Source organism: Exiguobacterium sibiricum 7-3 (assembly GCF_000620865.1).
Classification (GTDB): domain Bacteria; phylum Bacillota; class Bacilli; order Exiguobacteriales; family Exiguobacteriaceae; genus Exiguobacterium_A; species Exiguobacterium_A sibiricum_A.
On record NZ_KK211190.1, the window covers coordinates 2,094,840 to 2,210,182 of the forward strand.

Sequence of the window (115,343 nt, forward strand, 5' to 3'; positions counted from 1 at the left end):
CTTGTTTCCATTCACGACATCAAGGGCTTCCCGAATCAATTGTTCTTCCAAGTACGACATCTCATCCGAAAGGTGTTTGATTTCTTTTTTTGGACGTTCCGATCGTTTCGGTGACGTCGGGACAACCAGTTGCAGATGACCTTTTCGTAAGACCTGTTCCGTTTTATCTGTAAAAATCAAAGCACGTCCAATGACATTTTCTAATTCGCGGACGTTTCCTTTCCACGTCTGTTTTCGAATGGCGTCCAACGCGTCTTCAGAAACCCGTTCGACGGATCGTCCGTAACTTTGATTCAATTTACGCAACAGATGCGTCGAGAGCGGAGCAAGATCGTCCGGCCGTTCACGAAGAGCCGGAATATGAATCGGTAACCGATTGATCCGATAATATAAATCTTCTCGGAACTCACCGGTAATGATTTTTTGCTCGAGATTCGCATTCGTCGCTGCAATGATTCGGACATCGACCGGGACCGCTTTCGCTCCGCCGACTCGAACGACTTCATTTTCCTGCAACACGCGTAATAATTTCGCCTGTACATCAAGCGGCAATTCACCGATCTCATCTAAAAACAATGAGCCGCCATGCGCTTCTTCGAAATATCCTCGTTTTCCGCCACGACGTGCTCCCGAGAACGCTCCTTCTTCATAACCAAATAATTCGCTTTCAAGCAGGCTCGGTGCAATCGCTGCACAATTGACCCGGACGAATTGTTCATACCGGCGATCACTTGCAGCATGAATCGCATGGGCAAACAATTCTTTCCCGGTACCGGACTCTCCCCGGATTAAGACATTAACCGGCATTGTCGCTGCAAGCTTCGCCTGGTCCACGACAAAACGCATCGATTCGCTTTCAGCGATAATGTCATCAAATGTGTATTTCGCTTCAAGCGTCCGGATTTTTTGTTTCGCAGCCTTCAATTCTTTTGTTAATGCCTTCATTTCCGAGATATCCCGGATGACACCGACTGACCCCCGTACTTGACCATCAACGACGACAGGAGCTGCATTGACGATGATGTCCCGTCTGTCTTGACCAATTTTCATCCGGGCATCCCGGACACTTTCTCCCGTTTCCAGCACCCGTAAATGAACTGATTCCTGCATGCCGATATCAGCACTTGCCGGTTTACCGATGACGTCATCCTCTGTATAACCGGTCATTCGCGTATATGCCGGATTGATCAGCATCGTTTCACCCGCTTGATCAGCGACTGAAATCGCTTCGCTCGTACAATGAATGATTGCTTCGAGCATCCGTTCCTTTTCTGCCAGCCGTTCAAGTAACACACGAACAAATTCTCCGGGTAAAACCGCTGCGTCCGGAAAATAATGAATCAATTGTTCAAGCACACCGTGTTCTCCGGTCGCGTCGATAATAAAATCAATGGCTGTGCCCTCAAAAGCCGTCCAAGTTTTTTCAACCCGAATCTGTCCCCGTTTTGCGAGTTGAACACCAATCGCGTGTTCGTCTGAATCAACGACCCCGATAACCGTCAACAAAGGCGAACGCTGAAAAGCATGTAATACTTCTGTTCCACCGCGCCCCGCACCAACAATCAAGAGATGATGCATTCTGATTCCCCCTTTGAAACTGCTTACATCTTTATCCTACCTGTATTAAAACAGGAGGGCAAATCGAATTCGCAGTCATATGGATTTTCTGATACAATACGCTTGGAAAGGGGTCACAATCATGCGAATCATCGGTTTATTATCTTTATTCATTCCAGGTATCATCGGCGCCATTGGCATCAAGCTGATGCGGGACAGTGTTTTCCTAAAAGCTCAGTTCCCCTTCCGGTATCTAGGGGATTCTGCCTATGTATATGTATTACAAGGGTTCACCGGCTTAGCGTTAGCCATCGGTGGGATCGGCTTCGTCGCCGGTTATGTTTTTTATCGTGATCGAAAACGAGGCAAGGTTTCCGAACGGTATCAAAAAAAATAAGCACACAAAAAGGTCCCCATCTCTTGAACTCATTTCAAGCGCGGGACCTTTTATTCATATAAAGTTGGTTTCACTTACGGATGAACTCCTCTCATAGTAGAACTATTCGTGTACTTCAAAACCATAGGTTGTCCTCTTAATGAAGAGGTTGAAAGAAATCAGATTTGGCTATCGAGCGATCGATAGAAAGATGAAGCTACTCCATTATCTGACTTTACTTGGACCTAGGTGAAGCATAATGTCATCCGCTTGACGCAGTCGATCATTCGGTTGCTAACATTCACTGCTAGACAACACTCCTTTTCACGAACTGTATTTGTTGCGGGTCTTGCTTGGTCTTGCTTGGTCTTGCTTGGTCTTGCTTGGTCTTGCTTGGTCTTGCTTGGTCTTGCTTGGTCTTGCTTGGTCTTGCTTGGTCTTGCTTGGTCTTGCTTGGTCTTGCTTGGTCTTGCTTGGTCTTGCTTGGTCTTGCTTGGTCTTGCTTGGTCTTGCTTGGACGTTTAATTTACGTTACCCTTCACTTTTCCCTTGCTTCGAAATCGTGAAGCTTCATACCCGTTTGAAATAACTTATCCAAAAAAGATATGAAATACCTTGGTAAACACTCTACCAAGAGAATGTCGTCCATCATTCTTGAGCCGTTTACAGGCGGCGACCTGAGATGAAATTTGTTGAACGGTTTTCCGGGAACCAATTCGACTCGACGTTCATCTGACGTCTTTCCAAATCATTTGGTACCTTTATTATAACAAACATTTCAGTTTGTGCAACATTTATTTAGTGAATATTCAGTTTTTATTTGTAAATCAAAAAAAACAGGCTTATTCGGATGCTTTCATCCGTACAAACCTGATTCTCTCTACTTAAGATCCGTTCATATGGTTTGACACATAAGAAATGAACTCGGAATTTTTGGGACTTTTCTGTTGTTCAATCCGTCCGTTGAATAAGGTATGTTCACTCATACCTTCTTTCCAAGCCGACTTAATCGCATGACGCATCGCCCGTTCGACACGCGAGGAGGTTGTTTGATGTTTTTTGGCAATCATCGGGTACAGTTCTTTTGTGATCAACCCCAATAAATCTTCTCGTTCCAGCACCATCAAGACTGCATCTTTTAAGTACGTGAACCCTTTGATATGCGGAGCAATCCCGATTTCCCGTAGCGTGGTCCCGACTTTCGTTTCGACCGGTTCTATTTGGTTCGTCTGTACGCCATGAACGACCAGGCGTATTTTATTGACAAGTTGATCTAAACTAAACGGTTTTAATAAAAAGTAGGCAGCGCCCAGTGAAACCGCTTGTTGCGATACTTCATCTTTTCCGAACGCACTTAACATGATGACAGCCGGACTGCTTTCATGATTCATCAATGCCTCCAAGACCCCTAACCCATCAAGATGAGGCATGATGATATCTAATAATAGAACGTCCGTCTCGACATGTTCCAATTTCTCCAGACAACTCTCGCCATTGTATGCGACACACACTACTTCCATGTCGTCTTGGGCAGATAGATGTTGCCGAATCAATTCGACCATCTCTCGGTTATCATCTGCAATCCCAACTCTAATCAATTGTTACACCCCATTTTTAAGCGATTCCTTCATATGCATTGCCTGTTCCATCAGTTCTTCCGCATGACGCAATGTCAAGTCCGTCATATGTGTACCGGAAATCATCCGTCCCAGTTCATTTCCGCGTTCCGAGTCAGTCAGTACGTTGACCTGTGTCGTCGTCCGGTCCGTCTCTTCAATTTTGCGAATATACAAATGTTGATCCGCAATGGAAGCGACTTGAGGCAAGTGGGTGATACACAACACTTGACTGTCGATTGACAGACGATAAATCTTTTCCGCCATTGCTTGGGCGACACGTCCGGATACCCCTGTATCCACCTCATCAAAGATAATCGAGGCCACACCGACTGAACGTGAGAAAATCGATTTCAGTCCCAGCATGATACGCGACAATTCGCCGCCGGAAGCGACTTTCCCCAGAGACTTAAACGGTTCTCCAGCATTAGTCATGATATAGAACTCAACAAAATCGATTCCGTTTCTACGTAAAGTGGGTACCTTCCCATCCTGTAAAAAACGAATTTCAAATCGGGCTTTTTCCATATACAACTGACGTAGCTCGAGATGAATCGCTTCGCCTAAAAGATGCGCTGCTTTTCTCCGGACCTGTGACAACTCGCCACCGATTTCGAACAGTTCCGTTTCCAACTGTTCCACTTCTGTTTTCAGTTTCTCAATCCGCTCATCCCGATTCGTCATCGTATCCAGTTCCACACCGATTTTTTTCCCGTATGCGATGACTTCTTCAATCGTCGCCCCGTATTTTCGTTTCAATTGTTGGAATACTGACAGACGAAGTTCGATTTCATCAAGCCGATTCGAATCAAATTCCAATGTTTCGAGTTGATCACGGACCGCATACCCGACTTCCTCTAGCGCATAAAACGCATTCGCCAGTGTATCACTTTGACCAGAAAACTCATCATCGATACTTGATGCCTGCTGAAGCTCACGCATCGCATCTCCTACGGAATCGATACCGCGTCGTTCATCATGCAACGCATCGTAAGCCGCACTGAGAGAGGCGTGAAGTTTTTCGAAGTTCGCCAACCGGTTTCGTTCGCTCAACAACTCTTCTTCTTCTCCTTTTCGGAGTTTCGCACTGTCGATTTCTTCCGTTTGAAAAGACAACAAATCGATGCGTTGAGCTAATTCCTGCTCGCTTTGCGCCAACGCTTGTAAGGCATCGCGTTTTTCTTCATACTGCTGAAAACGTTCCTGATACCGTTCGAGAATCGGAGAAATCGTCGCATGTCCGAAATCATCCAAAATCGTTTGATGATACGTACTTTCCATCAAATGTTGATGTTCATGCTGACCATGCAGGTCGACAAGTGCCCGTCCGAATTCCCGTAAGATCGTCAACGTGACTAATTTATGGTTGACGCGACAGACACTTTTCCCGGAAGCAAACAAATCACGTCGTAAAATGATCATGCCGTCTTCCATGTCGATCCCGTACTCTTCGGCTAACGTGTATGCCATGTGACCGTCTTCAATCATGAAGAGACCTTCTAATTCAGCCTTGTCCTCACCATACCGAACAAATTCAGCTGATCCGCGACCACCAATCAGTAATCCAATCGCATCCAGCACGATCGATTTGCCGGCTCCTGTCTCTCCGGTCAAGACCGTCATACCTTTTTTAAAATCAATCTGTAGCTGGTCAATGATTGCAAATTGTTTTATCGATAGTTCAGCTAACATCATGTCAACTCCTTACAACATTCCTAAAATACGTTCGGTCACTTCCGTTGCTGCTTCTTCGTTTCGTGTAATCATTAGTATCGTATCATCTCCACAGACCGTACCGAGCAACTCCGGCCAATTTAAATGATCCAGGAGGACGCCTAATGCGTTGGCATTCCCTGGTAAGACATGCATGACAATCAAATTTTGAGCAGAATCAATCGAGATGAAGCTATCTCCGAGTAATCGGCGTAACTTTCCAAGTGGATTGAATCGCTGATCAGCAGGCAAACTGTATTTATATCTTCCATCATTTAACGGTACTTTTACGAGATGGAGTTCTTTAATGTCTCGAGAGACGGTAGCCTGCGTTACTTTATACCCTGCATTTCGAAGTTCCTCGACCAGTTCATCCTGTGTTTCGATTTCTGACTGCGTAATGATTTCCCGAATCTTGATTAACCGTTGCCCCTTTGTCATCCTTGCACCTCACAGTTTTTCTTCACTGATACTATTGTAATCCAATAATTCGATAAAAGTCCATGCTTGCCCTATTCATTCCTGCCAAATCAAAAACAGACCCCATCATCTTTGAAGGAGCCTGCTTGGAAATCAATTGGTCTTACAACGCGGCATGTGCCAGGCGAACCGTTTCAAGTGGATCAACCGCCTCTTCCATTCCCGGTGTCTTGAGTTGAGCATGTAAAAGAAATTCAATATTGCCTTCACCACCCGTGATCGGTGAAAAATCTAATTGTTTGACGTAAAACCCTTCTCGGACAAAGAAATCAACCATCTCTTTGAGTACCCGATCGTGAATCCGTTCATCCCGAACAATCCCTTTTTTACCGACATCATCCCGCCCCGCTTCAAACTGTGGTTTGACGAGCGCAATGACATCCCCCCCCTGAGCTAGAATGGCTTTTAAGGGCGGAAGGATTAATCGGAGCGAAATGAAGGAGACATCAATGGTCGCAAAACTTGGCTGAATCGAAAACATGTCTGGTGTCGCATGGCGGAAATTTGTTTTCTCCATTGCCGTCACACGATCGTCCGAACGTAATTTCCAGTCCAGTTGATTTGACCCGACATCAAGCGCATACATATGTGCAGCCCCATTTTGTAAGGCGCAATCCGTGAACCCGCCTGTTGAAGAGCCGATATCAAGACCAATCCGTCCGGACACATCGATATCGAATACAGCAAGTGCTTTCTCCATCTTATATCCACCACGACCGACATATGGCATGACCTGACCTTTAACCGTCAAATCAATGTCTGATTTTACTTTTTCACCGGCTTTTTCCAATCGTTCTGTTCCACTGAATACAAGACCTGCCATAATGGTCCGTTTTGCTTTTTCACGTGTTTCACATAGACCGCGCTCGACGAGTAAGACGTCTAGGCGGATTTTTTTTACAGTTTCCATGAATCGTTACACACTCTGTTTCTTTCCTTGATTGACAAACGAGCGAACTTCTTCCGCAATCTGTCCAGGTAATAATCCGATTTCTTCTAACAATTCGTTGACGCCGCCGTGTTCGATATACCAATCCGGAATACCAAATCGTTTGACGCGCGGGAAGGCTTCCTGTTCATTGGCATGTTCGAGAACAGCTGAACCGAATCCACCTTTAAGCACCGCTTCTTCAAGCGTTACAAGCGGAATTCCTTCTGCATATAAAGCAGTCAACATTTTTTCATCCAGTGGTTTGATCGTCCGGGCATTGATGACCCGTACCGATAACTCGCCTTCAAGAAGTTCCGCGATTTTCAGGGCGTCTTGCACTTGTGGACCAAACGCCATGATGGCGACATCCGTTCCTTCACGTTCCACGTCCCATGTATCAAGCGAAATCTCACGGAGTGTCTCATCCATTGGAACACCGATTCCTTCTCCACGCGGGAAACGGACAGCAATCGGTCCTTCGTATTTAACAGCCGAATAGAGAAGATGTTGTAGTTCATTCTCATCCTTCGCCATGACAATCCGAATATTCGGCACGTGACGCATGAAGGCGATATCAAAGACACCTTGGTGTGTCTCACCATCAGCACCCACAAGACCAGAACGGTCGATTGTAAACGTGACATCCAGGTTCTGACGCGCAACGTCATGAACGAGTTGGTCATATGCGCGCTGGAAGAAGGTCGAGTAAATCGATACGACTGGCTTCATCCCTTGTGTTGCCTGACCCGCAGCAAACGTCACGGCATGTTGTTCCGCGATTCCGACATCAAACATCCGCTCCGGGAATTCTTTTTCAAAACAATCCAGTTTCGATCCAACACTCATTGCCGGCGTAATCAGTGTCAGCTTTTCATCCTCACGGGCCATCTTCGTCAACGTATCTGCTACTGTAAACGAATAGCTTGGTGCTTTTGATTTCCCTTTGATGACTTCACCCGACTCGATTTTGTACGGTCCAAGACCATGCCATGTACCGATGCCGTCGTATTCTGCCGGACGGTAGCCTTTTCCTTTTTTCGTGATGACATGAAGCAAGACAGGTCCTTCTTCTTTCTTCACATAATTCAGCTGTTCAATTAAATCGGTCAAATCATGACCATCGACTGGTCCGTAATAATTGAAACCGAGTTCTTCAAAGAACATGCCGGGAACAAGTGCTCCTTTGACAGCTTCTTTAATTTTCTCTCCGCCTTTTTCAAGCTTTCCGCCGATTAAAGGAATTTTTTTAATCAATGTTTCCAGCTCATCTTGTGCATAACGGACTTTGCGGGAAGAACGGATTCTACCTAACATCTGATGCATCGCCCCGACATTCGGTGCAATTGACATCTCATTGTCGTTTAAAATGACGATGACGTTTTGTTGCTCCGCACCGATATGGTTCAATGCTTCGAGTGCCATTCCGCCTGTCAATGCACCATCCCCGATGATGGCAATCGCCCGGTCATCGTTTCCTTTTAATTCATTTGATACAGCAATCCCCATCGCTGCCGAAAGTGAAGTCGAGCTGTGTCCAGTTTCCCAGACATCATGGACGCTCTCGTTGCGTTTCGGGAACCCACACAACCCTTTATGTTGCCGTAACGTATCAAACTGACCTGCCCGTCCTGTCAGAATTTTATGCACGTATGCTTGGTGTCCGACATCCCAGACGAATTTATCGTTTGGACTGTCAAATTCACGGTGAAGCGCCAACGTCAGTTCAACGACACCTAAATTCGGTGCCAAATGTCCACCTGTTGTTGCTAGTTCTTCAATCAAAAAGCGTCGGATGTCGCCTGCGAACAGTTCTAATTCCGAGACTGACATACGCTTTAAAAATGACGGATCCTGTATCTCTGTCAACTTCATACCTTACCGCCTCTTTCCCTTGCATTCTTATATGGTTTGTACCCTACATTGTACTAGAACAATCTTGCGAATGCCACATTCCCGGCGCATAAAAAAAGACGGCATACTACGCCGCCTCTCTTAATGGTCACGCTTGACGACGAAGTCGAGCAAATCCTTAAGCGGTGCCGCTTCGACGGAAAGAGCTTCGATTGCTTCATTTGCTGCCGTCACTTGGGCTGCAAGTGCCCGTTCCGCTCCGTCAAGACCTAGTAGTTTTGGATAAGTTGCTTTGTCATTTCCTTCATCACTGCCAACCGGTTTTCCGATTTTATCAGCGTCTCCGGTCACGTCCAAGATGTCGTCTTGAATCTGAAACGCAATCCCCAGATGAAGACCATACCGTTTCAAATGTGCGAGATCCTCATCCGCGACTCCGGCTAAAATACCGCCTGCTTCGACCGCAAAAATCAGCAGCGCTCCCGTTTTCCGACGGTGAATCGACTCGAGTTCCTCCGCGTCATTGATTCCTCCACGCTCACCCAGCATATCGTCTAATTGACCGCCGACCATTCCGGCTGCACCTGCCGCTGTTGCGAGTCGCTCGAGCAATTTCACTTTAACTTCTGCTGTCGCCTTGGTCTCGAGTAAACATGTAAAGGCATTCGTGAGTAACGCATCTCCAGCGAGAATCGCAGTCGCTTCATCAAATTGAATATGATTCGTCGGACGTCCGCGTCGCATGTCATCATCATCCATCGCCGGTAAATCATCATGAATCAACGAATATGTATGAATCATCTCAAGGGCTGCTGCCGTAGCGTCACCCATCTTGCGGTCGATCCCATACGCATCAAGGACAGCATAAATCAATGCTGGCCGGACACGCTTTCCGCCTGCATCAAGCGAATAACGCATGGCTTCCCGTAGACGTTCTGGTGCTTCTAGACGAGTCATGAATGTTTCCAGTGCTTGTTCCACTTGCGTTTTCCACTCTGTTAAGACAATCATTGTGATCCCCCTTTTTCACGTAACGTGCCGTCTTGTTCCAAGATTTGATCCAACCGTTGTTCTGCCGTCGACAGTTTCCCTTGACAGAGTGCCGTCAATTTGACACCTTCCTCGTACAAATTCATCGCTTGTTCAAGCGGTGCTTCACCCGCTTCCAGTAATTCGACGATTTCTTCCAACCGCTCTAAAGCTGCTTCAAAGGATTGTTCTGTTTCCATCTTCTTCATCCTCTCGTTTCGCTAGGATACTCCCGTCATGAAACTGAACCCGGAAGGTCTGATCTGACAATTCTGCTACGGAGCGGACGAGTCGTCCATCCTGCTCGACGTATGTATATCCACGAAGCATGACTTGCGTCGGACTGACCGAGTCGAGACGGGCAATCATTTGATGGAGCCGATCCTGCTTCGAGCGAATAATGGTGTGAATCCGTTCTAGTTGTTTTCGTGTCCGAATCAATTGGCGCTTTTGTTCTGCCAGACGTTCTTGCATCGCGATCCGTGCGAAACGGTTCACCTGATCGGTCAACGCTTGTTGTTTCGTCTGCAACACTTGCTTCCCGATTCGATGAAGTCCCATCTCTGCCCGGTCCAACCGTTCTTGTTTTAAACCTAACAAGACCCGAGGAGATTTCAATCCGTAACTTGTTGCCAACCGGTTGACTTGATCTTTACGTTCGTTGATGTACTGAGCGTAATGTCGTGTCAATCTTCGATTCAGCTCATTGAGACGCTTCTCGAGTTCTACTGCCTCAGGCGTCACGAGTTCTGCCGCGGCTGTTGGTGTCGCCGCCCGGACATCAGCAACAAAATCAGCAATCGTAAAGTCTGTTTCATGACCGACCGCTGACACAATCGGAATCCGCGACTGATGAATCGCCGTCACAACCGACATTTCGTTGAACGCCCACAGTTCCTCGATTGATCCGCCCCCCCGACCGATAATCATCACATCACACGCTTGATGTTCATTCATTGCTTCAATGGCACGGACGATTTGGGGTGCTGCGTCTTTTCCCTGGACCAGCACAGGTGCAAAGACGATGGCGGCTTGCGGATAACGCCGACGTAACGTCGTCGCGATGTCATGCAAGGCTGCCCCCTTCGGTGATGTCACGATTCCGATTTTTTGCGGGAATGCCGGCAACGGCAGTTTCTGTTCCGACTCAAACCAGCCTCGGGCTTCGACATCCTCTTTCAATCGGACATAGGCTTCGTAGAGGGCGCCTACGCCGTCTTCCATCATCCGTTCGACGTAGAGTTGCATCTCACCCGATGCGACATATACTGAAATCCGCGCCGTTATGATGACGCGTGCACCGTCCCGGATGTCCGTTTTGACACGGCCGGCATCGCGGGCGAACATAACGGCTTTCATCCGCGACTGTTCGTCTTTCAACGTAAAATAAAGGTGACCGGAAGAGTGTCGTTTAAAGTTCGACACTTCTCCCACCACCTGAACTTGTTGGAGCAACGAGTCATTCTCGAGTTCCCGCTTCACGTAATGGACGAGTTCGGAAACCTGAAGAGGATTCGTCATTTCGCTGCCTCAATCGTATTATGAAGCAACATTGTAATCGTCATCGGTCCGACCCCACCTGGAACTGGTGTAATCATCGAGGCGACCTCTTTCACAGCTTCAAATTCGACATCTCCGACCAACTTCCCGTCTACCCGGTTGACACCGACATCGATGACAACGGCATCCGGTTTGACCATGTCGGCCGTAATCAGTTTTGGTACACCGACAGCGACAATCAAAATGTCCGCCTGACGGGTCATGGCACCGAGATCAGCAGTTTTCGAGTGACAATACGTCACCGTCGCCGATTCATTTAAGAACAGCATGCCGACCGGCTTTCCAACAATTTGACTTCGACCGACGACAACAACATGGCGACCGGCAATCGGTACGTTCATTTCCTTGACGAGGTGAAGAATTCCGTTCGGTGTACACGGCAAGAAGGTCGGTTCACCAATCATCATTTTCCCGACTGAGACAGGATGAAATCCATCGACATCTTTTTCCGGTGAAATGGCGAAGATGACCTTACTCTCATCAATATGCTTTGGCAAAGGCAATTGAACCAAAATACCGTGTACGCTTGCATCGGCATTTAAACGTTCGATCAAGTGAAGCAATTCCGATTCCTTCGTCTCTTCTGATAGTCGAATCAAGTCAGAATCCATCCCAATCTCTTGTGCCGCTTTTTCTTTACCACGGACATACGATTGGCTGGCTGGATCTTCCCCAATTAAGATGACGGTCAGCTTCGGTTGAATACGTTGTTCTTTCAGACGTGCGACTTCTTCTTTCAGTTTCAAACGATACGATTGTGCGACTTGTTTCCCATCGATTACGACTGCCATGATTTTGTCCACTCCCCAAAAAATATTCACTTCACTCTTTGCCTGATCAAACTTCTCTGTTTAAGTTCAGTTGCTTTGCGGATTTTCTTTCAAACCGTTTTGTTCCACCTCTTGTGCTACTTTTCCTAACACACCGTTGACGATTTTTGTTGCTTCTTCGTCGGCAAAAGCTTTTGTTAATTCAATCGCTTCATTGATCGTTACACGGACTGGAATTTTAGCTTCAAATAACAGTTCATAAACCGCAAGACGAAGAATCGTCCGTTCGATGTTTCCAAGACGTTCAAATGACCAGTTCACGAGCGCGGCACGCAACTTTTGATCAATTTCCGGTTTATTGGCTTCGACACCCTCGACCAATTGTGTAACAAACGTATCATATTCTTTACCTTCTACTGCGAATTCAATGGCTTCTTGGGCAGACAGATCCGAGAGTTCCATTTGGAACAAAGACTGTACTGCAAGTTCGCGCGCCATATGTCTTTTCATCATGATTTTACGTGCTCCTTTTTTTATCGTTCTCAATCAATTAGTTTAGCACATTCTTTTTTCAAAAAACATAGAGAACGGCAAAAAGACGGGAGTTAAATACAATCGACTCCCGCCCACGATCACTTCACGATTTCTGCTTTTAGTTCACGCTCTGTAAATTTCGTCGTAAACGTTCCACGACGGAATACGGGATGTGCCAAGACTTTTTGATGGAACGGAATCGTCGTTTTGACACCTTCGATCCAAAACTCGGACAGTGCTCGCTCCATCTTCGCACATGCTTCTTCACGTGTTTCGGCATGAACAATCAGTTTTGCGACCATTGAATCATAGTACGGGGGAATCATATATCCCGGATACACTGCGCTATCGATTCGGACGCCCATTCCTCCTGGCGCAACGTATTGGGTGACTCGTCCGGCGTGCGGACGGAAATCGTGATCCGGATCTTCTGCATTGATCCGGCATTCAATCGAATGCCCACGGAATTCAATATCCTGTTGCTGAACAGCCAATGGATGATCTAGCGCCACTTGGAGCTGCGCCTGGACGAGATCGAATCCCGTAATCATTTCCGTCACCGGATGTTCAACCTGGATCCGCGTATTCATTTCCATGAAGAAAAATTCTTCCGTCTCTTCAACAAAGATGAATTCGATCGTCCCGGCTCCCGTATAGTCAATCGCCTTCGCCGCTTTGACCGCCGCTTCCCCCATCTTCAAACGTGTTTCAGGACTAACAGCCGGCGATGGTGCTTCCTCAATCAATTTTTGCATCCGTCGTTGGACGGTACAATCGCGTTCCCCAAGATGAATCACGTTTCCGTGACGATCGGCAAGTACTTGGACTTCGACATGACGGAACTCTTCGATAAAGCGTTCGAGATACACTTCGCTGTTGCCGAATGCCTGTTTCGCCTCACGGCGTGTTTCATCCAGACCGGTCACGAGTTCTTCCTGTGAACGGGCGACACGAATGCCTCGTCCACCTCCGCCGGCAGTCGCTTTGATGATGACGGGGTAGCCGATTTCTTCGGCTAACTGTAATGCTTCATCATCTGTAACCGTCCCGTCAGAACCCGGTACGACAGGTACACCGCAGGCAATCATCGTTTGTTTCGCAACATCCTTGATTCCCATCTGACGGATGGCGGCTGATGTCGGTCCAACGAACTTGATGCCACATGCTTCACACATCTCGGCAAAATCAACATTCTCCGCCAGGAATCCGTAGCCCGGATGGATCATCGTGACGTTCCGATTGGTCGCAACAGCCAGGATATTCGTGACATTCAAGTAGGAAGCAGTCGAACTGACATCTCCGATACAATATGCCTCATCTGCTAAACGGACATGCAGCGCATCACGGTCCGCAGTCGAATAAACAGCAACCGTCTGAATTCCGAGTTCTTTTGCCGCTCGAATGATTCGGACCGCAATCTCGCCTCTGTTCGCTATTAAAAGTTTTTCCATTGCCATCACCCCGCTCAAGGACGAATCCGGAAGAGCGGTTGTCCGAATTCAACAAGGTCTCCATCTGCGACGAGAATTTCGACGACTGTTCCGGCTACTTCCGAGTTCAGATTATTAAATAGTTTCATTGCTTCTAGCACACAGACAATTTGACCGACTTCGATTTGATCGCCGACTTTGACGAAAGACGGTTTGTCCGGATTCGGACGTGAATAAAACGTTCCGACCATCAATGCATTAATGGTCACCGTATCTGCTTCGGTATTTGGTTCTTCCGTTGCGGATTCCGTGACGGCTACTGGAGCTTGCGGCGCTGGTGCTGCCACCGGAGCCGGTGCTTGATGGGAAACAACGATGTTATCATTTTGTTTTTTTAATTTTAACTTATACGTGTCGGTTTCAAGAGAAAGTTCATTGACACTCGATTGGTCCAACATTTCGAGTACTTGCTTCAACTGATCGATTTTCATTTTTCTTCATCCCCTATCTCAACATTCACCTTTATTATTATACTTTAATATTATACCAGGTGCTAATGCCTACTCAAATACTAATATTAACTGGTCATACCAAAGGACGCAAGTCAAGACAAGAGGAAAAAAACGCCTATCCACCCAAGACGAGGATGAATAGACGTTTCGAAAGTTTGATTATCCGTTGTAACGCCCTGTGAAATCACCAGTACGTGTATCAACTGTTACTTTTTCTCCTGCTTCGATGAAGAGTGGCACATGGATGATATGTCCCGTCTCAACTGTTGCATTTTTCTTGACGTTTGATGCTGTATCGCCTTTGACACCAGGCTCTGCCTCAACAATTGTCATGACGATCGTATTCGGAAGCTCGATTCCGAGGACTTCGCCGTTGTAGATCGCAATTTGAACTTCCATGTTTTCAAGAAGGAACGGGAGTGCCGCTTCGACTTGAACCGTTGTCAATTCGAGTTGCTCGTATGATTCTGTATCCATGAAGACATACGTTTCACCCATCGGATAAAGGTATTGCATTTTGTTCCGTTCGATGTGGGCACGTTCGACACGTTCGCCACCACGGAATGTCATTTCTTGAATGTTTCCGTTTCGGATGTTACGCATTTTTGTCCGCACGAATGCTGCACCTTTACCTGGTTTAACATGTTGGAATTCAAGGACCTGCCAAATCATTCCGTCTGATGTTTTAATTGTAAGTCCTGTTTTTAAATCGTTTACTGATACCATGAAAAGTTCCTCCTAAATGTTGATCTTGCCGTTTTTACAGTGTGATGAGTTCTTTTGGTGAAGACGAAAGAATTTCACGCCCTGATTCGGTGATCAAGACGTCATCTTCAATCCGACATCCTCCGACTTGCGGTACGTAAATTCCCGGTTCAACCGTAACAATCATACCAGGTTGCAGTTTCGTTTCAGAACGGAACGATAATCCTGGTCCTTCATGTACTTCTAACCCAATTCCATGACCCGTCGAATGACCGAAATATTTCCCATATCCTGCATCCTTGATGATGTCACGTGTCAACGCGTCCGCTTCGATTCCCGTGATTCCTGGACGTAATCCGTCAACGCCTGCGAGTTGCGCTTGAAGGACGGTATCGTAAATCTTCTGCAACTCTGGACTGATTGGTCCGATAGCAACAGTACGCGTGATGTCCGAGACGTATCCGTTCAGAAGCGCACCAAAATCAAGCGTCACGAGTTCACCTGACTGAATCACTTTCGAACTGGCGACACCGTGCGGTAACGCCGAACGATAACCAGATGCAACAATCGTATCGAATGACGAAGACGTCGCACCTTGTTTACGCATGAAGAATTCGAGTTCGTTCGAGACTTCCAGTTCTGTCCGACCAGCTTGAATATACGTCAAGATGTGGTGGAACGTCGCATCTGCTAAATCCACCGCTTCCTTAATCATCTTAATCTCTGATGAATCCTTAATCAAGCGTAGGTTTTCAACGATTCCTGTCGTCGGAACCAATTCCACAGCGGATGCCTGATCGAATGCTTCGAATGAGCCAAGTGTCATCGCATCTTTTTCGACACCGACTGCACGCACACGGGCCCCCGCCATCAATTCACCCATCGTTTCCGGAATCGATCGTTCAATCTGAACGATTTCCATTCCCTTTACTTGGTCAGCTGCTTGTTCCGTATAACGGAAATCCGTTACAAAATAAGCTTGTTCCGCCGTCACGAGACATGCGCCACTCGAACCGGTGAATCCAGAAATATACCGGATATTTTCTGCCTTCGTGACGAGAAGACCTGGTAAATCACGTTCCTTGAGAGCCGTTTGGAGTGCTTCGATACGATGTTTCATGTCTGTTTCCCCCTTTTATTATGTAGACGGTTGAATCAATGCCTCGACCGCGAGCAGATACCCCGTCATCCCTAAGCCGCTGATGACACCTCGGCAAACCGGTGCAAGCATCGAATGATGCCGAAATGCTTCACGTGCATGAACGTTTGATAAATGAACTTCAATCGTCGGTACGTCAATTGCCGCAATCGCATCACGCAACGCAATACTCGTATGCGTGTAAGCCGCCGCATTCAAGACGATCCCGTCATATCCGCGTGCTCCATGTAAATAATCGATCAATTCCCCCTCATGGTTCGACTGGGCAAATTGAAAATCAATGTCCTTAAAACGAGTTTTGATCAGACCTTCCAAATCCGATAAAGTTTGCGCCCCATATGTATCCGGTTCCCGTGTCCCAAGCAAATTCAAGTTCGGTCCATTCAAGACTAATATCCGCATTTCATCACCTCCAGATTGTCTTTGTCATTGTATCATAAGTCGTTTTCCGTCTCCTAAATTTTCGACCGGCATCGACAGCTGAGCATAGTGTTTTTTCCCTAAATCGAGTAAAATAACGGTACACGATATTTTATTTGAAGATGGGATGCGTTGCTCTATGAAAACTGCTCAAGCGCCCGTCGGTGGACAAGCCATCGTCGAAGGTGTCATGTTCCAAAATGCTACACATGCCGTCTCAGCCATTCGTCGAAATGACGATACGATCGAAACGTTTGAACAAAAAAAACCGATTCGACCACGGATCGCCGTCGGTAAAAAAATCCCTTTGATCCGCGGGCTGTTCGCTTTGGTCGAATCTTCAGCAAACGGAGCAAGTCATATGAACTTTGCAAGTGACCGGTACGGTGTCAAACCGGGTGAAGAAGAGCCCGAAGATGCTTCCCAAGGACAATTGACGAAATGGCTCGGCGTCGCCGTACTCGGTGTCTTGTCGTTCTTTTTCGGAAAATTGTTATTCACGTTATTACCTGCTTTTCTTGCCTCACTTTTCAGCTACTTCCCGGCGTTATCCGGACATTTGGTTCAAAACGTGCTGGAAGCCTTAATCAAGTTGACCTTGCTGTTCAGTTATCTCTATCTGATTTCCTTGACCCCACTCGTCAAACGGCTGTTTCAATATCATGGTGCGGAACATAAAGTCATCAACTGTGTCGAGAGCGGGCAGGCATTGACGGTCGAAAATGTCCGGACAAGCAGCCGCCTGCATTACCGGTGTGGTTCGAGTTTCTTGATTTTCACTGTCATCGTCGGATTTTTCGTTTATTTAATCGTACCGACTGATCCATTATGGTTACGTCTCGTTTGTCGGATTGCGTTATTGCCTGTCGTCATCGGTCTTTCGTTTGAAGTTTTACAATTAACAAATAAAGCGCAAAACATTAAAGGGTTACGCGTCATCGCCTTACCCGGCCTGTGGTTACAGTACTTGACGACGAAAGAACCGGATGATTCTCAAATCGAGGTTGCGATTTACGCGTTTGAAGCACTCGAAAAACAGGAACATAACCTACATGAGAATGCACTTGGTTAATTGATAACAGGGGTGATAATATGATTAGACAACGGATTGGCTCTACATTCGCACTTGTCGTGTTACTGTTTGCGTTCGTCGGCTTTGGATATAAGCTAGCTAATGATCCCGGTAGTCTGTTTTCACAATTACTGTTTTTTGCGATTACAGCTGGAATCATCTTCTTGCTGTTTAAATTTTTAACACGAAACAGCGTCAGCAGCGGTACGAACTCACAATATCGGAAATCTGTTGCTCAGTCTAAAAAAATGCATGCCAAGAACAATCCTCCTCCCCGTCGGACAGATATTAAGAAGAAACCGGTTAAAACGACAAAAACGGCCACTTCTAATAAAGTCCGTCCCCTTCGCGACCGATCAAAAGCACCACATTTGACTGTCATTGAAGGGAAAAAAGGCAAAAAGAAAAAACGTGCTTTTTAAACACATCAACAGTAGCTGTGTGCCGATGAGGCCACACAGCTACTGTTTTTTTAACTAAATTTAGCGAGAATTCCCCACCTCTAAGCGTCTCAGGGTGGGAACCACCCGATGAGCTTGGTAAATAATCGTAGCTAGTAAAAGTACGGTCTTCCCAAGAAGCGCCCGCTTCAATTTGCGCAGCAAATAAGTGGTGAGTAGTTCACTCCGTCTCGACCCAACCAACGTATGGCAGGTTCCGGTATTCTTCTGCACAGTCAATTCCATAACCGACTACAAAATAATCAGGAATCTCAAATCCGACATAATCTGCGTCTAACGGCACTTCCCGTCGTGCAGGCTTGTCGAGTAACGTACAAATCTTCAGGACACCCGGTTTATGCAGTTTCATGTGTTCACATAAAAAACTTAATGTATGCCCGGTATCGATGATATCCTCGACGACGACAACATACTTCCCTTCGACATCAAGGTCCAGGTCTTTTTTAAGCTGAACGCGTCCTGACGAAACCGTTTTGGCGCCATACGAAGAACAGGCGACTGTATCGATTTGGACACTTCCTTTGATTTCGCGCATCAAATCGGCAGCAAACACCATCGAACCTTTCAATACGACGACTAAAACAATTTGGCGTCCTGCCGCATCACGTTCGATTGCAGCGGCAAGCTCTTTTACTTTTAACGCAAGCTCTGACTCCGATATTAACTTTTCTTTAATCACGATTTCCATAACCGGATGGATACCCATCCGTCACCCCCTTCGATGATTTCACGGTCAGTATAGCATATCCGACCCCAATTAACCGTACTATAACGATATTTCATTATAAATCGTTCGTCTTTTAAGGTAAATGAGATAAAAAAAACAAGTACACTCATTCTTCTGGGTGTACTTGCTGATGTTTTTGAAATTCTGCTTGTAATTCTGGACGTTCGGCAAAAAACTGAATCATCCCGTTGATTTTATCGAGTGCTTCAATACTGATATGATGCTCGATCCCTTCAACATCTTTGTAAATCAAAGATTCATCCACTCCGACGAGACGCAGAAAATCTTCTAACAACGCATGACGTTCGACAAGACGTTTTCCGATTTTCCGTCCTTTTGCCGTCAACATCAATCCGCGGTATTTTTCATACACGAGGTATTCTTCCCGGTCCAACTTCTGCACCATCTTTGTCACAGACGATGGATGAACACCTAACAGTTCTGCAATATCGGATACACGGGCATATCCTTTTTCTTCAATCAAAATATAGATTTGTTCTAAATAATCTTCCATGCTCGGAGTCGGCACGACATCACCTTCCAATCCATCTCTTTAGCGCTTCCAGTTCCATTCTTCACTACGGTACTTCTCTGCCAACCGCTCAATTTCCTGCCATTGATGCGCTGTGAACTCTAGAGGTGTGAAGGTCAATTGAAGTGCATCTTCAAACCCTTTTAAAAATGCGACACGGACTTCATCGAATGAGACAGAACGTCCTGCAAGCTCATTCAAGGCAACCGCTTTTCCGGAAAATCGTGCTTTCATCCGTTCACGCATTGTTTCGTCTTCATACATAAAACAATCAAACAATTCCCCTTCATCGACAGACAGCGGCACAGAACCATGTTGCAACACGACGCCTTGATGACGAACTTGTGCACTTCCGGCCACTTTCCGTTTTCCGACCGCAAGTTCGTAGTACGATGCGGCATCAAAACAGACGGCAGACTTCGGTTTTCGCAATTCTTCCTTTTCTTCTTCTGTCATCGGTACCGAAAATTCAACAGGAATACCTAAATGATGATACCCCTTACGGATTCCTTCTGTCAGCATCCGGTAACTTTCAATGACGGTTTTCGGGACGCCTTCCATCTGTTCAGGAAGAATCACGCTGTATGTCAATTCATCTGCATGTAAGACAGCTCGTCCCCCGGTCATCCGACGAACGATCGGAATACCCAGTGCTTCAATCCGTTTTCGATCAATATCGTTTGTCGCCCGTTGAAAATGACCGACACTTAATCCTCTTGGTTCCCACGAATAAAAACGAAGCGTCGGCGCCACTTCGCCGCGACCGACAAAACCGATTAAGGCTTCGTCAATCGCCATATTTAATGCCGGTTCCATTCTTTCCGTCGTCAATACTTGCCACTCTCTGATCAAGTGAACACCCCCAGAAACGTTTCCGTATTAGTGTATCAGACCCTTTCTATCCTGCGCAACGACGAGTCGATTGCCGAAATCGATTTCGTTTACTATAATGGTAAAGATGTTATATGAACGAAGGGGTTGGAACTTAGATATGGAAATCAGTACAATCATCACGATCGTCTTATGGGTAGCCTTGATTGCTTATATCGTATGGCGCTTCATGCCGGTGAAAGGAATCACGAAGCTCTCACAAGATGAATTCCGGGCAAACTACCGGAAAGCACAAATTGTGGATGTCCGCGAGACACAAGAATTCAAAGGTGGTCACATCATCGGAGCGCGTAACATACCGGTCAGTCAGATGAAAATGCGTTCTAAAGAATTACGTAAGGACATGCCGATTTATTTATACTGCCAAGGCAACATGCGTTCATCACAAGCGGCCAAAGTCTTAAAAAAAGCCGGTTATACGAACTTGTATCAACTCAAAGGCGGATTCAAGCAATGGACTGGAAAAGTCAAACGTAGCTGATTCCTTTTACTTCATAATAAAAAACCATCCCCGTCAACAGAGACGCGGGATGGTTTTTTGTTTAGACGTGAACTTCTTGTTTCGGCTGGTAACGTAAAATCGGCTTACGTGCTGCCAATGTCTCGTCCATTCGTTTGACGACCGTCGTATGCGGTGCGTTCAAGACGACGTCCGGCGTCTCTTCGACTTCTTTGGCGATTTGGAGCATCGCATCACAAAATGCATCAAGCGTCTCCTTCGATTCTGTTTCCGTTGGTTCGATCATGATACACTCTTCCACATTCAACGGGAAGTAAATCGTCGGTGGATGGTATCCAAAGTCAAGCAGACGTTTGGCGATATCGAGCGTCCGTACACCAAGTGCTTTTTGACGGCGTCCCGATAAAACAAACTCGTGTTTGCAATAGACATCATAAGGGGCATCATATGCGCCCTTCAGACGTGCCAGCATGTAATTGGCATTCAAGACGGCTTCTTTTGAAACGCGGGCAAGCCCTGCGCCTCCCATCGTCCGGATATAACTGTAGGCCCGGACGTTGATGCCGAAGTTTCCATAAAACGGTTTGACGCGGCCGATTGATTCCGGACGATCGTAATCGAGGACAAAACCATCCGCTGTTTTGGCAACGATCGGTTTTGGCAGATACGGAATCAAGTCTTGTTTGACACCGACCGGACCTGAACCCGGACCGCCGCCTCCGTGAGGACCCGTAAACGTCTTATGGAGATTCAAGTGGACGACATCAAAGCCCATATCTCCCGGACGTGCAATTCCCATAATCGCGTTTGAGTTCGCGCCATCGTAATACAGCTTCCCGCCGGCTTCGTGGACCGCTTTCGCAATCTCCACGATATCCGATTCGAACAAGCCGAGTGTATTCGGATTCGTCAGCATCAATGCTGCCGTGTCTTCTCCGACTTTACTCTTTAAGTCAGCTAAATCCACTAATCCACGCTCGTCAGATAAGACGGTCACCGTATCAAAACCGGCGACAGATGCCGATGCCGGATTTGTTCCGTGGGCTGAGTCTGGAACCAGGACCTTCGTCCGTTTAAAGTCTCCCCGCGCATGATGATACGCTTTGATTAACATTAACCCCGTCCACTCACCGTGTGCTCCCGCTGCCGGTTGTAACGTTACTTCATCCATACCAGTAATGACCGCAAGTTTCTCTTGTAAGTCGTACATCAGCCCAAGAGCACCTTGTACGCTCTCAACCGGTTGCAACGGGTGGATATGGGCAAATCCCGGGAGACGCGCCATATCTTCATTGATTTTCGGATTGTATTTCATCGTACAGGAACCAAGCGGATAAAAACCGGAATCGACTCCGTGATTTCGGTTCGAAAGGGCCGTATAGTGACGGACAAGATCCAGTTCCGATACTTCCGGCAACTCCACATCCTCTTGGCGTAACAAATGCGCAGGCAACAATTCTTCCGCCGCTACTTCGTCAACCGTCGGAAGCGGTAAACTGTAGGCGACACGACCGGCTTTTGAAATTTCAAAAATCAATGTCTGTTCACTAGTTTTATGCATGAGTCAGTCCTCCTAACGCAGTCACGAATTGATCCAATTCTTCTTTTGTCCGTAGTTCAGTCGCACAAACGAGCATTTGGTTGCTCCGGCTTTCATCAAACGTACCAAGCGGCAGTCCACCGATGATTTCGGCTTTTAATAACTGTTTGCTCGCTTCTGTCGCATCGATCGGCAGTTCAACGACAAATTCATTGAAGCTCGGACCGTCGTCCACGATGTGGAACCCTGCTTTTACTAATGACTTTTTCAACGCATATGCTGTCTGAAGATTACGGGTTGCCAGTTCACGGATTCCGCGTTTCCCGAGTGCACTCATTGCGATGGATGCAGCCAAAGCGTTTAATGCCTGGTTCGAACAGATATTCGAAGTCGCTTTATCACGACGGATGTGTTGTTCACGTGCTTGTAACGTCAGGACGAACCCGCGTTTTCCGTCTTCATCGACTGTCTGACCGACAAGACGTCCCGGAATTTTTCGCATCAAGGCTTTTGTCGTCGTGAAGTATCCACACGTCGGTCCACCAAAGCTCTGTGGAATGCCGAACGGTTGGCAGTCCCCGATCGTAATGTCGGCGCCGAGCTTACCGGGCGCCTCTAACAAACCGAGCGCAAGCGGATTGGCCGAGACAATGAATAGACCGCCTTTCGCATGTGTCGCGTCGGCCAGTGCCTGTAAGTCTTCGACACGTCCATAGAAGTTCGGATACTGTACGATGACGCAGGCGACATCATCCAGTGCATCCAGGTTCGCAATCGCCGTTTCCCCATTCACGAGCGGTAGTGTCTCGACTTCAAGTCCGGGACCGTTTGCATATGTCCGTACGACATCGCGCGCTTCCGGATGGACGCCATCCGAGAGAACGATTGTTTTTTTCTTCTTGTGGGCACAGGCAAGTATCGCCGCTTCAGCCAGTGCGGTGATCCCGTCGTACATGGAAGAGTTCGCGACATCCATTCCCGTCAGTTCACAAATCATCGTTTGGTACTCAAAGATTGCCTGCAGCTCCCCCTGGGAAATTTCAGGCTGATACGGCGTGTACGCCGTGTAGAACTCAGACCGGAGTAACATATGATTCACTACAGCCGGTGCATAGTGGTCATAAATGCCGGCACCGAGGAACGACGGATACTGCTTCGTATTCATGTTTTGATCGGCAAGTTTCGAGAGCGTTCGAATCAAGTCAGTTTCCGGTAGCGGAATGCCCACTTCTTCCAACGTCCCTTGGTCGCGTACACTTGCCGGAATATCGGCAAGCAGGTCTTCAATCGAGTCTGCACCAATCGTCTGTAACATTTCTTTTTCATCTTCTTGCGTCATCGGTAAATAACGAAAATCCATCTTTTATGTCCCCCTTATTTGCTCCGGCGATAGAATGGCGTATCAATTCGTTTTGCTGCCAGTTTTTTTCCGCGTACTTCGATTTCAAATGTTTCCTCGGTCGCATATTGCGTCGGCACAAGTGCTAACGCAATGGCTTTACCGATTGTCGGCGGTAATGTACCTGTCGTAACGAATCCGACAGTTTCCCCGTTTACCAAAACAGGAGCATCTTGACGAGCGATCCCTTTATCCGTCAGTTCAAGACCGATTAATTGACGGCGCGGTCCGTCTTCTTTCTGTTTCAATAAGGCTTCCGATCCGACAAATGACTTCACTTGCGGTTTGACGGCAAATCCCATCCCTGCTTCAATCGGTGAAATCGTCGCCGATAACTCGTGTCCGTATAACGGCAGGCACGCTTCAAATCGTAACGTATCCCGGGCACCCAGCCCGCATGGTACGACATCCGCTTCCAATAAAGCATTCCAGACCGCTGATGCGTCTGCTGACGGCATATACAATTCGAAGCCGTCTTCCCCTGTATAACCGCTGCGTGATACCAGCATCTCGACTCCAGCCATTTCTCCTTGCGCAAAGCGGAAAAATTTGATGTCTTCCAGCTTGAGTGCCGTCAGTTCCTGCAACACTTCAACAGCTTTTGGACCTTGAACGGCAATTTGACCGTAGGCATTCGATTGATTTTCAAGCAACACGTCCCCCGTCAGATACTGACGTAAGTGTGCTTCATCTTTCTCGATGTTGGATGCATTGACGACGAGCAGGTAATCCTGTTCGTCCAAACGATATACCAACAAATCGTCTACTGTCCCGCCGTCTTCTTGACATAAGACGTTGTATTGAGCCTGTCCGATCGCAATCTTCGAGATATCATTCGACAGCGTCTGTTGCAAAAACGCTAACGCATCTGATCCGGAAACAAATAACTCGCCCATATGGGATACATCAAACATCCCGACACGTTCCCGTACCGCTGTATGCTCTTCCTTGATGGATGAAAACAGAACTGGCATTTCAAACCCTGCAAAATCGACCATTTTCCCCGTTGGTGCAATGATGTCGAACAATGGCGTTCTCTTCAATGTCGTCTGACTCATACTTTTCCCCCTAATTACGAACATTTTCAATTCCTTTTCTCTTTATTGTTCAACTTTCAATTACATTCTACCAATTTCGAATCTTTTATTCTAGGTTTATTCGGAAATTGAACAAAAGGAAAGAGAGAAAGGACAAAGTCCCTTCTCTCCTATTGTTTCATATTCAGCCGATGAAAGCCATTTCAAAATGGTTTGAGTCCGGCAGTATGTTCAACTTCTGTTTTAAGACGTTGCCCTTCAGCAATGAGTTGACGTCCTCCTTGCTCGACTCGTTTTCCTTCCGCGACCAAATGATCAATGTTTCCTTTAATTTGATCGATCCGGCTCGTCGTATGGTCAATACCCGTCTGCAATGTTTGTTGACGAATGGAAAAACGCTCCAGTAGTTGCTTCATCACTGTCACATCTTTTGAAATCTTCTTTTTGTATAAGCTTAACCCATAAATCACCAGACCGATGATGGCTAAGACAATAATCCCGAGATTGATCCAAATCATACGTTCTCCTCCAGTATCGTTTCAATTTCTTTTGCTAGTTCCCGGACGGACTTCTTACCATCCACGCGGATATCTGCCAACCGCGCATAGATTGGCCGGCGTCTCCGAAACAACTTTTCAACTGTCGTCCGCGATTTGACAAGCGGACGGGATGGGTCTGTCTTGATTCGGTTCCAGACCAGATGGAACGGCGTATCAATCCAGATGACGATTCCGGTTTCTTTCATGAACGTCCGGTTTTCCAAACGCTCGATGATTCCGCCTCCCGTGACGACGATTTCCGCTTCACTACCTCGTAATAATTCGACTTCCCGATCCCGAAATCCTGTTTCGCCGTATTTTGCAAAGAAATCCGTAATCGAACCGTGTTCCTGGACGAAGCGTTCATCCAGTTCCTCGACATCGTAACGTGTCTGAAGATGACGTCCAATCGCTGTTTTACCAGTTCCCATAAAACCAATCAAATAAACCTTATCCATTCGAAACAACCGCCTCGATTCTCTGTCCATTCTCTAGTATCGCTTCTATTTTAAAGCCTTTATCTGTCCGTGTACAGATAACTTGGCCAATCGGATACTGAACGGTTTCATCTTGACGGCAGTCACTTGCTGCGGCTCGTATGAGTGACTCGAGTTGTAACGCTTCTTTCTCCAACTGAACCTGCTTCACCGCTTCATCCATCTGATGACAACCCAACAAGATGGCCACTCCTATTCCAAGCAGCAACAACAAGGTTTGAATCAGGATGAACCCACCTTCTTGCACTGAACGGTTCGTTGACGCTGATTGAGTTCGAAAATGAGAGTCTGTCCTTCCTGCCGGACTTGGTAATGCGTTACATCGTGGGCATACGTCAGTTCGCCTCCAAATTCTTTTTTTAATCGGATTTGATTTTGTACACGGACGAGTCGCCATTTGATCGGATCCTCTTCCGGATCGACATCTACTCCGCGAACTTCATCTCCATTTTTTTCACACGAAATACTCCGCCACATCAGTCGTTCAATCGTATGAAAAAATAACTCTTCCTCCATCCGCTGTTCCTGATGCCCGGTACTGACGATTTGTGTTATCGCAATCAGACTAATCAATAGCAGCGGGCTCAGCCAAAGGACCAATGAAATTTCGAGGAGTGTCGTTCCGGATTGAGCTCGCCAAACAGAGCCCTTCACTACACCACATCCCTTCCTTAATATCGTATCCTGTTCTTCTTTCTGCGATTTGATCCGACGCCATTTGATCAAGGCGATGCGCTTCGACCGTCAATTGATTTTTTTGCTTATGAAAAGACAACAGAGGATCTATCGCAAACATCAGGAAAAAGGAGATGGCAACCATTGATAAAACGACTTCAAGAAGTGTGAATCCCTGTTGCTGAATGATTTTACTCTCCACGGTGTTCACCTCACTTTTTGAATCACCATCTGATAATTACCGAGTAAAAATTTAATTTCAAAAGCTTGTGTCGTCGATTGACAGACCCAGGTCGACGCATACGTCGAATGATAACTTTTAAAGTAAATAATTCGTCCGTTCGAAGGCACGACACAGGAATGCCCAGGTTGAAATGTCCGTTGCCATAACAGTCGATCGTTCGCCATGACGAAATATCCTTTCCCGTCATTTTTCCAGCGGAGCTGCATCTGATTTTGGTCACTCGTTTTAGAATATTGAATCAATCGAAGGGTCTGAAAATCCTGTTCAAGGATTGCAATGTCTTGTTCCAGCATATATAAGGCCGGTCGCCGGTCGATGACAGTTGGCAATAAAAACATGAAAAGACATCCGATCATCACCAGTACAACGGTCATTTCAATTAATGTAAATCCGTCATTTAGCTTTCGTAAGTTCTCCAGTCTTCGCATCATACGTATAGGTCTCCTGATCGCAAGCAAGCTCGTTTGGCTTTTCCGCTGTTCCGCGATTGATGGTTTGCAGTGATTCCGGATATTTTTTCTCTTTAGCGTAATAAAGATTTACCTCGGAACGGATGACACGGATGTTCGCTTCGCAACTGACTCCTTTCGCCTGATCTTTCCCGCTCGTCATCGTCGGAATCAATACGAGTAAAAGCAAGGAAATGATCAGCAGGACGGCTGCCATTTCGAGCAAAGTAAATCCGCGTTGATTTTGAATAAATCGTTTCATTTGATCGACTCCTCGTCTCTTTAAAATGGAAGTTGCTGAATAGCAAGTTGGATCGGATAGTAGAGAATTAAGAATAGTGTGCCTGTCATCACGGTTAATCCTCCGTACAACGCCGGTTCAATCAATAACAGCTTCTTTTCGACTTCTTCCTCAATCGATTCATGCAATAATGCAGCTTGCTCCAATAATAAAGGACCTAAGTCGCCACTTTCCCGTGCAATATGAACCAACCCGACAGTTTCAACATCAATGATGTTTTCATCCTGCATCGCTTCCGATAACGGTTGACCACTTTTTTGACGGTGATGCAACATTTGATACATCTGTTTCTTTTTACCGGTTTGTCCTTGTTCCAAAGCATGAAAAGCTTCTTCCAATGAAAATCCGGCATCAATGAAGGAGCCGACCTCGATTGTAAACAAATAGCTGTAATACAAACGCAGCATTTTTTGAATCATCTTCATACGGAGCAGCCGTTTCATTGGGATATGTCGAATCAGGAGCACAAGTCCCGTCACCATCGTGACAGGGGCAAACGCCATAACGTACTTTGCTGAAGGATGAAGGAAGGGGCGGACGAATGGCGGTAAGGTAGCCGGATTCGACATCTCCAATAAGGAAGGAAACACATAAAGGGCATAAAACATGAACAGTAGCAACAGACTGGCTGCCAAGACAATCGGATAACGGGCCATCTTCCAAAATTTCTTTTTCATCTGGCTTTCGAGTTCAAGTAACCGAATGACTTGTCGTAAAATCATCAACGGACGTTCCGTCTGATCTCCTACTGTAAGTAATTGTTGTAACGCTGTCGGCAATTTTAACGGTTCAAGGGAAAAAGAGAGTCGATTGCCTTGCTGCAGTCGGTCTTGAATCTCATGAATCACCGGAACGAGCAGCGGATCTTCGAAGCGGACCAATATATCCAGTGCCTCTTTTGTCGAGATTCCTTTAGACAAGAGACGATGAAATCGATTTAAGAACCGACATTTACTAGCGCTTGTAAGTTTTCGACGATACAGCGAACGTCACCCTCCTCCCGGTACAAGTGAATGATTTTTTTACACACTGCCAATTCTTCATTCGTTACTCCTAACGTTCTTAATCGCAACAAAGCCTCTTCAATTGATCCTGCATGCAACGTAAACAAAACGACATGACCACTCAGTGCCGCATTGATGGTCAAACGTGCCGCTTCGGCTGTTCTCACTTCGCCAAAAGCAATCCAGTCCGGATCGGCCCGGAGAATTTCTTCAAAGCACCTAGTTGCGTCAAAACCGGCCTTTGCATTTAACTCCAGCTGTAAAATCCCCGGTACGCTACATTCAATCGGATCCTCGACTGAGATGATTCGCTTCCCTTCCATCGAAGCCATTAACGAGTAAAGCATCGTTGTCTTGCCTGCCCCTGTCGTTCCGGAAATGATAATGCATCCATGTGTTTGTTGTTTCAGCCAGACCAAATCATGTTCGGGATCAAGCAAACGTGCCGCAACCGCATCAGAAACAACTGCCCGATAAAAACGCCAGGACATGGCATCGCCATATCGACTCGGTAAGATGGCGACACGCATCCCGCTCTCCTCAAGAGAGTAGAGACCACTTTGAGGGATTCGTTCATTTTGCTCCTTTAAATTGGCTTCATAACGGATGTGACTGACAATCGTCCGATACTGTTCAATCGATATCGAGGATTGTTCTTTTAACCCTCCATTCGCTCGACAAATGACTTGTGCCGACTGGTCACCCGGAATAAAGTGGACATCGGTCGCACCCACTTCTTCAAATTGATGAATCAACTGACTGATCGCTTTTCTCAACCCAACACCTCCTTATTGAAAAAGTACAAAAAAAAAGAAGCCGAAACAAATCGGCTTCTTTAAGATACTTGAGCAATAATTCGGTTTTTACGTTTCGCAAGTGTCTCGAGTCCTGGTTTATCGTATCCGATTACAAGTTGTTTGCCGTCAGTAATGATTGGGCGACGCAACAGTTTCGGATTGTCACTCATCAAACGAAGCAGTTCGCTTAATTTCATGTCATCAACATCAATTCCTAAATCTTTAAATGCCTGACTGCGTGTTGCCAGTAAACTTTCGATTCCATCTGTTGAAAGTTTTAGCAATTCCATCAATTCGTCTACTGTTGGAGCATTTCTGAACAGATGACGTTCCTCTACATCAACATGTTCCTCTTTTAACCATGATTTCGTTTTACGACAAGATGTACAGCTTGGATATGTGAAAAATATCAACTCATTCGCCATTATTGCTCCTCCTCTCAAAATCTACGCTTCTCATTACAGAAACTATACCATGCCTTTTTTGTTTTGTACACCTTTTGTACAACTATTGTACAAGTTTTTTTCAAACTTCATCTTTTGTTCACAGTTATTCCTTAACAAACACTAGAACATGATGGACGGATGATTGTTTGCTTGGTAAAATAAGTACGTATATTGACTATCTGTCGGATTTAGGGGGTTATATGAATGGGGAGAATGTACCGCGTACTCGGATTTTGGACTGGAATCATTGCAGTCATGGCATTTATCGGCGCTCTAGGTGGAGATGCTAGCTCAAGTGAACATACGGATTCATTTTTAGTTATGGGCTTTGTCTTCTTGGCACAAACAGTATTCTTTGCAGCATTAGGCTATCTTCGCCTAACTGAAAAAACGTATGTCTACATTTTTGCAGCGTACTTAACAGTATTCTTTATCGTCTTCACGTATTGGTCCAACTTCCAAATGTGAACAAAAAAGTCCCTCGCCTTCAAATGAAGACGAGGGACTTTTTTATATTTCCTTAAAAAAATGGATTATGCTTGATTTCCTGACGTAACGTCGTTTCCGGTCCATGTCCCGGATAAAACGTCGTATCGTGCGGAATCTCTGCAATGACACGATCAATGGACCGCGTCAGCACTTCTTGATCGCCGCCTTCAAGATCGGTTCGACCGACACTGCGCTTGAAAATCAAATCACCTGCAAAGGCGACCTGCTCTTTTTTAAAATAAAACGTGACACTCCCCGGTGAATGCCCCGGTGTTTCCATTACATGAAACTGGAATGGTCCAACTTCTAACGGACCACTTGTCAGCAATTGTTCCGCAGGTTTCACCTTTAAGGGAGGCATATTGAACTTGATGGATCCGTTCAGATTCGGATTCGACAACCATTTCATTTCTTTCGGATGAATATAGGCAGGTGCAGACGTAAAACGTCGTAACATATCCACACCACCAATATGATCAAAATGGGCATGAGTCAAAAGGATTGCTTCGACCTTTGCTCCGCGCTTTTCAATTTCGTCGAAAAAACGCATATCTTCGGTTCCCGGATCAATCACTAAACATTTTCCTTCTTTAAAAAGAAGGTAGCCGTTTTCTGAAGCCATACCTGAAGTAATACTTACGATTTCCATCTCATCAAACTCCTTTGTTGATATTCTTCTCTACTATACACGAAATTGTCGAAAGTTCGTCGTCCCCCCTCTCGACTTTATTCGCTCAGTCGGCTAAACTAAAAAGTGAGATTTAAGTGAAATCTTCGTGAACTTCATAACGTGATTTTTAAGGGGGAGTACGTCATGCATTTGGATCAACCAATCGGTTGGCTTTTCTTTATCGTTGCACTCGTCGGTGTTTGGGCCGTCTTGCGTTCACTTAAGAAACGTCAAATGTTTCCACTCGTATTTGCCGGACTGACTGTAATCTTATTCGGTTGGTTTGGTATTGCGACATTGATTTTCGGCGGAATTCCGTCATAATCATGTGTTACAGACAAAAGGTCAGCTTTCCACATCGGAAAGCTGACCTTTTGTCTGCTGCTCACTGTCTTAAAATCGAGCCACTATCGAAAAAAGACGGGAACGATTAAATATCGTTTCCGTCTTTTCGATTATTTAGAAGTTTGTAAGAAACGTAACAGATCACCATAGATGACTTTGTCCGATAAACCTAATTCTTTCTCAGATTGTTTGACGGACTCTTTACAGATCGCGCCGTCTTTCTCATCTGTGACTTCTTCACCGGTTTTACGGTCATAACATGTCTCTTGTGTGTAGACTGTCTTATCCGTTACAACAGAACCGTCTCGGAACAACGCATAATCTTTGTGTTCTTTCGAGAACAGATCCGTTCCGAACAATACTTCATCCTTGAAATTGTAACCAAGCAGATTTAACAACGTCGGCTTGATGTCAATTTGACTTGCGACATCATCATGTTTGACACCCTTGTCTTGTCCAGGTAAGTGGATGACAAACGGTACACGTTGCAATTGAGCAACATCATACGGTGTTAATTCGTCTTTTTTCAACAATTCCGCCATCGCAGCATTGTGATTCGTCGAGATTCCGTAATGATCGCCGTACAGCATGAAGATTGTATCATCCCATGTGCCGTCTTTCTTTAATCCTTCGATGAACTTACCGAGTGCCATGTCTTGATATGCGAGTGCTTGAACATAATGATTCAATGTCGTCGAACTCGTTTCAAGTGGTGGTACGAGTTCATCTTCCGGTTTCGGCATTTCGAATGGATAATGGTTCGTCAACGTAATGAATTTCGAGTAGAATGGGCGCGGAAGATCTTTCAGCATCGGTAACGATTGCTCAAAGAACTTGTCGTCCAGTAATCCCCACTCCGTTAAATCTTCCGGATTACCTAAGTCGTAATCTGTTTCAGAGAAGAAACGGTCGACTCCGAAACTGTTGTAAACGATATCCCGGTTCCAGAATGACTTATTGTTTGCATGGAAAACAGCTGAATAGTAGCCGTCTTCTTTTAACATTTCAGGTGTCGCACGGAATTCATTTTCTCCGTTTGTGAAGAACGCTGATCCACGACCCAGTGGATAAATTGAGTTTTCCAAGATAAACTCGGCGTCTGACGTTTTACCTTGTCCTGTATTGTGATAGAAATTATCCCAATAGTGCGAGTCTTTAATCAGTTTATTAAGGTTCGGTGTGATTTCTTGACCATTCGGTGCTTTTAAACCGACAGCAAACGATTGAGCCGACTCAAACGAGACGACAATCACGTTTTTACCTTTGTATTTACCGAACATCGCCGGATTTGGTGTAGCGTACTTCGAATCTGCAAAGTTTTGAACTTCAGAAAGTTCTGAGCTGTCTGCCAATGCTTTTTGTGCTGACGTTTTAGATTGGATCAACGCATCATACATGTGGAAGTTAAACGTTCCGATATTTTTGACGAGCAATTCGCGGTCAAACGCACGTGTCAGTAATTCCGGACGTTCTGTTTCGGCAAGTGTCAAGTTCCCTAGGAAAACTGCCGTCGCAGCGACGAAAGCGAGAATCGCACGTCCACGCGAAGCAATATTTTTCGACATATCCATTTTCCGTAAGAAAAACGGAAGAATCAATAAGTCACCGACAATCAGAAGATCCGCCCATGATAAAAGTGAACCGAGCGACGCTGAAACCGTCTCTGCATTTGATGTTTGGAACAGAACCGGTAGTGTCAGGTAATCATTGAAGAAACGGAAGAAAATGATATCTGCATACAGGACGAGTGTCGCGACAACAAGCGTCCCGTAGATGAACCATTTTTGAACGTTCCCACGGAAGAAGAAACTGAATCCAAACATAAACAGTGCCGAACTGATTGGATTAATCAGTAGGATGAATGCTTGTGCCGAATTGGTGACCGGCACGTTGAAAAAGAGCGTATACGCTAAATATGTTTTTAACCAAATCAAAAGTGTCGCAATCCAAAAGAGCTTATGCTCCTTATACGTGCTACGCACACCTTGACCCACCTTTAGCCGCATACGCGACCAGATGCTTGAGTCTTGCTGCATAAAAACCTGCCTCCTAATATACGTGTGCTCTTTTTAATCGAACTTTTACACGACTTACATATCTTATCTATTTATACCCGTATCACGTGAAAATTTTACGCTTACTTTTACAAAAATGCAACCGGAATCCGGTCGATACTTAACAATCACATACTTTTATTACGTTTGTAAACAAAAAAAAGATTCGATAATTCGAACCTTTTTTAAAAACTTCTGTTATTTATTTTTTTAAAAACATTTGTTTTGCTAGCCAAGCACAACCAATGACGCCGGCATCGTTACCCAGTTCCGCGATTTTGAAGGTCGTTGATCCGAAAACCCGTGGCAGAGCGAATCGTTCAAAGGACTCCTTTAACGGAGCCATCAGCGCATCGCCCGCTTTTGAAACACCACCACCGATCACGATAATTTCAGGATTAAAACTGTTCGCCAAGTTCGAAATAGCAAGTCCAAGATGGAAAGTCACTTCTTCCACAACTTGCGTTGCCACGGCGTCCCCTTGCGAATAAGCTTCAAACACATCTTTTGCCGTAACAGCTTTGATGTCGTTCAGAGAAGTAACCTGTCCTTTTCGTTTTTCAAGACCAAGACGAGCGACACCGGTTGCGGAAGCAATTGTTTCCAAACAACCTTTACGGCCACAACCACACAATACGCCACCTTCCGGCAACATCGTGATATGCCCGATTTCACCGGCCATACCGACCGTTCCGTGAACGATTTGTCCATTTGTGATCAAACCACCACCAACACCTGTACCTAGTGTAACGGCAAGCAGTTCCGTCGCTCCACTTCCGGCACCTTTCCACATTTCACCGATCGCTGCCGCATTCGCATCGTTCTCAATTACAGCCGGCAATCCTGTTAAACGTTCAAACTCTCCGACGAGTTCAAAATTGTTCCAACCGATATTGACCGCTTTTTCGACGACACCTGTGTTGAAGTCGATGAATCCCGGTGCACCGATTCCAGCCCCGACAAAGTCTTCGACTCGTTTGTTGCTTTGCTGACATTTTTCAAAGAAAGAACGGGCAATGTCTCCCGGAATTTGTGCACCATCATTTAAGATGACCGTTTCGATTTCCCATTTTTCTACGATAATTCCTTGTAAATCTAGAATCGCCATCTTGACCGTCGTTCCACCGATATCTACACCCAGTAACCACTTCATCGTCATAGCTCCCTCATGATAAAAGATTCTTCCTTTTTATTTTAGCTGATTCATCTGTTTGTGCAAAGGGTTGCACAAACTTTTCATGATTTTCTTGATTGCTGTAACTCGTATGCTAAAATCACTTTTGCAGAATCATACTGTTTTTTCTCCAGTACACCTGCCTGCTCCAGTTCATCCAGTTCAAGCATCATCATCGCAATATCAGATTCCCGGTCACCGAGGTAAACAATCGTTCCGTAAGATTTGAGCAATTGCTGGACATCATAAAGTGTTTTCATCGTTCATCGGCTCCTTTACAAACGCATCGAGTAAATCGTATGTGGCTTGAAGTGATGTCTCGTGTGTCCGTTCGTAAGAATGACTCGATTCAATCCCGGGACCGAGTAATCCGTGTCGGACGTCATGCCCGGCATGGACGGCAGCTGAAGCATCCGAGCTGTAATATGGATAGATATCCACTTTGTATGGAATCGTATGCTGTTGAGCTAAACGTGTGAACTGATGGCGCAACGCAAGATCATACGGACCTGAACCATCTTTTGCGCAAATCGAGACCGTATACTCATCCGAATGTTGCCCTTCTCCGAGTGCTCCCATGTCGACTGCAATATATTCCGCAACCTCTTCTGAAAAACCGGCATTCCCTCCAAAGCCCACTTCTTCATAATTGGAGATAAGGATATGAACAGGATGTGGTAACATGAGGGTTTTCCATTTTTTGACGAGCTCTAACAATAACGCAACGGATGCTTTGTCATCGAGGTGACGTGATTTTACGAATCCCGTTTCCGTATGAACGAACCGCGGATCAAACGTCACGACGTCACCTACTTCAATTCCGGCAACACGTGTTTCTTCTGCCGTCGTTGACCGAATGTCGAGTCGGACCTCGATATTCGCCGCACTCCGTTCTTCCGTATTCGTCACACGCGACGTGTGGACACTTGAATGATGAAAGACAATGGTTCCGGAAATGGTTTGTCCGTCCATTTTATGGACTAAACAGTTTTCTCCCTCGATTGCTGTCCATGCATAGCCGCCAAGCTGCGATAAACTGAGACGACCGGTTGGTAAGATTTCCTTGACCATCGCTCCTAACGTGTCGACATGTGCTGTCAGTAGTCGAATCCGCGACGACTCACCCGGCAACATGGCAAGCAAAGCCCCTTTTTCTAATTTTTTATACGTAATCCCTTCTTCTTTAAACCGGTTTTCTACATATGTAAGTGCTTGAACGGTAAATCCCGTCGGACTAGGAATCTCCACTAAGTCACGAATCGTCTGAACAACTGCCTGCATTTGTTTCACTCCTTTTTTCGAATGCTTTTTCCTCTATATGATACCAAAAGATGGAACAGCCGGGTAATCATTCACTGCTTCGATTGCCTTTCTGCCGAATAAAAAAAGTCGTAGATTCAATTTACATTGATTCTACGACTTTTCACACGTCAATTCTTGCATTCGAATCTACAACACAGATGAGGTAATCCATCATCCATTAGACGTATTTCTTCATCCAAATATCATCGCGATATGTTCCGTCTTCCAATTTAACGGAATCCGGATCTTCGCCATATACTTCAAAGCCTAGTGACTCATAAAGGTTCTGGGCGGCCTCATTGCCGGAAAGCACCGCCAGGATGACTTGTTCGACATCCGGAAGTTGTTTTGCTTCTTCGATCAGTGCTTCCATTAGGGCGCGACCTGTCCCGCCACGGTAATCCGGCGACACATACACACCAGAAATCATCGCTTTATGCGACTCGCGCGATAATTCGTACGGCTTGACTTGTCCAAACCCAAATAACTTTTCGCCGTCAAATATTCCGAGCCACACTTCATCAGAGTCCGGATCGCCTTCGAGTCCTTCTTTAACATCTTGAATTGGTGTTTGTTGTTCATCATCAAACGAATGACCAAACGCATCTGGATGATTTTTTAATCCTTCCAGCCGAAGACTCCAATACTGTTCTGCATCTTCTTTCGTTAACTTCCGAAATGTATACATGACTGTCTTTCTCCCCTTTATGCGTTTTTCCTATTAGACAATATGATATGAAAAACTCTTCTACCCTTTACATAACCTTTTTCTAGTAAAATAAAACCTAGTTTAATCGAGATTTTTTCCACGCAAAAAGATCACTCCTTTTCGACTTACCAAAAAAGAGTGACCTTTTTGCTTTAAGCACATCCAGAATCGAAGAGGACGCTATCAACTCAAAATTAACGGAGGACAGGTTCCATTGTTTGACGCAATACTTCTGCTGAATGATGAAATTTTTTGAGTTCTTCTTCCGTTAAAGAAACTTCGATGATTTCCCGAACACCTTGCCGGTTGATGATTGCGGGTACGCCGATGTGGATACCGGACATTCCATATTGTCCGTCGACATGTGCCCCGACCGTCAATAAGCAGTTCTCGTTCCCAAGAATCGCCCGGACGATTCGAACAAGCCCAAGACCAATCGCATAATACGTCGCACCTTTTCGTTCGATGATGTGATACGCTGCATCCCGGACATTGATATAAATTTGATCAAGGTCGGCTTGAGAGTATCGATCATCTTCCGCTAACAATTCATCGATCGTTTTACCATATATCCGTGAATTGCTCCAGGCTGCAAATTCGGTGTCTCCGTGCTCCCCTAGAATGTAAGCATGTGCGTTACGGGAATCGATATGGAAGTATTCACCGAGCATTTGGCGTAAACGTGCCGTATCAAGGACCGTACCTGATCCAAAAACACGGGATTTTGGAAGACCGGAATATTTCCATGCCAGATGGGCCATGATGTCAACCGGATTAGAGGCAACGACGATGATGCCGTCAAAACCGGATTCCATGATTTGACGCACCATTTCTTTCATGATCAACGCATTTTTAGCGACAAGATCGAGTCGGGTTTCACCCGGTTTTTGTGGCGCGCCCGCCGTGATGACAATCACTTCCGCATCTTTACAGTCTGCGTAATCCCCTGCCCAGATACGCATCGGGGAAGAACTGAACGGTGTCCCGTGATTTAAATCCATCGCCTCTCCCTCTGCTTTGGCTTTATTGACGTCGATGATGACCAATTCTTCACACAATCCCGCTGTTGACATCTGATACGCAAAGCTTGAACCGACAGCCCCCGCACCAATTAACGCTACACGTGTCACTTTCGCATGTAATTCCATCCTTTATATCCACCCTTCTGATAGGTAATTTAAAAGTTTGTTAAATATCTCACAAATAGATTGTAACATCTTTCACAAAGTATGAGTGTTCATGAAACCGTTCACATCTTGTCTAATTTGTGTCAATAATATCCTAACATAAGGAAAAGTGACATCTTCCATTTCCACTTACCACATTCGATGCACAATAAAACCAATCATTCCGGCTAACATACTCGATAAAAAGTTCACTCCGTCATTCCCGAGCCATTTCCACCCTTTTACATAAAGGGTCGGTTGATTATGATGGCTACGTTTTTCCGTTTCTTTAAGACAAACGACACATCGAAATTTCCGCTGGATCGTCCCGCCGAACAATGTATCGAACAAACTCCCGAGGATGCCGCCTGTCGTCACTAACAGCCAAGTGTTCGTCGACAAATCGAACAATAAATCCCCCGCTGTCGCAATGAACAGCGCCCCGACGATCGTCGCTGATGTCCCGAGTATTGAAATTGCGCCGCTCGTTCCAGCCGGTACACGACGTCCCGTCAAGAGAAAGGGATCCTTTTTAGACAAGGGACCAATTTCAGAAGCCCATGTGTCGGCATTTGACGCAGCGAGCAAAATCAAAAATAAAATGAGGAAAGACGTTTGTTCTGTCCAAACGAATCCCACGGAAGCCACCGCTGCGACACCGCCGTTCGCAAGAACCTGCCAACCGTCACGCGGTCCGTCTTTTTCGACGATTTGATTCACCGACTGTTTTCTACGTTTCCCAAGTTTCGACAACAAACTGGAACTGCCAAAAAAGAGCAACAACATCAGAAGTCCGGAGTAACCGAAGCCGGAAAGAACAAGTGCCCCGACGACAACCGTCCAGATACTCCCGCTGATTGTCAGCAAACGCATCCGGTATCCGATGTAGCCGAGCAAAAAACAAAATAGAATACCGTAGATTACTGACATACAACGACCCCAGACTCGGTTACGATTCGCTGGACCGGTTGATCGAATGGTTCCACTTCGAAAGCAGGGACCAGCTGACGGTTAAAAGCAATCGCTACGGTATGCCCATGGTAATCAGCTAATACCCGATCATAAAAACCGCCTCCCCATCCTACACGGTAACCTTGACGTGTGAAAGCTCTTCCCGGAACAAGACAAAGATCAACTGAACTCAAAGATTGCTCTTTCGCCTGATCATCCGGTTCCCGAATACCCATCTTTGTTTCTATCAATGGACTGGTCGGTAAATATTCAAAAAATCGCATATCCTGTTGAATGACTTTCGGAATGACAACCTGTTTCCCAAGTTGCCAAGCTTTTAAAATAATCGGCTCTGTCGCACATTCGTTCCGAAATGAAAGTGTGATGGCAATGGATTGAGCATTTTTCCACTCCGGTAATGCAAACAGATGATCATAAATCTGTTGTTCTTTTTGTTCACGATGTTCTAACTGATTTAACTGATCGGTAATAAATTGCCGGATTTCCTGTTTTCCCATCTTGCGAAGCCCCCTTATTCAACAAAAAAGCCATCACACAAGGTGACGGCTTCCATCTCAATTATTTTACTTCACGGTGAAGTGTGTGCTTACGGAGACGTGGGTTGTATTTCTTCAACTCAAGACGCTCTGGGTTGTTACGCTTGTTCTTCTTAGTGATATAAGTACGGTCACCAGTTTCAGTGCAAGCCAAAGTAATTTTAACGCGCATGGGATTCCCTCCTATCTAGCTCTCGATGTATCAAGTGTTTTTGCTTTACATAAGGTTAAGCATACTCAAGTATCGTACCAAGAAAGGAAGTGAATTGCAACTGTTCATCCGTTCTTTTTCGGATTCGTTACATGCTGGTATGGATTTTCAAGGTCCACCTGGAATGCACGCAGTTCTTTTGCAACATGATAATCATGTTCAATCCCGTTTCTTGCTTCTTCTCGCTCGAGATAAATGACGTCCGAATGACGTAATGCTTCTCCTTCGAGTCGCTTAATCGCTACGACAAGTCCACCTGTTCCCGATGGAGAACGTTCACTTTCTAAGTCATACACATTGCTCACAAGTGGTAATCCGTTCATTTCAGCAAAGGATTGGGCCGCTGAAGCCGTCTCCATATTAAAATTATGAACAAGTCGGAACTCGACGATTTTGTTCAATGCCTGTGCTTGACGCAAGACTGCCAGATTTAAGCCGGCCAATTGATTATACGTCTGAACGAGCGGTAAACCATTGACCCCGACCTGATAGACATGAACGCCGTCTTGCTGCTGATAACCAGCCGTTCCTGATGTGATGACGTAAACATTTTCACCAGATGCAGCTAATCGTTTCGCATATTCCGCAACTGGACGGTTTGGATCATCGTATTGAGTCGTCACAAGTAAAATGGCTTCACTGTTCCACGATGCCTCACGTTGAACCGCTACATAGTAATCATGCGGAGTCAGGAAGACATCCGGTTCAATATCTGTATCAGCGAGGAACGGATATTCTGCATACCGCTCTTCTAGCCAATCAAGCGTCAGTTCTTGTGCATCGAGACGACGTTCCGTTTCTTCAAATCGTTTAATATGTTCACGGAACCGGTTCGCTGCATACTGTGCCGTCGTCTGTCCATCAAGAATAAACGGCCAGTCACTCGAGACGGCCAGCAGATATTCGCGAATCAACTGACGTTTGGCTTTCACCGTCAATTCATCCTGATGACGATTACGGGCAACGACGCCTGCCAATCGTTTTTCAAGCTGATGCAGGTGACGGATCATCCAATCGTTCCGTTCATTGATCCAGACATCGGCATAACCTTTGCGTCCCCATGTTCCCATCGAAACGTGAACGGTCTCGATGTCCTGGAAGTGACGTTCTAAAAACATCGCCGGAGAAATCGACTCGATTCCGTAATCTCCGAATCGTTCCATCGTTTTCCCGAGGAAGTCCGGACCTTCGAACCACCAATGTCCAAATAACTCAGCATCGAATGGTGCCGTGACGAGAAACGGCGGAAAATCTTGTCCGCTCTGCTCATCTAAATGGTTGGCCAGCGCTTCCGCAAAATCGGTTGCATGGACATCTGTCCGTTTCCAAGCCCAATCACGGACATAATATTCTTTTTGATCCGACTCGCCCGTCACCCGGTGAAGTTTTAAGCCTGTATCGTAACGAAGCCCTTCCGGATGCATGAATTCAGCAATTTGATCCCATTCGCGGTCATATGCAAGGTCGCGATAAAACTCACGGTAATCCGGATGACCCGGGTAACCGATGACTGAACTCCAAATCCGGCCCGAGATGATTTGATCACGCGGGAACAAGGCAACACCATGCGGCGAATAAACAGGTGCACCAATCCCGTGTTTTGGAGCAGGATCAGCATTCAGGATGGAATGTTCGTCAACGAACGTATACCGGATTCCTTCTTCGTACATGATTTTATCAAGTCCTGGCGTATAGGCACATTCCGGCATCCAAAGACCGGTCGGACGATAGCCGTAATGGCGTTCGAAACAGTTTAATCCTGTTTGGATTTCAGATCGTGCTGCTTGTTCCGACAACATGTGCGGACTGAACCCGTGGGTAGCGGTACACGTCATCAACTCAAGATACCCTTGTTCTTTATAATGACGGAAGGCACTGTTTAAGTTCCGTCCCCAGTGCTCAAATGTCACTTTTAAGTCGTGGTAACGTTCTTTATAAAAGAGCAAGGCATCACGTTCTTCGTTCACCAAATCGCGTTGTAACTCCTGTTCAATCAATCGTAACGTATCTTCCAGGTGCTCCACATAACGATCTTGGATGAGTGAGTCTGCTAACATCTCAATGACAGGTGGCGAGATACTGATTGTCCAACCAAGCGGACGCTCCAAACGGTCGATTTCCCACAATAGCGGAATATACGTTTCGGAGATGGCTTCGTACATCCATCTCTCTTCTAGACGATGGGCTTCCTGATGTCGGATATATGGTAAATGGGCATGTAAAACTAATGAAAAATAACCTTTGCGCATGTCTGTTCTTCCTCTCCTTCTGCTTTCTATCTGTTATCTTTAGCGAACCCGATCAAAATAGGAGTACGGACGTAATACCTCGACCCATTCGGGTTGCTCTAGTTCTCCGTATTGCCAATGAGCGACGACCTCTGCAAAACGTCCGTCGACGACAGGCTCGTCTCGTGGTGTCTCGATTGGTTTTGAACGGAGGACAGGAAGAAAATCTCCGTCGATTGTTTGAATACCCCATTCGATGATGTATGTAGTGTTCGGCATCAACGGACGGACAAACCATGTATTCGTCATTTCCGGCAATTCAAATTGATACGAACGATTCGCTTCACCTTTTTCATAATCGCGTAACGTCACATCAATGATCCGCATTTCTTTTCGGAATGAATCAAATGATGCGTGGTAGTGTGTCTCAAGCATCTTTCGAGACAATTCAGACAATTCCCAATAGACATAGACAGATGTCGGGGATTGGACGATCGCATGGATGATGTCGTCTTCATAATGAGTCGCCATTCCAAACGCATCTCGTTCCAATGAAGGAATTGCTGTCAACGCAGGTACGATTTCATTTTGTTTCGAAGCACTCACGGTTACGCCCGCCTTCTTCTTTTTAGGTTTAGTGACTGCAGTCGTTTCCGTTGAAACTGCTTTATTTTCCGTTAGTGACTTCCGGTATTTACTCCAGGCATATTTCACCTTACCTTCTGTCGATTCCACTTTTTCTGCAATTTGTTTAATGGTCAGCCCTTGTTCTTTTAATTTTATGATTTTCTCAAGCATTACCTATCACCTCTTTCTCTTTATTCACTTCTTTCTTATTCTACAAACTTGTTTCAAAATCCTTTACAAAAAAAAGTAGGCTGAGGATCTCCCTCTAGCCTACTGTACTTAGCTATTCAAATCATAGTGTTTTCCTTTTTCTAAATAAATCAAATGCTCACCGACATTCGTCAAATGGTCTCCCATCCGTTCGATATAACGGCAAATATTTGTGAATTGCATGATTTCATCAACGACAATCGGCTGTAAGGACATATGCCGCATATATTGGCGCAATGCTTTATACGTCGTGTCATCAATGATGTTATCGAGATCCGATAATGCCTTTGCTTTTTCAATATCGCCATCTCGATACGCGACAATCGCCGTTTCCGTCATATCGAGTAATGTTTCGAACGCTTCTTTTAACAACGAGATATCAATCACGTAAGGGAACGTTTCGACACGTAAAACGGCTTTCGAGATATTTCCCGCGTAATCGGCAATCCGCTCAAGGTCGGTTGCAATCTTGATTGCTGTGATCAAACGACGTAAGTCCGTAGCAACCGGCTGTTGTTTCGCAATCAGTAAAATCGCATCATCGTTGATTTCGAGTTCCAGTGCATCGAGTTCACTGTCGTTTTCGATGACTTTAAGCGCAATCTCACGGTCATACTTTTCGAGTGCTTCCGCTGTCGTCGCAATCTGTTGCATCGTCTTCCTTGCTAACAAAAATACTTTTTGATCGAGTACTGCCAGGTTTTCACCAAAAATCGTCCGATTTGCTGCCATTGAAAAGTTCCTCCTCGTTATCCGAATCGTCCTGAGATATAGTCTTCTGTCCGTTTGTCACTCGGATTTGAGAAAATTCGATCCGTTTGGTCAAATTCAACGACTTCACCGTTCAAGAAGAAAGCTGTTTTATCAGAGACACGTGCTGCTTGTTGCATGTTATGCGTTACGATGATGATTGAGTAATCTTTTTTTAATTCCTGTACCAATTCTTCAACTTTTAACGTCGAAATCGGGTCGAGGGCTGATGTCGGTTCGTCCATCAAGATGACGTCCGGCTCGATTGCCAGGCAACGGGCGATACAGAGACGTTGTTGTTGTCCACCTGATAGTCCATAAGCGTTTTCGTTCAGACGATCCTTGACCTCTTCCCAAATCGCTGCTCCACGTAAGCTTCGTTCAACGATTTCATCCAAGATTTTTTTGTTCTTAACCCCATGAACACGTGGTCCATAAGCGATATTGTCATAAATCGATTTTGGGAATGGGTTTGGTTGCTGAAAGACCATTCCAACCGATGTGCGTAATTCTTCGACTTCATAATCCTTATCGAAAATATTGCGACCATGGTATTCAATGACACCATTCGTCCGCACGATCGGAACGAGTTCGACCATTCGGTTCAATGTCTTGATGAATGTCGATTTCCCGCATCCTGACGGTCCGATGATGGCCGTCACTTCATTTTGTTTGATATCAAGATTTACATCTTTTAAGGCATGATCATCGCCGTACCATAGATTCAAATCATTTACACGGTATACACTTTGTCGCGCAGCTACTGGTTGATTCATTGTTTTTGCCCCTTCTTTGGCTGGTTTCGTCGTCAGCTTCGTATCCATCATCTGTGTTCCTCCTTAGTGATTCAGAACGTAATTCGTTATATCTAGTTGATTAGTATCGTTTTGAAAAACGGTTTCGAATCCAAATCGCAAGTGAGTTCATCGTTAAGAGGATGACCATCAGGACGATGATTCCGGCTGCCGCAAGACCTTGGAAGTCAGCTTGCGGACGGCTTGTCCAGTTGTAGATTTGAATCGGTAAGGCCGTAAACTCTGAGAAAATCCCTTCCGGCGCCCGTGCGATGAAGATGGCTGCTCCGACCATGATGAGCGGTGCTGTCTCTCCAATTGCCCGTGAAACGGCAAGGATGATTCCTGTGATGACCCCTGGAAGGGATGCGGGTAAGACAACTTTGAATGTCGTCTGCCATTTCGAAGCACCCAGTGCAAGCGATGCATGACGCATTGCTTGCGGCACCGCACGAATCGCTTCTTGCGATGACACGATGACAACCGGCAAACTCATCAGAGCAAGCGTTAAAGCTCCTGCAATCAATGTTGAGCCGAAGCCCATGTTACGGACAAAAAATGTGAGTCCGAGTAATCCGAAAACGATTGACGGAACACCCGCTAAGTTTGAGATATTGACTTCAATGAAAGACGTCATCCGACTTTTTTTAGCGTATTCCTCTAAATAAATCGCCGCTCCGACACCCAGGATGAAGATCATCGGAATAATCAAAAGCATCAGGAAGATTGATCCCATTAACGCTGGGTATACACCCGCATTTGCCGGTCGACGGGACGGTGAATTTTGCAGGAAATCGAGTGATAACCAGGCAGCTCCGTCACGAATGACACCAAAGAGAAGAATACCAAGCACAACTAAACCAAATAACAATCCAATCAGGAAAACGACTTTCGTGACATTATTGACGACAAGGCGTTGGCTGATTGATTTTTTCACAGCAACAGGATCAATAAACTTTTTTTGTACAGGTTGTTTTTCTGGTAAGGCCATCTTAATACTCCTCTCTGAAACGACGCGTGATCCAGTTCGCGAGTAAGTTCATCAAAAGAGTAAAGACGAACAACAACGTACCGACAGCGTAGATACTGTAATATTCAATCGTTCCATATCCTGCGTCACCAAGGGCAACCTGAACGATATAAGCCGTCATCGTCTGAACCGGCTCCAACGGATTAACTGCAGCCGTCGGGTTTGATCCCCCGGCAATCGTCACGATCATTGTTTCACCGATTGCGCGTGACATACCAAGAACGATGGAAGCGATGATTCCTGAAAGTGCAGCCGGGACAACCACTTTTAAAGCTACTTCAAGACGTGTTGAACCCAGTGCCAATGCGCCGTCCCGAATTTTTTTCGGAACTGAGCTCATCGCATCCTCTGAAATCGAGGCAATCATCGGAATAATCATGATTCCGACAACAATCCCCGGACTTAACGCATTATAAATCGCAAGACCCGGAATTAATTTAACAAGTAACGGTGTAACAAACGTTAAGGCGAAAAATCCGAAAACGATGGTCGGAACGCCTGCTAATACTTCAAGAATCGGTTTGAGAACACGACGGGCGCGTTCTGATGCATACTCACTTAAGTAAATCGCAGAAGTGAGTCCGATCGGCACGGCAACTAGCATCGCAATCACGGTAATTTCAAGGGTTCCGACGACAAGCGGCCAAATTCCATACTCCGGTTGAGAGTTCAGCGGGTACCAGCTTGTACTGCCGAAGAATTCTTTGAACGAGACGACTTCAAAGAAGTGTTCTGTTTCAATAACTAACGTGAGAATGATGCCGATGGTCGTAACGACTGAAACGAACGCACAGAGAAATAGTACGATCGGCATAAAACGTTCCATGATGTTTTTCATACTGAATTTTTGTTGTCGGTTCTTTTGGATCAGCTCACGAACCGATTTGTTTGATGATTGATTCACCCTTCTTCGCTCCCTACTTCATCATACCTACATAAGAACGGGACCCCAAAAAAGGGAAATCCCCCTTTTTTCGGGCCGTCCTTGTGTAATGATGGTTATTTCATTGCATCTTCGATGGCTTTTGTATTTTCATCGTAACGATCTTGCGGCATTTTGATATAACCGACTTCTTCCGATAAGTCACCTGCATTTTCATTTGTGAATTTAACGAAGTCCGCCACTTGTTTTTTGTCTTTTAATGATTTGTTGTTGACGTACGTGTAGATCTCACGTGAAAGTGGATAAGAAAGATCTTTGATTGTTTCCGGTGTCGGATCAACTGCGTCTTTTCCTTCAGCTGCAAGCGGTACTTCTTTTAACTTATCTTTGTTTTCCGCGTAGTAGGCATAACCGAAGTAACCAATCGCACCTTTTGTTCCTTCGACCCCTTTAACGAGGACGTTATCATCTTCTGAAAGTTGAACATCTTTACGCATATCTTTTTTCTCAAGAACTTTTTCTGAGAAGAAATCAAATGTTCCGGAATCTTTACCCGGGCTGAAGAATTTGATTGGTTCTGCTGGATAAGAAGCATCCACGTCTTTCCATGTCTTCACATTCGGGTCTAACCAAATTTTTTCTAACTGGTCGAGTGTCATTTCTTTGACCCATGTGTTCTCTTTGCTGATTGCGACTGTTAATCCGTCGTAAGCAAGCGCTAATTTCGTATATTCCACACTATTTTTTTCAGCTTCCGCTGCTTCTTCTTCTTTAATTTCACGTGATGCATTTGAAAGGTCTGTTTCACCAACAACAAAACGTTTGAATCCGCCGCCTGTACCTGATACTCCGACCGTGACATCGACGTCTGGTTGTTCGATTGAATACTCTTCACCGACTGCTTCCATGATTGGGAAGACTGTTGAAGATCCATCAATTGCGATCTTTCCTGAAAGATCTGAAGAACTTGAAGAGCCGCCTTTGTCATTTCCGCATGCCGCACCGACTACTGCGATTGACGCTACCGTTGTGATAAGAGCTGTTTTTTTCATCCAAGACATGATTAATTTTCCTCCTCGAAGTATGTCGCTGGTAACGCTACGACTTTATATCCGTTTTCCTTACAAGACTTATACTACCGATGAACTATTAAACCAAAATGAATCCAACGTAAAAGAATTGTAAAGGCGTGTGTTTCTGCGTTTACAAACTCAACTTCATTAGAAAAACAGGTCAATCCATACAAAAAAAAGCGAAGATGAGTTTCCTCATCTTCGCTTCACTAGTTAATTTGGCTTAGTTTGCCATGGAACATCTTTCACATTAAAGTATGCCTTCACTAAATCATGACCAATTTTCGAGTTGACGGTTTCCTGCTCCATATATGGAAGGAACACGGCCCATGCCATCTCTGGATTGTCGTATGGCGCCCAGCCGACTAAGTTCGAGTTCAACGAGCGAACCGGTTGTCCACTTCCATCCCGAAGTGCAATTCCGTCTTCGCCGTAGACGCTGACCTGAGCCGTTCCGGTTTTCGCCGCCGCATCGATGCCGGTTTGGGCAATGATTTTCGCTGTCCCGCGTTCCCCTTTGACAACACGGTGGAATCCTTCACGGACATGATCAATATTCGCTTGACTGACTTCGATCCGGTTTAAATAGTTCGTTTTAAAACTGTAATCGACTTGCTTCGTTCCGTCTTCAATTGAATTCGATGCTAAGACTTCTTTTAAGAAGTGTGGCTGTACACGGTACCCGCCATTTGCCAGTGTCGAAACGTACTGCGCAACTTGGAGTGGTGTAAAGGCATCGTATTGACCAATTACTCGGTCCATTAGGAGCGTGACGCGGTCCGGCGTCCCTTGTACCCCTTTTGCTTCATACGGAAGATCGATTCCCGTTGTCACACCGAGACCAAACTGACTGTAATAGTTCTGCATGATGGCCGCTGCCGCATCGACGCTCGCACCAGCGACACCGTTAGTCGGATAGTTTGCCATCCGCATCGCGATGTTAAACATGTAGACGTTTGACGAACGTTCGAGTGCCGTTAAGTCCGTAATCGGTCCCATATTGACGTACGATCCTTTTTTCGTCCCACCGATTGTAATCGGCGCATCATTGATGACTTCGTTTTGACGGATGACGCCTTCTTGAAGTCCCATTGCGACCGTTGCCCCTTTAATCGTCGAACCGATTTGCAGGGAAGTCAACACGTTATTGATCGCAACATCACTGAATTTATTCGTTGCCGTATCGAGCTTTTGACCAGACATGGCCAAAATCTCACCGGTTTTCGGATTCATGACAACGGCATATCCTTCTTTCAGATAACCGCTTCCCATGCCGCGACCCATTCTGATCGCCTGTTGTAGAATTTGATCGACTTGTTTATTGTATTCCGCATCAACCGTCAGGACGAGATCTTTCCCGGATTCGCCTTCTTCACGATTCGGTTCACCGACCGGTTCACCGTTAAACGTTTCATACACATCGTAAGCCGGTTTTCCACGTAACAGATCTTCATACTGTTGCTCGAGGAATGATGTTCCGACCCGGTCGTTCAGGCTGTATCCTTTTGCCTTGAATTCCGCTTGTTGTTCTGCCGGAATTTTCGAGTACTTCCCGAAGATATTTCGTAACGTTCCTTCATATGGATATGAGCGTTCATAAAACGGCTCAACCGATACTCCTTTTAGATCTTCAAGGTTCTCATCGATAATCGCCATTTCTTTAGCATTCGCTCCTAATTTAACGAGCTGCGGATCAAGGGCATAACCGACTTCCATGTTGTGTTTGATGGCGATGATTTCCATCGTCTTATCATCAAAGTCGATATCTTTTTTCGTAATCGTATCGAGACGGATTTGATCCTGCTCCGAAATCGATAATTTATTTTGTTCTTCCGCATCCGGATAACGTTTTGCTACTGCTTCTTTATACCGGCGATCCGATTCTTCACTGTTAACGGCTACCCAGTAATCTTTCATGTCACGTTCCGTTACTTTCCAATCGTTTTTCGGAAGATTGATGATTGCTGCAAGACGCGAAGCGATTTCAATCCGTTCGTCGACTTTCGTATTTTGGGAACGACGATAGACAATCGAGTATTTCGAGATCGTATCAACTAAAAGCCTTCCGTCCCGGTCATAAATCTTACCACGAGGAACTTCGTATTTCGAAGCAATCATTTCCGTTTTTTGAACTTCCCGTGAAATCTTTTCACCATTTACAATTTGGACAACACCTAAGCGAAAAATTAAAATCGCAAACAATAAAAATACTACAAAAAACATTAAGTTAAGGCGAAGCGGCAGATGATTCCGCCGTTTTCCCTTCACCGTGATTCGTTTCGCCATGGCGTACTCCCCTATCGTTCAAAAAGTCATCTTGTTTCATTATATAGAAGGAAACTTTCCATAACAACCTATCCCATCATTTTCCGCATTAAAAAAACATCGATTCCCGAAATGGAAATCGATGTTTGGATATAACAATTATTTTGCGTCAGCGTAAAGTTTTGCCACGTGATCCCAGTCAACGACGTTAAAGAACGCGTTGATGTAATCAGGGCGACGGTTTTGATAGTTAAGATAATACGCATGTTCCCAAACGTCAAGTCCAAGAATCGGCGTTTTGCCTTCCATGACTGGCGTATCTTGGTTTGGTGTTGAAACGACTGCTAATTTGCCACCGTCAACGATGAGCCATGCCCAACCTGAACCAAAACGTGTTGTAGCTGCTTTTGCAAACTCATCTTTGAAAGCATCAAACGAACCAAATGACTCGTCGATTGCCGAAGAAAGTTCACCAGTTGGTGTTGCACCATCGTTCTTTTTCAAGAGTTTCCAGAAAAACGAGTGGTTCCAATGACCGCCACCGTTGTTACGGACAGCTGTTTGAATGTTTGCAGGAAGTGAATCGAGGTTTTGAAGTAATTCTTCAAGTGATTTTCCTTCGTGCTCTGACCCTTCAAGTGCTGCATTGACGTTCGTGACATACGTATTGTGGTGTTTTGAGTGGTGAATCTCCATCGTACGAGCATCGATATGTGGCTCTAGCGCATCATAAGCGTAGCCGAGTTCTGGTAATTCAAATTTTGACATTTTCATGTCCCCCTTTATCCTATTTTCGGAATTTCAGTACTCTTTAAGACTAGCAAAAATAGTTGGTCAGGCGCAAGCAATGACCCTCAGAAATTACTGTTCGTCACGCGGGGCAAATACAGAGACACCGCCGCCTGGAACTGGGAAGACTCCGAATCCTTCTTCATCAATTACAACCGGTTCTTCCTGGTGGTTCGTATAATCGAACCATTCTTCTCCGGCACGCGTTTCGCCAACGAACATCCGCTTTTCGCACATGTCAGCGTTCGAAAGCAGGACCGCACATCCCGAGTTCGGGAATTCTTCCACACCACGACGGACCCAGCCGACACAATGCGCATCATCCAGATAATCTTCCTGTTCGCCGTATGCTTTATGATAACGCGTATACAACAAGGCATCGATCATCTCTTTTTTACCTTCTACCGGATGTGGTCCTTGGACACCATAGTAGTCTCCGTAGAAGACACATGGATAACCATCTTTGCGTAATAAAACAGAAGCATATGCATGCTGTTTGAACCAGTCATCAATCCATGACTCAAGCGATTCGCCCGGTTGGGAATCATGATTATCAACAAACGTCACGGCATTCGTCGGGTGGGATTCAACAAGTGTATCAGCAAACAACGTCGTTAAATCAAAGTCCTGTCCTTGTTGCGATGCTTCGTGGAATTTATAGTGAAGCGGCACATCAAACAAATCAATTGTATAATCAACGCTGTCTAAGAATTGGCGGCAATCATCCAAATCCGATTTCCAGAACTCACCGACCATATAGAAACCGTCCGGATTGTCTCCAATCATCGATTTGGCGAACTCATTGACGAATTCGTAGTTGATATGTTTGATGGCATCCAAACGGAAACCTTGGCAGTTGATTGTCTCTTTAAACCAATTTCCCCAGTTAATCATCTCTTCACGCACTTCTGGGTGGTTGTAATCGATGTTGGCGAACATCAAATAGTCATAGTTTCCGAATTCATTGTCTACTTGATCGTTCCAATCTTTATTTTTTCCGGAGATCTTAAAGACACCCGTTTTTTCTTCCCGTGCATCAAAATCTGTTCCGTTGAAGAATTCATGTGTCCAAATGAAATCTGAGTACTTACCGTTTCGACCTGGGAACGTAAATTTCGTCCAAGCATCGATTTCAAATTCTTCTGAAATTTCTTGCGAACGGTCTTCCGGATGGACTTCAACAACTTTAATTGTCTCAAGTTCATCTGCCGCTGCCTTATGGTTCATGACGACATCGGCATAAATCGCGATATCATTTTCATGTGCGACTTGAATGGCTTCGATCAGCTCGTCTTTTGTTCCGTACTTCGTGCGGACCGTTCCTTTTTGGTCAAACTCTCCTAAATCATAGACATCGTAAATGCCATACCCTGTATCTTCATCTGATTGTCCCTTTGAAGCGGGCGGAATCCAAACAGATGTGATGCCTGCAGCACGCAGTTCCGGCGCTCTCTCTTTTAAGCGCTGCCAATGCTTCCCATCATTCTCTACATGCCACTCAAAAAACTGCATCATTGTATGGTTACGTTCCATCTCTCTTCGCTCTCCCTTAAATTGCCATAGTATGAATATTATTGTATGAACATTATTACAATATCTTTAATATTCCCCAAGCAACCAAAAATAAACGCACACCCTAAAAAAAGAGTGTACGTTTATACAATGGACCCTGCAGGACTCGAACCTGCGACCGGACGGTTATGAGCCGTCAGCTCTAACCAGCTGAGCTAAGGGTCCTTAAGTAATAGTAGCGGCGGAGGGAGTCGAACCCACGACCTCACGGGTATGAACCGTACGCTCTAGCCAGCTGAGCTACACCGCCATGATGTTTAAAAACGACTAACATTAGATTACTAAAACCAATCTAAAATGTCAATAAATTATCTTAAAAAAGCAAAAAGGAATTTCTATTCAGAAATTCCTCTTCTTTCATGATTTTGTTCACGCTGTTCCAGAACGTTGTTCGAGTACTAAATCCGTAATATTGACGGCATGGTCACCAATCCGTTCTAAATTCGACAGCAAATCTACAAAAATCATGCCGGCTTGACCTGTACATTCGCCTGCGTTGACCCGTAAGACATGATGTTTCCGGAATGATCGTTCGAGTGAATCGAGCTTCCCTTCCAGTTCAAGTACTTGACGCGCCAGCGAAACATCGTCCGTTTCAACGGCTTTAATGGCTGTCCCAACGATTTTTTGGGTCAAGATGTACATTTCATCCAGTTCTTTTTTCGCCTTCTCAGTAAATGTAATCCGATTGACGATTTGGAAATCAACCAGTTCGATGACGTTTTCGACATGGTCACCAATTCGTTCAAAATCGTTGACCGCATGCATGAGAAGTGAGTGACCGTTTGATTCCCGTTCGGACAAGTCATGTGCTGCAACTTTAACAAGATAACTGGTCACTTCTGTGTTCAGATGATTGATGGCATACTCGATTTGACCTGCATCCGAGACATCTTTTTTATCATGCGATTGTGTATAACGATGTGCTTTCCCGAGTGCGTCTTTTGAGAATTCTCCCATTCGCAAGACTTCCAGTTTCGCCTGACTTAAAGCAAGTGACGATGACTGATTCAAGATGTTTTGATCGAGGTGCCGCGGTTTTGAATCGACGGTCGTATCCGTTCCCGGTACGACTTTTTGGACGAGCCAAGCAATTTGCGCGATGAACCAGCACTGAATCAACGTATTGACGACGTTAAATGTTCCGTGGGCAAAGGCAATCTGCATTTTTGGTTCAAGATTAAGCGCTCCTGTAATCCACGTGATAAAACTTGAGAACAGCGGTAAGGCAATCAAGAATAAAATCGTTCCGACAATATTGAAGATCACGTGTGCCGCCGCTGTACGTTTTGCAGCGATTGAAGCACCGAGTGCTGCCAGTACTGCAGTGATCGTTGTTCCGATGTTATCCCCAAACAAGACCGGTAATGCGGCTTTAATATCAATCATTCCACCATCGTATAATTCCTGCAGAATACCGATTGTCGCAGAGGATGACTGAACCAATATAGTAAAGACTGTTCCGACGAACACACCGAGCAACGGACTATCTGACATCGAGACCGTCAAATCACGGAACCATTCACTCGATTCAAGAGGTGCCATTCCGTCACCCATTAATGTCAATCCATAAAAGAGAGCTCCAAATCCAAAGAAGATTTGGCCAATGTATTGAATCCTTTCTTTATTGAAGAAGAAAATCAAGAATGCTCCGATTGCAATCGCAGGGAGTGCCGCTTCCTTCACGTTAAAGCCGATGATAAAAGCAGTGATTGTCGTTCCAATGTTCGCCCCCATGACGACACCAATGGCTTGACGTAAATTCATCAAGCCCGCACTCACTAAACCGACGACAATGACGGTTGTTCCGGATGACGACTGGATCAAGACCGTGACGACAATACCAGCCAAAATCCCGAGAAACGGGTTGGAGGTATATTTATCTAAAATGTACCGCAGACGGTCTCCCGCTGTTTTTTGAAGACCATCTCCCATATACTTAATACCGAATAGGAAAATACCCAGTCCACCGATAAAGGTGAAAATCATTTCCTGTAAATCATAGTTCATCTTGTCATCTCCTCATATACAAAGTGGAATTGATTTGTTCTTAAGAATTCATTATTTCAACCTCCCCTATTATGTAAAGGTCTAGTGAACTTGTAAATAGTTTTTCAGACATTCGATTGTTAAGGTTTTATTAATCTGTACCGATACAGATTAACCCTTTGAATAAAAGGTTTTTCATCAAATTAAATCTTGTTATAAAACAGAAGAAAGAGTGATTTAATTGCATTTTTTAAGTCAACTGATTAATTACTTACAAACTACCCTAATTCCAAACCGAGGATTTTTAAAGACCCGCCTTGCCGATGTATCCCTTTATTTTCGTGGATTAGCATGGATTTCCCTGTGGTCAACAATCATCGATAGTATTTTTCTTCAGCAATCGATTCCGTTCATCATTTGGTTCATCCTGCATTTCATCTTCATTGCAATCGCCATTTTGTTATACCTGTTATTTTTCTCTTATCTAAATCGCTGGTTCATTCAGTGGATTTTGCCAAGACCCTGGGCGTATCGCCAAGTGTTTCCTTATACTGTCGCTGCAAACATCTGGACTTTCCCGATTGGAGTTTTCCTTTACCAATTCGGATATCCGACTTTAGGAGCTGCATTCATTATCATCGGCCATCTCGTTTATTCGCTGACACCACTTCTGCTTGTTCGAAAAAAGAAAAAATCGTCCCGTCCGTCTTCTTGAAATCAGATGAATCACTGGATTTAAGAAAAAAGCGTCCGCCCGGCGACGGATTGACTTTCCACCATTCGTGTTAAACAATTGTAAATGTTCAATTTTCGTTCTTGTTTCTCGATTTTTAGGGAATAGTTCGATATGATAGTACAAGTAGTCATAAACAATCTGGCGTTATGCCACAAAAGGAGATTTTCGATATGCCGAAAATGGTCCATCGCTCTAAGACTCGTCCCGTTCGTGTTGGGGACCTTGTCATTGGTGGAAGTAATGAAGTCATCATTCAAAGTATGACGACAACAAAAACACACGACGTCGAAGCGACTGTCGCTGAAATTTTACGTCTAGAAGAAGCAGGATGCCAAATCGTCCGCGTTGCTTGTCCGGAAGAACGTGATGCGCTCGCACTTGCTGAAATCAAAAGCCGGATCAATATCCCGCTTGTCGTAGATATTCATTTCAACTATAAACTTGCTCTCATGGCGATCGAAGCGGGTGTCGATAAAATCCGAATCAACCCGGGTAACATCGGACGCCGCGAGAAAGTCGAAGCGGTCGTTACGGCAGCAAAAGCGAAAAACATTCCGATCCGGATTGGCGTCAATGCCGGTTCGCTCGAGAAACACATTCTTGAGAAATACGGTTATCCGACAGCTCGCGGGATGGTCGAAAGTGCTTTGCACCACATTAAGATTCTCGAGGATCTTGATTTCCACGATATCATCGTTTCCTTGAAAGCATCTGACGTTCAATTGGCGCTTGAAGCGTATCAGCTCGCTTCTGAATCATTTGATTACCCGCTGCACGTTGGAATCACGGAATCGGGTCCTTTACGGACAGGTTCATTAAAATCAGCTGCCGGTCTCGGTGCGATTCTATCACGTGGTATCGGTAACACAGTCCGTGTCTCCCTTTCTGCCGATCCGGTTGAAGAAGTCAAAGTCGCAAAAGAAGTCTTGAAATCATTTGGTCTTGCTGCAAACGCTGCAACGTTGATTTCTTGCCCAACATGCGGACGGATTGAAATCGACTTAATGGCAATTGCTGCAGAAATCGAAGACTATATCGATAAAATTCAAGTCAACATCAAAGTTGCCGTTCTCGGTTGTGCCGTCAACGGTCCTGGGGAAGCACGCGAAGCCGATATCGGAATTGCCGGCGCGCGTAACGAAGGATTATTGTTCCGTCACGGAGAAATCATCCGAAAAGTTCCAGAAGCAACGATGGTCGAAGAATTGAAAAAAGAAATCGATGCGATCGTTCTCGAAAAAGAAGCGGAAAAAGAAGCCGCAAAAACAAACTAAGCTTAAGTCAAAAGAGCCCTCTTCCTAGAGTGGCTCTTTTTTTCGTCTCCGCTTTTCGATTGTGTTATACTAGTGGCAGAAAATTTATAGAATGTTGGTGATGTAAGTGAAAATCGGAATTGATATTGATGGAACAATCACTCATCCTTCTTCGTGCTTTAACTATATGAATAAATACCTCGGGACATCGATTGATTTTGAGATGGCCTCTGAATACGAACTTCATACCTATACGGATATGGAGCAAATCGAGTTTTGGGAATTCATGGTCAAATCAGGTCATGAACTTGGCATCTATCGTGAATCCATCCCACAAGAACTCGTCAAACAACATCTATGGGCGTTACGTAAACAGTATGATCTTCACTATGTGACGGCACGGTCGGAAATTGTCCGCCCCGTAACCGAAGAATGGATCAAACAGCACGAGTTGCCACTTGATTCGTTAATCATGACCGGCTCACATGATAAAGTACAAGTCGTGCGTGATTTGTCACTCGATCTCTTCATGGAGGACCGACTTGAAAATGCGATTCAAATTGCGGAAGATACGTCGATTCCCGTTATTTTGTTTGATGCTCCTTATAATCGTCGTCCCGTCCCTGAAAATATCGTCCGTGTCTCGTCTTGGAATGAGGCCGTTCAACAAATTCATAAGTTTGCTCCAATTCGCTAAAACAGCCTTTATTGGCTGTTTTTTCTGTATGTTGTAGTTCAAATATCGTACAATGGTGGCAGATTCCAAATTATCTCATTTTATACATAGCGCTAAACATGAAAGGATTTTTTTATGCTATCGACCCTTAATATCTTTTTTCTGAATATCTGTATCATTTTTTTAGTTCTGTCCGTGACATTCTACCTCATGCGAAACCGGCTCCCCATTCAACGTGATTCAAAATTATCGACCCGTTTTTACTTTGGTTTAGCCAATGGTTTGACAGGCATCTTACTGATTCATAACTCGATTTTCCTTAATGGCGCTTTTATTGACTTACGGTTATTGCCACTCGCCTTATCCGCTTTATACGGTGGACCGATCAGTATCCTGACGACGGGTTTCCTGTTAATCACCTACCGGTTCCTACTCGATACGGGCGACTCTATGATTGCTTTGCAAAATTCCATCATTACGTTAGTCAGTTTCATCGGTCTTGTTTTGCTCTGTACACGGTTCATCAAACAAAAGGCGGCTTTATTTACGGTCATCGTCACGATTGGCTCTCTCCTCGTTTTGATTCGGATGTTTTTCAGTGCAGCAGAAAACAATGCATGGCAATCGATTTATGTCCCGTATTTTTTGATTACCACTTTTGCTTCCCTTCTGTTTTACCGGTTGTCCGGTATGTTGCAAGAGCATTTTGTCCTGTACTCATACCAATCCTACTTGGCTTCGACCGATCAATTGACACGACTTGCCAATCGTCATGTCATCATGGATAAAGTAGCGGTTTTTGAACAGGAGCAAGCTCCTTGGGGCGTCATCCTGTTTGATTTAGATTACTTCAAAGCCGTGAATGACGAATACGGACACGCCGTCGGAGATGCCGTGTTACGCCACTTTTCTGTTTTGCTGACCCAAGAATGTCCGGAAGACGTGACAGTCGGTCGATATGGCGGCGAGGAATTCATCGCCATCCTCCCGAACACATTCAAGGTTTCTCCTGTTCAATTGGCACAACAGATTGTTTCGACTGTAACGAAAACCCCTTTCGTTATGCAAGATCACGCACTTCCAATCACCGTCTCAGCCGGTGTTGCCTTTGCTCGACGTCAATCCGCAAGCACCGTTTTTAAACAGGCCGATGCTGCATTATATAAGGCAAAGAAAAACGGTCGAAATCAATCCCATCTGTATTCAAACTAAAACGGAAGTGACGTCAATCCGTCACTTCCGTTTGTTTCATTTGCAACAAGCAAATAATTTCCTCGAGGACAACAGGTTTTGCAAAAAAGTAACCTTGGAATAGATGAATGCCGATATTTTTGGCAATCCGAACCTCTTCGCCCGTCTCGACACCTTCTACGATACATTCAACGTGCATCGATTGACTGAGTTGGAAAATCGATTCTAAGATCGATCGCCGCTTTTCCGACTCTTCGACTTGTTCGATAAATTGTTTCGGTACTTTTAACTGACGAAGCGGTAAGAGCCTTTCGAGGACATGATACGAAGCATGCCCTGTACCGAAATCATCCAGCGATACCGGAAAGTCGAGTGTTTTGATTCGCCGTAACGCCCGCAGAATCGGCTGGCTCTCAAAATCAAGCGCCTGACTTTCCGTAATCTCGATTTTAATTTGTTTCGGCTGCAAGGAATACTTCAGTAACATCCGTTCGATGAACGGCATGAATGAATCATGTGTCAGTTGGCGTGGAGAAACATTCACGGACAAACTGAAGTCATCCGGAACAAGTCCGATCAGTCGCTTCCTCGTTTTACAGCCCTCCTCAAAAATCCATTCTCCGAGACGAATGATCAAGTCGCTTTTTTCTGCAATCGGAATGAAAACCGTGGGACGTCCTGCACCCGGGATGGGGCTGTTCCAACGCACTAGTGCTTCAAGACCAATAAATCGGTCCTGATCGGAATCATACTGTAATTGATATACGAGATAAAAATCTTGATTGATATCTGCTTGCGATAACGCTTGAGCCGCCTCGACCCGAAGTGCCTGTTCGTCTCTCCACTCTTCATTCAGGCACATGACTTTTTCTGAATTCCGGATGCTTTCGGGAAGTGCGGATGTAATCTGTTGAATCCGTTTTGTCATGCTGGATGGATGGACCGCCCCATCATCGATGACGATGTATAAATTGACGTAAATCTGATGCCGGTCGACTTGATAAGGAGCCGACATCTGTTGGCTGAGTCGCTCCATCTCTTCCTGACAAGACACGCCGGGAGGCTTTTCCATCACGACGACGAGGGTTCCACCCTCGACACGAACCATCCCTAAATGCGGTGGTAACAAGGTTTTAAGGCGTTCGATACAATCAAATAACACCTGTTCTTGAATCTCATCGCCGAAATAACGAGCCAACTCATAATAATTTTCAAGATGAACACCAACTAACAACAGTTGTTGATGATGCGGCCGGGCAAAACGTTCTTCCAATCCACGCATATTCAGGAGTTGTGTTTGTAAATCATGACGCGCTGCGTCATGTAATTGATTTGCCAGCACTTGAAGACGATCGAGATGGCGAAGGTGAAGATGATTAATGATAAAGGCAATACAAATCGCAATCCCGATCATTCCAAGTCTGGCATAGTGATCAGTTGGATCAATTTCGACTGAAACCGTCTCCGATCGGAGCATGACATATGCATTGGTCGCAACGATGATGACGACGGCATACCACATCATGATCCGGTCATACGCAATCAAGGCAATCATTAAAAATAAAAAGCAACTTGCCCATACCGTAACCGCCGCGTACGGCAACAAACTAATGGACGTAACCGGAATGATCAGAAACATGACAGATAACAAATGCGATTGATAACGGTTCGATAATCGACTGCGGCTGATTAAAAAGGTCATCAGACCAACGAGCACCAGTACGCTGACAATCGTTGATCGATTTAAGTACGCATTTTGAATCGTTTCATCCGTCGTGATCCAAAAAATAAGTGCTCCTGCACTCATCAAAAAAAAGGCAAAGTTGCCAATCCACCGTTGCTGATTCTGAACGATTTTATCCACTGTCTTGATGGGCATCGGTCTCCTCCTTTCTGAATTGGATAATTGTCTTAAACTTTTCGACATCACTTCATGATACTCCTGCACTCCCATTCCTAGCAATTATTTCCTAAAAAAAGACATGCCCCTTCATTTGTTCAAAGGAAACATGTCTGTTCATATTTTTCGCTAGTTAATAAGATCATCGTTTTCGACTTGACCTAGTTGTTCAATGACGTCTGTAGCGGTAATGCTGCTCGGATGAATTCGTTGTTCTACGTGTTTGGACGCTTGCGCATACCAAGATACCCCCATTGCAATCAGTCGTTCAAGCGATAACTGCTTGTAGTGTTTACGTTGCCCGAGCAAACTTGTAATCAGACCGAACAATGTATCGCCACTGCCGCCTTTTGCCAATCCGCTTGACGCCCCGGCAACCACGTAACCGCCGCCGTCTGGTTTTGCGATTAAGATCACATGCGCTTTTAAAACAACAGTCACTTGATGCAACATCGCATAATCACTTGCCTGTTCAAATAAATCGTCTTGGACGGTTTGAACGGATTGATTCGTCATCCGTGCAAATTCACCGATGTGCGGCGTGACGACAATTGCCGCTTTACGTTCCGGATAACGATCCCGGATCAATGCGCTCGCATCCAGGACGACCGGGATGTCTTGATCAAACAAAAGATCCAGCCAGTCCGAGACGGATTCCGAAGCTAAACCGGGTCCGATTCCAGCGACATCCACTTCTGTAACCATCTCTTGAATTGCTTCTGTCGTCTGATCGAGGACCATCGCTTCCGGAGCATTGACGATTAATCCGACTTGCGCCGTCGGAACAGTTGCGACCTGAAGCTTCCCGACGCCGGTTCGAAGAGCAGCACGTGCCGCCAGTTGAATCGAACCCGGCATGTTTTCGCTACCGCCAATCAATAACGCCGTGCCGTATGTTCCTTTATGACCGTATGCGTCACGGGTCAACAACGGTGCAATCGACTCAGAAAATAACTGCCATCCACCAAAGGCCGGTAACCCTAAATCAATCTTCTCCAGTCGCCCAAAAAACGGAGCGGTCTTCAACAAGAAAGCAGACCGTTTAAAGGCATGGAGCGAGAACGTCAAATCCGCTTTTATTCCCTGACCGGAAAACCCGATGGAATGATCGGTTGGAATGCCGCTCGGAACGTCAACGGCATACAGTGTTGCCCGTTGTTGCTGCTCACGCACCCAGTCAAACAAATCAGTCAGCGGTTTCGTCAGGCGGGATTGATCAAACCCCGTCCCAAACACAGCATCGACCATCACATCGTATTGGCCACACACTTCCTCTGCCACCAGACCAAATTTTTCGGCATAACGTTGGTGCAACAAAGCAGTCGGTGTTTTCGCCTCTCCAAACGGCGCATGAACCGTGACATCATAGCCGTCGCGTATCAGTTCACGCCCAATCACATACCCGTCTCCCCCATTATTACCTGTCCCACAGAGGATTAAGATCCGTTCTTTCCTGCCGTGGTTTTTCATGATGCGTTTAGCGATTTCGCTCCCCGCCCGTTCCATCAACACTTCAAGCGGCAAGCCGGATGTTTTTGCCCACTCATCGATTTGCCTTGCTTCCTGTGCCTCATAAATCATCTTCATCACCTCTGTTCGTCTTATTCCCCTTTTAGCTCATTTCAAGCAAAAAAAGCCCTTTGAACCATCAAAGGACTTTCCGGTATCCATTTACTTATTTTTGACAGGCTGCACAGCGGCCGTAGATTTCGAATTTATGGTCTTCGACTTCGAAGCCCGAATCTTTAATCGGAGCCACCCATTGCATCGGACAGACGTCCAATGTTTCTGTTTTTCCACATGTCCGGCAAATCAGATGGTGATGATGATGTCCCGATTGGCACGCAGCCCGGTACTTCATTTCTCCATCCAACTCCGTTGTCTCTAAAATCTCGATTTCCGCAAAATCATTTAAGTTCCGGTAAATCGTATCGTAGCTGAGTGACGGATGTGACAATCGCAATTCCTCTGCCACTTCCCGTGCACTGACATAGCGGTTGGCTTCAAAGAGATAAGCCAATAAATCAAGACGCTTAGGCGTCATTTTGAATCCGGATGCTTTCATCCGTTCACGCGCTTGTTCGATGTTTTTTTTCATGCAATTTCCCTCCGATCCAAAACCGTTCAATTATCATGACGAGAATAAGTTCTGCGACGGCGAGCATGACAATCATGCCACCCGGCGCTAAATCAAATTGATAAGCCAGAATCAAACCGGTAATCGTCGCGACTTCTCCAAACACGATGGCATAAAAAATCGTCGCTTTAAAACTTTTCGCAAGTCGAAGTGCGGCTGCGACCGGCAAGGTGATTAAGCTTGATACCAACAAAATCCCGACAACCCGCATACTGATTGCAATCACCAAGGCAACAACGATCATAAATAGAATGTGCACGAGCCGAAGACGAATGCCGGAAACCCGTGCCTGTTCCTCGTCAAACGACAAGAATAATAACTCCTTATAGAACGCAATCACAAATAAGATGACGACGCCTGTGACAATCAAAATCGTATAGACATCCGTCAAGGTGACAGCTGAAACCGTTCCGAATAAAAAGGACACAAGATCCATCGAAAAGCCGTTCGCCAAGCTGATGAAAATGGCGCCAAGTCCCATTCCCGTCGCCATGATAATCGGGATGGCAAGCTCTTGAAAATGTTTATATTTCGCACGAAGCCAATCAATCGTCAACGCCGCCATGACCGATGTCACGATTCCGAGATAGAGCGGATTCAAATCGGCAAGACTCGCAACCATACCGGATATCAATAGACTAAGGGCAATTCCTGCCAGTGTGACGTGTGATAACGCATCCGCAATCAAACTCATTCGCCGGACGACGACGAATGACCCGATCAACGGAGCCGTAAAACCAATCAATACTGCTGCGACAAGCGCATACTGTAAGAACTTTAATGTCATGAACGCTTCAATCACTGGACGACCTCCCCTTCATGGATAAGAACACGTCCTGGAACGGGATACAAGGACCGAATCGTCTGCTCATCCAGTTCCCAGTATTCTTTAATACCGCAATTACACCCAAGTCGTCCGTCGACGAGGTGAATTACATCCGTCACCAACTTGCTGACAAAGTGAATGTCATGTGTGACGAGAACAAAGGTCCGCTTTTTATCACGTCGTAGCTCTTCCAGGATTTCATAAAACTCTTTGACGTATCGTTGATCGACTCCGACTGTCGGCTCGTCTAAAATCATCAAATCAGGATCATTGACGAGGGCCCGTGCGATAAAGACCCGCTGTTGTTGTCCACCCGACAGGTCACCAACCTTTGAATCGCGCCGATCCCACATGCCGACTGTTTCAAGCGCCGTCTTTACTTTTTGACGGTCCAGTTTCGTCACCCGCCGAAATAATCCTTTTTTTGCATACAGCCCCATCTCAACGACTTCAGCGACTGTGACCGGAAATCCTGAATTGAACGCTGCTGCTTTTTGCGATACGTAACTGATCCGCCACCAGTCACTAAAAGCTGCTTGATCCTGTCCAAATAAACGAATCGACCCTTTGGGCTTTAGTAAACCAAGCATACATTTGATTAATGTCGATTTCCCGGATCCATTCTCTCCGACGATTGCCAGGAACTGTCCCTGTTGGACATTAAACGTCACTTCGTTTAAGACACGTCGATCCGGATAATCATATGTTAATTGTTTAATTTCAATAATAGGTTCTGTCATGTCTATTCTCTCCTTCCGTCTCATGTTAAAACGGAATAATTACGTCTTATCAACTGTCTTATTATAGCGCCAGCCTTCATTCGTTGCAACCGATGTAACTTTTTTGTGAATAGACGCTTTTAGGCAGATACACAAGGTACAATAAAAGGATACAAGCTGTCGTTTTCAGAATCACTGATTCGGGAAAAGATGGATTGAGTACTCAAAGGGGGCGGATTTGTTTTGAAGAATGAATTAGCAGTCATCGATATCGGGTCCAACTCGATCCGGTATGTCATTTTCCATCCAATCGATTCCGGTCGATACATCGAAACAATCAATGTTAAGGTCGTTGCTCGTCTCTCCGCTCATATTGATGCGAGCGGTGCACTCGATTCAATCGGAATCCGGTTACTGTGCGAAACGCTGCAGCGTTTTCACGAAATCGGCATTACCCATCACGTCGAAGAAACGATTTGTGTGGCGACAGCCGCCATTCGAAATGCCAGTAACCGACAGGACATCGTCTATGCTGTCGAACAGGAAACTCCATTTACGATGCGGGTTCTGTCTGATGAACAAGAAGCTTATTACGGCTACTTCGCGATCATCAATTCAACTTTCCTGACCGATGGCTACTCAGTCGATATCGGTGGTGGATCCATGGAAGTCACGTTGATTGAGAATCGGGAAATGGTTGCTTACCACAGCTTCCCTTTTGGTGCCGTCACGTTGACCCGTCAATTCCTCTCCGGAGAAACGATGACGTCAGGTGAACAAAAGAAACTGGTTAAGTTCTTACGTGAACAATTCGACGAAATTCCTTGGTTGAAAAACAAAAAGCTTCCACTGATTGGCGTTGGCGGATCGGCACGAAACTTCGTCCGCATTCATCAATCTACACTCGACTATCCTCTGCATGGTATCCATCAATATCAAGTCCGGTCAAAAGAGTTAGGAAAACTGATCGACGAATTAGAGGACAAAGCACCTAAACAATTGACCAAAGTCGAAGGATTATCCAAAGACCGGGTCGACATCTTCTTACCTGCGTTAATCGCGATTCATGAACTGGCACTACATATCGAGGCAGAGCAGTTCGTGATGAGTAATTACGGCTTACGGGAAGGTCTTGTCTACGAATATGATTTACGCGAGCAGGAACAACGGCGTATCGAGAATGTTCGCGAAGAAAGTCTTTATCAGCTGGAAAGTGATTACAAAGTCAATCGGGACCGGATGAACTATCTCGGGACAATCGCCAAATCGATTTACCGTCAATTGGTGACACTCGATATCATTCCGGATCGGGCTGCTGATTTACGATTACTGGATTCTGCCAGCCGCTTACTTTACTGCGGACAGTACATCAATCCGGATACCCGGTCCAATCAAACATTTTATCTTTTGACAAATACCGATTTAAAAGGAATGACGCATAAAGATCGTTTAGCTCTGGCGCTGGTCAGTTCGTATTCGTCTTCCAAACGGATGCAACAACTCTTAAAACCGTTTAAAGATTGGTTCACGGATAAATCCATCGAGCGTTTTGATTTACTCGGATCAATCCTTAAATTGACGGAGGCACTTGATGTGACAGAACGTCGTGCCGTCGACAGTCTCGAACTCGTCCTGGAAAAAGATAAAAAAGATATCCGCATCATTCTTGATACCGGTGATCACGATTACGGGTTTGAGGTCGAGAAGGCAGAAAAGCAAAAAAAACATCTGGAACGAATCATTGATCGATCCATTCAGTTTGACAATAAAGGAGGCGGCCTTACGTGAAGATTGACTCCCCTGAGTTTTTTAACAACCGGGAAATCAGCTGGTTACAATTCAACGAACGTGTCCTAGGAGAAGTGACGGATACGCGAAATCCCTTAATGGAACGGTTCAAGTTTTTAGGCATCTTCAGTTCCAATTTAGATGAATTTTATATGGTTCGAGTCGGTGGGTTGAAGGACGAAGTGCTGGCTGGATTCAATAAACCAGAAAATAAACAACAACTCACACCGAAACAACAGTTACGCGCCATCGCGACCAAAACAAAAGAACTTGTCGATCAACAATACGAAGCGTTTAAAGACGTCACCCAAGCGTTGAAGGCAGAGGGAATTTCTTTCCTGAAGCATGACGAGTTAAATGAAATGCAAGCAGAATATGTCAAAGCGTTCTTCAGAGAACAAGTCTTTCCGGTTTTGACGCCTGTTGCGGTCGATGCATACCGCCCGTTCCCGATGCTGTCGTCTAAATCGCTGAACATCGCGACGGCGCTTGAAGCGGAAGACGGATCAAAACGGAATCTGGCACTTGTTCAGGTCCCGGCCGTCCTGCCTCGTTTCGTTGATTTACCGGTGGATGATGAGGAAACGACAGCTGTAATTTTACTCGAAGATGTCATCATTTCCTTCATTGACTCTTTGTTTAAAGGCTATCGTGTCTTGTCAGCCATGCCGTTTCGGATTACACGAAACGCAGACTTACCGTTCCATGAAGAAGGAACCCATGACTTATTGAAGTTGATTGAAAAAGAACTGAAGAAACGACGTTGGGGAGTCGGGATTCGCCTGGAAATTCAGAAGAATGCCATTAATACAAACTTACTCAATATGTTACGCGATGTCCTCGACTTACAGGACCGGGATATCTATGCTGTCGATGGTCCGATTGATTTAACATTTGCCTTTGCATTTTACAGCCAAATTGGTGTGGAATACGATCATTTGATTTATCAGACTATCATGCCCGTCGAACCCCCGGCGCTTGAAAAATCAAAAAATTTATTTGATCAAATTCTGCAACAGGATTACTTGTTGCATCACCCGTATCATACGTTCGATCCCATCGTCCGGTTGATTGTGCAAGCCGCTAATGACCCAAACGTCTTGGCGATTAAACAAACGTTGTACAGGGTATCCGGAGACTCTCCGATCATCAAAGCATTGAAGACTGCTGCAGAGAATGGCAAACAGGTCACAGTGCTCGTCGAATTGAAAGCACGCTTTGACGAAGCGAAAAATATCGAGTGGGCCAAACAATTGGAAAAAGTAGGCGCTCACGTCATTTACGGTTACAGCGATTTAAAGACACACTCGAAAATTACATTGATCGTCCGGCTGCAGGAAGGTCGCATTCAACGGTTTGTCCATCTCGGAACAGGGAACTATAATGATTCCACGGCTAAACTATATACTGATATCGGTCTTTTGACGGCACGGGAACAAATTGCCGAAGATGCGACAAATTTCTTCAATTGGTTGTCCGGGTATGGCGAGCAACCTCAATGGAATGCCCTACACACCTCACCGAACTCGATGCTCGAGAAATTTTTATCATTGATTGATGAAGAAATCAAATATCATAAAAAACATGGCAATGGTCGAATCGTTGCCAAAATGAACAGTTTGACGGAAAAAGATATCATTCTGAAATTGTATCAAGCATCACGCGCCGGCGTCAGAATCGAATTGATTGTCCGCGGTGTCTGTTGTCTCCGCCCACAAATCAAAGGGGTCTCGGAAAATATTCGTGTCACGTCCGTCGTCGATCGCTATTTGGAACATTCCCGTATCTTTTACTTCCGCCATAATGGGGACGATTTGATTTACTGTTCCAGTGCCGATTGGATGACCCGTAATATGCGAAAACGGATTGAAATTCTTTTCCCAATCATTGACGAAGAACAGAAAAACTATATCAAGGATTGTTTGGCTTTGACGATGGCCGATAACGTAAAAGCACGTGAACAGGATGAATCCGGAAACTATCATTATGTGACGAAAGGCAAACAATCCTGTGAATCACAAATTCTCATTCAGCTCTATACGAACGGTAAACTAAAAGCAAAACCGTCTTTTGACAACCCACTCGAACAAAAATGGACACCGGTCGAGCGCACTGAAGAAAAGATTACCTTTGATCCAACCGCCGCTAAAAAATAATCGTTGTTTAACGTCAGACATCTTCATATAATAAGCATGTAAGCGGTTTTTTATATGAAGAAAGGACTGGACCTCATGCTTCAACAAATTTTATTATCTTTGCTAGCCGGTATCATCTGCGGTGTCGTCTTTACTGCTCTTAAATTACCAATCCCTGCTCCCCCCGTCTTTCCAGCTATCGTTGGGATTTTCGGTGTATTCCTTGGGATGAAAGTATTTTTATTCCTTGCCGATCGTTGGCCGTTTTGACGACGGATGAATCTGCATTCCACATAAAAAGCGTTTTTCTTCTCGTCGATAGAAGAAAAACGCTTTTTGTTATTTCTTTAATGCTTCCGCAATGACTCTGTCCCAATTGACGTCATCACATGCTGTTTGACATGTCGGCTCTACTTCACACGTCGCACATTTTCCTTTTTTCGCTTTTTTTGTAAAACGGATTAATGAAAAACCGGCATATCCAAAGACAAGCAGACCAATCAAAATATCAATCACATGCATCCTGCTTTCCTCCCTTTATGAAAATCCGAGTGCGTGCCCCGTTTGATAAATCAAGAATGAAATACCATAAGCAACAAACAATCCATACAAACTGGCAATCCACGTCCATTTCGCACTACCGACTTCACGTCGGATTACTGCCACAGTCGCAAGACACGGCACATATAGCAAGACGAACGCCATGAAGCTATAGGCACTGAGTGGTGTGAACTGGCCGGATAATTGCCGTCCGAGTTCTGATTCATTGACGGCGTAAATGATTGCCATCGTCGAAACAACGACTTCCTTTGCCAGGAAACCTGTAATTAAAGCGGCTCCTGCCTGCCATGTTCCAAATCCCAGTGGAATCAGCAACATCGCAATCAGACCACCAATCATCGCAAGAAAACTGTCATTCATATTGACATCAAAACCACCTGGTCCCGTATAAGCAAGCAACCAAATCACGACTGATCCTCCGAAAATGAATGTTCCTGCCTTACGGACAAAACCTTTTCCTTTTTGCCATGTGCTACGCCATAACGTCAATCCTTGAGGCACACGGTATGGTGGTTGTTCAACCAGGAACAGGCTCGTTGCTTCTTCAGCCGCCAAAACTTTTGAAAATACTTTTGCAGCAAGTAATGCCATCACTATACCCAGAATATACAACGATAAGACGACCGATGCCTGATTACTTGCAAAAAAACTTCCTGCGAACACAGCGTAAATCGGTAAACGAGCTGAACACGACATGAACGGTGAGATGAAAATCGTCACGAGGCGTTCGCGTTCTTCTTCTACCGACCGTGCCGCCATGATGCCTGGAACGTTACAACCAAATCCAATGATCATCGGAATAAAACTTTTTCCGTTCAGTCCTACCATCTGCATGAAACGGTCCATGACGATCGCGACACGTGCCATGTATCCGGAATCTTCAAGAAACGAGATGAAGAAAAACAAGACGAAGATTTGTGGAACGAAGACGAGGACACCACCAACACCTGCGATGACACCATCAATCAATAAGTCCTGAATGAATCCGGATGCACCGAGTTGAGTCAGCACAAAGACCACTCCCGACGAAATCGGGCCTTCGATAAATGCACCTAATAAATCAGAGAGAGGTGCACCTATCCAGTTAAAGGTGACATGGAACAGAACGTATAAAACAGCGAAGAAAATAGGCAACCCAAGAACCGGATGCGTGACGACCGCGTCAATCCGGTCCGTCCATGTCTTCCGATCTGATTTTTCTTCGACGACCGATCCGGCACGAATCGCAATCGCCCAGTTACGCCGACACTCTGTAATGTGCGCATGAATAAACCGCCCAAGCTGATGTTCCAACTGCTTTCGGACTTCAATGATACGTGGTGACTTTGTTTCCAGGTATTCAACGAAGACACGATTCCCAGCTAAATACTGAACAGCCATCCAACGTTCATGTTCTTGTAAATCAGCTAACTCGATGATGGTCGTAATCGCCTGTTCCGTTTTTTGTCCATAATCGATTCGTAAGGGCGTGTGTTTTTTTGCCGCTTCAGGAATGGATGACAACAACACTTCACAGCCGTCTCCCGTCCGGGCGACAATCGGAAACACATCGACACCCAGTTCCCGTGCTAATGCTTCTGCATCAATCGTCGTGCCACGATTCCGGGCGACGTCCATCATATTTAATCCGATTTGAATCGGTTTTCCGATTTCCAAGAGTTGAGCTGTCAATTGTAAGTTTCGTTCCAACTGTGAAGCATCGATGATGTTGATCATACCATCAAACGACTCTTCCATCAGGAAACGTGCCACGACGGCTTCATCTGCAGATAATGGATCTAAATCGTAGACACCCGGTAAATCAATCAGTTGTCCACGATTTCCGTGCAATTTCCCGACTTTTTTATCGACCGTCACGCCGGACCAGTTTCCGACATGGGCGTAGGACCCCGTCAAACGATTAAACAAAGAAGTTTTTCCGGTATTCGGATTTCCAAGTAACGCAATTTTTTGTGTCATGGTAAGAACACCCCGATGTTTTTTGCATCACTTTTGCGAATGGCAATCATTTGATGGTGGTCACGTTGTTCTATCGTCAAAGGACCTTGAAAGCTCGCTCGTCTCCTGACAACGACCGGACATCCTTCATAAAACCCAAGAGCAAGCAGGCGTCTCCGGAGTCGATCTTCGATTTTATTTAAATCTGTCATCACTACAGGTTTACCAATCGGAATCATTGCTAAATCAGTCATGCGCTTTCCTCCAGTTACTCCATTTTCACTGATAATAATTATCAGTCTTGATTATATCATGGAGACGCCATCTAAAAAACAGTAAGCGACTCAGGAATAACCCACTGAGGCACTTACTGTTTGGGAGAAGCTTGATCCGACGTGGCAGCAACGTCTTCCATTTTTTCGATACTTTGATGTGCCAATCGATGACAAGTCGGACAAAGTGTCTGAAAGTGACCGTGATGTTCGTGCCATTCTAGAATTGATTGCTGTGCGTTTCCACACATCTCGCAAAATTCTTTTAGCAGTGCAGGATGATTCCGTTCACGAAAACGTTCCATCCGACGATTTTTTGCTTGATCGATTGTCGTCACATCCGATTCAAAATGACCGGCTTGCCAGGCTTCCACCAACCACTGTCTGACTTTCAAATCCGTTTGTCCCGGTTTCACCTGTAATCCTGATAACGGTGACCCTAACAACGGATGCCGTAAATCCACGCTGATCAAATCCAGGCAGGCATACGTACGTTCTTGTTCATCCGCTTCCGTCAACCAGTGAGGATCTGCTGGTCGTGTCGTGTACTCGCTGAACAAAACTTCGGCATACGCAACGATTCCATCTTTCGTCGCCAAAAATACTTCTTCCCCTTCGGCTAGCTCCGCCGGTAAATAAAACGGTTCTTTCGTTTCATAATATAAGACGACTGCTTGCCTTAAGGCAAATTCTGATTCTTCAACGACTAGTAGATGGCACACGCGACAGACACCTCTCTCATTTAAATGGATGTACCGATCAGTGGCAAACGCCACTCGGCGTCAAAATTTCCCGAACGTAACATGGCAATTTCTTCACGATAAGGTGCAACCTTCTTTTTTGGATCCAGTCCGATATAGGGTGTTTCAAGAATTTTTGGTAAATGGGCCAAATCCTGATGATGAACGATTCGATGTAACGGGTCAAAACCGATTTCCCCAAATCCGATATTTTCGTGACGGTCTTTTTTGGCACCGCGAATATTCTTCGAATCATTGACATGAATCACGCCAATACGGTCAATCCCGACGATACGATCGAATGATTCCAATACTCCGTCCAGATCATGAATGAGATCATAACCGGCATCATGGACGTGACACGTATCGAGACAGACGGACAGGCGGTCATTGTGCGTCACACCAGCAATGATTTCTGCAATTTCTTCGAACGTCTTACCAATTTCTGACCCCTTTCCGGCCATCGTTTCGAGAGCGATTTTTACTTTTTCATCTCCCGTTAACACTTCATTGAGCCCTTCAATGATTCGTTTGATTCCGATTTCTTCCCCGGCACCGACATGTGCGCCTGGGTGCAGGACGATATGTTTTGCTTTTTCGAGAGCTTCCGCCCGCCGGATTTCTTCCCCTAAAAACGACACGGCTAATTCAAACGTTTCCGGTTTCGTCGTATTGCCTAAATTGATGATATAAGGTGCATGGACGACGATTTCTTCAATTCCGTTTGCTTCCATATGCAACAATGCTTCTGGAATTCGCAAATCGGAGATCGGTTTTCGTCTTGTATTTTGGGGTGCTCCTGTATAGACCATCATGGTCGTTGCACCATAAGAGGCCGCTTCTTCACTCGCACCAAGTAACATTTTTTTGCCTGAAAGAGACACATGTGAACCGATTTTCATTAAAAATTCCACCCTTCTTCTGCTTCTAGTGTACCAAATGTCGAAAAAAACAAGAACCTTTAGCGATACTAAAAAAACAAAGTCCACGAATTCTATCGTAGACTTTGTTTAAACCGTTCGACTTCGGCTTGAATGCCGAGGACTGATTATTTTGTTTTACTTGCGTTCGCTTTACGTTCAGCACGTCCGATTCCACGTTGTTCTTTGATTCGTTCGCGTTTTGCTGTTTCTTTCAGTTTATACTGGTGTTTCTTTTTATAACCTGGTTTGACACGTTTTTTCGCTTTTGCAGCTTCACCTGATAAACGACTGTGCGCGGTTTTCGAAACTGCTGTTTTCATGTGTGGTTTCGCACGACGGCGTTCCTTCACTTCGCTGACTTGACCACTCTTGACATCGACGTTGATGAATTCAATACCACGGTCTTCAAGACGGTTGATCGAACCATTTTCGTGATCTTCAAACAATGTGTAAGCCAATCCGTCTTGGTCAACACGACCCGTCCGACCGACACGGTGAACATAGAAGTCGAGATCTTTCGGAATCCCGTGGTTGATGACGTGCGAGACACCTGAAATATCGATGCCGCGTGCAGCAAGATCCGTTACGATAACGTACTGGTATTTCGCTTCGTTAATTTCCTTGATGGCTTGTTTCCGACGACGGGCCGGCAAGTCACCGTGAAGCGAACCGACGTTGAGTCCCGCTTCAAGGAAGAGAGCTTCGAGTTCGATCGCTTCTGTTTTCGTATTCGTAAAGACGAGACAGATATACGGGTTGAGGGCTTTCGCCAGTTTCAACGTCAAATCAGAACGATCACGGTGTTTGACCGGAACCGTATGGTGCACGATTTTTTTCGCTGTCTGTTGTTTTGGGTCCACATGCGCATAACGTGGATTGTTCATATATTTTTTCAAGAACGGTTGCAGTTTTTCAGGAATCGTTGCCGAGAAGACCATCATCTGTAACTTCTCCGGTAATGCTTGGGCAATCCGGTCGACTTCCGGCAAGAATCCCATGTCGAGCATCTGATCCGCTTCATCGATGATGTAATGTTTCACGAAATGCGGTTTCAATGCTTGTTCTTTAAAGAGGTCCAGGATGCGGCCCGGCGTTCCGATCACGATTTGCGGTGAGACTTTGACACGTCCGATTTGACGTTCGCGATCCATTCCACCTGTGATAAGGCTTGTCTTGATGTAATCAGGTTGTTTGACGAGGATCGATTTCAATTCCTCGTGAATCTGCCAAGCGAGCTCGCGCGTCGGTGCGACGATGATAGCTTGCATTTCTTGAAGTTCCGGATTGACATTTTGAACGATCGGCAAGAGGAACGACAACGTTTTTCCTGTTCCTGTCTGTGATTGTCCAATGATATCCCGCCCTTTGAGCGCTGCTGGAATGATCCGGGATTGAATATCGGTTGGTTTTTTAATACGTGCGTCTTCGAGTGCTTCGACGACGAACGGGTGCAAATCGAAATGGGTAAATCCATTCATATTTGTCACCATCCTTTCTCTTTCTTTAACAATTAAAGGCGAATCGTCCGCCTTCACCATCTATTTCTTTAGTTCAACATGGGTATTGGTCTACTACCGTCATACAAATATGAATACGTATAGAAACGATCGGGAATTTTTTTGTTTTTCGTATGAAGCTTCAACGCGCTGAAGGCGACTTTCATCATCTCTTCAGCGGACTGGACGACTGTCGCGTCCATCGATTTCATGTCAACAGCTTCTAATATAGCACGATTCCCATCAATTCCGACAACTATTTTTCCGGAAATGTTTGCTTTTTTCAATGCTTCGAGTACTCCCATCGCAATATCGTCATTGTGACAGTAGACCGCATCAAACGGAATTCCGGACTCGATTACCTGCCGCATGACACGTTCGGATGTGACCGGATCGTAGTTTCCGCTTGCAGAATCGACAATGGAAAGCGCCGGCTCATTTTCGATTCCTTTTAAGAATCCCCGGTGCCGTTCATTTGTCGTATAAACGTTTGCCGTACCCGTGATTTCGACGATCCGTCCCTTTGATTGACCGGTACTTTTGATTAACTCATTCTTAATATAGGAAGCCAATTGTTCCCCAATCATTTGATTATTAGATGTTATCGAGCTCACGACAGCATCTGAACGAATCATGCGATCGATCGCAAATACAGGGATTCCTGCTTTTTTGGCTTCTTCGATGGCACTTCCGATATAGACATCATCCAGTGTCGTGATGAAGATGGCATCAACTTTCAATTGAACGAATTCCAAAATCTGTTCGCGTTCACTTATTCGGGAATTTTGCGACGTCGCTACCAACGCTTCGTATTTATTGGTTTTCGCCTCTGCCTTAAAGGCATTGATTAACCGTTGCGCAAATTCATGTTTGTCATTCACGATTGTAAATCCTACGACATTCCGTTTAGGACTTGTTTCCTTTTGGACAAACATGTTGGAAATGACAAGGACGGATGCAATCCAAATGATTAAAACAAACAACCAGGACTTGTTGAATCTCATGCCTGCTCCTCCCGTCTTGGGAAAAAGAGTTGTACTGTCGTCCCGACACCGACCTTACTGTCGACTTCGATTCGTCCATTATGCTGACGAACGATCTGATTAGACATGAACAATCCTAAACCATTGCCGTTGATTTTAGACGTATTAAATGCCTGTCCAATCATGAGAATCTGTTCCTCCGTCATTCCAACACCATTATCCTGGACGATAAATACAAACTGATCAGGATATACATGGAGGTGGACATGACAAATCCCGTCTGGCCCTTTCGATTCGACGGCATCCAGTGCGTTTCCGATACAGTTCGACAACACTTGTAACAAGCCATTTTCCGAAGCATACAGCGGCGGCATATGTGCCGGTGTGTAAATCTTGCAGTCCGCTTCGTAGGGATGTGATTTCGATTCGAGAATGAACGTTAATTTCTCCATCATTTTTTTCATATCAATCTGTTCCATTGCCAGCGTTGTTTTATCATTTTTGGATAAATCGAGCATCGTCTGAATTAACTGGTTGGCCCGGTCCAGTTCGGATAAGGCAATTTGCATCATATCCGGATTGTTTTGTTTTTCTTCTGACAGCAGTTGCAGTGCCATCTTAACCGGTGTCAACGGATTTCGGATTTCATGGGCAATTCCTGCCGCCAGTTGTCCGAGAGATGCCAGTTTTTCCTGATGTAAAATCACCTGTTGCTGACTCAACTGTTCGACCCGTGCATGTTCCATCCTTTGCGCATATTCATTGTAGGCGGAGACTAAGGTCTTGACTTCATTCGAGCCAGAACGTTCCAGAGTAATCGGTTGAGGTGTCGTACTTTTTTCGATTTTTTGAACAAGTTCCAGTAAGGGTGCTGTCAATTGCCGCGACATCAAATAACCGACAATCAGACTGAGCACCAACGTAAGTGCCGCAATGACCAAATATTGCTGACGTGTCGTATAGACCGGTTCGTAAAATACACTCCGCGGTGTGCGCACTAGGATTTTCCAATCCGTCACCTTCAAATCGCGTGCGAAATAGTACATATCTTTATTTGTACTAAAGATTTCGTACGGTTTGCTGCTTTTGAAAGCCCGATTGACAACACTTTGACTCAAGAGGCGTTCTTGATCGGTCACAAGATTTTTAGATGTTGCCAGCGGCTCACCCTGGCTGTTAAATAAATAGGCCATCGTATCATCATCAAACGATTCCAGTGAATTTCGAAAAACGACGGAATTCATAAGACTGAGCCCTCCACCAAATACGCCGACCCGCTCATTGCCATTTCGAACCGAGACATACATATAGGTCAAAGAATCATTCGCTATATCATAACGTGGACTCATATGAAAATCCGTACTCGTCAGAGCTTGTACAAAAGAGTCATCGCGACGAATCTTGGAATCCGAAATACGGCGATCTTCACTCGAAAACCAGGTGATTTTATCGGTTTTACGATCATAATAAAAGAAGCTTTTAAATCCGGTATCGATATCCAGCAAATTCGAATCCCGAATCGCTCGATCGAGATTGTTCATATTTGTGACATTCAATTGAAGACTCATGATTTTTTCGTGTAAGTTCCCGACGCTGTCGCGTAACGCATTACTCGAGACTTCGACACTTTTTTCACTCTGTTTCTCCGTCTGCTGTTCGACTCGTGAAATCGTGACACGGTCTGCGGTAAAGGCAAGTGCCGAGATGACAAGACAAATAAGAATGAACAAAACAGCCGTGATTTGGAAAAAATAGGACCGCATCATCTTTTTCGTCTCCATCTTTTCACCCCTCCCTCATTTCTAGACAACTCAATTAGTATATCATGATATTCTCTTTCGGCAGACTCCTCTATTTTCATTCAACTTGAATCAATGGTACACTCTAAATAATCATTCTTTCCATACAAAAGGAGAATTTAGACTATGCTTGTTAAAAAAATCAGTCCCCGTGGTTATTGTTACGGTGTTGTTGATGCGATGAAACTTGCTCAACAAGCTGCACTAAACGAAAACTTGCCACGTCCTATCCATATCCTTGGCATGATTGTCCATAATGCCCACGTCACGCGTGAATTCGAACGGATGGGGGTCTTGACCGTAGATGGTCCCGACCGCCTGGAAGCACTTGAGACGATTAAAGAAGGAACCGTCATTTTTACAGCACACGGAATCTCCCCTGCTGTCTATGCCCGTGCAGCCGAGAAAAAATTGACTGTCGTTGATGCGACGTGTCCGGACGTCACCCGGACACACGACTTGATCCGAACTGTCGTCGCAGATGATTATGAAGTCATTTATGTCGGTAAACACGGTCATCCGGAACCTGAAGGAGCCGTAGGTGTGGCACCAGAACACGTTCATTTGATCGAAAAAGTTGAAGATATCGAAGCGTTACCTGCTCATCTCGCCAATAAAAAAATCATCGTCACGAATCAAACGACGATGAGCCAATGGGATGTCCAGGCGTTAATGGGGCATGTCCGCGAAAAATATCCGCATGTCGAAGTGCATAACGAAATTTGTAATGCAACGCAAGTGCGCCAGGAAGCTGTTGCAGAACAAGCCGGTGATTGCGACTTAGTGATTGTCGTCGGCGATCCACGTTCAAACAACTCCAATCGCCTGGCACAGGTTTCATTTGATATTGCCGCAACACCGGCTCACCGGATCGGTGATTTAACGGAACTGGATTTATCATGGCTCGAGGGTGTAAACCAAGTGGGCGTAACATCTGGTGCATCGACGCCAACACCGATTACTAAAAAAGTCATCGATTTCTTACAACAGTACGATCCGGCTGATATCAGCACCCATGACAAGACGCCGTTCCTCGAATTGCGCCGAATCTTACCAAAAGTTAAAATTCTTTAAAAAAAAAGATTTCCGTCCGTCGAATGCGGTCGGGAATTTTTTTTAAAGAAATCGAAAAGGATTCGTATTGGTTTCTGACACAAACAATTCGACACCTTTGATGTTCTGTTTTTCAAACCGTTCTGTCAGAAGGTCGACGACTCCCTGCTTCATGACCGACTCGACATGGTGTCCGGGATCAATCACAGCAAGTCCGAGTGCCATCGCATCATGCGCGACATGGAAATATAAATCACCTGTCACTAATACATCTGCCCCTGCAAAGGCTGCTGTCGAAACATATTTATTCCCGTCCCCGCCCAACACAGCTACTTTTTGAATCAAGCGATTCTCATCTCCGACAAACCGTAAGTTTTCAACTCCAAAGGCGGACCGCACCTGTTCCGCAAAAACTTTTAAGGGAACGGCTTCTTTTAATCGGCCAATCCGCCCGAGACCAAGTGATGGCGCTACAATTTCTTGACGGATCATGTCATACGCGACTTCTTCATACGGATGTGCTTGTTTCATTGCCCGAATGACTTGTTTTTGGTTCAATTCCGTGACAATCGTCTCGATTCGCACTTCTTTTACCTGCTCTAGTTGTCCCGGTTGTCCTACGTACGGATTCGCCTCCGCCGTCGCTTTGAATTGTCCGATCCCCGTCGTATGGAACTGACAGTCACTGTATGCTCCGATATGCCCCGCTCCTGCTTTCCCTAACGCTTCCGAGACCTGTCGTACGGCAGATTCAGGAACAAAGACAACGAGTTTATAGAGCGTGTTTTCGAAAGACGGCACCAGGACCTTTGTATCCGTGAGACCTAATGCCGTTGCCATCAGGTCATTGACGCCGCCTTCCGCGACATCTAAGTTCGTGTGGGCGGCATAGACGGCAATATCATGTTTGATGCATTTCATGACGATACGTCCCGCTGCCGATTGATCCGTCACTTTTGGCAGTTTGCTGAAAATCGGCGGGTGATGGGCAATGATCAAATCGATTTTTTTTTCAATCGCTTCATCCACGACGGTTTCCAACACATCTAGCGTGACAAGGACCCGTTTGACCTCTTTATGGAGTGTCCCGATTTGCAAGCCGATCGGATCTCCTTCAAAGGCAAATTTTTTCGGCGCAAATGTCTCAAACTGTTCGATGACTTGTTGACCGTTTGCCATCAGTTCGTCACCTCTTCCATTTTTTGAATCAACCGTTCAATGTTCGCGATTTTCCCTTGCAAGACATCCGAATCGTTTCCGTGATGCATTTGTTTCAGGATATATTGTCGTTTTTGTTTTTCAGTCTGCCATTTTTCAATGAATGCCGGTGCCTTTTCCCGTGACAATTGCGGACCAAAATACAATTCCCAATCCCGTTGTTCGACATCGTCCGAATATAACGATTCTTCTCCTTTTTCCGCAACAAGAATTTCATAAATCTTCTCATTTTCTTTGACAATCGCTTCTGATAATAAGGCATAGCCGTTAGCGAGCAGCCACTTCCGCACATCAACGGCATCGACGTTTGGTTGTAAAATCAATCTTTCTTCTCCGGATAAGTGATTTTTGCCTTCTTCTAAAATCGAAGCAATCAACGTTCCGCCCATTCCAGCAATCGTTACTGCCGTCACTTCACCCGGTGTTAAGACGGTCAGGCCACTCCCGAGCCGGACATCAACTTTATCTTCTAATTGAACAAGCGCAACCTGTCCTTGTGCCGCTTCCATTGGTCCCACGTTGACTTCACCGGCAATCGCGCGTTCAATCAAGTTTTGCTGGATACAGTAACAAGGCACAAAAGCGTGATCGGATCCGATATCTGCGAGTACGGCTCCTTGTGGAATATAAGACACGACTTTTTGTAGTCGTTGATCAAGTATGACGTTCGTTTGCATGTATTTCATCCTTCCTGATTCATGTTCTCATTTAAAAATAGCGGACTTGGCGTAAAAAAGAAACAGTCGTTTCCCTAAAATTCATCACAAAAAAACATCCATCTCGGAGAAGAGACGGATGTTGATTGACTTATTTCTTTGCAGCGAGCCATTTTGCTAAAGCAGCGGCTTCTTCGTCATTCGCAAGACCGCCAGGCATTTGCCCTTTACCGTTCATAGCGATTTCTTTAATTTCTTCTTCTTTCAGCTTCGCGCCGATCTTTGTTAAGTTCGGACCGACTCCACCTTCAAGATTTCCACCGTGGCATCCTGTACATCCTTTAGATGCAAACAGATCTTCCGGCTTCATTTCAGCTGTTGATGGACCTTTTTCTGCTTGTTTTACCTGATCGACCCCAAAGTATGACAATGAAATCATGGCGATGATGGCGATGATCGCAATCGATGCGAACGGTACTAACGGATTACGCATTTGGATTCCCCCCCATATTCTCTACCCAACCAAGTTGGTGACTGAATGGTATTCCCCGTTACTATTCTACTGTAAAAAAAACAGAGAAGGAAGAAAAAAACAAAACTTTTTCTCCCTTCTCACTAAAATTTCATATTTTCTTCACACTTTGAATTAATCGAGGAAATCTTTTAGACGTTTTGAACGACTTGGATGACGTAATTTCCGTAACGCTTTCGCCTCAATCTGACGAATCCGTTCACGTGTGACACCAAATACTTTCCCGACTTCTTCAAGTGTGCGTGTCCGACCGTCGTCTAGACCAAAACGAAGACGTAAGACATTTTCTTCGCGGTCCGTCAACGTATCGAGGACATCTTCGAGCTGTTCTTTCAATAACTCGTAGGCCGCTGCATCTTGAGGGGCTGTCGCATCTTGGTCTTCGATGAAGTCTCCGAGATGTGAATCGTCCTCTTCCCCGATCGGTGTTTCCAGCGATACCGGTTCTTGTGCAATCTTCAGAATCTCACGTACTTTTTCCGGTGTGATTTCCATTTCTTTCGAAATTTCTTCCGGAGTCGGTTCACGTCCTAAATCCTGAAGTAATTGACGTTGGACCCGAATCAATTTATTGATCGTTTCGACCATATGAACCGGAATCCGGATCGTCCGTGCCTGGTCGGCAATCGCACGTGTGATGGCCTGACGAATCCACCAGGTAGCATACGTCGAGAATTTATATCCTTTTGTATAATCAAATTTTTCAACCGCTTTGATGAGTCCCATGTTTCCTTCTTGAATCAAATCAAGGAACAGCATCCCGCGACCGACGTAACGCTTCGCAATCGAAACGACCAAACGTAAATTGGCTTCCGCTAAACGTTTCTTAGCTTCTTCGTCATTCTGTTCAATCCGTTTTGCGAGTTCGACTTCGTCTTCTGCGTTCAATAGATCAACGCGACCAATTTCTTTCAGGTACATCCGGACAGGGTCATTGATTTTGACGCCTGGTGGGACCGAAAGATCGTTTAAATCCGCTTCTTCCTTGTCGTCACCCGTTCCGTCGTTATTGACCTTGATGCCTTCTGTTTCGAGCAGTTGAAGGAATTCTTCGAATTGTTGCGCATCCATTGATTCAAACGAACTGAGTTTATCCTCGATTTTTTGATGCGATAGTTCACCATTCTTGTGTCCGAGCGCGATTAGTTCATCCTTCGCGAGACGTAGTATTTCTGCTTCCGATCTTGCTTTTTCTGCCATCGAACCATACACTCCTTCCACATCATGCAGCAGGTCATCGATCTTTCAAACGCCGTTTCCGTTCGATGATCGCCTGCATTAGCTCCGCTTGAGCACGGATATCTGTTTGTTGACTCAACTGCGACTTTTCCTCATCCAGTGTCCGCCGTTGTCGTTCATTTTGAACGGCACGAATATAATGACTCAATAAATCCGGATCATATTCCGGCATTAACATAAACTCTAGATCCGCTACGATTCGCTGAAGCGATGCATCGTGGAGCATCGTCAGAAAGCGATCGGGATCCGCTGGGGTGTTTGTTCCGTAAAATTCATATAGTTTCCCTGCAATCAGTTGATGGGCAGGATCGTTAAATGCCACACCAAGTTGATCACGTACCTCAAGACCTACTTCCTCTGAACGGATCATATAGGCGAGCAGAAACCGTTCGGCTCGTTTCCAATTCGAGAAGGTACGGTCTTGAGGAGAAGATGTCACGACTTGTGTCTGTTGCCGCCGCTCTTGTTTCGGTTTAGCCTGTTGCGGTTGCAACGGCTTAACTTGCGACAGCAGTGATTCTTTCGACAAGTGGAACTCTTCAGCCAGTTTCCCTAAATAGATGTCGCGTAACAATGGATTGGCCGTTCGGCCAATCTCCTCAAGCATAGTTTCAATATAACGGACCCGTTCTCCTTCTAATCGAAGGTTTTTTCCTTGCCGAAAATAAAAAGATTTGAATTCAAGGCTTGAAATCCGTTCCTGCTCGATTAAACGAAGAAATATCTCTTCCGATTGGGCACCGATGAAAGAATCGGGGTCCTCTCCATCCGGAAGACGAATTACAGAACAATCGACCGCAACATCTTCTAATAAACGTAATGCTTTAAGTGTCGCGGCACGTCCCGCTTTGTCTCCGTCATAACAAACTATGACTTCATCGACGATTCTTGCTAAATTTTGAGCATGGACCGGAGTCAATGCTGTCCCGAGAGAAGCTACCGTATAGGGTATACCCGCTTGAGCGACACGTACAACATCTAAATTCCCTTCCACAAGTACAACTTGCTTATTTTTTCGCATTGCACCACGTGCCTGTGCGAAACCAAACAGCAATTCGCTTTTATTAAAAAGAGGAGTTTCCGCTGTGTTGACATATTTCGGGTCCCTTCCGTCAATGGAGCGACCACTGAATCCAACAATCGTGCCATCACGATCTGAAATTGGAAATACGACCCGTCCATTGAATCGATCGCGATAATCGCCATCTCTGCCTATTGAAATCAACCCTGCTTCTACCATCTCATCCAAATCAAAGTTACGCCGTGCCAATGAATCCACCGTGAACCGGTCCTGGTCCGGTGCGTAACCGAGTTTAAACTCCCGCATCGCCGGTTCTTGGATTCCGCGTTGTTCGAGATATTCTCTTCCGGCGTCACCGGCAGCTGTCTGCAACATGACTTCATGATACAAATCTGCCACGATCCGGTGTGCTTCCCGCATTCGATATTTTTTTTCTTGATCGGGTGTGGACTCCGTTTGATCAGACCGTTCAAATTCCGGTAATTTGATGTCTGTTCGGTCCGCCAGCTTGACGACGGCTTCCGGAAAACTCATTCCTTCCGTTTCCATGACAAAAGTAATGGCGTTTCCCCCTGCCCCACATCCGAAACAATAATACATGCCTTTATCCGGAGAAACAGAAAAAGAAGGGGATTTTTCAGAGTGAAAAGGACATAACCCTGAATAACGATTCCCTTGTTTTTTTAATTCTACACGTTCTGATATCAATTCAACGATATCCGTTGCTTGTCGGACTTGGTCAACCAATTCGTCAGGAAGCCGTTTCAATTGGTCACCTCTCCTTTCGAACGTTTATATACATATACCCGCAATGAAACGGAACGAATACTCGTTCCGTTTCATTAGAAAATTTACATCATCTCATTAAGCAGCTAGATTAGTATACTACGTGAAACCATTCTTTACTAGTCATGTGATTTGCCCGAAATCCCTGTCAAGATGAGATTCGCCGTTTCCTCGACCGCTTTATTCGTCACATCGATGACTTGGCAACCGATTCGGTCATACAGATTTTTCGCATAATCGAGTTCACGATTGATTCGGTCCATTTGGGCATAAGCCGCTTCCGGTTTCAGTCCAAGCGACCGTAAACGTTCCATCCGGATATCAATCAGCTTCTCTGGAGAAATCAATAGTCCAAAACATTTTTCTTTTGGAATATCAAACAGTTCTTCCGGCGGTATCGATTCCGGAACGAGCGGTACATTCGCAACTTTATAACGTTTTAACGCCAAATACTGTGACAACGGAGTCTTCGAGGTACGGGAGACCCCGATCAACACGATATCTGCCCGTTTGATACCGCGCGGATCGCGACCGTCATCATATTTCACTGCAAATTCAACAGCTTCAATTTTCCGGAAATACTCTTCGTCCAACCGGTAAATCAGTCCCGGTTCTTCTTTCGGCTGCATCCCAAGACGCCCTTCCATCGTATCCAGTAACGGACCCAACAGATCAATCGCCTTGACTTCATGCGCATGTGCCGTTTCAGCAAGAAGCCGGCGGTGTGTAGCATGGACGATGGTATAGACGATTGTCGCTTGCTCTTCTTTTGCATGTAACACTAAATCATAAATGACTTGATCGTCATCGACGAATGGTATCCGGACCGTTTCAATTGCTTGCTCCGGAAACTGGATCGCCGCTGCCCGCACGACCAATTCACATGTTTCACCGACCGAGTCACTTACTACATAAATGCGTTGTCTCATCTGTGAACCTCCTCTTAAAGTTCTTCATCTCGTGCCAGCGCGACCAACACTTTCGTCATGTTTGTCTTCGTCATGCGTCCGACGACTTTTAAGATTCCGTCCACCTGTTCAACGACGGGCATGGAATCGATCTGTTTTTCGATGAGTTTCATCCCTGCCCCGATCAATGTCTCTGATTTCTCACAAACCGTCAGATTCGGCATCCGTGTCATGATGATGTTAACAGGTAACGAGTCCAGTTCCTGATTCCCGATCGCCGCCCGTAAAAAGTCTTTCCGTGACAAGACACCGACTAGCGCATGATCTTTTCCGACGACGAACAGAGAGCCGACGTCTTCGAGGAACAGATGGACGATTGCATCGTAAACAGTCATCCCTTCATGAATGACTTTCGCTGAAGACATGAATTCGCCAACGGTCAACGTATCCAATTTTTCATGCAACATGGAGGTGTTTTTTTTACCGACATACATATAACCGACGCGTGGACGTGCTTCCAGCATTCCAGTCATCGTCAAAATCGATAAGTCCGGACGTAAGGTCGCCCGTGTCAAGGAGAGTTCAGATGCAATCTGCTCTCCTGTGATCGGACCGTTTTCTTTGACGATTTGGAGTATTTTTTTCTGCCGTTCATTTAACTTCATCGGCTCATCCGTCCTTTATTCACACTAAAGTGAGTGCATTGAATCGTGCGACTTGTTCAATCGCCGTCGCAAATCGTTTCATCTCGCTAAGACGATTCGTCCGAACTGCTTCGTCATCCGCCATGATCATCGTTCCATCAAAATAAGCAGTAATGGCCGGAACACTCGATTCGAGCACTTGAATCGCTTGACTATAGTCAGAGGCTTGAACTGCCGCTTCCACTTTTGGAATCAGTTGCTCGATTTGTTCATGCAAGGCACGTTCGGCTTCATTTTCAAAGAGCGCTGGATTTACCGCAACAACCGTCTCTGCTTTTTTCGAGATGTTCAAGACACGGCTGAGTTGCTCCACTGTCTTCTTAAAGGTCGGTTGTTGTGTGGCCTGTTCAAGCATTGATGCGCGTTTTTCGTTTGCTTCGACCGTCAACTTCGGATCAAGTGCCGCTTCGATGACATCATGACGATATCCTTTTTCCGACAAGCGGAACTTCAGACGCTGATTGAAGAAGTCTTCCATTGCTGCTTTAACTGTTTCTGCATCCGCTTGATAAAGACCTGCTTTTAATTGAGCAGACACAACGAAATCGATTAGCTCTGACAACGTCATGTCAATCTGACGGTCTGAAAGAATCTGAACAATTCCTTGTGCTTGGCGTCGTAACGCATATGGATCGGCCGAACCGCTTGGGATCATCCCGACACCGAAGAAACCAGCCACGCTGTCCATCTTATCGAGAACAGCTAACACTGTACCTGTTGGTGTGCTCGGACTTTCATCCCCAGCAAAACGCGGTAAGTAGTGTTCCCGGATCGCCGCTGCGACTTCGGCGTTTTCACCTTTCATATTGGCGTAACGTTCGCCCATCATACCTTGCAGTTCTGTAAATTCATAAACCATTTGGCTGACAAGATCGAATTTATAAATCGTTCCCGCACGTTCGACTTTCACTTTATCCGCACTGAATCGTTCCGCCAATTGCAGAGCCATCTCGCGCACACGACGGACTTTTTCGCCTGTCGTTCCGAGTTTTTCATGGAAGACGATTTTATCAAGTCGCGTTGCCTGGGCATCGATATCGGCTTTTTTATCTTCCTCATAGAAAAACTGTGCATCCGCAAGACGTGCCCGAATGACTTTCTCGTTTCCGCGGGCTACGTTCTCGAGATGCGTCGCATTCCCATTACGGACAGTGACGAAGTAGTGAAGCAACGTCCCGTCTTTTTTTACCGGGAAATAACGTTGGTGTTCCTTCATCGTCGTGATCAGTACTTCTTCCGGCAGTTCGAGATAGGCTTCGTCAAACGCCCCGAATAATGCCGTAGGGTATTCCACTAAGTTCGTAACTTCCTCAAGCAATGTCGGATCAATCGGTACTTCAAATCCTTCTTGTTCGCTGAGTTTTTGAATCTGATCTTCAATCAGCTGACGACGCTGTTCGTAACTGACAATGACATGTTCTCCGGCAAGTGCCTCAACATAAGCATTCGGTCGTAAAATCGTAATGTCCTGTCCAAGGAAACGGTGTCCGCGTGACGTCCGTCCGGTCGCAACATTTGCCACTTCAAATGGAATCACTTGGTCATCCAGTAAGGCAATCATCCAACGAATCGGGCGCATGTAGCGTAATGACTGAGTACTCCAACGCATATTTTTCGGGAACGACATCGCTTCAACGATTTGTTTGAGTCCCGGCAGAAGCGTTGCTGTTTCTTGTCCTGATTCTTTGCGCGTCGCAAAGATGTATTCGATTCCCTTCTCTTCTTGAAGGAACAGATCATCCGTCGTCAAACCTTTACCGCGTGCAAATCCTTGAGCGGCTTTTGTCCAATTGCCGTCCGCGTCCACCGCAATCCGTTTCGCCGGGCCTTTAAGCGTCTCTTCTAAGTCAGCCTGACGTTCCGATATTCCGGTTACGAGTACTGCTAAACGACGTGGCGTCGAAAATGATTCAATCGTGTCGAACGTAATACGTGCTTCACTTAAGAATGTCGTCACACGGTCTTTTAATTGTATCTCCGATTGTAAGACGAAACGGGCAGGCATTTCTTCCAGACCGATTTCAAGTAATAACTCATGCATGCGATTCACCAGCTTTCGATTTAATCAATGGGAAACCTAAACGTTCCCGTTCTTCGATGAAACTTTGGGCACAGCGGCGCGACATGTTTCGGACACGGTGAATAAAGCCCGTTCGTTCCGTGACGGAAATCGCCCCTTTGGCATCCAACAGGTTAAACGTATGTGAACATTTCAAGATATAGTCATAGGCCGGGAAGACCAGGTTCTCATCCAGTGCCCGGTTGGCTTCTTTTTCGTATTGATCGAACAATGTGAACAAGAGATCGACATCAGATGTCTCAAACGTATATTTCGAATGTTCAAATTCCGGTTGGTAGAAGATATCTCCATATTTGAAACCGTCTGTCCAAACCAAATCAAATACACTTTCGACATCTTGGATGTACGATGCGAGACGTTCGATTCCGTACGTGATTTCAACTGCGATCGGATTACATTCAATTCCACCAACCTGTTGGAAGTACGTGAACTGTGTGATTTCCATACCGTTTAACCAGACTTCCCAACCGAGTCCGGCTGCACCAAACGTCGGGTTTTCCCAGTTATCTTCGACGAAACGAATGTCATGTTCAAGCGGATTGATGCCGAGCAATTCAAGACTTTGTAAATACAGTTCCTGAATATTGTCCGGCGACGGTTTCATGATGACCTGGAACTGGTGATGTTGATACAAGCGGTTCGGATTTTCGCCGTAGCGTCCGTCCGCTGGCCGGCGTGATGGTTCTGTATAACAGACGTTCCATGGCTCTGGTCCAAGACTTCGTAAAAACGTCATCGGATTCATTGTTCCGGCGCCTTTTTCCACGTCATAGGCTTGCATCGTCAAGCACCCTTGTTCAGCCCAAAATTTTTGCAGTGTTAAGATCATTTCCTGTACTGTCATCTTCAAGACTTCCACCTCCAAATTTATGCGGGAACGCAAAAACGTCCCTATGTACAACAAGGTTGTACATAGGGACGAGACGAGCCCGCGGTTCCACCCTACTTGCATACATAAGCATGCCACTCTTTGACCAGGAACACTCAAAAATGCCGTTCACACCTGCTTCATTTTCGGCTCGCACTATCCCGAAATCGCTTGACTGAACATCAGGTATTACTCCTTTTTCTCATCGTGTTCGTTTAGTTAGTTCTTCCGCACTTATTCTACCGAACGTACGTCGCATCTGTCAATCGTCTCCGAGATTCAGTAATTGATCGAGAACCCGTTTTGAACGAAGACGGAGACCGCTGTAGCGTTCCATGTAAGCATCCATGATTTGACGCAACAATCGTTTCGTTTCCGGCTTCACATCGACGGTGCCGATCCGGGAAAAGTCATAAACAGAAAAGACATATAGCATCTTGGCCACGGATTCCGTCAAATAAACAGCATGTTCATCTTCATGACGATGTCGTCTGCAAAGTAAACCCCCGTGATTCAAGGAAAAAGCGAATGGTGCTTCTGCACTGCCGCAAATCGTACAGCCGTTTAAGTGTGGTGCGATTCCCAAATGACGCAGTAATCGGAGTTCAACGATGAAGGATACAACATCTGGATCGAGCCCTTCGTCCATCGCTTCAAGACCATCGACAAACAAATCATACAGTGCCGGTTGCGGCACCCGTTCATCGAGCGCTTTGTCTGCCAATTCAAGAAGATACATCGCATAGGCCATCAAAAACACGTCTTGACGAATTTTCGAATATCCTGTGATGACGTCTGCTGATTTTAATTGACCGAGACCACGCGAACGTGGGTACACGTAAACGGCTCGGATAAATGGTTGGCTCGCCGCATTGAAACGGCTGCCGGGTTTTTTAGCACCACGGGCCATGACGGCGAGCTTGCCATATTCACGTGTCAACAGTGTAATGATTTTATTCGATTCACCATACACGACCGTCCGTAAGACAAGCCCTTCCGCCTTATCAATCATCGATTAATACTCGTCGTCTCGGAATCCGAGTTCACGCAATTGACCTGCTTTGTTCCGCCAGTCTTTTTGGACCTTCACCCACAGGTTGAGGTAGACTTTTGTTCCAAGCAGCATCTCGATGTCAGTTCGTGCTTCTGAACCGATTTCTTTTAACAGGGCACCACGTTTACCGATGATGATTCCTTTTTGTGAATCACGTTCGATCAAAATCGTTGCGTGAATATCGACCATGTTCCCGTCTTCGCGTGTCTTGATCTGATCAATGGCAACAGCAATCGAGTGTGGCACTTCGTCACGTGTCTTCTGCAGGACTTTCTCGCGAATCATTTCCGAGATAATGAATCGTTCCGGGTGATCGGTGATTTGATCTGCCGGATAGTACATCGGACCTTCCGGTAAAATTTTCGAGATTTCTTGTAGAAGTGGTTCGACATTATTCCCTTGAAGAGCAGAAATCGGAACGACTGCCGCGAAGTTCAATTCGTTTTGATACGATTCGATGATTGGCGGGATATCATTCGGATGAATCAAGTCGACCTTGTTCATGACAAGAATGATTGGTGTATCGAGATCTTTTAACTTCTCGATGATGAATTCGTCACCTTTCCCTTTTGGTTCGGTCACATTAATCATGAAGAGAATCGCATCCACTTCGCGTAACGCGTTTGTCGCGACTTTCATCATGAAATCTCCAAGTTTATGTTTCGGTTTATGAATCCCTGGTGTATCGATGAAAATCGTTTGCACGTCATCTGTCGTATAGACACCTTGAATCTTATTCCGTGTCGTTTGTGGTTTATCTGACATAATGGCGATTTTCTGTCCGATGACTCGGTTTAAGAATGTTGATTTCCCAACGTTTGGACGACCGATAATCGAAACGAACCCTGATTTAAATCCTTCTTTAAACATGAAGATCTCCCTTCGTGAATGCACCCGGTAAGAGCGCACCGACTGTCGTTTCCGTGACGTCACCCGTCAGGTTTGTCAAGTAGACCGGCATATCCGCGTCACACATTTCAAACAAAACTTGACGGCATTGTCCGCATGGTGCAACAGGTCCTTCTGTATCTGCTACGACAGCCATCGCTGCGTATTCACGTGCATCTTGTGCCCACGCCGAGAAGATAGCTGTCCGCTCAGCACAGTTGCAAAGACCATATGCCGCATTTTCGATATTACAGCCATGGAAAACCTGTCCGTCTTTCGTGAGCAGAGCTGCTCCGACTTGGAACTTCGAATATGGAACATACGCTTTTTCGCGCGCTAATTTAGCTTGTTCGAGTAATTGTTCTGTTTTCATGTCTATTTTCCCCTTTTAGGAACGGTATTGGCCAAAAAAAGGCCGGATTCTTATTGTACCAAATATGGAACGAAGATGCATAGTGCAATCGCAACCGATGTAAGCGCCAACACAAGAACAGCACCGCTCGCGATGTCTTTTGCTGCTTTTGCGAGTGGATGCCATTCTTCCGTAACGAGATCAACGGTCCGCTCAAAAGCGGTATTAAACATTTCCGCACTGAGGACAACACCAATCGTTAAACATAAAATCGCCCGTTCCATCCATGTCAGCGGTAAATATAAGGCAACTGCCAAGACGATGAGTCCAATCGTAAAATGAACTTTCATATGCCGTTCTTCCTTCATCGCCTGACGGATTCCGTTCATTGCATGGGTGAAGGGTAACCACCACGTCTTCACAATTTTCCTCGGTACAGTTCAAAGTGATGTAGGATTTCCTCCTGACGTTTTGTCATGATGTCTTCATCTGTTTTTTCGATATGATCGTATCCGAGCAGATGCAGGAAACCGTGAACAGCCAGGAAACCAAGCTCACGTTCGAAATGATTGCCGTATTCCGCTGCCTGTTCCCGGCAACGTTCGACCGAAATGATTAAATCACCGAGAACAACCGGTTCGTCTTCGAGTAATTCAAAATCAATTTCATCTTCTCCCAGTTCGTCCATCGCAAAGGAAATGACATCCGTCGCTTGATCTTTCCCACGCCATTCCCGGTTGATTTGCTGGATCTCATCATTCGTTACGAACGTGACAGATAATTCACTGTTCGATTCAATTTTTTCTTCCGTTGCGGTATACACTAAAATCGCTTCGACTAATTTCAGTTGCTCTTCCGTCAACAAGGTTCCTTCATCGGTCATGTAAATATTCATGTAAGCTCCTCTTTCTTTAATTCAGGATATTCAATCCGTTCATGGAATAATCCGGATAACGTATGGCAGGCACTTTCACCGACCCGGTAAATGTCACGTGTCGTCATTTCACATTCTGAGAATTGATCGTCAAGCAGTTTTTCACGAATGATTTTTTTAACCAGTTCTTGAATTCCAGTTTCCGTCGGGGACTTCATGGACCGAACCGCCGCCTCGATGGAATCGACAATCATGATGACCGCGGCTTCGCGTGTTTGTGGTTTCGGACCCGAATACCGGAAATCCGCTTCATTGATTTCACCCTGTTCCGTCGCTTTCACGTAAAAATAACGGAGTAACGACGTACCGTGATGTTCCCGGCAGATGTCGACGATGACACCCGGCAACTTTGCATCTTCCAACAATTCCACCCCGTCATCCGTATGGGCAAGAATCACTTTGGCGGATTCTTCTGGTGTCAGACGGTCGTGTGGATTGAGTCCATGTTGATTTTCAATGAAATAGAGCGGACGACGTGTTTTCCCTAAATCATGATAATACGCACCGACACGGGCGAGCAAACCATCGGCGCCGATTGCTTCACAAGCCGTCTCGGCAAGATTCGCGACCATCATACTATGATGATACGTTCCGGGAGCCTCGACCAATAGTTTTTTCAACAGTGGATGGGTCGGATTTAATAATTCCAAAAGGCGCGTCGGGGCTAAAATACCGAATGTCATCTCAAGGAACGGTAATAATCCAATCGCCAGGATGGCACTGAAGACACCGCTGGCAACGGCAAATCCCAGTAAAATCGACATCTCTTTTACTTCCAACTGACCACTGCGCATGAGTACGAAAGCGACGAAAACAGCTGCATTCGCTAAAGCAATCGTTAAACTGCTGATAAAAATCCGCCGGCGTGACAAGCTGGAGCGCAGGAAATAGGTCGCAACCAATCCGCCTACCAATAAGTAAATCGCAATATTAAAGCTGAAGTTCTGATTCGTGCTGTAGAAAAAAGTACCTGCTAACGCCATGAACAAGGTACTGGATAAAGCAATCCGCTCATTCAATAAATTGCGCAAGACTAACGCTGAAAATGCTGTTGGCGTGAGTAAATAAAGGGCTGGATTGATGTCGTCTGCCAAGAAAGCCATCCCGTATGTCACGACAAGCTGCAAAATAACAACTAGATACACCAAACTGAACAATTTTACTTTGCCCATCTTTGCATAACGTAAGTTGGACCGACTGATGAATCCGAACAACAACAATGTCATCAGCGCACTGACTATCAAGGTGCCGAACAAAGGTTTAAGCGATTGCCGGTCAGAAATCAGACCGACGAGTTGCAGTTGACGGTAGGCATCCTGGGAAATGACTTCTCCTCGTTTGACGATGACTTCCCCCTCAGAAATCAAGACCGGTTCCACCTTATCACTGGTCTGCTTACGCAACTGTTCTGTTTTCTCGGGATCATACACATAGTTCGTCACGATTAATTGATCCGTCAGCGTTTTTCCAACAGCCTTCATCGAAAACGATAAGGCGGATCGTTCAATATCGAGCCGTGCATTTTCACGCGCTTCCGCCAATTCACCGCCATCAGAGGAAATCCGTTGCCGCATCGCTTCCTCAATGGCCGTAATCACAACATCGCGTGTCGTCGTCCTCATCGCTGTAGACGATGTGGCAAGAAGCCGTAATTCATCGTCTTGCAGTAAATCTGCGGCTTCCGTTCCCCGAAGCCGCTGTTTGATCCGACCGATGTCTTCTGCTTCTTTGATACCCTTAAGACTTGCAAAAAGCTGCTCGACTTTATCGATCTGCTGTGCAGCATATTCCTGCTTAATCGTGTACTGACTATCAATCGCAGCTACTGTATTTTCTTTTAGCAATCGGGTTGCTTCCCGATCTTCTATCGTCAATGGCGATCGAATGTCTTCTTCTGCAATCGAAAATGGATCTGCTGACAAGGCTTCAGGCCGGACGCTGACATACATCATCGTTGAGACAACAACATAAAACGTCAATGTCAGCAGACTGATCCACATACCTACTCTGCGCATCCGTTCGTCTCCTTTCCACTTCAAGACTCACCTGTTGCGCTTTAATTGAGTTCTTGACTATAGGCATCAATGATTTTCCGAACAAGTGGATGCCGGACGACATCAGCCGAACTAAAGTGTTCGAAATGAATTCCGCGAACATTTCCAAGCAGATTCAAGGCTTCTTGTAGTCCGGACACTTTTCCACGTGGTAAATCGACTTGCGTCAAATCACCCGTGACAATCATCTTCGAGTGAAAGCCAAGACGTGTCAAAAACATTTTCATTTGTTCTCTTGTTGTATTTTGAGCTTCATCCAAAATGACGAAAGCGTGCTCAAGTGTCCGCCCCCGCATATAGGCGAGCGGTGCAATCTCAATGACACCCCGCTCTAATAAACGGGCTGTGTGCTCCACGCCAAGCACGTCATGTAACGCATCATACAGCGGCCGTAAATACGGATCGACTTTTTCTTTCAAATCGCCGGGTAAGAACCCCAGATTTTCTCCTGCTTCAACCGCAGGCCGTGTTAATACTAAACGTTTGACGTAACCTTCTTTTAAGGCTCTTGCTGCCATAACGACCGCAAGATACGTTTTCCCGGTCCCGGCCGGTCCGATTCCGAACGTCAAATCACACTTTTCGATTCCGCGAACGTAACGTGCTTGTCCGAGCGTTTTTGCCCGGAGCGGTTTCCCCTTATGATTCGTATGAATGACCGTATCGTATAATTCAAGTAATTCATCGACCCGGTCTTGTCGTGCCAGTTGAATCGCGCTTGTCGCATCACGTTCCGTCAAGACGGCTCCTCGATCGACCAGTTGCTTTAAGACACCGACAACCTGTTTTGCTAAAACAACAGATCGTTCTTCCTCCGCTTGTGCCAACAATTCATCACCACGATGCGTGAGTTGGACTTCAAGCTCCGCTTCCATCGTTTTTAGTACGGCATCGTTCGGTCCTACGAATGCTTGAATCTGTTCTGAATTCGAAAATACGAATGGGATTCTTTCATTGAATATCACGTTATGATTGGCCTCCTAATGATGGATAACAGTACGTCATCTCTACAAATCTATTCTAGTCCACTTTATCATTTCCGAAGAATAGATGGAAAGAAAAACCCATCCTCTATGCATGGTTTCCTCATTTTAACTACTTTCATGCGCAGACTTCCCCATCCGCTTGCTTTGCTTTACTTTTTTCCATCAAAAAAGGTTGATTCCCATTTACACGAGAACCAACCTTTTCTTAACGATGAGGGGACTTTGAAGTACGTTTTGAAACCGGTGGACCGAGGACTTCACTCCAGATCATCGCCTGGCGAATCTCTTCTTGTGTCGTCCGCATTCCTGTTTTCCGATCACGCCGTTTGCCGATTTCGTCACTGGAAATGCTTCCTGTGATTTTACCGAGGTTTGACTTCGATTGTTTTTGTGCTTTCACACGTTCCCGTTCATCCAACCGCTGTTGCAACTCGGTCCGTTGGTGCTTAACCGGTTGCGATGGCTTTGGCTGTTTCCGCTTGATCGGAGGCGGAACATCTCGATCTTCTGGAAGCCGTGTTTCCACTTGATCGACCATTTTCTTGACGTAGTCCCCAAACTCTTTTGAAGGAACCCGCGTCGTCGAGCTTGGCTTTTTCTGATCAGCCGCCTTTGAAATAACCGAAATCACACCAAAAGCAATCATCAGTCCGACCCAAATTAAGCTTTCCATCTAGATCATCCTTTTATTGTGTGTCGTTCGGCGATGATTGACCACCGATGGCTTGACGCATCTTCGTATCAGCCGTCACATTCAAGTAATTTGCGTAATCCATCACACTGAAATTACCATCACGCAATGCTTCTGCAATCGCAAGTGGGACTTCCGCTTCTGCCGCCACAACTTTGGCACGCATTTCTTCGACACGTGATTTCATCTCTTGTTCGCTCGCAATCGCCATCGCCCGACGTTCCTCCGCTTTCGCTTGAGCAATGTTTTTGTCAGCTTCCGCCTGATCCGTTTGAAGAACCGCACCAATGTTTTTACCGATATCGATGTCGGCAATATCAATCGAAAGGATTTCAAACGCTGTTCCTGAATCCAGACCTTTCGCAAGGACGGTCCGGGAAATCATTTCCGGATTTTCAAGAACTTCTTTTTGATCTTGACATGAACCAATCGTCGAGATGACCCCTTCACCAACACGGGCGATAACCGTTTCTTCACCCGCACCACCGACGAGGCGGTCGATGTTGGCACGTACCGTAATCCGCGCTTTTGCTTTAACTTCAATCCCGTTCATCGCGACACCGGCAATGAATGGCGTTTCGATGACTTTCGGGTTGACGGACATCTGGACGGCTTCAAGCACGTTCCGACCTGCTAAATCAATCGCTGCCGCCCGTTCGAAACTGAGTTCGATGTTCGCACGGTGCGCCGCAATCAGGGCATTGACGACACGGTCGACATTACCACCAGCAAGGAAGTGACTTTCCAGCTGGTTTGTATTGAGGTTGATTCCCGCTTTGACTGCCTTAATCAACGGATTAACGATTTTTGACGGTGTAACACGACGGAGTCGCATTCCGACTAATGTAAAGATGGAGACGCGAACTCCGGCGGCAAGCGAGCTGATCCACAGCGGAATTGGGACAAGTGTAAAGAAAATCGCGAGGAAAATAAGGACTCCTCCTGATATGAGTAGAACGGTCAATAGTTCGGGTGTCATGTGAGTGACTCCTCCTTCGTTTTTTGGACTCGAACGATGACTCGTCCGTGTGTGACTTCTTGCACGACGACTTGTTCACCGGCATTAATAAAATTCCCCTCCGTGACAGCATCGACTCGATTCCCATCAATCTCGATCGTTCCTGCCGGGCGAAGTTGTGTCAAACTGATCCCGATTTTCCCACGCAGTTGTTCTTTATCTTGATGAGAGAGGTATCCTTTTTCCGACGATGTGGAGTCTGTCAAAATCAAACCCCGCCATAATAACGATTGATTCGATTTGATCCGACGATAGGCCCAAAATCCGGCAGCAAGTGATAAAAAAACTGCCAATCCTACAGCAAGGCCGACTTGACCGACCGTAGCACCTGCCATAATCAAGCTAGCAAGAACTGCACCGATGCCAAGTACGCCGAATATACCGAATCCTGTCACGAATATTTCGACCAGCAACATGAGGACACCGATCATGAAGACCGCTAAAATCATCCCTAAACTAAAAGACATTACTTCGTTCACCCCTTTTTCATCAGAATCAGACGGCAACATGTTTCATCTTTCTGAACATAGCTCATTGTTACTCTTATTATATACGCTTTCATCTTAAAAAAGGTTTCATAATTTTTACCAAGTTTTGAATTTTCCGATTTTGTCGCACAAAAAAAGATGTCCCGGAGGACACCTTTCAAAACGGGTTAATGCAGTTGTTGTTTAACAAGGCGATTAATTAGAGCACCGTCCGCTTTACCCTTGAGTTGCGGCATGACGACACCCATTACTTTCCCCATATCAGAAGGAGCAGAGGCACCCGTCTGCGCAATAGCTGCGTTGACGATTTCCTGAACTTCTTCTTCCGAAAGTTGTTTTGGCATATAAGCTTCGAGCACGATTATCTCTGCTTGAATCTTCTCGACGAGGTCGTGACGATCAGCGCGTTCGAATTCTCGGAGGGAGTCGTTGCGCTGTTTCATCTCACGTGAGAGTATAGTTAGCTCTTCCTCATCAGTTAATTCTTGCTTACCGAGTTTAATCGCTTCATTTTGCAGGGACGACTTCACCATCCGAATCGTCGTAAGACGATCTTTCTCACGCGAACGCATGGCTTCCTTCATATCCACTGTCAAACGCTCTTGAAGACTCATGAGGATACACCCTCTCTTACGTTAGAACTTCTTACGCTTACGCGCAGCCTCCGATTTAAGCTTACGTTTTACACTTGGCTTTTCGTAGTGTTTACGTTTACGAACTTCAGCAAGCGTACCATCTTTTGAAACACCACGTTTGAAGCGACGAAGTGCGTCTTCAAGTGATTCATTTTTACGTACACGAGTTTCCACTAGTTTTCCCTCCCTCCGATATTACCGACTAAAGGAAACGTGTCAGACACGTCATACAACATTATAGTAGGAATATACAAAATGGTCAATAGTTGATTAACCGCTTTTGCCTGATTCCTGAGATGTTCCTTTTTGTTCTTTTCTATAGTCTCATGTTGCTCCCGTATTTACAACAGATTCATGATTATTCACTAAAAAAATCCGAAATAATTTGTAAGCGTTTTCGTAATATTTATGAAATGTTTTGTCAAAAGGGTGAACAATATGTCAAAATAGACACAGTTATCTGAAAAAGGAGTTGTTGTCAGTTATGAAAGAAGCCAAACGGATCATTTGGGGATTGATTCTCGGAATTATCCTCGGAATCATTCTCGCCATCTTGCCGGACAAATCAATCTATGAAGGATTGAATAAGTATGCACTCCAACCGATCGGGACGATCTTCCTGAACCTGATCAAGATGCTTGTCGTACCAATCGTCTTCTTCTCGATTTCCCTTGGTGTCATGGGACTTGGAAATCCAAAAGAACTGGGCCGTGTCGGCGGAAAAGCGATTACGTATTTCATGACGACGACCGCTGTCGCCATCGTCATCGCCCTTGGTCTATCGCTGTTGATTAAACCTGGAACATTCGGTAGTTTTGCGACAGACAACTTGAAGTATGATCAAGGCAATTTACCGGATACAAGTTTAATTAATACGATCGTCGGAATGTTTCCGACAAATCCGATTGCTTCGATGGCAGAAGGTAATATGCTGCAACTAATTGTCTTCAGTGTCTTTATCGGTTTCGGTATTACGTTCCTTGGCAACAAAGCATCGACGTTACGTTCATTCATCGAGCAAGGAAATGATTTGATGACGTATTTGATTGGTCTTGTCATGAAGATGGCCCCGCTCGGCGCATTTGCATTGATTGCTTCCGCCGTCGGTGCACAAGGATTTGCTTCGCTCAAAGCCATGTTCTTTTACATGATGGTCGTGGTGCTTTCTCTAATCATTCATTCGTTGTTGACGTACGGATCAACCGTTTCACTGCTCGGAAAAATGAATCCGTTCTTCTTCTTTAAAAAGTTTGCTCCGGTCATGCTGTTCGCCTTCTCGACTTCATCGTCGAACGCGACATTACCGGTCGCCATGCAGACAGCGCAGCGTGAACTGAAAGTCCCGCGCTCGGTATCCAGCTTTGTCCAACCGCTCGGAGCAACGATCAACATGGATGGAACGGCGATCATGCAAGGGGTCGCGACGGTCTTTATCGCTCAGGTGTATGATATCAACTTGTCACCGGCACAACTGGCAACCGTCGTCCTGACTGCCGTTCTCGCGTCTGTCGGAACAGCCGGCGTACCGGGTGTCGGTCTCGTCATGCTGACGATGGTTCTCCAGTCCGTCAATCTGCCTGTCGAAGGGATTGCCTTGATCATCGGTGTCGACCGTCTGCTTGATATGATGCGGACAGCCGTCAATATCACAGGTGACGCCGCTTGTGCCGTTATCGTCGCAAAATCAGAAGAAGGTAACCTGAACGAAGAAGAGGAAGAAGACGAGCGTTACGCTTAACTTTCCTTAGATGAAAAACGCGCTCCCCCCGTGAGTCATTCACAGGGGCGGCGCGTTTTTGAGTTGATTATTTTTTTAGGACGTACGAGCTGAGCGGATCAACCGTCACGTTGCCTGATACTTTCTTCAGTGTTTTCGTTCCGGCGGTTTTACCATCGACGATCACATTCCATGTTCCTTTTGGTAACGTCATCTTGACGGCTTGACGTTTCGCATTGTGAACGACATAAAGATCTGTTTTTTGCTGAGGCGCATCATCTGATAATTGATACGCTACAACCTGCTCTGGTGACGATGTGAACGTCAGGTAGCGGCGGATGTCTTTTGCTGTTCCTAAATGAAGAGCAGGATTCGCTTTCCGGACTTGAATCAGACCTTTCATATAGTCGACATCAGTTTGACGGTCCATTTTACGTTTCCAGTCGAGTTGGTTGACGGAATCAGGTGATTTGTACGAGTTATGGTCGCCACCTTTTGTCCGCATGAAATCTTGACCGGCATGGATAAATGTTGTTCCTTGTGACGTCAGCAGAATACTTGACGCCAAACGGTGCATTTTTGTTTTCGTCACATCGGTATCTGTCGGATTCGTTAAGTTCAACTTGTCCCACAATGTGTGGTTATCGTGAGCTTCGACATACGTGATGGCTTGATTCGGCTCTGCTGCGAATCCAGTGATGTCTTTGCTGTACGCAATCTCACCGACGATTCCGCGTTTGATGCGTGTTTCAAGACCCGTTTTACCGTTGATGAAACCGGCATCCGTGTCTTCAAAGACACTTCCTTTAAGCGCATCACGCAAGTTATCGTTGAAATGAGCAATTCCCGGCATCTGTTTTGCATTCGTCTGGTTGGCTTTGTCTGCTTCCGGAAGTGGTGTTCCGAGACTCCAGCCTTCCCCGAAGACAAGAATTGATGGATCGATTTTAGTTGTCGTTTTTTTGACGGCATTCATCGTCTTGACGTCATGAATCCCCATCAAATCAAAGCGGAAACCGTCCCAACGGTATTCTTTTGCCCAGTAGGCGACAGAATCAACAATCAATTTATGCATCATTTTCCGTTCAGAGGCGGTATCGTTTCCGACACCTGTTCCGTTGGCGAGATCTCCGTCTTCAGTGTAACGGTAGTAGTAACCTGGAACGATTTTATCGAGATTCGATGCTTTGGCGTCAAACATATGATTGTAGACGACATCCATGACGGCGCGGAGCCCGTTATCGTGCAAACCTTGAATCATTTGTTTCATTTCTTTAATCCGGACTTTTGGATCGTACGGATTAGTCGCGTAAGAGCCTTCCGGTGCATTGTAGTTTTTCGGATCATAGCCCCAATTGTATGTTTTTAACGGATTTGTCTCGTCGACAGAAGCCGTATTAAAATCGTAGACCGGAATGAACTGGACATGCGTGATGCCAAGTTCTTTCAAATGATCGAGTCCTGTTTTCGTTTTTGTTTTTTTACCGTCTTTCAATAAACGTGTCCCCGGCTCGACAACACCGAGATACTTCCCTTTTTGCTTGATCCCTGAATCGTATGTGTTTCCTGTGACATCAAACATCGACAAGTCACGGACGTGTGTTTCATAAATGATGGCATCCGTTGCTTGTTTCAGCGGCATTTTTGTTTTCGTCCAACGTTTTGGGTTCGTCTCCTTTAAATCGACGATGACCCCTTGATCTCCGTTGACGGCTACAGCTGTCGCATATGGATCAACGGCGCGCGTTGTTTCTTTGGCATGTTTGACTTCATATGTGTATCCTGTTCCGTCAAGGTCGCCTTTAATCGTGACATTAAAGACACCACGGTCGCCACGGATCATCTTCACTTCACGGACGATATCCTTTGTTGTGGCTGCTTGTTTTTTCGGCAGTTTATAAAGTTCCAGTTCAACGGCTTGCGCAGTCGGTGCCCAGACGCGGAACGTCGTTTTCCCTTTTTGATAGGATGTGCCGAGTTTTCCATCGTACGCATATTTTTTGTCAAAGGCATCTGAACGCAATACTTTTCCTGCTTCTAGAACCCCTTCCCCGAACACCGGGTGTGCGACCGTAATGACATCTGCTAAATCAATGTCCGTTGTGACCGTCACTTTTAACGTCTTCGCATCCACTTGTGTGACAAGCGGATTGACAAGACCTTTGAATGTCAGCGTTTTTAAATCTTCTGCCGTAATTGGCGAGTTCGTTTTCAACGTCATCGTCTTAAAATCATCTGCTAAGAAACTTGTGAATTTCGGCGTCCGATCAATATCAGGTTGGCTGTAATAAACCGTTTGATCGCCTTCAATCAGCCAAATATCCTTCGCTCCCGCATAATAGAAACGGTCAGCCCCGTCTTTTTCAGACCATCCTTCGATATGAGGAATGATTCCAACAAGACGTTCCTTCGTCATATTCGTCAGTGTGACGTTTGCCACAGCGCCAAATGCGTCTTGACCGTCAAATTCAAACCGTTTTCCGTCCTGAGCGTTCGGCCATGCCCACACCCCGTACTTCTCGTAGTCATTGTCATAACGGTAATAATGAATGTTCGTGTTGACGGACTCGACGTCACTGCCGCCCGTCGGATTAACCGGTGAAACTTCTTTACTGCCCGATTCAATCCATACTTCCGCAACGCCGTCTTTGATCATGTCTTTTGTGATAAAGCGGTCGCTTTCCGAACCGGCATCTTTGTTCCAGGAATCATCGCGGACGATAAAACCGATTTTCTCCGGTTGATCAACCGGAAATTCGTAAGCGGCAATTTTTCCGTAAGCATCTTGTCCGTTAAAGGCATGTGCCTTATTCGGGAAGTAATCTGGTCCATTTGCCCATAACCAAAGGTTCCATTCTTTTGGTGCTGTTTTATCTTCTTTGTAGTGAATGATGACGAGTGTCGATTTTCCTTTTTCCAGTGCCAAACCGTTTACCGGAAATAAACTAAAGATCAGTGCAAACGTTAGCACAACTGCACAGACTGATTTCCATCGATTCATGTCGTATCCTCCTTGGATTTATGTAATCGTTTTCATTTCCATTCTCCATTCGTTCGACTTATCTGTCAAAGCTTATTTTAGTTCGCTAAAGAAAATAAGACTTTTGGACCAACAGGGACGAATGACCACTAAAAAAAGAGGATGACTTCTCAGTCATCCTCTTACATACTCATTTTGATTGACGATCCGTCACTTCATTGATTGCCTGCTTCGTGACTTGCATCGAGTGATCCGAAGCAAAAAAGTACCAGACACCGTCACTTGCGATATATCCTTCGCCTTCGAGTTTTAACGGTTTTAAACGCTCGAATCCTGTCTGATTTTCTTGTGCGAGTTGGGATGCTTCGGAAAACGTGATATTTGTACTAAAGTTGTTTTTCAAGACCCGACTGACTTCTTCTAAGTTTGTCAAAATATCGGGTCCGGCAAGCTTCATACCAACAGCTTCGAGTACCTGCCGTTGACGGATTTGCCGCCCCATGTCGCCAAGCGGATCTTGTTTCCGCATACGTGCATAACCGCTCGCCTCGAGTCCGGTCAGTTTGATCTTTCCTTCGGCATAGTTTTTTTGTAAACGCCGGTCGTTCCAACTAAAAGCGGACGGATTATCAACGGTCACTCCACCAACGGCATCCACCAGCTCAATCAGACCTTCCATATTGATTTTGGCATAATACGGAATCTTGACATCGAATGTCTGTTCGACGGTCTCAATCGTCTCTTCCACCCCACCATAGGCATAGGTATGATTGATTTTGGTCTTTGCACCATCTGCAAGTGTCACCTGCATATCACGCGGAATTGACAGTGAGGTCGCTTTTTGTGTTTTCGGGTTAAACGACAATAACATGATGGCATCTGCCCGCCCCGGGTCGTTTTTTCGTTCATCAACACCAATCAATAAGACATTGACCGGTTGCATCACTTCAAGCGGGAGCTTTTTTTGCCCTTTTAGCGGAGTAATGAAACCGTCCGCCGTATGCTGTAATTTTAAAAAAGCATACCCGGTCGTAGCGCTGACAATCAAGATGCATGCTAATAACAATGCACTGATTACGCGCCACCCGATCCAAGGTCGCCTCTTTCGCAAACGTGATTTCACAGCGGTACCTCCTATAATTTCTGCTGATACGTCTTCATTAATCCGGCGATATTCGCATTGTGTAAAAAGACGATGGCATCAACGTTTTTTTGCTTCGCAAATTCAGAGGCATCAAAATCTTTGTTGACATAGCGGATATCGACGACCTCAAGATTGGCACTGTTCGCGAGAAACGGAAGGACGGGATTCGCAAACGAGTCTTTGAGGACAAGCAGCTTTGGTCCTTTCGTCTTCGATGACATTGATAAAATGCCATGGTTACCACGCATGAACACTTCATAACGATCAGCATAATCCCCCTCTTCTTTAATGAATTGCTCATCAATCAGCGGTTGACCACATACGTTGTCGTAACAGACATCAATGCCGTTAAATTGATTGGCATCGTAGTATTCAATCTTGTCTCCTGCACTCGCATACGCAAGCGTTGTCTTACGGGCGAGTGAACCAAAATACGGATGTTCCGATGACCGTTTTGCCTGAGGATCCATTGCGACTTTTTTTAAGGTCGGCTCTGTTTTTCCAACCGTGCGAATGATCTCGTCATACGCTTGATAGGCACCATCTATGTTCCAGTGATGGTCTGTCTTAAAGTAATCCGTCAGCTTTAACGTATCAAGGGGAATCGATGTAATTCCTGCTTTCATAAAGCCGGCTTGCATCGTCTTGTACCGTTGCTCAGCGTTTGAGGCGACATAGTCCGGAATGATTCCATCCCGTTCCGCAATAACGGTCTTGGATGGTGCAAGTGCGAAGTAGACCGGCCGATCAACATCTTTCGTGAACTGTTGAAAAGCACTCGGAATGACCGGTTGTGCCGCTTGACTCGGTTCAATCATATAGCCGTTTTTAGCAGTGTAGATCCCATTTCGAAACGGCTGTTGAAAAAGATTTTTCGATAGACGTGCCTGCATTTCAACGAGAGTACCACGTAACAACAACTGATCCGCAAAATAGCTTTCCATCTTCAGCATATCCTCACCGGAAGCCACTCCTTGCATAGTCGGTTGAACGGATTGTGCAAGTGTTCGATTTTCAAGTTGGGAACTGACACGGTCGTCGCGAAGAATCGTTCCAATTCCGATCGTCAGCAAAATGACAAAAAAACTGATGATCGTCAGCCACATCATCTTTTTCTCAAATGTAGTTCCCGGTTGTGGCTGTTTCTGATTCTTTTCAATAGGTTGCGCCACTGGTGTTCCTCCTCTCTAAAAACGGAAATAAATGAAGGGATTGAATGTACTTGCAACCAGCGCAGATGTCGCGAGGAACAACAAAACCATCGCATACCCATATTGCAACGTCTGTCCGATTTTGCCCGATGACTGGACAAATCGTTCTCCAATCCATTTTGGAATTGGTGTTGCGGCAAGACATGCAAGTGCTAAGATGACACCGTTTTGGACAAGTTGATAACTCGCACGGTCATCCCAAAGTACGTCCGGCATAAACATTGCTTGAATATACGTGATGGCTTCCGGGAACGTTTCCGATCTGAAAAAGACCCAACCGACCAGAACCAATACGAGTGTCCAGACCGTTGCCAGTACCGGGACTCGCGCCAATAATTTCCCGAGAAATGCTTTTTCAAGCATGATCCAAATCCCGTAATAGACGCCCCAGGCAACGAACGTCCAGCTCGCTCCATGCCAAAGTCCGGTCAACATCCAGACGATTCCAAGGTTCCGGTATTGTCTCCAGGGTGAAACCCGGTTCCCTCCAAGCGGAATGTAGACATAATCCCGAAACCATGACCCAAGTGAAATGTGCCAGCGACGCCAAAATTCAGACACTGATTTCGAAATGTACGGATAGTTGAAGTTTTCAAGAAAATGAAAGCCGAACATTAACGCAAGTCCGATTGCCATGTCACTGTATCCGGAAAAATCAAAATAGATCTGCAGGGCGTAAGCAATGATCCCAATCCATGCGAGCCCCATTGATAAATCCTTCATGTCAAAAATGGCATCTGCTACTTGACCGCAGCCATTTGCTAAAATCAACTTTTTTGATAATCCGATGATGAATCGGCGGACCCCTTTCGAGAAGTCCGACACGGTTTCTTGACGGGATTCAATCTGACTCGCAATCGTGTTGTAGCGGACGATCGGTCCTGCGACCAGTTGCGGGAAAAAGGCGATATACAATGCTAAATCAAGCGGATTTTTTTGCACGGCTTCCTTTTCCTTGTAAATATCGATGACATAACTCATCGCGTGAAATGTATAGAAGGAAATTCCGAGCGGTAAAACGATTTCCGGAACAAAAAAATCGGCATGAAACGTCTTATTGACAGACTGAACAAAAAAACCGCTGTACTTGAACCAGCCCAGTAATCCTAAATTGACAGCAATCATGCTGAACATGATCCACTTCACACCGATACGGTGACGGTAGACGTCTACGAATAATGCAAAGAAATAATTGATGCCGACACTTAACAGCATCAATAATGCAAATCGCGGTTCACCAAACGCATAAAAGAAAAGGCTTGCTACGAGGAGCCAGCCATTTCGAAAGCTTCTCGGCAAAAGATAATAGACAATCAGTACCGTCGGCAGAAATAAAAATAGAAAAATCGTTGAACTAAATAACATGATAGGATTCCTCCTGTTTGAGCGGAACAAGCCGATTGATGTGTAACATCATCAACCGGACCCGCATGTCCCCTTCAAGTAAAAATTTGAATGCGATTTTGAAATAGTCCGCTCCTTTAACTCGATTCAGTTGAAAGGCACATGTAGTCGGACCGTCCACCGTCAACCACTCCGTTTCGGAATGCATCCGTTTTTTTTGTCCGTACTGCATCTTAAAGATTTGAATATCACACGGTTCGGTTGTTTCTAATTCACAAGTAAGTGTGATTGTCTCCGCTTGTTCAAAGGAAGCGTCTGACCGATACAATTTTGACGGAGGATACTGAAATCCTTGATCAAACAATTGGATGTACAATTTATCTGTCGGATCAGCTTCTTGAAAATCAAACCAGACCTCTTTTCCATCTTCTTCGAGTAAAATCTTTTCCCGGTTGCCTTGCGGGAAAAATTGATAACTCGCCAGTTCAAGTGGTCGTGAACTCATACCGGTACCTCACTTAAAATGGCATCGACAATCCGCTCGGCCGCATGCCCGTCTCCATAGGGATTCGCAGCTTGTGCCATCGCTTCGTACGCAATCGGATCTGTCAGCAATTGATGACCGGCTGTATAAATACGTTCTGGATCTGTTCCGACGAGCTTCAATGTACCGGCTTCCACACCTTCCGGACGTTCCGTCGTCTCACGTAATACGAGAACCGGAACACCTAACGAAGGGGCTTCTTCTTGAATGCCACCAGAATCGGTCAAGATCAACGTCGCCCGGGCTGCCAGGTTATGAAAATCGAATACATCGAGTGGCTCAATCAATTGAATGCGCGGATGATTCTTCAATTGTTCGGCCGCTTCAAGTACAACCGGATTCGGATGGACCGGATAGATGATTTCGATATCCGGATGACTGTCTGCCAATCGTTCAATCGCATCAAAAATCTGTGGTAATTGCAGATGATTTTCCCGGCGGTGAACGGTCAACAGAATCAGCTTACGGCCACTTGCTGCAAGACTTTTCAAAACGGGATGCGTGTAATCAGCAGAAACCGTTGTTTTTAAAGCGTCGATGACCGTATTTCCTGTCACGATGATCGGACTTTGTTTGTTTTCCAAGCGTAAATTTTCCGCTGCCTGATCCGTCGGAGCAAAATGGTAATCAGCGAGTACACCTGTCAATTGACGATTCATCTCTTCCGGGAATGGGGCATACTTCTGATACGTCCGTAAACCGGCTTCGACATGCCCAACCGGAATCTGTTGGTAAAAAGCGGCCAGCGAGGCGGCGAATGTCGTTGTCGTATCCCCATGGACCAACACCAAATCCGGTTGCTCTTTTTCCAGGACACGGCGCATCGCATTTAAAATTCGTGCTGTCATCTCTTCGAGTGTCTGGCGTGGACGCATCAAATCTAAATCATGATCCGGAACGATTTGGAACAGTTCAAGGACTTGATCCAGCATCTCCCGGTGTTGTGCCGTCACGACGACAATCGGTTCGACTCCTTCTCGTTTCTCCAATGCTTTGACGACAGGTGCCATCTTGATTGCTTCCGGTCTCGTTCCGAACACTAACATGACTCGTTTCATTCGTTCCATCCCCTATCCGTTATTCATGACGACAATTCGATCGTTTCACCGCGTTCGGAACGCTCGATCTCATCACTTCGTCCTGTTCGTTTTTTCGTAACATAATGTGCCGCTTGTTTTTTCGTAAGTTGCTTGTACCAGTAAAGGTACTTATTATACTCCGCCATCGTTTCCGCTGTCGGTCCAAACATCCGGACTTCTCCATACTCGAGCCAAAGGACTTTCGTACAAAAACTTTTGACTTGATTTAAGGAATGGCTGACAAAAAAGATTGTTTTTCCTTGGTCACGAAACTCCCGCATCTTATCCAGACATTTTTCCGTAAACGTCTGGTCACCGACTGACAAGGCTTCATCGATAATCAAGATGTCCGGATTGATGTTAATCGAGATCGCAAAACCAAGCCGCGCCCGCATACCGCTCGAGTAAGTTTTGACCGCCTGATCGATGAAGTCCCCAATATCTGCGAACTCGAGAATTTCCGGTGTGATGGCTTGAATCTGTTTTTTATTCAATCCCATCATCAATCCTTTAAGTTCGATGTTGTCCCGCCCGGTCAATTGGTTGTTCAGACCACTCGAAATCGCGATCAATGCTGATTTCCCACCAAGTGTCACCCGACCGTATGTCGGCGGCGTGACGTTCGCAAGCAGGTGAGACAATGTTGATTTACCACTCCCGTTAATTCCGACCACTCCGACAATTTCACCTTGCTTGACGGAAAACGAGACGTTTTTTAAGGCATAAAATGGTTTCCCGCTGACTTTACCGAACAACACTTCTTTTAATTTATCGATCGGGCGTGAATATAAGACGTAACGTTTTGAAACATTTTCAAATACGACGTGACTCATGTTTTCTCCTCCTAGACGTAATCAATGAAGTACCGGCGGAATCTCAGATGGACCGTTGCTCCGACTACCAACAGCACAGATGTCACCGTCCAAAAGTAGAGACCGTACCAGACATGATCGAGTAAATAACCGGTTCCGATCAGTGCCGAGCGGTATCCTTCAATCAAATAGACGAGAGGATTAATCATCAACAACGTCTTAAACAGACTGTGTTCCGGTGGTATCCACATGATGGGCGTCAAGTACATCAACATCCGGATTGCAGACGTCACCATGTTTTGGACATCGCGAATCATTGTCGCCAGTGCCGATAACAACAGCGAGACGGCATACAGGAAAATGACACCTGCGGGAACAATATAGAACAATTCAAACGTATGCCAGCCCGGAAAATAGCCGAATGCCATACCGAGAATAATCGTCAAGGCAATCATGGCAAGATGGCGATAGAACTGCGCCAAGATGACATACGCCGGGATTGTACTAAGCGGAAAGTGCATCTTCGAGACTAAGGCGACCCGACCGTAAATCGAACGTGAACCACTCGGAATCGTACTACCGATGAAAAACCAGGCAATCAATCCACTGACCAACCAAAAGACAAATGGAATTCCGTCAACGGGATGTCCGCCGCGAATCCCGAAACCAAAGACAACCCAGTAAACGCCAATTTGTAGGAGCGGCGTCATGATTTCCCAAAACCAACCGAGATATTGCATGCTGTATAGACTTTTTGTCTCATAAAGTGAAAGACGAAAGATCAGATAAAAATGATCTTTCAACTCTTTCCCGATTGTACTAATCCCGTTCATATTGCTTTTGCGTCCACTTCCGTCGTTTGATGCGTATGCAGGTTACCGAAGTTCAGGACTGTGACATCTTCAAGCGGCTGGACGATTCCTTTCGTATCAAATAAGAGCGGTGTCCGCATCTGGTTGGCGAGACGGCGTGAGTCAAAACGTTTGAACTCATCATGGTCGACTAAGACAAGGGCAAGATCCGCTCCTTGAATGGCTTCAATCTCATCGACCAGGTCAAAGCGTGAAGAAATCGAACGTTCGACATGCGGATCGCAAACTGCGACATCCAGTCCACGGTCAATCAATTGTTCAATCACATCAACAGCTGGGCTCTCCCGCATATCATCAACATTTCCTTTATACGTGACGCCAAAGACAGCAATTTTCGGCTGAACACGCGAAGAAACAAGGCGCTCTGCCTGCTCTGCGACGAAGTGTGGCATGTTGACATTCGTTTCCCGCGCCGTATGGATGATCCGTGCAAGGGATGGGGCTTTGGCGACAATGAAGTAAGGGTCGACTGCCAGGCAGTGTCCCCCGACGCCCGGTCCCGGATGATGCAAGTTGACACGTGGATGCATGTTCGCCATCTCAATCACGTCCAGCACATTGATTTCGAGCTTATGGCAGACTTGCGTCAGTTCGTTGGCTAACGCGATGTTGACATCGCGGAACGTATTTTCCATCAGCTTCGACATTTCTGCCGTCTTTGCATCCGTCTTGACGATTTCACCTTGGACAAACGTCTCGTAGACCGTTGCTCCGGCATCCGCACATGCCGGCGTCAAGCCGCCGACAATTCGGTTGTTGTGAATGAGTTCATGGAGGATTTGTCCCGGAAGTACACGTTCCGGACAATGAACGACGAAGACGTCTTTCCCGATGACGAAACCGGCTGCTTCAATCAACGGACGGACATGATCATCCATCGTCCTTGGCGCGATCGTCGATTCAACGATGATGACATTTCCTTTTTGAACGTGCGGCAACATGTTCCGAACTGCTGCTATCACGTACTTCAAGTCACACGACTTGTATGTGTCATTTAAATTTGGTGTCGGTACGGCAATCAAAAAGACATCTGCCGGTTCCGGTGTCAATGTCGCCCGAAATTTTCCGTTTGCGACGACACGTTTGATAACTTCCTCAAGTCCCGGCTCTTCGATGTGAATATCTCCCGCATTCAACATCTTGACGATGCGCGGGTCAATATCTACCCCGACGACGTCCGTTCCGTGATCTGCAAACATGGCTGAAGAAGGTAATCCAATATATCCGAGTCCGATTGTACAAAGTTTCATTTTGTCATTCCTCCATCTAGGTACGAGTTAGTCCTTCACGTCAGAAAAAAAACTGACTGTGTCGTGGCTGTACCTAGACCATAACGACAATTGCTTGTGTTTCCAATGGTTCTAACCATCTCTTAAAGCATTCTTCACAGACCTTACATTCCACCCTTTTCCTATGCTTTTTGTAAAGCTTGTAAATAAACAACGAACTTTTGTTGCATTCGCGAGAGAAACAACACAATCCGGTCCATTCCATTGTTCTTCAGCGTGGAATTACCTGCATCTTTGTTGTTTCCTGCCTCTGTTCTCGTTCATTCACTTCATTAATTCATGATAGACAGTCAATAATCGGTCTTTTTCTTTATCCCAGTTGTATTTCTGCCGTGCCTGCTTTGTTCGTTCTTTCATCGCCTGGCGTAACCCGTCCTCCTCGACGATTTGATTGACGGCAGCGGCAATCGCTTGCGGCGATTCAACGTCAACGAGCAGTCCGACGGCCTCTGCCTCGACGACACGACGGATTTCCGGTAAATCGGCTGCCACGACCGGCACAAGAGCTGACATGTATTCAAATAACTTATTCGAAGATGCCGAATAATGGTTAAAGCACACGTTTTGTAACACTTGAAACCCGACCGTCGCCGCTGCTGTATAGCTCGGTAACTGATCAAGCGGCACCTTATCAATAAAATAAATACGTTCTCGTTCTGAGGATTGAGACGCAAGCCGTTGAAGCTCCGACTTGATTTTCCCGTCGCCAATGAACAGCAGTGTGCCGTTTCGAATCAAAGGCATCGCAGCAATCAACCGCTCGAGCCCCCGTCCTTCCTGAATACCGCCTTGATACAATAAAATCGGTTCTTTTTCTTCAATCCCAAGTTCTTCATGTAGCGGGCGTGCTTCTGGTACCGTTTCTTGATAGAACGGATAATTGTGCAACACGGCCGGACGCTCTCCATAAAGTGCTTCGTGATAGTCGGCCCGTGTCTCATTTTCAACCATCGTCCGATCCACAAATCGTAATAAGTGACGTTCCAATCCGCCTTGTCCTCTTCCATATCCCGTCCGATCCGTCTGGACTTCATGCGAATCGTAGACGATTTTCGCACCTTTCGCCGCCAAAATCGCTTGCGGTAATGTATTTAAATCGTTGGCATGCATGATATCGTAGTTTCGCTTACGTGCTGCCCGTGTCATCCGGACAATGCCGAAGCTGTTATAAAGCGCATAGCGGATAAACCGACTTTTCTGCAACACGTACAGAATCACTACAATCGGAATCAGCCAGGGAATGAACAAGAACAATCCTGCGCCAGCCAGAAGCGTAACCGGGTTACGCTTCTTCAGACGACGAAGGATTGTTTCAAAAGGAGGTGTCCGTTCAATTCGGATGATTCGAAAGCCGCCCGGATGATACTCCATTGCTGGTAATGTGCCATCATTGAGGCAATATAAATCGACGTGATTCCCTGCTTCCGCGAGCGCTGTACACTCCCGTAAAACACGTGCATCATTCGTAAACGTATTCCAAACAAACATCCCGACCCGTCTCATTTACTCACCCCTACTACTTGGAAATTGGTTTTTCGAATGGCTTCAAACAATCGTTCCTGATTTTGTTCCCAGTCAAAATGGGTCTGGACATACGCTACACCCGATTGACCCATTTCTTCACGCGCTTCCGGATGTTCTGCGAGATAACGGATTTGTCCGACGATTGTCTCGCGACAACGCTCCCGTGAGACGAATCCTGCTCCGGCCTCTTCAATCACTTTCGCAGCATGTCCTGAAACGGCTCCGACAATCGCACAGCCCATTGCCATATAGTCGATGATTTTTCCTGGCGTCACTGTATCGAATGCTGTACTCTCGACTAATGTCGCAAAGGCGATATCACTTTTGGCAAGTTGTTTCAGCGCGTCCCATCTCGGCATCGCATTCATGAAATGAATATTCGTCAGTCCGCGTTTTAAGACATGTTCTTCAAATTTTTCTTTATGATAGCCGTATCCGACGACATGAAATTCAATTTTTGAATCCTCTTTTAATCGCTCCGCTACATCAAGTAATAAGAATACGTCCTGCGCCAACCCGATATTTCCGGTATAGACGACGCGGACTTGCTCCGATACTTTCCGCCGTTTAATCAACCATTCGTTTTCTTCGATTGAATTCGGAATGTAATGAATTTTCTCCGGGGCAATTCCTTTGCTTTCGATATACGAACGAAATCCTTCACTGTTGATGACAATTTGATCGGCTCGATGATACATCCATTTTTCAAGCCAGTAGAGCGGCGCGAGCAGCAAGCGTGACTTCGTGATTCCGACACCGACCAATGATTCCGGCCACAAATCGCGGACGTCTAACACGAGTGGTGCTTTTTTGATGAACTTGGCAACGACTCCAACCAGTCCCATGAAGATGGAAGGCGTCGTCGCATAGATGTAGCTATACTGTTTTTTATCCTGCCGTACTTCCCGGACCGCCAAGACAAACTGTTCTAAAAACAACCGGAGCCGTCGCCATAAGTTTGTCGTCGCCCGTAGATCCCGTGGTTGAATCCGGGTAATGTTAGCCGCATCCAAACTTGGTTCGTCCCAAAACATCGCATCCGTATACAATTCCGCCGTCGGGTACAGTGGTTCTGATGTCAGGACATGCACGTCACTGCCTTGTTGTTCCATCCGTTTAAAGATGTTTTTCATCCGGTTGGCGGCACTGCCGATTTCAGGATAAAAATTCTGACAGATCATCAAGACATTCATCATCTCCGGGCCCGTCTTTGTTTGAGCTTTCGTCGGAACTTCCAGTAACGGACGGCGATTTTTCCAAGCTTTGAATTTGCCAGTGATCGGTATTTTAATTTCCATTGTGTATTCGCCTCCAAGACATCCAGATTCGACACAAGTGCTCCTTCATACCGTTCGAGGACCAACTGATACTGTTGTGCCAACAGTGCAATCGTTTCTTCTTGTTCGGTCACTTGTTGTAACAGCCGCTCATGTTCTGATGATAACTCCGCATATTCCTGCTCGTTGACCTGCTGTTTCAACTGTTTCTGCTCCCATTTCTTTTGCTGGTTTTTTAATCGAACGATTTCAGTCAAATGCATCCGCTCGATTGCTTCAAAAGCCGTTTCCAACCAGTCTATTTCTTGATTCGTCATACTGCGGACCGGTTGTTTTTCCTCATGAAGCGTCACAATCACGCCTAACCACTTGTCCATCCGCTCCAATCGATCAATCGTTCCATAGGGTGTCAATTGCTCTAACAAATGACGTAAATAATAAGTCCGCTTATGGTCGGCATAGTCATTGACACCAAACGGAACCGTTACGACAAGCCGTCCACCCGGTTTCAGGAATGAACATGCTTTTTGGACAAACCGTTCTGGTTCGCCGATATGCTCGAGAACTTCCGTCATCAAGACCGTGTCAAAACGTTGGCTGGTCGAAAACGTCATCAGGTTTTCTTCTTCAAACTGAATCAATTCTTTGACCGAACGTGCTTCTTTCTCCAGTGCATTCCTCGACTCTGTGATGGCTTCCGGTGAGACATCGATTCCCACAACCTGTTTCCCTTCACGACCGAGTAAAATCGGGACGAGCCCTCCTGAACAACCGATGTCGAGAATCTGACTGCCCTTTGTCTCGCGAATAATCCAGTGAATCCGTGACCGGACTTTTTTTCCGAACTGGACTCCGAGTTGATCATAATAAGCAGCACGGATTTCATCTTTTGGTCGCGTCATCTGTTTTGTCGGCATCACCGTACCTCCTCTAATAACAATGCTTGGATTGCATCGGTCTGTTTTTTATCCGCAAGTTCAACGAATCGGCGGATCAACGGATTCGTTAATGTCATCGGTTCATAAAAAGCGATAATCATTCGGAGAAGCGCGACGCTCGGACCAAAATCTTTATCACTGCAGTAACGAAGTTTTACCAAATACCAATGTTCAAAAAAGTGTTCGAAACGGGTTTCTTTATACGCATCCAGGACACCATAACGTGCAAACTTCTCAGCCCGGGCCTTTTCCCGGACGACGCTGCGTTCAAAGAAGCGAACTGTCAAGGAGTTGACGGTCGAACCCGCTACTGCGGCATAGTAATAATGAATGACTCGGTTGACGAGTAAGACACGGTCCGCATGTAACATCATTTCTTGGAAAAACAATGAGTCTTGTCCGACTGCACCAACGACTTGTTCCAGCTGGTGTTCCTGCAAAAAGCTCTTCTTAACGACTAACGCCTGAATACTTTGAACGGAAAAACGGTTCTCGAGCAAATATGTTTTGGGTTGCTCACAGACCTTCCGTCCTTCTTTCCGAACTTTCGGTAAGGCGATGATACTTGTTTTTTCTGCCAACTTTTTCATATGTCCGACTGCAAAATCGAGTGTCGGGTCATGATCGAGTTCACTCAATAATTCGGCATACCGGTCACTCAACACTTCGTTATCAGGATCCAGGAACGCAATCCGTTCGGCACGTGCCAGTTCGACGCCCTTATTACGCGGGCGTGACGCACTGCCGCTTCCGCCTGTCGGGAACAGATAGGTTACGACGTTGCCGTGTCGTCGCGCGAGACGATCAATCGCTTGTAAAGTCATACGGTCTGTTGATCCATCATCCACTAAGATAATTTCCGTCTCGTCAAATCGTTCCATTCGTTTTAAGCTGGCAAAACATTTGTATGTGAGATGATATCCATTATTAAAAATCGGCACGACGACGGACAAAACCGGTGTTTCAACAGCAGATGACTTCCCTTGCTCGTTCCACTCGAGTGCATCAAGAAGCAGTGTTTTTCCTGTCATCTTTCCTTCACTGAACTGTTCATAGGAAAAATCAGCACGCCAGATCATACTGCCGACCGGCTGGCCTTGTTCTTCCCGAATGACAAACGGTACCTCATCGCGGGCTGTTTTACGGACAATACTTGCATCGCTGTATTTAAATCCGTTCACTAAATCTTCAAGATAGTACTCTCCATATGACTCCGCCCCGTCGAGTACTGCCACTAAATCGGTCTGTCCGTATAATTCTTTCGTCAGGTCTTCTTCGCGGTAAATCCAATCCGGTGTTACGGTTTGGTGTTCGATCATCCGGTTTAGTTCCGGTGTCACGTGGCGTAAGACGACCAGAAGTTTCCGCTGCAACGGTTGGACTGGCAACTTCAGCAAACGTGTCATCTGATCAATCCGGTCATACACGGTATGGGACGACATGACGGAACGAATCCCTTCTGCCCGGAGCCGCTTCACGTCATCCTCGGTCGTCCGTTCTAAAATCGCTTGAGCCTCTTGATGATCATGGACAGTAAACACGTTCGGAAAATCATTATTGACGGCGATGCTGTAATTCGACAAAATCAGATTTCCGAGTGCTTGGGATTCGTAAATTCGCCGCGCACACATCGTTTTACTATATTTAATGCTGTTTAAATTCAATACCCAGTCATAACACTTACTGACTTGTTGTAATGTCTCATAAGGAATTGACGGTGCGACACGCGAGACATAACGTTCCGGAAAGTGATAATCCGGTAAATTCAACTGATAGTTGCGGTCAACGATATCAAGTGTATGGTCGGAACGTAAGACACCATCAAATAACATCTCAGTGTCTTTGACACGTTCCGGATACTTTGCCATCCAGCTGCCGGCAAACAAAACGTGTTTTTTTCGACTGCGTGTCGCGCCAATCGGATTATGGATGATTGGATTCACCCCAAACGTCGTCGCTTCAATCCGGTCATGCCCGCATAACACCTGATATTCCGGAATCATGGCTTCGTCTGATGTCAAAATATAATCCGCTTCCTTGGCCACACCACTAAAACGTTCAAAATTACTTGGATCCTCTGTCGATTGAAAAACAACGGGTATTTCTTTTGCCTTCACCTGTCGAATCATTTCCATCAGACGGGCCCGTTTTTTGGAGGTCGGCGTTGCGACACCTTTCCAGTCGTCTCCGTGTAGTCCTTTCCATGAGGATACGACCAGGAAAAGGTCAATCGGTTTTTCAAATACCTCTTCAAATGTTGCCGGATTGACATAGTGTAAGTGGAGCGCATCTTGATAATAGGCATACATGAATTCGGAACAGACGATGGCGACTTCCAGTGGTCGCTGCTCAAAATAACGCGTTCCGCTTTGCAAGGGAATATCTGCATACGCAATCTCCTGTAACAATCCGCTGTTACTTTGCTCATGATATGCCGTTGTTGTCGAAGGACGTCCGGAAGTGTTTGGTCGGATTCCTGTTTTCATCGTCAATACCGGGAGCTTCTGTAAACGTTCAATGGAAGCAACACTTGCCTTTGATTCCGATTGAAGCCGTTGCTTCTCCTCGCGTACCCACTGAAGTTGTTTCATGACTGCTTTTTTAAATTGTTGTCCACTCACGCGTATACACCCTTCCTTCTCTTTCATCTCCCTATCAGTCTACGAGTCCAGTTCAAAGGAGACTTAAAGGATCTGCAAGGTTTTTGTAAAGACTTGGTGAAGCCTTTAACGGTTTCCCGGACATTCGTCATGAAATCAGGACGTAAACGTGTGGAGTCGTTTTGGTTCACAACGTGTTTCGCACAAAACAATGAACTCAAA

116 protein-coding genes and 2 tRNA genes (1 of these 118 only partly in view) are annotated in these 115,343 nt (G+C 45.7%); 16 read left to right on the forward strand and 102 right to left on the reverse strand.

Features of this window, described 5'->3' with window-relative positions; translation table 11 throughout:
* Positions 1–1,578, reverse strand: the 5' portion of a protein-coding gene (locus P402_RS0111905) for a sigma-54-dependent Fis family transcriptional regulator (RefSeq protein ID WP_026828900.1). 78 nt of this gene lie to the left of the window's left edge; 1,578 of the gene's 1,656 nt are visible here — the first part of the coding sequence; the start codon lies at positions 1,576–1,578; its stop codon lies off the left edge, out of view.
* Positions 1,579–1,699: 121 nt separating this feature from the next.
* Here P402_RS0111905 and P402_RS0111910 point away from each other — a divergent pair, with 121 nt between their 5' ends.
* Together P402_RS0111910 and P402_RS17200 are read left to right on the forward strand one after the other, a co-directional pair.
* Complete coding sequence (locus P402_RS0111910; RefSeq protein ID WP_034769960.1) at positions 1,700–1,954, forward strand: DUF2627 family protein; 255 nt, start codon at positions 1,700–1,702, stop codon at positions 1,952–1,954.
* 228 nt (positions 1,955–2,182) lie between these two features.
* Positions 2,183–2,458 carry a hypothetical protein gene (locus P402_RS17200; RefSeq protein WP_152538834.1) on the forward strand — a complete coding sequence of 92 codons (276 nt, stop codon included), beginning with the start codon at positions 2,183–2,185 and terminating at the stop codon, positions 2,456–2,458.
* A 359-nt stretch (positions 2,459–2,817) separates the two neighbouring features.
* On the opposite strand, the gene spo0A is transcribed toward P402_RS17200, so the two are convergent.
* The 15 genes from spo0A to aroQ form a co-directional block, all read right to left on the reverse strand.
* Positions 2,818–3,531 carry a sporulation transcription factor Spo0A gene (gene spo0A, locus P402_RS0111915; RefSeq protein WP_081776648.1) on the reverse strand — a complete coding sequence of 238 codons (714 nt, stop codon included), beginning with the start codon at positions 3,529–3,531 and terminating at the stop codon, positions 2,818–2,820.
* 3 nt (positions 3,532–3,534) lie between these two features.
* Positions 3,535–5,241, reverse strand: a complete 1,707-nt coding sequence (gene recN, locus P402_RS0111920; protein ID WP_026828903.1) for a DNA repair protein RecN — start codon at positions 5,239–5,241, stop codon at positions 3,535–3,537.
* A gap of 12 nt (positions 5,242–5,253) precedes the next feature.
* Entirely contained in the window at positions 5,254–5,703 is a 450-nt protein-coding gene (gene ahrC / locus P402_RS0111925; protein WP_012369814.1) for a transcriptional regulator AhrC/ArgR, read from the reverse strand.
* 142 nt (positions 5,704–5,845) lie between these two features.
* A complete protein-coding gene (locus P402_RS0111930) occupies positions 5,846–6,652 on the reverse strand; it encodes a TlyA family RNA methyltransferase (RefSeq protein WP_026828904.1) in 807 nt (268 codons plus the stop codon).
* Positions 6,653–6,658: 6 nt separating this feature from the next.
* Entirely contained in the window at positions 6,659–8,545 is a 1,887-nt protein-coding gene (dxs, locus tag P402_RS0111935; RefSeq protein ID WP_026828905.1) for a 1-deoxy-D-xylulose-5-phosphate synthase, read from the reverse strand.
* 120 nt (positions 8,546–8,665) lie between these two features.
* The gene (locus P402_RS0111940) at positions 8,666–9,535 is read right to left on the reverse strand and encodes a polyprenyl synthetase family protein (RefSeq protein WP_026828906.1); all 870 of its coding nucleotides are present in this window, start codon (positions 9,533–9,535) and stop codon (positions 8,666–8,668) included.
* On the reverse strand, positions 9,532–9,753 hold the full coding sequence (gene xseB / locus P402_RS0111945; RefSeq protein ID WP_026828907.1) for an exodeoxyribonuclease VII small subunit: 222 nt from the start codon (positions 9,751–9,753) through the stop codon (positions 9,532–9,534). Before xseB ends, P402_RS0111940 begins: the two co-directional genes overlap by 4 nt.
* Entirely contained in the window at positions 9,731–11,074 is a 1,344-nt protein-coding gene (xseA, locus tag P402_RS0111950) for an exodeoxyribonuclease VII large subunit (protein WP_026828908.1), read from the reverse strand. Before xseA ends, xseB begins: the two co-directional genes overlap by 23 nt.
* On the reverse strand, positions 11,071–11,904 hold the full coding sequence (gene folD / locus P402_RS0111955; RefSeq protein ID WP_081776650.1) for a bifunctional methylenetetrahydrofolate dehydrogenase/methenyltetrahydrofolate cyclohydrolase FolD: 834 nt from the start codon (positions 11,902–11,904) through the stop codon (positions 11,071–11,073). The genes xseA and folD overlap by 4 nt, the downstream gene beginning before the upstream one ends.
* A gap of 66 nt (positions 11,905–11,970) precedes the next feature.
* A complete protein-coding gene (nusB, locus tag P402_RS0111960) occupies positions 11,971–12,396 on the reverse strand; it encodes a transcription antitermination factor NusB (RefSeq protein WP_081776651.1) in 426 nt (141 codons plus the stop codon).
* A gap of 119 nt (positions 12,397–12,515) precedes the next feature.
* On the reverse strand, positions 12,516–13,868 hold the full coding sequence (gene accC, locus P402_RS0111965; protein ID WP_034769968.1) for an acetyl-CoA carboxylase biotin carboxylase subunit: 1,353 nt from the start codon (positions 13,866–13,868) through the stop codon (positions 12,516–12,518).
* Between the two features lie 14 nt (positions 13,869–13,882).
* A complete protein-coding gene (accB, locus tag P402_RS0111970; RefSeq protein ID WP_026828912.1) occupies positions 13,883–14,338 on the reverse strand; it encodes an acetyl-CoA carboxylase biotin carboxyl carrier protein in 456 nt (151 codons plus the stop codon).
* 180 nt (positions 14,339–14,518) lie between these two features.
* Positions 14,519–15,085 carry an elongation factor P gene (gene efp / locus P402_RS0111975; RefSeq protein ID WP_026828913.1) on the reverse strand — a complete coding sequence of 189 codons (567 nt, stop codon included), beginning with the start codon at positions 15,083–15,085 and terminating at the stop codon, positions 14,519–14,521.
* Positions 15,086–15,119: 34 nt separating this feature from the next.
* Positions 15,120–16,184 (reverse strand): M24 family metallopeptidase, encoded by a 1,065-nt coding sequence (locus P402_RS0111980; protein WP_026828914.1) that lies wholly within the window; start codon positions 16,182–16,184, stop codon positions 15,120–15,122.
* A gap of 18 nt (positions 16,185–16,202) precedes the next feature.
* Positions 16,203–16,625, reverse strand: coding sequence for a type II 3-dehydroquinate dehydratase (gene aroQ / locus P402_RS0111985; RefSeq protein WP_026828915.1), 423 nt, complete (start codon positions 16,623–16,625; stop codon positions 16,203–16,205).
* Positions 16,626–16,782: 157 nt separating this feature from the next.
* Here aroQ and P402_RS0111990 point away from each other — a divergent pair, with 157 nt between their 5' ends.
* Together P402_RS0111990 and P402_RS0111995 are read left to right on the forward strand one after the other, a co-directional pair.
* Entirely contained in the window at positions 16,783–17,715 is a 933-nt protein-coding gene (locus P402_RS0111990; protein WP_026828916.1) for a DUF1385 domain-containing protein, read from the forward strand.
* A gap of 20 nt (positions 17,716–17,735) precedes the next feature.
* A complete protein-coding gene (locus P402_RS0111995; protein ID WP_026828917.1) occupies positions 17,736–18,137 on the forward strand; it encodes an SA1362 family protein in 402 nt (133 codons plus the stop codon).
* Positions 18,138–18,336: 199 nt separating this feature from the next.
* Here P402_RS0111995 and hpt read toward each other — a convergent pair whose 3' ends face one another.
* The 3 genes from hpt to P402_RS0112010 all read right to left on the reverse strand — a co-directional run bounded on the left by hpt (position 18,337) and on the right by P402_RS0112010 (position 20,287).
* Positions 18,337–18,864: a hypoxanthine phosphoribosyltransferase gene (gene hpt, locus P402_RS0112000; RefSeq protein WP_026828918.1), complete on the reverse strand. Its 528-nt coding sequence runs from the start codon at positions 18,862–18,864 to the stop codon at positions 18,337–18,339.
* 145 nt (positions 18,865–19,009) lie between these two features.
* On the reverse strand, positions 19,010–19,432 hold the full coding sequence (gene mntR / locus P402_RS0112005) for a transcriptional regulator MntR (RefSeq protein ID WP_034770295.1): 423 nt from the start codon (positions 19,430–19,432) through the stop codon (positions 19,010–19,012).
* 24 nt (positions 19,433–19,456) lie between these two features.
* On the reverse strand, positions 19,457–20,287 hold the full coding sequence (locus tag P402_RS0112010) for a lipoate--protein ligase family protein (protein WP_081776652.1): 831 nt from the start codon (positions 20,285–20,287) through the stop codon (positions 19,457–19,459).
* A gap of 139 nt (positions 20,288–20,426) precedes the next feature.
* Between P402_RS0112010 and P402_RS0112015 the strand changes: the two genes are divergently transcribed.
* Positions 20,427–20,807, forward strand: coding sequence for a rhodanese-like domain-containing protein (locus tag P402_RS0112015; protein WP_026828921.1), 381 nt, complete (start codon positions 20,427–20,429; stop codon positions 20,805–20,807).
* Between the two features lie 61 nt (positions 20,808–20,868).
* Here the strand turns inward: P402_RS0112015 and gcvPB are convergent, their stop codons facing one another.
* The 13 genes from gcvPB to P402_RS0112080 all read right to left on the reverse strand — a co-directional run bounded on the left by gcvPB (position 20,869) and on the right by P402_RS0112080 (position 29,693).
* Positions 20,869–22,347 (reverse strand): aminomethyl-transferring glycine dehydrogenase subunit GcvPB, encoded by a 1,479-nt coding sequence (gcvPB, locus tag P402_RS0112020; RefSeq protein WP_026828922.1) that lies wholly within the window; start codon positions 22,345–22,347, stop codon positions 20,869–20,871.
* The gene (gcvPA, locus tag P402_RS0112025; RefSeq protein WP_026828923.1) at positions 22,340–23,686 is read right to left on the reverse strand and encodes an aminomethyl-transferring glycine dehydrogenase subunit GcvPA; all 1,347 of its coding nucleotides are present in this window, start codon (positions 23,684–23,686) and stop codon (positions 22,340–22,342) included. Before gcvPA ends, gcvPB begins: the two co-directional genes overlap by 8 nt.
* Positions 23,687–23,700: 14 nt before the next feature.
* On the reverse strand, positions 23,701–24,783 hold the full coding sequence (gene gcvT, locus P402_RS0112030) for a glycine cleavage system aminomethyltransferase GcvT (protein WP_026828924.1): 1,083 nt from the start codon (positions 24,781–24,783) through the stop codon (positions 23,701–23,703).
* A gap of 182 nt (positions 24,784–24,965) precedes the next feature.
* Complete coding sequence (locus tag P402_RS0112035) at positions 24,966–25,280, reverse strand: hypothetical protein (RefSeq protein WP_026828925.1); 315 nt, start codon at positions 25,278–25,280, stop codon at positions 24,966–24,968.
* Positions 25,277–25,759: a shikimate kinase gene (locus P402_RS0112040; protein ID WP_026828926.1), complete on the reverse strand. Its 483-nt coding sequence runs from the start codon at positions 25,757–25,759 to the stop codon at positions 25,277–25,279. Before P402_RS0112040 ends, P402_RS0112035 begins: the two co-directional genes overlap by 4 nt.
* Entirely contained in the window at positions 25,752–25,979 is a 228-nt protein-coding gene (locus tag P402_RS0112045) for a hypothetical protein (RefSeq protein ID WP_235188875.1), read from the reverse strand. Before P402_RS0112045 ends, P402_RS0112040 begins: the two co-directional genes overlap by 8 nt.
* A gap of 41 nt (positions 25,980–26,020) precedes the next feature.
* Positions 26,021–26,452 (reverse strand): hypothetical protein, encoded by a 432-nt coding sequence (locus tag P402_RS0112050; RefSeq protein ID WP_235188913.1) that lies wholly within the window; start codon positions 26,450–26,452, stop codon positions 26,021–26,023.
* On the reverse strand, positions 26,364–26,684 hold the full coding sequence (locus P402_RS0112055) for a prepilin-type N-terminal cleavage/methylation domain-containing protein (RefSeq protein WP_326931832.1): 321 nt from the start codon (positions 26,682–26,684) through the stop codon (positions 26,364–26,366). Before P402_RS0112055 ends, P402_RS0112050 begins: the two co-directional genes overlap by 89 nt.
* Positions 26,681–27,148, reverse strand: coding sequence for a type II secretion system protein (locus tag P402_RS0112060; RefSeq protein WP_026828930.1), 468 nt, complete (start codon positions 27,146–27,148; stop codon positions 26,681–26,683). Before P402_RS0112060 ends, P402_RS0112055 begins: the two co-directional genes overlap by 4 nt.
* On the reverse strand, positions 27,111–27,428 hold the full coding sequence (locus tag P402_RS16755; RefSeq protein ID WP_026828931.1) for a competence type IV pilus major pilin ComGC: 318 nt from the start codon (positions 27,426–27,428) through the stop codon (positions 27,111–27,113). The genes P402_RS0112060 and P402_RS16755 overlap by 38 nt, the downstream gene beginning before the upstream one ends.
* Positions 27,429–27,448: 20 nt before the next feature.
* A complete protein-coding gene (locus P402_RS0112070) occupies positions 27,449–28,387 on the reverse strand; it encodes a type II secretion system F family protein (protein ID WP_026828932.1) in 939 nt (312 codons plus the stop codon).
* Positions 28,388–28,404: 17 nt separating this feature from the next.
* Positions 28,405–29,247: an ATPase, T2SS/T4P/T4SS family gene (locus tag P402_RS0112075; protein WP_026828933.1), complete on the reverse strand. Its 843-nt coding sequence runs from the start codon at positions 29,245–29,247 to the stop codon at positions 28,405–28,407.
* Between the two features lie 59 nt (positions 29,248–29,306).
* Positions 29,307–29,693 (reverse strand): Spx/MgsR family RNA polymerase-binding regulatory protein, encoded by a 387-nt coding sequence (locus P402_RS0112080; protein WP_012369783.1) that lies wholly within the window; start codon positions 29,691–29,693, stop codon positions 29,307–29,309.
* Positions 29,694–29,918: 225 nt separating this feature from the next.
* Between P402_RS0112080 and P402_RS0112085 the strand changes: the two genes are divergently transcribed.
* Positions 29,919–30,182, forward strand: a complete 264-nt coding sequence (locus P402_RS0112085; protein WP_012369782.1) for a DUF2626 family protein — start codon at positions 29,919–29,921, stop codon at positions 30,180–30,182.
* Between the two features lie 52 nt (positions 30,183–30,234).
* Here the strand turns inward: P402_RS0112085 and P402_RS0112090 are convergent, their stop codons facing one another.
* Positions 30,235–30,852 carry an MBL fold metallo-hydrolase gene (locus tag P402_RS0112090; protein ID WP_026828934.1) on the reverse strand — a complete coding sequence of 206 codons (618 nt, stop codon included), beginning with the start codon at positions 30,850–30,852 and terminating at the stop codon, positions 30,235–30,237.
* 165 nt (positions 30,853–31,017) lie between these two features.
* Here P402_RS0112090 and P402_RS0112095 point away from each other — a divergent pair, with 165 nt between their 5' ends.
* Positions 31,018–31,197 (forward strand): DUF2759 domain-containing protein, encoded by a 180-nt coding sequence (locus P402_RS0112095; RefSeq protein WP_012369780.1) that lies wholly within the window; start codon positions 31,018–31,020, stop codon positions 31,195–31,197.
* Between the two features lie 131 nt (positions 31,198–31,328).
* Here the strand turns inward: P402_RS0112095 and P402_RS0112100 are convergent, their stop codons facing one another.
* The 22 genes from P402_RS0112100 to P402_RS0112205 all read right to left on the reverse strand — a co-directional run bounded on the left by P402_RS0112100 (position 31,329) and on the right by P402_RS0112205 (position 53,573).
* Positions 31,329–33,254, reverse strand: a complete 1,926-nt coding sequence (locus P402_RS0112100; RefSeq protein WP_034769970.1) for an LTA synthase family protein — start codon at positions 33,252–33,254, stop codon at positions 31,329–31,331.
* Between the two features lie 220 nt (positions 33,255–33,474).
* Positions 33,475–34,431, reverse strand: coding sequence for an ROK family glucokinase (locus P402_RS0112105; protein WP_026828936.1), 957 nt, complete (start codon positions 34,429–34,431; stop codon positions 33,475–33,477).
* Between the two features lie 77 nt (positions 34,432–34,508).
* On the reverse strand, positions 34,509–34,706 hold the full coding sequence (locus P402_RS0112110) for a YqgQ family protein (RefSeq protein ID WP_012369777.1): 198 nt from the start codon (positions 34,704–34,706) through the stop codon (positions 34,509–34,511).
* Positions 34,690–35,727 (reverse strand): M42 family metallopeptidase, encoded by a 1,038-nt coding sequence (locus tag P402_RS0112115; RefSeq protein WP_026828937.1) that lies wholly within the window; start codon positions 35,725–35,727, stop codon positions 34,690–34,692. Before P402_RS0112115 ends, P402_RS0112110 begins: the two co-directional genes overlap by 17 nt.
* Before the next feature lie 199 nt (positions 35,728–35,926).
* Positions 35,927–36,436, reverse strand: a complete 510-nt coding sequence (locus tag P402_RS0112120) for a GNAT family N-acetyltransferase (RefSeq protein ID WP_026828938.1) — start codon at positions 36,434–36,436, stop codon at positions 35,927–35,929.
* A 215-nt stretch (positions 36,437–36,651) separates the two neighbouring features.
* Complete coding sequence (locus P402_RS0112125) at positions 36,652–37,605, reverse strand: L-lactate dehydrogenase (RefSeq protein WP_026828939.1); 954 nt, start codon at positions 37,603–37,605, stop codon at positions 36,652–36,654.
* Positions 37,606–37,773: 168 nt separating this feature from the next.
* The gene (locus P402_RS0112130; RefSeq protein WP_026828940.1) at positions 37,774–38,553 is read right to left on the reverse strand and encodes a DUF92 domain-containing protein; all 780 of its coding nucleotides are present in this window, start codon (positions 38,551–38,553) and stop codon (positions 37,774–37,776) included.
* Positions 38,544–39,092, reverse strand: a complete 549-nt coding sequence (locus P402_RS0112135; protein ID WP_026828941.1) for a 5-formyltetrahydrofolate cyclo-ligase — start codon at positions 39,090–39,092, stop codon at positions 38,544–38,546. Before P402_RS0112135 ends, P402_RS0112130 begins: the two co-directional genes overlap by 10 nt.
* A gap of 61 nt (positions 39,093–39,153) precedes the next feature.
* Positions 39,154–39,303 (reverse strand): 50S ribosomal protein L33, encoded by a 150-nt coding sequence (gene rpmG / locus P402_RS0112140; RefSeq protein ID WP_012369771.1) that lies wholly within the window; start codon positions 39,301–39,303, stop codon positions 39,154–39,156.
* Between the two features lie 104 nt (positions 39,304–39,407).
* Positions 39,408–41,591 carry a 1,4-alpha-glucan branching protein domain-containing protein gene (locus P402_RS0112145; RefSeq protein WP_026828942.1) on the reverse strand — a complete coding sequence of 728 codons (2,184 nt, stop codon included), beginning with the start codon at positions 41,589–41,591 and terminating at the stop codon, positions 39,408–39,410.
* 39 nt (positions 41,592–41,630) lie between these two features.
* A complete protein-coding gene (locus P402_RS0112150; protein WP_026828943.1) occupies positions 41,631–42,368 on the reverse strand; it encodes a DUF4912 domain-containing protein in 738 nt (245 codons plus the stop codon).
* Between the two features lie 108 nt (positions 42,369–42,476).
* Positions 42,477–43,139 (reverse strand): phosphate signaling complex protein PhoU, encoded by a 663-nt coding sequence (phoU, locus tag P402_RS0112155; RefSeq protein WP_026828944.1) that lies wholly within the window; start codon positions 43,137–43,139, stop codon positions 42,477–42,479.
* Between the two features lie 17 nt (positions 43,140–43,156).
* On the reverse strand, positions 43,157–43,933 hold the full coding sequence (gene pstB / locus P402_RS0112160) for a phosphate ABC transporter ATP-binding protein PstB (protein WP_051525195.1): 777 nt from the start codon (positions 43,931–43,933) through the stop codon (positions 43,157–43,159).
* 100 nt (positions 43,934–44,033) lie between these two features.
* Entirely contained in the window at positions 44,034–44,942 is a 909-nt protein-coding gene (gene pstA / locus P402_RS0112165) for a phosphate ABC transporter permease PstA (RefSeq protein ID WP_026828946.1), read from the reverse strand.
* A 1-nt stretch (position 44,943) separates the two neighbouring features.
* The gene (gene pstC / locus P402_RS0112170; RefSeq protein ID WP_026828947.1) at positions 44,944–45,885 is read right to left on the reverse strand and encodes a phosphate ABC transporter permease subunit PstC; all 942 of its coding nucleotides are present in this window, start codon (positions 45,883–45,885) and stop codon (positions 44,944–44,946) included.
* 95 nt (positions 45,886–45,980) lie between these two features.
* A complete protein-coding gene (locus P402_RS0112175) occupies positions 45,981–46,925 on the reverse strand; it encodes a PstS family phosphate ABC transporter substrate-binding protein (RefSeq protein ID WP_026828948.1) in 945 nt (314 codons plus the stop codon).
* A gap of 225 nt (positions 46,926–47,150) precedes the next feature.
* Positions 47,151–49,223: a peptidoglycan D,D-transpeptidase FtsI family protein gene (locus tag P402_RS0112180; RefSeq protein WP_026828949.1), complete on the reverse strand. Its 2,073-nt coding sequence runs from the start codon at positions 49,221–49,223 to the stop codon at positions 47,151–47,153.
* A 138-nt stretch (positions 49,224–49,361) separates the two neighbouring features.
* On the reverse strand, positions 49,362–49,970 hold the full coding sequence (locus P402_RS0112185) for a superoxide dismutase (RefSeq protein ID WP_026828950.1): 609 nt from the start codon (positions 49,968–49,970) through the stop codon (positions 49,362–49,364).
* A gap of 93 nt (positions 49,971–50,063) precedes the next feature.
* On the reverse strand, positions 50,064–51,524 hold the full coding sequence (locus P402_RS0112190; protein ID WP_026828951.1) for an alpha-amylase: 1,461 nt from the start codon (positions 51,522–51,524) through the stop codon (positions 50,064–50,066).
* Positions 51,525–51,654: 130 nt separating this feature from the next.
* Positions 51,655–51,728 (reverse strand) — tRNA-Ile (locus P402_RS0112195).
* An 11-nt stretch (positions 51,729–51,739) separates the two neighbouring features.
* Positions 51,740–51,813: transfer RNA gene (locus P402_RS0112200), tRNA-Met, on the reverse strand.
* Positions 51,814–51,932: 119 nt separating this feature from the next.
* Entirely contained in the window at positions 51,933–53,573 is a 1,641-nt protein-coding gene (locus tag P402_RS0112205; protein WP_026828952.1) for a Na/Pi cotransporter family protein, read from the reverse strand.
* A 220-nt stretch (positions 53,574–53,793) separates the two neighbouring features.
* On the opposite strand from P402_RS0112205, the gene P402_RS0112210 reads away from it, so the two are divergent.
* The 4 genes from P402_RS0112210 (at position 53,794) to P402_RS0112225 (ending at position 57,429) form a co-directional block, all read left to right on the forward strand.
* A complete protein-coding gene (locus P402_RS0112210; protein ID WP_235188876.1) occupies positions 53,794–54,267 on the forward strand; it encodes a hypothetical protein in 474 nt (157 codons plus the stop codon).
* Between the two features lie 191 nt (positions 54,268–54,458).
* Positions 54,459–55,562, forward strand: coding sequence for a flavodoxin-dependent (E)-4-hydroxy-3-methylbut-2-enyl-diphosphate synthase (ispG, locus tag P402_RS0112215; protein WP_026828954.1), 1,104 nt, complete (start codon positions 54,459–54,461; stop codon positions 55,560–55,562).
* A 106-nt stretch (positions 55,563–55,668) separates the two neighbouring features.
* Positions 55,669–56,238, forward strand: a complete 570-nt coding sequence (locus tag P402_RS0112220) for a 5' nucleotidase, NT5C type (protein WP_081776653.1) — start codon at positions 55,669–55,671, stop codon at positions 56,236–56,238.
* Between the two features lie 189 nt (positions 56,239–56,427).
* Positions 56,428–57,429, forward strand: a complete 1,002-nt coding sequence (locus P402_RS0112225; RefSeq protein ID WP_160168618.1) for a GGDEF domain-containing protein — start codon at positions 56,428–56,430, stop codon at positions 57,427–57,429.
* 13 nt (positions 57,430–57,442) lie between these two features.
* On the opposite strand, the gene P402_RS0112230 is transcribed toward P402_RS0112225, so the two are convergent.
* The 5 genes from P402_RS0112230 to P402_RS0112250 form a co-directional block, all read right to left on the reverse strand.
* The gene (locus tag P402_RS0112230; RefSeq protein ID WP_026828957.1) at positions 57,443–59,287 is read right to left on the reverse strand and encodes a bifunctional diguanylate cyclase/phosphodiesterase; all 1,845 of its coding nucleotides are present in this window, start codon (positions 59,285–59,287) and stop codon (positions 57,443–57,445) included.
* 150 nt (positions 59,288–59,437) lie between these two features.
* A complete protein-coding gene (locus tag P402_RS0112235) occupies positions 59,438–60,889 on the reverse strand; it encodes an NAD(P)H-hydrate dehydratase (protein WP_026828958.1) in 1,452 nt (483 codons plus the stop codon).
* Between the two features lie 94 nt (positions 60,890–60,983).
* Entirely contained in the window at positions 60,984–61,406 is a 423-nt protein-coding gene (locus tag P402_RS0112240) for a Fur family transcriptional regulator (protein WP_026828959.1), read from the reverse strand.
* Positions 61,378–62,247 carry a metal ABC transporter permease gene (locus P402_RS0112245; RefSeq protein WP_026828960.1) on the reverse strand — a complete coding sequence of 290 codons (870 nt, stop codon included), beginning with the start codon at positions 62,245–62,247 and terminating at the stop codon, positions 61,378–61,380. The genes P402_RS0112240 and P402_RS0112245 overlap by 29 nt, the downstream gene beginning before the upstream one ends.
* Positions 62,244–63,011, reverse strand: a complete 768-nt coding sequence (locus P402_RS0112250) for a metal ABC transporter ATP-binding protein (RefSeq protein WP_026828961.1) — start codon at positions 63,009–63,011, stop codon at positions 62,244–62,246. The genes P402_RS0112245 and P402_RS0112250 overlap by 4 nt, the downstream gene beginning before the upstream one ends.
* Before the next feature lie 222 nt (positions 63,012–63,233).
* Between P402_RS0112250 and P402_RS0112255 the strand changes: the two genes are divergently transcribed.
* The 3 genes from P402_RS0112255 to P402_RS16535 all read left to right on the forward strand — a co-directional run bounded on the left by P402_RS0112255 (position 63,234) and on the right by P402_RS16535 (position 67,183).
* A complete protein-coding gene (locus P402_RS0112255; RefSeq protein WP_026828962.1) occupies positions 63,234–64,778 on the forward strand; it encodes a Ppx/GppA family phosphatase in 1,545 nt (514 codons plus the stop codon).
* The gene (locus tag P402_RS0112260; RefSeq protein ID WP_026828963.1) at positions 64,775–66,934 is read left to right on the forward strand and encodes an RNA degradosome polyphosphate kinase; all 2,160 of its coding nucleotides are present in this window, start codon (positions 64,775–64,777) and stop codon (positions 66,932–66,934) included. Before P402_RS0112255 ends, P402_RS0112260 begins: the two co-directional genes overlap by 4 nt.
* A 75-nt stretch (positions 66,935–67,009) precedes the next feature.
* Complete coding sequence (locus P402_RS16535; protein WP_012369749.1) at positions 67,010–67,183, forward strand: XapX domain-containing protein; 174 nt, start codon at positions 67,010–67,012, stop codon at positions 67,181–67,183.
* A gap of 69 nt (positions 67,184–67,252) precedes the next feature.
* Here the strand turns inward: P402_RS16535 and P402_RS0112270 are convergent, their stop codons facing one another.
* The 8 genes from P402_RS0112270 to P402_RS0112305 form a co-directional block, all read right to left on the reverse strand.
* Entirely contained in the window at positions 67,253–67,435 is a 183-nt protein-coding gene (locus P402_RS0112270; RefSeq protein WP_026828964.1) for a FeoB-associated Cys-rich membrane protein, read from the reverse strand.
* Between the two features lie 15 nt (positions 67,436–67,450).
* Positions 67,451–69,433, reverse strand: coding sequence for a ferrous iron transport protein B (gene feoB, locus P402_RS0112275; RefSeq protein ID WP_026828965.1), 1,983 nt, complete (start codon positions 69,431–69,433; stop codon positions 67,451–67,453).
* Positions 69,430–69,666, reverse strand: a complete 237-nt coding sequence (locus P402_RS0112280) for a FeoA family protein (RefSeq protein WP_026828966.1) — start codon at positions 69,664–69,666, stop codon at positions 69,430–69,432. Before P402_RS0112280 ends, feoB begins: the two co-directional genes overlap by 4 nt.
* Before the next feature lie 113 nt (positions 69,667–69,779).
* Complete coding sequence (locus tag P402_RS0112285) at positions 69,780–70,406, reverse strand: hypothetical protein (protein WP_026828967.1); 627 nt, start codon at positions 70,404–70,406, stop codon at positions 69,780–69,782.
* Between the two features lie 20 nt (positions 70,407–70,426).
* Positions 70,427–71,326: a deoxyribonuclease IV gene (locus P402_RS0112290; protein ID WP_026828968.1), complete on the reverse strand. Its 900-nt coding sequence runs from the start codon at positions 71,324–71,326 to the stop codon at positions 70,427–70,429.
* A 146-nt stretch (positions 71,327–71,472) separates the two neighbouring features.
* Positions 71,473–72,825, reverse strand: coding sequence for a DEAD/DEAH box helicase (locus tag P402_RS0112295; RefSeq protein WP_026828969.1), 1,353 nt, complete (start codon positions 72,823–72,825; stop codon positions 71,473–71,475).
* Positions 72,826–72,893: 68 nt separating this feature from the next.
* Positions 72,894–73,847: a sugar ABC transporter substrate-binding protein gene (locus P402_RS0112300; RefSeq protein ID WP_026828970.1), complete on the reverse strand. Its 954-nt coding sequence runs from the start codon at positions 73,845–73,847 to the stop codon at positions 72,894–72,896.
* On the reverse strand, positions 73,844–75,607 hold the full coding sequence (locus P402_RS0112305) for a sensor histidine kinase (RefSeq protein WP_026828971.1): 1,764 nt from the start codon (positions 75,605–75,607) through the stop codon (positions 73,844–73,846). Before P402_RS0112305 ends, P402_RS0112300 begins: the two co-directional genes overlap by 4 nt.
* Before the next feature lie 144 nt (positions 75,608–75,751).
* On the opposite strand from P402_RS0112305, the gene P402_RS0112310 reads away from it, so the two are divergent.
* Entirely contained in the window at positions 75,752–76,699 is a 948-nt protein-coding gene (locus P402_RS0112310; protein WP_026828972.1) for a 4-hydroxy-3-methylbut-2-enyl diphosphate reductase, read from the forward strand.
* Positions 76,700–76,741: 42 nt separating this feature from the next.
* Here the strand turns inward: P402_RS0112310 and P402_RS0112315 are convergent, their stop codons facing one another.
* The 21 genes from P402_RS0112315 to rpsU form a co-directional block, all read right to left on the reverse strand.
* Positions 76,742–77,857: a Nif3-like dinuclear metal center hexameric protein gene (locus P402_RS0112315; protein ID WP_026828973.1), complete on the reverse strand. Its 1,116-nt coding sequence runs from the start codon at positions 77,855–77,857 to the stop codon at positions 76,742–76,744.
* Positions 77,857–78,573 carry a tRNA (adenine(22)-N(1))-methyltransferase gene (locus P402_RS0112320; protein ID WP_026828974.1) on the reverse strand — a complete coding sequence of 239 codons (717 nt, stop codon included), beginning with the start codon at positions 78,571–78,573 and terminating at the stop codon, positions 77,857–77,859. Before P402_RS0112320 ends, P402_RS0112315 begins: the two co-directional genes overlap by 1 nt.
* 130 nt (positions 78,574–78,703) lie before the next feature.
* Entirely contained in the window at positions 78,704–79,045 is a 342-nt protein-coding gene (cccA, locus tag P402_RS0112325; RefSeq protein WP_026828975.1) for a cytochrome c550, read from the reverse strand.
* Positions 79,046–79,198: 153 nt separating this feature from the next.
* The gene (gene rpoD, locus P402_RS0112330) at positions 79,199–80,284 is read right to left on the reverse strand and encodes an RNA polymerase sigma factor RpoD (RefSeq protein ID WP_012369736.1); all 1,086 of its coding nucleotides are present in this window, start codon (positions 80,282–80,284) and stop codon (positions 79,199–79,201) included.
* Positions 80,285–80,318: 34 nt separating this feature from the next.
* Positions 80,319–82,112, reverse strand: coding sequence for a DNA primase (gene dnaG / locus P402_RS0112335; RefSeq protein WP_026828976.1), 1,794 nt, complete (start codon positions 82,110–82,112; stop codon positions 80,319–80,321).
* A gap of 137 nt (positions 82,113–82,249) precedes the next feature.
* Complete coding sequence (locus P402_RS0112340) at positions 82,250–83,059, reverse strand: pyruvate, water dikinase regulatory protein (protein ID WP_026828977.1); 810 nt, start codon at positions 83,057–83,059, stop codon at positions 82,250–82,252.
* A gap of 14 nt (positions 83,060–83,073) precedes the next feature.
* On the reverse strand, positions 83,074–83,703 hold the full coding sequence (locus P402_RS0112345) for a helix-turn-helix transcriptional regulator (protein WP_026828978.1): 630 nt from the start codon (positions 83,701–83,703) through the stop codon (positions 83,074–83,076).
* Between the two features lie 19 nt (positions 83,704–83,722).
* Positions 83,723–85,783 (reverse strand): glycine--tRNA ligase subunit beta, encoded by a 2,061-nt coding sequence (glyS, locus tag P402_RS0112350; protein WP_034769973.1) that lies wholly within the window; start codon positions 85,781–85,783, stop codon positions 83,723–83,725.
* Complete coding sequence (gene glyQ, locus P402_RS0112355) at positions 85,776–86,666, reverse strand: glycine--tRNA ligase subunit alpha (protein ID WP_012369731.1); 891 nt, start codon at positions 86,664–86,666, stop codon at positions 85,776–85,778. The genes glyS and glyQ overlap by 8 nt, the downstream gene beginning before the upstream one ends.
* A gap of 286 nt (positions 86,667–86,952) precedes the next feature.
* Positions 86,953–87,702, reverse strand: a complete 750-nt coding sequence (gene recO / locus P402_RS0112360) for a DNA repair protein RecO (protein WP_026828980.1) — start codon at positions 87,700–87,702, stop codon at positions 86,953–86,955.
* Between the two features lie 3 nt (positions 87,703–87,705).
* The gene (era, locus tag P402_RS0112365) at positions 87,706–88,614 is read right to left on the reverse strand and encodes a GTPase Era (RefSeq protein ID WP_012369729.1); all 909 of its coding nucleotides are present in this window, start codon (positions 88,612–88,614) and stop codon (positions 87,706–87,708) included.
* Positions 88,607–89,005, reverse strand: a complete 399-nt coding sequence (locus tag P402_RS0112370; RefSeq protein ID WP_014969809.1) for a cytidine deaminase — start codon at positions 89,003–89,005, stop codon at positions 88,607–88,609. Before P402_RS0112370 ends, era begins: the two co-directional genes overlap by 8 nt.
* A gap of 50 nt (positions 89,006–89,055) precedes the next feature.
* Entirely contained in the window at positions 89,056–89,373 is a 318-nt protein-coding gene (locus P402_RS0112375) for a diacylglycerol kinase family protein (protein ID WP_440287195.1), read from the reverse strand.
* 29 nt (positions 89,374–89,402) lie between these two features.
* Positions 89,403–89,879, reverse strand: a complete 477-nt coding sequence (gene ybeY, locus P402_RS0112380) for an rRNA maturation RNase YbeY (RefSeq protein WP_026828982.1) — start codon at positions 89,877–89,879, stop codon at positions 89,403–89,405.
* On the reverse strand, positions 89,876–91,933 hold the full coding sequence (locus P402_RS0112385; RefSeq protein WP_026828983.1) for an HD family phosphohydrolase: 2,058 nt from the start codon (positions 91,931–91,933) through the stop codon (positions 89,876–89,878). Before P402_RS0112385 ends, ybeY begins: the two co-directional genes overlap by 4 nt.
* A 41-nt stretch (positions 91,934–91,974) precedes the next feature.
* Complete coding sequence (locus P402_RS0112390) at positions 91,975–92,937, reverse strand: PhoH family protein (protein WP_034769977.1); 963 nt, start codon at positions 92,935–92,937, stop codon at positions 91,975–91,977.
* 226 nt (positions 92,938–93,163) lie between these two features.
* The gene (locus P402_RS0112395) at positions 93,164–93,631 is read right to left on the reverse strand and encodes a hypothetical protein (RefSeq protein ID WP_026828985.1); all 468 of its coding nucleotides are present in this window, start codon (positions 93,629–93,631) and stop codon (positions 93,164–93,166) included.
* A gap of 13 nt (positions 93,632–93,644) precedes the next feature.
* A complete protein-coding gene (floA, locus tag P402_RS0112400; RefSeq protein ID WP_026828986.1) occupies positions 93,645–94,628 on the reverse strand; it encodes a flotillin-like protein FloA in 984 nt (327 codons plus the stop codon).
* Positions 94,625–95,134 (reverse strand): NfeD family protein, encoded by a 510-nt coding sequence (locus tag P402_RS0112405; RefSeq protein WP_034770302.1) that lies wholly within the window; start codon positions 95,132–95,134, stop codon positions 94,625–94,627. The genes floA and P402_RS0112405 overlap by 4 nt, the downstream gene beginning before the upstream one ends.
* Positions 95,135–95,322: 188 nt before the next feature.
* Positions 95,323–95,769: a GatB/YqeY domain-containing protein gene (locus P402_RS0112410; RefSeq protein WP_026828988.1), complete on the reverse strand. Its 447-nt coding sequence runs from the start codon at positions 95,767–95,769 to the stop codon at positions 95,323–95,325.
* A gap of 21 nt (positions 95,770–95,790) precedes the next feature.
* Complete coding sequence (gene rpsU, locus P402_RS0112415) at positions 95,791–95,964, reverse strand: 30S ribosomal protein S21 (protein WP_012369719.1); 174 nt, start codon at positions 95,962–95,964, stop codon at positions 95,791–95,793.
* Between the two features lie 310 nt (positions 95,965–96,274).
* On the opposite strand from rpsU, the gene P402_RS0112420 reads away from it, so the two are divergent.
* On the forward strand, positions 96,275–97,528 hold the full coding sequence (locus P402_RS0112420) for a dicarboxylate/amino acid:cation symporter (RefSeq protein ID WP_026828989.1): 1,254 nt from the start codon (positions 96,275–96,277) through the stop codon (positions 97,526–97,528).
* 67 nt (positions 97,529–97,595) lie between these two features.
* Here P402_RS0112420 and pulA read toward each other — a convergent pair whose 3' ends face one another.
* The 13 genes from pulA to P402_RS0112485 form a co-directional block, all read right to left on the reverse strand.
* On the reverse strand, positions 97,596–100,508 hold the full coding sequence (gene pulA / locus P402_RS0112425; protein ID WP_026828990.1) for a type I pullulanase: 2,913 nt from the start codon (positions 100,506–100,508) through the stop codon (positions 97,596–97,598).
* Between the two features lie 169 nt (positions 100,509–100,677).
* Positions 100,678–101,610, reverse strand: coding sequence for an LCP family protein (locus tag P402_RS0112430; protein ID WP_026828991.1), 933 nt, complete (start codon positions 101,608–101,610; stop codon positions 100,678–100,680).
* A gap of 11 nt (positions 101,611–101,621) precedes the next feature.
* Complete coding sequence (locus tag P402_RS0112435; RefSeq protein ID WP_026828992.1) at positions 101,622–102,803, reverse strand: DHHW family protein; 1,182 nt, start codon at positions 102,801–102,803, stop codon at positions 101,622–101,624.
* 15 nt (positions 102,804–102,818) lie between these two features.
* The gene (locus P402_RS0112440) at positions 102,819–104,207 is read right to left on the reverse strand and encodes an MBOAT family O-acyltransferase (protein ID WP_026828993.1); all 1,389 of its coding nucleotides are present in this window, start codon (positions 104,205–104,207) and stop codon (positions 102,819–102,821) included.
* On the reverse strand, positions 104,197–104,691 hold the full coding sequence (locus tag P402_RS0112445; protein WP_026828994.1) for a hypothetical protein: 495 nt from the start codon (positions 104,689–104,691) through the stop codon (positions 104,197–104,199). The genes P402_RS0112440 and P402_RS0112445 overlap by 11 nt, the downstream gene beginning before the upstream one ends.
* Positions 104,688–105,797 (reverse strand): non-hydrolyzing UDP-N-acetylglucosamine 2-epimerase, encoded by a 1,110-nt coding sequence (wecB, locus tag P402_RS0112450; protein ID WP_026828995.1) that lies wholly within the window; start codon positions 105,795–105,797, stop codon positions 104,688–104,690. The genes P402_RS0112445 and wecB overlap by 4 nt, the downstream gene beginning before the upstream one ends.
* Positions 105,798–105,811: 14 nt before the next feature.
* The gene (locus P402_RS0112455; protein ID WP_026828996.1) at positions 105,812–106,642 is read right to left on the reverse strand and encodes an ABC transporter ATP-binding protein; all 831 of its coding nucleotides are present in this window, start codon (positions 106,640–106,642) and stop codon (positions 105,812–105,814) included.
* Positions 106,643–106,653: 11 nt separating this feature from the next.
* Entirely contained in the window at positions 106,654–107,454 is an 801-nt protein-coding gene (locus P402_RS0112460) for an ABC transporter permease (protein WP_026828997.1), read from the reverse strand.
* Positions 107,451–108,743: a nucleotide sugar dehydrogenase gene (locus tag P402_RS0112465; protein WP_026828998.1), complete on the reverse strand. Its 1,293-nt coding sequence runs from the start codon at positions 108,741–108,743 to the stop codon at positions 107,451–107,453. Before P402_RS0112465 ends, P402_RS0112460 begins: the two co-directional genes overlap by 4 nt.
* Before the next feature lie 303 nt (positions 108,744–109,046).
* A complete protein-coding gene (locus P402_RS0112470) occupies positions 109,047–110,285 on the reverse strand; it encodes a glycosyltransferase (RefSeq protein WP_026828999.1) in 1,239 nt (412 codons plus the stop codon).
* Positions 110,282–111,604: a glycosyltransferase family 4 protein gene (locus P402_RS0112475; protein ID WP_235188877.1), complete on the reverse strand. Its 1,323-nt coding sequence runs from the start codon at positions 111,602–111,604 to the stop codon at positions 110,282–110,284. Before P402_RS0112475 ends, P402_RS0112470 begins: the two co-directional genes overlap by 4 nt.
* On the reverse strand, positions 111,499–112,500 hold the full coding sequence (locus tag P402_RS0112480) for a methyltransferase domain-containing protein (protein ID WP_026829001.1): 1,002 nt from the start codon (positions 112,498–112,500) through the stop codon (positions 111,499–111,501). The genes P402_RS0112475 and P402_RS0112480 overlap by 106 nt, the downstream gene beginning before the upstream one ends.
* On the reverse strand, positions 112,500–115,142 hold the full coding sequence (locus P402_RS0112485; protein ID WP_026829002.1) for a glycosyltransferase: 2,643 nt from the start codon (positions 115,140–115,142) through the stop codon (positions 112,500–112,502). Before P402_RS0112485 ends, P402_RS0112480 begins: the two co-directional genes overlap by 1 nt.
* Positions 115,143–115,343: the final 201 nt, after the last annotated feature.

Excerpts from the sequence above, each read along its gene's own strand:
- P402_RS0111910 (WP_034769960.1), top strand. The coding sequence starts at position 1,700 with ATGCGAATCATCGGTTTATTATCTTTATTCATTCCAGGTATCATCGGC.
- recN (WP_026828903.1), bottom strand. The coding sequence starts at position 5,241 with ATGTTAGCTGAACTATCGATAAAACAATTTGCAATCATTGACCAGCTA.
- ahrC (WP_012369814.1), bottom strand. The coding sequence starts at position 5,703 with ATGACAAAGGGGCAACGGTTAATCAAGATTCGGGAAATCATTACGCAG.
- P402_RS0111930 (WP_026828904.1), bottom strand. The coding sequence starts at position 6,652 with ATGGAAACTGTAAAAAAAATCCGCCTAGACGTCTTACTCGTCGAGCGC.
- dxs (WP_026828905.1), bottom strand. The coding sequence starts at position 8,545 with ATGAAGTTGACAGAGATACAGGATCCGTCATTTTTAAAGCGTATGTCA.
- P402_RS0111940 (WP_026828906.1), bottom strand. The coding sequence starts at position 9,535 with ATGATTGTCTTAACAGAGTGGAAAACGCAAGTGGAACAAGCACTGGAA.
- xseB (WP_026828907.1), bottom strand. The coding sequence starts at position 9,753 with ATGGAAACAGAACAATCCTTTGAAGCAGCTTTAGAGCGGTTGGAAGAA.
- xseA (WP_026828908.1), bottom strand. The coding sequence starts at position 11,074 with ATGACGAATCCTCTTCAGGTTTCCGAACTCGTCCATTACGTGAAGCGG.
- folD (WP_081776650.1), bottom strand. The coding sequence starts at position 11,904 with ATGGCAGTCGTAATCGATGGGAAACAAGTCGCACAATCGTATCGTTTG.
- nusB (WP_081776651.1), bottom strand. The coding sequence starts at position 12,396 with ATGATGAAAAGACATATGGCGCGCGAACTTGCAGTACAGTCTTTGTTC.
- accC (WP_034769968.1), bottom strand. The coding sequence starts at position 13,868 with ATGGAAAAACTTTTAATAGCGAACAGAGGCGAGATTGCGGTCCGAATC.
- accB (WP_026828912.1), bottom strand. The coding sequence starts at position 14,338 with ATGAAAATCGATCAGTTGAAGCAAGTACTCGAAATGTTGGACCAATCG.
- efp (WP_026828913.1), bottom strand. The coding sequence starts at position 15,085 with ATGGTATCAGTAAACGATTTAAAAACAGGACTTACAATTAAAACATCA.
- P402_RS0111980 (WP_026828914.1), bottom strand. The coding sequence starts at position 16,184 with ATGAAACATCGTATCGAAGCACTCCAAACGGCTCTCAAGGAACGTGAT.
- aroQ (WP_026828915.1), bottom strand. The coding sequence starts at position 16,625 with ATGCGGATATTAGTCTTGAATGGACCGAACTTGAATTTGCTTGGGACA.
- P402_RS0111990 (WP_026828916.1), top strand. The coding sequence starts at position 16,783 with ATGAAAACTGCTCAAGCGCCCGTCGGTGGACAAGCCATCGTCGAAGGT.
- P402_RS0111995 (WP_026828917.1), top strand. The coding sequence starts at position 17,736 with ATGATTAGACAACGGATTGGCTCTACATTCGCACTTGTCGTGTTACTG.
- hpt (WP_026828918.1), bottom strand. The coding sequence starts at position 18,864 with ATGGAAATCGTGATTAAAGAAAAGTTAATATCGGAGTCAGAGCTTGCG.
- P402_RS0112015 (WP_026828921.1), top strand. The coding sequence starts at position 20,427 with ATGGAAATCAGTACAATCATCACGATCGTCTTATGGGTAGCCTTGATT.
- gcvPB (WP_026828922.1), bottom strand. The coding sequence starts at position 22,347 with ATGCATAAAACTAGTGAACAGACATTGATTTTTGAAATTTCAAAAGCC.
- gcvPA (WP_026828923.1), bottom strand. The coding sequence starts at position 23,686 with ATGGATTTTCGTTATTTACCGATGACGCAAGAAGATGAAAAAGAAATG.
- gcvT (WP_026828924.1), bottom strand. The coding sequence starts at position 24,783 with ATGAGTCAGACGACATTGAAGAGAACGCCATTGTTCGACATCATTGCA.
- P402_RS0112035 (WP_026828925.1), bottom strand. The coding sequence starts at position 25,280 with ATGATTTGGATCAATCTCGGGATTATTGTCTTAGCCATCATCGGTCTG.
- P402_RS0112040 (WP_026828926.1), bottom strand. The coding sequence starts at position 25,759 with ATGGATAAGGTTTATTTGATTGGTTTTATGGGAACTGGTAAAACAGCG.
- P402_RS0112060 (WP_026828930.1), bottom strand. The coding sequence starts at position 27,148 with ATGATGCGAAGACTGGAGAACTTACGAAAGCTAAATGACGGATTTACA.
- P402_RS16755 (WP_026828931.1), bottom strand. The coding sequence starts at position 27,428 with ATGAAACGATTTATTCAAAATCAACGCGGATTTACTTTGCTCGAAATG.
- P402_RS0112080 (WP_012369783.1), bottom strand. The coding sequence starts at position 29,693 with ATGGCGAATGAGTTGATATTTTTCACATATCCAAGCTGTACATCTTGT.
- P402_RS0112085 (WP_012369782.1), top strand. The coding sequence starts at position 29,919 with ATGGGGAGAATGTACCGCGTACTCGGATTTTGGACTGGAATCATTGCA.
- P402_RS0112090 (WP_026828934.1), bottom strand. The coding sequence starts at position 30,852 with ATGGAAATCGTAAGTATTACTTCAGGTATGGCTTCAGAAAACGGCTAC.
- P402_RS0112095 (WP_012369780.1), top strand. The coding sequence starts at position 31,018 with ATGCATTTGGATCAACCAATCGGTTGGCTTTTCTTTATCGTTGCACTC.
- P402_RS0112100 (WP_034769970.1), bottom strand. The coding sequence starts at position 33,254 with ATGCAGCAAGACTCAAGCATCTGGTCGCGTATGCGGCTAAAGGTGGGT.
- P402_RS0112105 (WP_026828936.1), bottom strand. The coding sequence starts at position 34,431 with ATGACGATGAAGTGGTTACTGGGTGTAGATATCGGTGGAACGACGGTC.
- P402_RS0112110 (WP_012369777.1), bottom strand. The coding sequence starts at position 34,706 with ATGAAAACACTTTATGATGTCCAGCAATTGCTCAAATCTTACGGAACG.
- P402_RS0112115 (WP_026828937.1), bottom strand. The coding sequence starts at position 35,727 with ATGCAGGCAGTTGTTCAGACGATTCGTGACTTAGTGGAGATTCCTAGT.
- P402_RS0112120 (WP_026828938.1), bottom strand. The coding sequence starts at position 36,436 with ATGTATACATTTCGGAAGTTAACGAAAGAAGATGCAGAACAGTATTGG.
- P402_RS0112125 (WP_026828939.1), bottom strand. The coding sequence starts at position 37,605 with ATGGAATTACATGCGAAAGTGACACGTGTAGCGTTAATTGGTGCGGGG.
- P402_RS0112130 (WP_026828940.1), bottom strand. The coding sequence starts at position 38,553 with ATGTCAGTAATCTACGGTATTCTATTTTGTTTTTTGCTCGGCTACATC.
- P402_RS0112135 (WP_026828941.1), bottom strand. The coding sequence starts at position 39,092 with ATGGGAAAACAGGAAATCCGGCAATTTATTACCGATCAGTTAAATCAG.
- rpmG (WP_012369771.1), bottom strand. The coding sequence starts at position 39,303 with ATGCGCGTTAAAATTACTTTGGCTTGCACTGAAACTGGTGACCGTACT.
- P402_RS0112145 (WP_026828942.1), bottom strand. The coding sequence starts at position 41,591 with ATGCGCAAAGGTTATTTTTCATTAGTTTTACATGCCCATTTACCATAT.
- P402_RS0112150 (WP_026828943.1), bottom strand. The coding sequence starts at position 42,368 with ATGCTTGAGAAAATCATAAAATTAAAAGAACAAGGGCTGACCATTAAA.
- phoU (WP_026828944.1), bottom strand. The coding sequence starts at position 43,139 with ATGGCAGCAAATCGGACGATTTTTGGTGAAAACCTGGCAGTACTCGAT.
- pstB (WP_051525195.1), bottom strand. The coding sequence starts at position 43,933 with ATGAATCAACCAGTAGCTGCGCGACAAAGTGTATACCGTGTAAATGAT.
- pstA (WP_026828946.1), bottom strand. The coding sequence starts at position 44,942 with ATGGCCTTACCAGAAAAACAACCTGTACAAAAAAAGTTTATTGATCCT.
- P402_RS0112175 (WP_026828948.1), bottom strand. The coding sequence starts at position 46,925 with ATGTCTTGGATGAAAAAAACAGCTCTTATCACAACGGTAGCGTCAATC.
- P402_RS0112180 (WP_026828949.1), bottom strand. The coding sequence starts at position 49,223 with ATGGCGAAACGAATCACGGTGAAGGGAAAACGGCGGAATCATCTGCCG.
- P402_RS0112185 (WP_026828950.1), bottom strand. The coding sequence starts at position 49,970 with ATGTCAAAATTTGAATTACCAGAACTCGGCTACGCTTATGATGCGCTA.
- P402_RS0112190 (WP_026828951.1), bottom strand. The coding sequence starts at position 51,524 with ATGGAACGTAACCATACAATGATGCAGTTTTTTGAGTGGCATGTAGAG.
- P402_RS0112205 (WP_026828952.1), bottom strand. The coding sequence starts at position 53,573 with ATGAACTATGATTTACAGGAAATGATTTTCACCTTTATCGGTGGACTG.
- ispG (WP_026828954.1), top strand. The coding sequence starts at position 54,459 with ATGCCGAAAATGGTCCATCGCTCTAAGACTCGTCCCGTTCGTGTTGGG.
- P402_RS0112225 (WP_160168618.1), top strand. The coding sequence starts at position 56,428 with ATGCGAAACCGGCTCCCCATTCAACGTGATTCAAAATTATCGACCCGT.
- P402_RS0112230 (WP_026828957.1), bottom strand. The coding sequence starts at position 59,287 with ATGCCCATCAAGACAGTGGATAAAATCGTTCAGAATCAGCAACGGTGG.
- P402_RS0112235 (WP_026828958.1), bottom strand. The coding sequence starts at position 60,889 with ATGATTTATGAGGCACAGGAAGCAAGGCAAATCGATGAGTGGGCAAAA.
- P402_RS0112240 (WP_026828959.1), bottom strand. The coding sequence starts at position 61,406 with ATGAAAAAAAACATCGAACAAGCGCGTGAACGGATGAAAGCATCCGGA.
- P402_RS0112250 (WP_026828961.1), bottom strand. The coding sequence starts at position 63,011 with ATGACAGAACCTATTATTGAAATTAAACAATTAACATATGATTATCCG.
- P402_RS16535 (WP_012369749.1), top strand. The coding sequence starts at position 67,010 with ATGCTTCAACAAATTTTATTATCTTTGCTAGCCGGTATCATCTGCGGT.
- P402_RS0112270 (WP_026828964.1), bottom strand. The coding sequence starts at position 67,435 with ATGCATGTGATTGATATTTTGATTGGTCTGCTTGTCTTTGGATATGCC.
- feoB (WP_026828965.1), bottom strand. The coding sequence starts at position 69,433 with ATGACACAAAAAATTGCGTTACTTGGAAATCCGAATACCGGAAAAACT.
- P402_RS0112280 (WP_026828966.1), bottom strand. The coding sequence starts at position 69,666 with ATGACTGATTTAGCAATGATTCCGATTGGTAAACCTGTAGTGATGACA.
- P402_RS0112290 (WP_026828968.1), bottom strand. The coding sequence starts at position 71,326 with ATGAAAATCGGTTCACATGTGTCTCTTTCAGGCAAAAAAATGTTACTT.
- P402_RS0112295 (WP_026828969.1), bottom strand. The coding sequence starts at position 72,825 with ATGAATGGATTTACCCATTTCGATTTGCACCCGTTCGTCGTCGAAGCA.
- P402_RS0112300 (WP_026828970.1), bottom strand. The coding sequence starts at position 73,847 with ATGAGATTCAACAAGTCCTGGTTGTTTGTTTTAATCATTTGGATTGCA.
- P402_RS0112305 (WP_026828971.1), bottom strand. The coding sequence starts at position 75,607 with ATGGAGACGAAAAAGATGATGCGGTCCTATTTTTTCCAAATCACGGCT.
- P402_RS0112310 (WP_026828972.1), top strand. The coding sequence starts at position 75,752 with ATGCTTGTTAAAAAAATCAGTCCCCGTGGTTATTGTTACGGTGTTGTT.
- P402_RS0112315 (WP_026828973.1), bottom strand. The coding sequence starts at position 77,857 with ATGGCAAACGGTCAACAAGTCATCGAACAGTTTGAGACATTTGCGCCG.
- P402_RS0112320 (WP_026828974.1), bottom strand. The coding sequence starts at position 78,573 with ATGCAAACGAACGTCATACTTGATCAACGACTACAAAAAGTCGTGTCT.
- cccA (WP_026828975.1), bottom strand. The coding sequence starts at position 79,045 with ATGCGTAATCCGTTAGTACCGTTCGCATCGATTGCGATCATCGCCATC.
- rpoD (WP_012369736.1), bottom strand. The coding sequence starts at position 80,284 with ATGGCAGAAAAAGCAAGATCGGAAGCAGAAATACTACGTCTCGCGAAG.
- P402_RS0112340 (WP_026828977.1), bottom strand. The coding sequence starts at position 83,059 with ATGAGACAACGCATTTATGTAGTAAGTGACTCGGTCGGTGAAACATGT.
- P402_RS0112345 (WP_026828978.1), bottom strand. The coding sequence starts at position 83,703 with ATGAAGTTAAATGAACGGCAGAAAAAAATACTCCAAATCGTCAAAGAA.
- glyS (WP_034769973.1), bottom strand. The coding sequence starts at position 85,783 with ATGCATGAGTTATTACTTGAAATCGGTCTGGAAGAAATGCCTGCCCGT.
- glyQ (WP_012369731.1), bottom strand. The coding sequence starts at position 86,666 with ATGACAGTACAGGAAATGATCTTAACACTGCAAAAATTTTGGGCTGAA.
- recO (WP_026828980.1), bottom strand. The coding sequence starts at position 87,702 with ATGATTGATAAGGCGGAAGGGCTTGTCTTACGGACGGTCGTGTATGGT.
- era (WP_012369729.1), bottom strand. The coding sequence starts at position 88,614 with ATGTTTAAAGAAGGATTTAAATCAGGGTTCGTTTCGATTATCGGTCGT.
- P402_RS0112370 (WP_014969809.1), bottom strand. The coding sequence starts at position 89,005 with ATGAAAACAGAACAATTACTCGAACAAGCTAAATTAGCGCGCGAAAAA.
- P402_RS0112375 (WP_440287195.1), bottom strand. The coding sequence starts at position 89,373 with ATGAACGGAATCCGTCAGGCGATGAAGGAAGAACGGCATATGAAAGTT.
- ybeY (WP_026828982.1), bottom strand. The coding sequence starts at position 89,879 with ATGAATATTTACATGACCGATGAAGGAACCTTGTTGACGGAAGAGCAA.
- P402_RS0112385 (WP_026828983.1), bottom strand. The coding sequence starts at position 91,933 with ATGCGCAGAGTAGGTATGTGGATCAGTCTGCTGACATTGACGTTTTAT.
- P402_RS0112395 (WP_026828985.1), bottom strand. The coding sequence starts at position 93,631 with ATGGAAAGCTTAATTTGGGTCGGACTGATGATTGCTTTTGGTGTGATT.
- floA (WP_026828986.1), bottom strand. The coding sequence starts at position 94,628 with ATGACACCCGAACTATTGACCGTTCTACTCATATCAGGAGGAGTCCTT.
- P402_RS0112405 (WP_034770302.1), bottom strand. The coding sequence starts at position 95,134 with ATGTCTTTTAGTTTAGGGATGATTTTAGCGGTCTTCATGATCGGTGTC.
- P402_RS0112410 (WP_026828988.1), bottom strand. The coding sequence starts at position 95,769 with ATGAGTCTTCAAGAGCGTTTGACAGTGGATATGAAGGAAGCCATGCGT.
- P402_RS0112420 (WP_026828989.1), top strand. The coding sequence starts at position 96,275 with ATGAAAGAAGCCAAACGGATCATTTGGGGATTGATTCTCGGAATTATC.
- pulA (WP_026828990.1), bottom strand. The coding sequence starts at position 100,508 with ATGAATCGATGGAAATCAGTCTGTGCAGTTGTGCTAACGTTTGCACTG.
- P402_RS0112440 (WP_026828993.1), bottom strand. The coding sequence starts at position 104,207 with ATGTTATTTAGTTCAACGATTTTTCTATTTTTATTTCTGCCGACGGTA.
- P402_RS0112445 (WP_026828994.1), bottom strand. The coding sequence starts at position 104,691 with ATGAGTTCACGACCACTTGAACTGGCGAGTTATCAATTTTTCCCGCAA.
- wecB (WP_026828995.1), bottom strand. The coding sequence starts at position 105,797 with ATGGAACGAATGAAACGAGTCATGTTAGTGTTCGGAACGAGACCGGAA.
- P402_RS0112455 (WP_026828996.1), bottom strand. The coding sequence starts at position 106,642 with ATGAGTCACGTCGTATTTGAAAATGTTTCAAAACGTTACGTCTTATAT.
- P402_RS0112460 (WP_026828997.1), bottom strand. The coding sequence starts at position 107,454 with ATGAACGGGATTAGTACAATCGGGAAAGAGTTGAAAGATCATTTTTAT.
- P402_RS0112465 (WP_026828998.1), bottom strand. The coding sequence starts at position 108,743 with ATGAAACTTTGTACAATCGGACTCGGATATATTGGATTACCTTCTTCA.
- P402_RS0112470 (WP_026828999.1), bottom strand. The coding sequence starts at position 110,285 with ATGAGACGGGTCGGGATGTTTGTTTGGAATACGTTTACGAATGATGCA.
- P402_RS0112475 (WP_235188877.1), bottom strand. The coding sequence starts at position 111,604 with ATGGAAATTAAAATACCGATCACTGGCAAATTCAAAGCTTGGAAAAAT.
- P402_RS0112480 (WP_026829001.1), bottom strand. The coding sequence starts at position 112,500 with ATGCCGACAAAACAGATGACGCGACCAAAAGATGAAATCCGTGCTGCT.